This is a genomic window from Streptomyces sp. NPDC026377, from assembly GCF_055567715.1.
Map to the genome: position 1 here is coordinate 1 of NZ_JBVHPV010000011.1, position 110,266 is coordinate 110,266.

General features: G+C 70.5%; 114 protein-coding genes, 4 tRNA genes and 1 pseudogene (1 of these 119 cut by a window edge). 97 read left to right on the top strand and 22 right to left on the bottom strand.

The window, feature by feature from the left end:
- Positions 1 to 157: 157 nt before the first annotated feature.
- Positions 158 to 1,465 carry a sensor histidine kinase gene (locus ACZ4MU_RS22375; protein WP_467879830.1) on the bottom strand — a complete coding sequence of 436 codons (1,308 nt, stop codon included), beginning with the start codon at positions 1,463 to 1,465 and terminating at the stop codon, positions 158 to 160.
- 252 nt (positions 1,466 to 1,717) lie between these two features.
- On the bottom strand, positions 1,718 to 2,992 hold the full coding sequence (locus ACZ4MU_RS22380; RefSeq protein ID WP_467879351.1) for a sensor histidine kinase: 1,275 nt from the start codon (positions 2,990 to 2,992) through the stop codon (positions 1,718 to 1,720).
- A 302-nt stretch (positions 2,993 to 3,294) separates the two neighbouring features.
- On the opposite strand from ACZ4MU_RS22380, the gene ACZ4MU_RS22385 reads away from it, so the two are divergent.
- The 13 genes from ACZ4MU_RS22385 to ACZ4MU_RS22445 all read left to right on the top strand — a co-directional run bounded on the left by ACZ4MU_RS22385 (position 3,295) and on the right by ACZ4MU_RS22445 (position 15,442).
- The gene (locus tag ACZ4MU_RS22385) at positions 3,295 to 3,693 is read left to right on the top strand and encodes an NADH-quinone oxidoreductase subunit A (protein WP_190092168.1); all 399 of its coding nucleotides are present in this window, start codon (positions 3,295 to 3,297) and stop codon (positions 3,691 to 3,693) included.
- The gene (locus ACZ4MU_RS22390; protein ID WP_467879355.1) at positions 3,684 to 4,475 is read left to right on the top strand and encodes an NADH-quinone oxidoreductase subunit B; all 792 of its coding nucleotides are present in this window, start codon (positions 3,684 to 3,686) and stop codon (positions 4,473 to 4,475) included. The genes ACZ4MU_RS22385 and ACZ4MU_RS22390 overlap by 10 nt, the downstream gene beginning before the upstream one ends.
- The gene (locus ACZ4MU_RS22395) at positions 4,472 to 5,548 is read left to right on the top strand and encodes an NADH-quinone oxidoreductase subunit C (RefSeq protein ID WP_467879358.1); all 1,077 of its coding nucleotides are present in this window, start codon (positions 4,472 to 4,474) and stop codon (positions 5,546 to 5,548) included. Before ACZ4MU_RS22390 ends, ACZ4MU_RS22395 begins: the two co-directional genes overlap by 4 nt.
- The gene (locus ACZ4MU_RS22400) at positions 5,545 to 6,513 is read left to right on the top strand and encodes a complex I subunit 1/NuoH family protein (protein WP_467879360.1); all 969 of its coding nucleotides are present in this window, start codon (positions 5,545 to 5,547) and stop codon (positions 6,511 to 6,513) included. The genes ACZ4MU_RS22395 and ACZ4MU_RS22400 overlap by 4 nt, the downstream gene beginning before the upstream one ends.
- Positions 6,513 to 7,229 (top strand): NuoI/complex I 23 kDa subunit family protein, encoded by a 717-nt coding sequence (locus tag ACZ4MU_RS22405; protein ID WP_467879363.1) that lies wholly within the window; start codon positions 6,513 to 6,515, stop codon positions 7,227 to 7,229. Before ACZ4MU_RS22400 ends, ACZ4MU_RS22405 begins: the two co-directional genes overlap by 1 nt.
- Positions 7,226 to 7,837, top strand: a complete 612-nt coding sequence (locus ACZ4MU_RS22410; protein ID WP_467879366.1) for an NADH-quinone oxidoreductase subunit J family protein — start codon at positions 7,226 to 7,228, stop codon at positions 7,835 to 7,837. Before ACZ4MU_RS22405 ends, ACZ4MU_RS22410 begins: the two co-directional genes overlap by 4 nt.
- Positions 7,837 to 8,196 (top strand): NADH-quinone oxidoreductase subunit NuoK, encoded by a 360-nt coding sequence (nuoK, locus tag ACZ4MU_RS22415; protein WP_467879369.1) that lies wholly within the window; start codon positions 7,837 to 7,839, stop codon positions 8,194 to 8,196. The genes ACZ4MU_RS22410 and nuoK overlap by 1 nt, the downstream gene beginning before the upstream one ends.
- The gene (locus ACZ4MU_RS22420) at positions 8,193 to 10,193 is read left to right on the top strand and encodes an NADH-quinone oxidoreductase subunit 5 family protein (RefSeq protein WP_467879372.1); all 2,001 of its coding nucleotides are present in this window, start codon (positions 8,193 to 8,195) and stop codon (positions 10,191 to 10,193) included. Before nuoK ends, ACZ4MU_RS22420 begins: the two co-directional genes overlap by 4 nt.
- Positions 10,194 to 10,220: 27 nt before the next feature.
- Entirely contained in the window at positions 10,221 to 11,774 is a 1,554-nt protein-coding gene (locus ACZ4MU_RS22425) for an NADH-quinone oxidoreductase subunit M (protein WP_467879832.1), read from the top strand.
- Entirely contained in the window at positions 11,771 to 13,423 is a 1,653-nt protein-coding gene (locus ACZ4MU_RS22430; protein WP_467879375.1) for an NADH-quinone oxidoreductase subunit N, read from the top strand. Before ACZ4MU_RS22425 ends, ACZ4MU_RS22430 begins: the two co-directional genes overlap by 4 nt.
- A gap of 165 nt (positions 13,424 to 13,588) precedes the next feature.
- Positions 13,589 to 14,044 carry a large conductance mechanosensitive channel protein MscL gene (locus tag ACZ4MU_RS22435; RefSeq protein ID WP_467879378.1) on the top strand — a complete coding sequence of 152 codons (456 nt, stop codon included), beginning with the start codon at positions 13,589 to 13,591 and terminating at the stop codon, positions 14,042 to 14,044.
- A gap of 148 nt (positions 14,045 to 14,192) precedes the next feature.
- A complete protein-coding gene (gene htpX, locus ACZ4MU_RS22440; protein ID WP_467879381.1) occupies positions 14,193 to 15,056 on the top strand; it encodes a zinc metalloprotease HtpX in 864 nt (287 codons plus the stop codon).
- A complete protein-coding gene (locus ACZ4MU_RS22445; RefSeq protein WP_467879384.1) occupies positions 15,053 to 15,442 on the top strand; it encodes a YccF domain-containing protein in 390 nt (129 codons plus the stop codon). The genes htpX and ACZ4MU_RS22445 overlap by 4 nt, the downstream gene beginning before the upstream one ends.
- 379 nt (positions 15,443 to 15,821) lie before the next feature.
- Here the strand turns inward: ACZ4MU_RS22445 and ACZ4MU_RS22450 are convergent, their stop codons facing one another.
- Positions 15,822 to 17,051 (bottom strand): APC family permease, encoded by a 1,230-nt coding sequence (locus ACZ4MU_RS22450; RefSeq protein WP_467879386.1) that lies wholly within the window; start codon positions 17,049 to 17,051, stop codon positions 15,822 to 15,824.
- Positions 17,052 to 17,235: 184 nt separating this feature from the next.
- Here ACZ4MU_RS22450 and ACZ4MU_RS22455 point away from each other — a divergent pair, with 184 nt between their 5' ends.
- Entirely contained in the window at positions 17,236 to 17,508 is a 273-nt protein-coding gene (locus ACZ4MU_RS22455) for a GlsB/YeaQ/YmgE family stress response membrane protein (RefSeq protein WP_467879389.1), read from the top strand.
- A 21-nt stretch (positions 17,509 to 17,529) separates the two neighbouring features.
- Here the strand turns inward: ACZ4MU_RS22455 and ACZ4MU_RS22460 are convergent, their stop codons facing one another.
- The 3 genes and pseudogenes from ACZ4MU_RS22460 to ACZ4MU_RS22470 all read right to left on the bottom strand — a co-directional run bounded on the left by ACZ4MU_RS22460 (position 17,530) and on the right by ACZ4MU_RS22470 (position 19,596).
- Positions 17,530 to 18,195: an alpha-ketoglutarate-dependent dioxygenase AlkB family protein gene (locus ACZ4MU_RS22460; RefSeq protein WP_467879391.1), complete on the bottom strand. Its 666-nt coding sequence runs from the start codon at positions 18,193 to 18,195 to the stop codon at positions 17,530 to 17,532.
- Between the two features lie 219 nt (positions 18,196 to 18,414).
- Positions 18,415 to 18,912: pseudogene (locus ACZ4MU_RS22465) on the bottom strand (methylated-DNA--[protein]-cysteine S-methyltransferase); the annotation flags it as partial.
- 195 nt (positions 18,913 to 19,107) lie between these two features.
- The gene (locus ACZ4MU_RS22470) at positions 19,108 to 19,596 is read right to left on the bottom strand and encodes a YajQ family cyclic di-GMP-binding protein (protein ID WP_467879394.1); all 489 of its coding nucleotides are present in this window, start codon (positions 19,594 to 19,596) and stop codon (positions 19,108 to 19,110) included.
- Positions 19,597 to 19,790: 194 nt separating this feature from the next.
- On the opposite strand from ACZ4MU_RS22470, the gene ACZ4MU_RS22475 reads away from it, so the two are divergent.
- Both ACZ4MU_RS22475 and ACZ4MU_RS22480 read left to right on the top strand, forming a co-directional pair.
- Positions 19,791 to 19,872: transfer RNA gene (locus tag ACZ4MU_RS22475), tRNA-Tyr, on the top strand.
- Between the two features lie 815 nt (positions 19,873 to 20,687).
- Positions 20,688 to 21,593, top strand: coding sequence for a hypothetical protein (locus ACZ4MU_RS22480; RefSeq protein WP_467879396.1), 906 nt, complete (start codon positions 20,688 to 20,690; stop codon positions 21,591 to 21,593).
- Between the two features lie 91 nt (positions 21,594 to 21,684).
- Here the strand turns inward: ACZ4MU_RS22480 and ACZ4MU_RS22485 are convergent, their stop codons facing one another.
- Together ACZ4MU_RS22485 and ACZ4MU_RS22490 are read right to left on the bottom strand one after the other, a co-directional pair.
- Entirely contained in the window at positions 21,685 to 22,341 is a 657-nt protein-coding gene (locus tag ACZ4MU_RS22485) for an SDR family oxidoreductase (RefSeq protein ID WP_467879398.1), read from the bottom strand.
- Positions 22,342 to 22,471: 130 nt separating this feature from the next.
- Positions 22,472 to 23,737 carry an amidohydrolase family protein gene (locus ACZ4MU_RS22490; protein ID WP_467879400.1) on the bottom strand — a complete coding sequence of 422 codons (1,266 nt, stop codon included), beginning with the start codon at positions 23,735 to 23,737 and terminating at the stop codon, positions 22,472 to 22,474.
- A gap of 323 nt (positions 23,738 to 24,060) precedes the next feature.
- On the opposite strand from ACZ4MU_RS22490, the gene ACZ4MU_RS22495 reads away from it, so the two are divergent.
- From ACZ4MU_RS22495 to ACZ4MU_RS22530, 8 genes are all read left to right on the top strand, one after another.
- Positions 24,061 to 24,133: transfer RNA gene (locus ACZ4MU_RS22495), tRNA-Thr, on the top strand.
- A gap of 44 nt (positions 24,134 to 24,177) precedes the next feature.
- A tRNA-Met gene (locus ACZ4MU_RS22500) sits at positions 24,178 to 24,250 on the top strand.
- Between the two features lie 98 nt (positions 24,251 to 24,348).
- Positions 24,349 to 24,513 carry a 50S ribosomal protein L33 gene (rpmG, locus tag ACZ4MU_RS22505; RefSeq protein ID WP_003956487.1) on the top strand — a complete coding sequence of 55 codons (165 nt, stop codon included), beginning with the start codon at positions 24,349 to 24,351 and terminating at the stop codon, positions 24,511 to 24,513.
- Positions 24,514 to 24,678: 165 nt separating this feature from the next.
- Complete coding sequence (locus tag ACZ4MU_RS22510) at positions 24,679 to 25,131, top strand: FAS1-like dehydratase domain-containing protein (protein WP_467879402.1); 453 nt, start codon at positions 24,679 to 24,681, stop codon at positions 25,129 to 25,131.
- Between the two features lie 2 nt (positions 25,132 to 25,133).
- Positions 25,134 to 25,568 (top strand): MaoC family dehydratase, encoded by a 435-nt coding sequence (locus ACZ4MU_RS22515; RefSeq protein WP_467879404.1) that lies wholly within the window; start codon positions 25,134 to 25,136, stop codon positions 25,566 to 25,568.
- Between the two features lie 174 nt (positions 25,569 to 25,742).
- Entirely contained in the window at positions 25,743 to 26,309 is a 567-nt protein-coding gene (locus ACZ4MU_RS22520) for a TetR/AcrR family transcriptional regulator (RefSeq protein ID WP_467879406.1), read from the top strand.
- A 371-nt stretch (positions 26,310 to 26,680) separates the two neighbouring features.
- The gene (locus ACZ4MU_RS22525) at positions 26,681 to 28,084 is read left to right on the top strand and encodes an MFS transporter (protein ID WP_467879835.1); all 1,404 of its coding nucleotides are present in this window, start codon (positions 26,681 to 26,683) and stop codon (positions 28,082 to 28,084) included.
- A gap of 467 nt (positions 28,085 to 28,551) precedes the next feature.
- Positions 28,552 to 29,607, top strand: coding sequence for a UDP-N-acetylmuramate dehydrogenase (locus ACZ4MU_RS22530; RefSeq protein WP_467879408.1), 1,056 nt, complete (start codon positions 28,552 to 28,554; stop codon positions 29,605 to 29,607).
- 15 nt (positions 29,608 to 29,622) lie between these two features.
- Here the strand turns inward: ACZ4MU_RS22530 and ACZ4MU_RS22535 are convergent, their stop codons facing one another.
- From ACZ4MU_RS22535 to ACZ4MU_RS22545, 3 genes are all read right to left on the bottom strand, one after another.
- Positions 29,623 to 30,261 (bottom strand): NAD(P)-dependent oxidoreductase, encoded by a 639-nt coding sequence (locus ACZ4MU_RS22535; RefSeq protein WP_467879411.1) that lies wholly within the window; start codon positions 30,259 to 30,261, stop codon positions 29,623 to 29,625.
- Between the two features lie 55 nt (positions 30,262 to 30,316).
- Positions 30,317 to 31,336, bottom strand: coding sequence for an adenosine deaminase (locus tag ACZ4MU_RS22540; protein ID WP_467879414.1), 1,020 nt, complete (start codon positions 31,334 to 31,336; stop codon positions 30,317 to 30,319).
- 143 nt (positions 31,337 to 31,479) lie between these two features.
- Positions 31,480 to 32,706, bottom strand: coding sequence for a pyridoxal phosphate-dependent aminotransferase (locus tag ACZ4MU_RS22545; RefSeq protein ID WP_467879417.1), 1,227 nt, complete (start codon positions 32,704 to 32,706; stop codon positions 31,480 to 31,482).
- Positions 32,707 to 32,932: 226 nt separating this feature from the next.
- On the opposite strand from ACZ4MU_RS22545, the gene ACZ4MU_RS22550 reads away from it, so the two are divergent.
- The 17 genes from ACZ4MU_RS22550 to tuf all read left to right on the top strand — a co-directional run bounded on the left by ACZ4MU_RS22550 (position 32,933) and on the right by tuf (position 53,653).
- A tRNA-Trp gene (locus ACZ4MU_RS22550) sits at positions 32,933 to 33,005 on the top strand.
- A gap of 106 nt (positions 33,006 to 33,111) precedes the next feature.
- Positions 33,112 to 33,408: a preprotein translocase subunit SecE gene (gene secE, locus ACZ4MU_RS22555; RefSeq protein ID WP_467879420.1), complete on the top strand. Its 297-nt coding sequence runs from the start codon at positions 33,112 to 33,114 to the stop codon at positions 33,406 to 33,408.
- 76 nt (positions 33,409 to 33,484) lie between these two features.
- A complete protein-coding gene (gene nusG, locus ACZ4MU_RS22560; protein ID WP_467879422.1) occupies positions 33,485 to 34,420 on the top strand; it encodes a transcription termination/antitermination protein NusG in 936 nt (311 codons plus the stop codon).
- 167 nt (positions 34,421 to 34,587) lie between these two features.
- Entirely contained in the window at positions 34,588 to 35,022 is a 435-nt protein-coding gene (gene rplK, locus ACZ4MU_RS22565) for a 50S ribosomal protein L11 (protein ID WP_053731185.1), read from the top strand.
- A 113-nt stretch (positions 35,023 to 35,135) separates the two neighbouring features.
- A complete protein-coding gene (gene rplA, locus ACZ4MU_RS22570; protein WP_358833576.1) occupies positions 35,136 to 35,858 on the top strand; it encodes a 50S ribosomal protein L1 in 723 nt (240 codons plus the stop codon).
- 178 nt (positions 35,859 to 36,036) lie between these two features.
- Positions 36,037 to 36,921, top strand: a complete 885-nt coding sequence (locus tag ACZ4MU_RS22575; protein ID WP_467879426.1) for an SCO4651 family lipoprotein — start codon at positions 36,037 to 36,039, stop codon at positions 36,919 to 36,921.
- 133 nt (positions 36,922 to 37,054) lie between these two features.
- Complete coding sequence (locus tag ACZ4MU_RS22580) at positions 37,055 to 38,026, top strand: SCO4651 family lipoprotein (protein ID WP_467879428.1); 972 nt, start codon at positions 37,055 to 37,057, stop codon at positions 38,024 to 38,026.
- A gap of 265 nt (positions 38,027 to 38,291) precedes the next feature.
- Positions 38,292 to 38,822: a 50S ribosomal protein L10 gene (rplJ, locus tag ACZ4MU_RS22585; RefSeq protein ID WP_358833573.1), complete on the top strand. Its 531-nt coding sequence runs from the start codon at positions 38,292 to 38,294 to the stop codon at positions 38,820 to 38,822.
- Positions 38,823 to 38,932: 110 nt separating this feature from the next.
- Entirely contained in the window at positions 38,933 to 39,316 is a 384-nt protein-coding gene (gene rplL / locus ACZ4MU_RS22590; protein ID WP_358833572.1) for a 50S ribosomal protein L7/L12, read from the top strand.
- 606 nt (positions 39,317 to 39,922) lie between these two features.
- Positions 39,923 to 43,408 carry a DNA-directed RNA polymerase subunit beta gene (gene rpoB, locus ACZ4MU_RS22595; protein ID WP_467879431.1) on the top strand — a complete coding sequence of 1,162 codons (3,486 nt, stop codon included), beginning with the start codon at positions 39,923 to 39,925 and terminating at the stop codon, positions 43,406 to 43,408.
- A gap of 97 nt (positions 43,409 to 43,505) precedes the next feature.
- Complete coding sequence (locus tag ACZ4MU_RS22600; protein ID WP_365107175.1) at positions 43,506 to 47,405, top strand: DNA-directed RNA polymerase subunit beta'; 3,900 nt, start codon at positions 43,506 to 43,508, stop codon at positions 47,403 to 47,405.
- A 108-nt stretch (positions 47,406 to 47,513) separates the two neighbouring features.
- On the top strand, positions 47,514 to 47,798 hold the full coding sequence (locus ACZ4MU_RS22605; protein WP_467879434.1) for a hypothetical protein: 285 nt from the start codon (positions 47,514 to 47,516) through the stop codon (positions 47,796 to 47,798).
- Between the two features lie 254 nt (positions 47,799 to 48,052).
- Positions 48,053 to 48,481, top strand: coding sequence for a helix-turn-helix domain-containing protein (locus tag ACZ4MU_RS22610; RefSeq protein WP_467879437.1), 429 nt, complete (start codon positions 48,053 to 48,055; stop codon positions 48,479 to 48,481).
- A gap of 805 nt (positions 48,482 to 49,286) precedes the next feature.
- Positions 49,287 to 49,658, top strand: coding sequence for a 30S ribosomal protein S12 (gene rpsL, locus ACZ4MU_RS22615; protein WP_007265893.1), 372 nt, complete (start codon positions 49,287 to 49,289; stop codon positions 49,656 to 49,658).
- Positions 49,659 to 49,660: 2 nt separating this feature from the next.
- Positions 49,661 to 50,131, top strand: a complete 471-nt coding sequence (gene rpsG / locus ACZ4MU_RS22620; protein WP_101389595.1) for a 30S ribosomal protein S7 — start codon at positions 49,661 to 49,663, stop codon at positions 50,129 to 50,131.
- Between the two features lie 38 nt (positions 50,132 to 50,169).
- Complete coding sequence (gene fusA / locus ACZ4MU_RS22625; RefSeq protein WP_361389247.1) at positions 50,170 to 52,296, top strand: elongation factor G; 2,127 nt, start codon at positions 50,170 to 50,172, stop codon at positions 52,294 to 52,296.
- A 163-nt stretch (positions 52,297 to 52,459) separates the two neighbouring features.
- Positions 52,460 to 53,653: an elongation factor Tu gene (gene tuf / locus ACZ4MU_RS22630; protein WP_101389597.1), complete on the top strand. Its 1,194-nt coding sequence runs from the start codon at positions 52,460 to 52,462 to the stop codon at positions 53,651 to 53,653.
- 163 nt (positions 53,654 to 53,816) lie between these two features.
- On the opposite strand, the gene ACZ4MU_RS22635 is transcribed toward tuf, so the two are convergent.
- Positions 53,817 to 55,967: a PIG-L family deacetylase gene (locus ACZ4MU_RS22635; protein WP_467879442.1), complete on the bottom strand. Its 2,151-nt coding sequence runs from the start codon at positions 55,965 to 55,967 to the stop codon at positions 53,817 to 53,819.
- Positions 55,968 to 56,644: 677 nt separating this feature from the next.
- On the opposite strand from ACZ4MU_RS22635, the gene rpsJ reads away from it, so the two are divergent.
- The 31 genes from rpsJ to truA all read left to right on the top strand — a co-directional run bounded on the left by rpsJ (position 56,645) and on the right by truA (position 73,867).
- Complete coding sequence (gene rpsJ, locus ACZ4MU_RS22640) at positions 56,645 to 56,953, top strand: 30S ribosomal protein S10 (RefSeq protein ID WP_003948644.1); 309 nt, start codon at positions 56,645 to 56,647, stop codon at positions 56,951 to 56,953.
- Positions 56,954 to 56,967: 14 nt separating this feature from the next.
- Positions 56,968 to 57,612, top strand: coding sequence for a 50S ribosomal protein L3 (gene rplC, locus ACZ4MU_RS22645; protein ID WP_067163147.1), 645 nt, complete (start codon positions 56,968 to 56,970; stop codon positions 57,610 to 57,612).
- A gap of 7 nt (positions 57,613 to 57,619) precedes the next feature.
- Positions 57,620 to 58,270, top strand: a complete 651-nt coding sequence (gene rplD / locus ACZ4MU_RS22650) for a 50S ribosomal protein L4 (RefSeq protein ID WP_067163149.1) — start codon at positions 57,620 to 57,622, stop codon at positions 58,268 to 58,270.
- Positions 58,267 to 58,587, top strand: coding sequence for a 50S ribosomal protein L23 (rplW, locus tag ACZ4MU_RS22655; RefSeq protein ID WP_358835988.1), 321 nt, complete (start codon positions 58,267 to 58,269; stop codon positions 58,585 to 58,587). Before rplD ends, rplW begins: the two co-directional genes overlap by 4 nt.
- 39 nt (positions 58,588 to 58,626) lie before the next feature.
- Entirely contained in the window at positions 58,627 to 59,463 is an 837-nt protein-coding gene (rplB, locus tag ACZ4MU_RS22660; protein WP_344074965.1) for a 50S ribosomal protein L2, read from the top strand.
- 12 nt (positions 59,464 to 59,475) lie between these two features.
- Entirely contained in the window at positions 59,476 to 59,757 is a 282-nt protein-coding gene (gene rpsS / locus ACZ4MU_RS22665) for a 30S ribosomal protein S19 (RefSeq protein WP_067163154.1), read from the top strand.
- 41 nt (positions 59,758 to 59,798) lie between these two features.
- The gene (gene rplV, locus ACZ4MU_RS22670; RefSeq protein ID WP_004571827.1) at positions 59,799 to 60,146 is read left to right on the top strand and encodes a 50S ribosomal protein L22; all 348 of its coding nucleotides are present in this window, start codon (positions 59,799 to 59,801) and stop codon (positions 60,144 to 60,146) included.
- Positions 60,146 to 60,988 carry a 30S ribosomal protein S3 gene (rpsC, locus tag ACZ4MU_RS22675; RefSeq protein WP_358835979.1) on the top strand — a complete coding sequence of 281 codons (843 nt, stop codon included), beginning with the start codon at positions 60,146 to 60,148 and terminating at the stop codon, positions 60,986 to 60,988. Before rplV ends, rpsC begins: the two co-directional genes overlap by 1 nt.
- A gap of 5 nt (positions 60,989 to 60,993) precedes the next feature.
- Positions 60,994 to 61,413: a 50S ribosomal protein L16 gene (rplP, locus tag ACZ4MU_RS22680; protein WP_053727610.1), complete on the top strand. Its 420-nt coding sequence runs from the start codon at positions 60,994 to 60,996 to the stop codon at positions 61,411 to 61,413.
- Positions 61,413 to 61,637: a 50S ribosomal protein L29 gene (gene rpmC / locus ACZ4MU_RS22685; RefSeq protein ID WP_067163159.1), complete on the top strand. Its 225-nt coding sequence runs from the start codon at positions 61,413 to 61,415 to the stop codon at positions 61,635 to 61,637. Before rplP ends, rpmC begins: the two co-directional genes overlap by 1 nt.
- Positions 61,637 to 61,921, top strand: a complete 285-nt coding sequence (rpsQ, locus tag ACZ4MU_RS22690; RefSeq protein ID WP_283142059.1) for a 30S ribosomal protein S17 — start codon at positions 61,637 to 61,639, stop codon at positions 61,919 to 61,921. The genes rpmC and rpsQ overlap by 1 nt, the downstream gene beginning before the upstream one ends.
- Before the next feature lie 98 nt (positions 61,922 to 62,019).
- Positions 62,020 to 62,388, top strand: coding sequence for a 50S ribosomal protein L14 (rplN, locus tag ACZ4MU_RS22695; RefSeq protein WP_053727611.1), 369 nt, complete (start codon positions 62,020 to 62,022; stop codon positions 62,386 to 62,388).
- A 2-nt stretch (positions 62,389 to 62,390) separates the two neighbouring features.
- Positions 62,391 to 62,714: a 50S ribosomal protein L24 gene (gene rplX, locus ACZ4MU_RS22700; RefSeq protein WP_067163164.1), complete on the top strand. Its 324-nt coding sequence runs from the start codon at positions 62,391 to 62,393 to the stop codon at positions 62,712 to 62,714.
- Positions 62,714 to 63,271 carry a 50S ribosomal protein L5 gene (rplE, locus tag ACZ4MU_RS22705; protein ID WP_358835982.1) on the top strand — a complete coding sequence of 186 codons (558 nt, stop codon included), beginning with the start codon at positions 62,714 to 62,716 and terminating at the stop codon, positions 63,269 to 63,271. Before rplX ends, rplE begins: the two co-directional genes overlap by 1 nt.
- 5 nt (positions 63,272 to 63,276) lie before the next feature.
- Complete coding sequence (locus ACZ4MU_RS22710) at positions 63,277 to 63,462, top strand: type Z 30S ribosomal protein S14 (protein WP_003948630.1); 186 nt, start codon at positions 63,277 to 63,279, stop codon at positions 63,460 to 63,462.
- 212 nt (positions 63,463 to 63,674) lie between these two features.
- Complete coding sequence (gene rpsH / locus ACZ4MU_RS22715; protein ID WP_067163170.1) at positions 63,675 to 64,073, top strand: 30S ribosomal protein S8; 399 nt, start codon at positions 63,675 to 63,677, stop codon at positions 64,071 to 64,073.
- A gap of 21 nt (positions 64,074 to 64,094) precedes the next feature.
- Positions 64,095 to 64,634: a 50S ribosomal protein L6 gene (gene rplF / locus ACZ4MU_RS22720; protein ID WP_365105709.1), complete on the top strand. Its 540-nt coding sequence runs from the start codon at positions 64,095 to 64,097 to the stop codon at positions 64,632 to 64,634.
- Positions 64,635 to 64,637: 3 nt separating this feature from the next.
- Positions 64,638 to 65,021, top strand: coding sequence for a 50S ribosomal protein L18 (rplR, locus tag ACZ4MU_RS22725; protein ID WP_467879453.1), 384 nt, complete (start codon positions 64,638 to 64,640; stop codon positions 65,019 to 65,021).
- A gap of 46 nt (positions 65,022 to 65,067) precedes the next feature.
- Positions 65,068 to 65,670 carry a 30S ribosomal protein S5 gene (rpsE, locus tag ACZ4MU_RS22730; protein WP_017239585.1) on the top strand — a complete coding sequence of 201 codons (603 nt, stop codon included), beginning with the start codon at positions 65,068 to 65,070 and terminating at the stop codon, positions 65,668 to 65,670.
- Positions 65,670 to 65,852 (top strand): 50S ribosomal protein L30, encoded by a 183-nt coding sequence (gene rpmD / locus ACZ4MU_RS22735; RefSeq protein WP_005313525.1) that lies wholly within the window; start codon positions 65,670 to 65,672, stop codon positions 65,850 to 65,852. The genes rpsE and rpmD overlap by 1 nt, the downstream gene beginning before the upstream one ends.
- Before the next feature lies 1 nt (position 65,853).
- Positions 65,854 to 66,309, top strand: coding sequence for a 50S ribosomal protein L15 (rplO, locus tag ACZ4MU_RS22740; RefSeq protein WP_358835985.1), 456 nt, complete (start codon positions 65,854 to 65,856; stop codon positions 66,307 to 66,309).
- 216 nt (positions 66,310 to 66,525) lie between these two features.
- A complete protein-coding gene (gene secY, locus ACZ4MU_RS22745; RefSeq protein ID WP_101389608.1) occupies positions 66,526 to 67,839 on the top strand; it encodes a preprotein translocase subunit SecY in 1,314 nt (437 codons plus the stop codon).
- Positions 67,839 to 68,498 (top strand): adenylate kinase, encoded by a 660-nt coding sequence (locus tag ACZ4MU_RS22750; RefSeq protein WP_467879457.1) that lies wholly within the window; start codon positions 67,839 to 67,841, stop codon positions 68,496 to 68,498. Before secY ends, ACZ4MU_RS22750 begins: the two co-directional genes overlap by 1 nt.
- Positions 68,499 to 68,627: 129 nt before the next feature.
- On the top strand, positions 68,628 to 69,473 hold the full coding sequence (gene map, locus ACZ4MU_RS22755) for a type I methionyl aminopeptidase (RefSeq protein WP_406551846.1): 846 nt from the start codon (positions 68,628 to 68,630) through the stop codon (positions 69,471 to 69,473).
- A gap of 164 nt (positions 69,474 to 69,637) precedes the next feature.
- The gene (gene infA / locus ACZ4MU_RS22760; RefSeq protein ID WP_003956442.1) at positions 69,638 to 69,859 is read left to right on the top strand and encodes a translation initiation factor IF-1; all 222 of its coding nucleotides are present in this window, start codon (positions 69,638 to 69,640) and stop codon (positions 69,857 to 69,859) included.
- 28 nt (positions 69,860 to 69,887) lie between these two features.
- Positions 69,888 to 70,001 carry a 50S ribosomal protein L36 gene (gene rpmJ, locus ACZ4MU_RS22765; RefSeq protein WP_003956441.1) on the top strand — a complete coding sequence of 38 codons (114 nt, stop codon included), beginning with the start codon at positions 69,888 to 69,890 and terminating at the stop codon, positions 69,999 to 70,001.
- 202 nt (positions 70,002 to 70,203) lie between these two features.
- A complete protein-coding gene (gene rpsM / locus ACZ4MU_RS22770; RefSeq protein WP_146481856.1) occupies positions 70,204 to 70,584 on the top strand; it encodes a 30S ribosomal protein S13 in 381 nt (126 codons plus the stop codon).
- Positions 70,585 to 70,650: 66 nt separating this feature from the next.
- Complete coding sequence (rpsK, locus tag ACZ4MU_RS22775; protein WP_006376016.1) at positions 70,651 to 71,055, top strand: 30S ribosomal protein S11; 405 nt, start codon at positions 70,651 to 70,653, stop codon at positions 71,053 to 71,055.
- A gap of 139 nt (positions 71,056 to 71,194) precedes the next feature.
- Positions 71,195 to 72,217, top strand: coding sequence for a DNA-directed RNA polymerase subunit alpha (locus ACZ4MU_RS22780; protein WP_010473911.1), 1,023 nt, complete (start codon positions 71,195 to 71,197; stop codon positions 72,215 to 72,217).
- A 197-nt stretch (positions 72,218 to 72,414) separates the two neighbouring features.
- Positions 72,415 to 72,906 (top strand): 50S ribosomal protein L17, encoded by a 492-nt coding sequence (gene rplQ, locus ACZ4MU_RS22785; protein WP_358836283.1) that lies wholly within the window; start codon positions 72,415 to 72,417, stop codon positions 72,904 to 72,906.
- A gap of 85 nt (positions 72,907 to 72,991) precedes the next feature.
- Entirely contained in the window at positions 72,992 to 73,867 is an 876-nt protein-coding gene (gene truA / locus ACZ4MU_RS22790; protein WP_467879461.1) for a tRNA pseudouridine(38-40) synthase TruA, read from the top strand.
- A 152-nt stretch (positions 73,868 to 74,019) separates the two neighbouring features.
- On the opposite strand, the gene ACZ4MU_RS22795 is transcribed toward truA, so the two are convergent.
- The gene (locus tag ACZ4MU_RS22795; protein ID WP_467879463.1) at positions 74,020 to 74,874 is read right to left on the bottom strand and encodes a hypothetical protein; all 855 of its coding nucleotides are present in this window, start codon (positions 74,872 to 74,874) and stop codon (positions 74,020 to 74,022) included.
- Positions 74,875 to 74,930: 56 nt separating this feature from the next.
- On the opposite strand from ACZ4MU_RS22795, the gene ACZ4MU_RS22800 reads away from it, so the two are divergent.
- The 4 genes from ACZ4MU_RS22800 (at position 74,931) to glmM (ending at position 79,479) form a co-directional block, all read left to right on the top strand.
- On the top strand, positions 74,931 to 76,553 hold the full coding sequence (locus ACZ4MU_RS22800) for an ABC-F family ATP-binding cassette domain-containing protein (protein ID WP_467879466.1): 1,623 nt from the start codon (positions 74,931 to 74,933) through the stop codon (positions 76,551 to 76,553).
- A 427-nt stretch (positions 76,554 to 76,980) separates the two neighbouring features.
- Positions 76,981 to 77,424: a 50S ribosomal protein L13 gene (gene rplM / locus ACZ4MU_RS22805; protein ID WP_101389615.1), complete on the top strand. Its 444-nt coding sequence runs from the start codon at positions 76,981 to 76,983 to the stop codon at positions 77,422 to 77,424.
- A gap of 47 nt (positions 77,425 to 77,471) precedes the next feature.
- Positions 77,472 to 77,990, top strand: coding sequence for a 30S ribosomal protein S9 (rpsI, locus tag ACZ4MU_RS22810; protein ID WP_358836279.1), 519 nt, complete (start codon positions 77,472 to 77,474; stop codon positions 77,988 to 77,990).
- A gap of 130 nt (positions 77,991 to 78,120) precedes the next feature.
- A complete protein-coding gene (glmM, locus tag ACZ4MU_RS22815) occupies positions 78,121 to 79,479 on the top strand; it encodes a phosphoglucosamine mutase (protein ID WP_467879470.1) in 1,359 nt (452 codons plus the stop codon).
- Positions 79,480 to 79,586: 107 nt separating this feature from the next.
- On the opposite strand, the gene coaA is transcribed toward glmM, so the two are convergent.
- The gene (gene coaA / locus ACZ4MU_RS22820; RefSeq protein WP_406551839.1) at positions 79,587 to 80,576 is read right to left on the bottom strand and encodes a type I pantothenate kinase; all 990 of its coding nucleotides are present in this window, start codon (positions 80,574 to 80,576) and stop codon (positions 79,587 to 79,589) included.
- Between the two features lie 118 nt (positions 80,577 to 80,694).
- Between coaA and glmS the strand changes: the two genes are divergently transcribed.
- The gene (glmS, locus tag ACZ4MU_RS22825) at positions 80,695 to 82,542 is read left to right on the top strand and encodes a glutamine--fructose-6-phosphate transaminase (isomerizing) (protein WP_467879473.1); all 1,848 of its coding nucleotides are present in this window, start codon (positions 80,695 to 80,697) and stop codon (positions 82,540 to 82,542) included.
- Positions 82,539 to 82,907 carry a holo-ACP synthase gene (locus tag ACZ4MU_RS22830; protein WP_467879475.1) on the top strand — a complete coding sequence of 123 codons (369 nt, stop codon included), beginning with the start codon at positions 82,539 to 82,541 and terminating at the stop codon, positions 82,905 to 82,907. Before glmS ends, ACZ4MU_RS22830 begins: the two co-directional genes overlap by 4 nt.
- Positions 82,908 to 83,381: 474 nt before the next feature.
- Here ACZ4MU_RS22830 and ACZ4MU_RS22835 read toward each other — a convergent pair whose 3' ends face one another.
- A complete protein-coding gene (locus tag ACZ4MU_RS22835; RefSeq protein WP_467879476.1) occupies positions 83,382 to 84,812 on the bottom strand; it encodes an NAD(P)H-hydrate dehydratase in 1,431 nt (476 codons plus the stop codon).
- 463 nt (positions 84,813 to 85,275) lie between these two features.
- Between ACZ4MU_RS22835 and ACZ4MU_RS22840 the strand changes: the two genes are divergently transcribed.
- The 5 genes from ACZ4MU_RS22840 (at position 85,276) to ACZ4MU_RS22860 (ending at position 89,598) form a co-directional block, all read left to right on the top strand.
- Complete coding sequence (locus ACZ4MU_RS22840; RefSeq protein ID WP_467879479.1) at positions 85,276 to 86,316, top strand: L,D-transpeptidase family protein; 1,041 nt, start codon at positions 85,276 to 85,278, stop codon at positions 86,314 to 86,316.
- A 41-nt stretch (positions 86,317 to 86,357) separates the two neighbouring features.
- Positions 86,358 to 87,500: an alanine racemase gene (gene alr, locus ACZ4MU_RS22845; RefSeq protein WP_467879839.1), complete on the top strand. Its 1,143-nt coding sequence runs from the start codon at positions 86,358 to 86,360 to the stop codon at positions 87,498 to 87,500.
- Positions 87,501 to 87,567: 67 nt separating this feature from the next.
- Positions 87,568 to 88,779, top strand: a complete 1,212-nt coding sequence (locus ACZ4MU_RS22850) for an alpha/beta fold hydrolase (RefSeq protein ID WP_467879482.1) — start codon at positions 87,568 to 87,570, stop codon at positions 88,777 to 88,779.
- Positions 88,751 to 89,257, top strand: a complete 507-nt coding sequence (gene tsaE, locus ACZ4MU_RS22855) for a tRNA (adenosine(37)-N6)-threonylcarbamoyltransferase complex ATPase subunit type 1 TsaE (RefSeq protein WP_467879485.1) — start codon at positions 88,751 to 88,753, stop codon at positions 89,255 to 89,257. The genes ACZ4MU_RS22850 and tsaE overlap by 29 nt, the downstream gene beginning before the upstream one ends.
- Positions 89,258 to 89,460: 203 nt before the next feature.
- Positions 89,461 to 89,598, top strand: a complete 138-nt coding sequence (locus ACZ4MU_RS22860; RefSeq protein WP_467879487.1) for a hypothetical protein — start codon at positions 89,461 to 89,463, stop codon at positions 89,596 to 89,598.
- 85 nt (positions 89,599 to 89,683) lie between these two features.
- Here the strand turns inward: ACZ4MU_RS22860 and ACZ4MU_RS22865 are convergent, their stop codons facing one another.
- Positions 89,684 to 90,265, bottom strand: a complete 582-nt coding sequence (locus ACZ4MU_RS22865; RefSeq protein WP_467879490.1) for a hypothetical protein — start codon at positions 90,263 to 90,265, stop codon at positions 89,684 to 89,686.
- A 133-nt stretch (positions 90,266 to 90,398) separates the two neighbouring features.
- Here ACZ4MU_RS22865 and tsaB point away from each other — a divergent pair, with 133 nt between their 5' ends.
- From tsaB to ACZ4MU_RS22915, 10 genes are all read left to right on the top strand, one after another.
- The gene (gene tsaB, locus ACZ4MU_RS22870; RefSeq protein ID WP_467879493.1) at positions 90,399 to 91,052 is read left to right on the top strand and encodes a tRNA (adenosine(37)-N6)-threonylcarbamoyltransferase complex dimerization subunit type 1 TsaB; all 654 of its coding nucleotides are present in this window, start codon (positions 90,399 to 90,401) and stop codon (positions 91,050 to 91,052) included.
- 17 nt (positions 91,053 to 91,069) lie between these two features.
- On the top strand, positions 91,070 to 91,540 hold the full coding sequence (rimI, locus tag ACZ4MU_RS22875) for a ribosomal protein S18-alanine N-acetyltransferase (protein ID WP_467879841.1): 471 nt from the start codon (positions 91,070 to 91,072) through the stop codon (positions 91,538 to 91,540).
- A gap of 3 nt (positions 91,541 to 91,543) precedes the next feature.
- Positions 91,544 to 92,656 carry a tRNA (adenosine(37)-N6)-threonylcarbamoyltransferase complex transferase subunit TsaD gene (tsaD, locus tag ACZ4MU_RS22880; RefSeq protein ID WP_467879495.1) on the top strand — a complete coding sequence of 371 codons (1,113 nt, stop codon included), beginning with the start codon at positions 91,544 to 91,546 and terminating at the stop codon, positions 92,654 to 92,656.
- Entirely contained in the window at positions 92,653 to 92,919 is a 267-nt protein-coding gene (locus tag ACZ4MU_RS22885) for a hypothetical protein (RefSeq protein ID WP_467879497.1), read from the top strand. Before tsaD ends, ACZ4MU_RS22885 begins: the two co-directional genes overlap by 4 nt.
- A gap of 85 nt (positions 92,920 to 93,004) precedes the next feature.
- Entirely contained in the window at positions 93,005 to 93,838 is an 834-nt protein-coding gene (locus ACZ4MU_RS22890; RefSeq protein ID WP_467879500.1) for a polysaccharide deacetylase family protein, read from the top strand.
- A gap of 195 nt (positions 93,839 to 94,033) precedes the next feature.
- A complete protein-coding gene (locus ACZ4MU_RS22895) occupies positions 94,034 to 94,390 on the top strand; it encodes a YciI family protein (protein ID WP_344074992.1) in 357 nt (118 codons plus the stop codon).
- A gap of 81 nt (positions 94,391 to 94,471) precedes the next feature.
- Entirely contained in the window at positions 94,472 to 95,716 is a 1,245-nt protein-coding gene (locus ACZ4MU_RS22900; RefSeq protein ID WP_467879504.1) for an RNA polymerase sigma factor, read from the top strand.
- A 131-nt stretch (positions 95,717 to 95,847) separates the two neighbouring features.
- Complete coding sequence (locus ACZ4MU_RS22905) at positions 95,848 to 96,336, top strand: VOC family protein (protein ID WP_467879507.1); 489 nt, start codon at positions 95,848 to 95,850, stop codon at positions 96,334 to 96,336.
- Between the two features lie 149 nt (positions 96,337 to 96,485).
- Positions 96,486 to 97,115 (top strand): hypothetical protein, encoded by a 630-nt coding sequence (locus tag ACZ4MU_RS22910; RefSeq protein ID WP_467879510.1) that lies wholly within the window; start codon positions 96,486 to 96,488, stop codon positions 97,113 to 97,115.
- Between the two features lie 44 nt (positions 97,116 to 97,159).
- Complete coding sequence (locus tag ACZ4MU_RS22915; protein WP_467879512.1) at positions 97,160 to 97,525, top strand: hypothetical protein; 366 nt, start codon at positions 97,160 to 97,162, stop codon at positions 97,523 to 97,525.
- A gap of 145 nt (positions 97,526 to 97,670) precedes the next feature.
- Here ACZ4MU_RS22915 and ACZ4MU_RS22920 read toward each other — a convergent pair whose 3' ends face one another.
- A complete protein-coding gene (locus ACZ4MU_RS22920) occupies positions 97,671 to 98,885 on the bottom strand; it encodes a class I SAM-dependent methyltransferase (RefSeq protein WP_467879515.1) in 1,215 nt (404 codons plus the stop codon).
- 83 nt (positions 98,886 to 98,968) lie between these two features.
- Between ACZ4MU_RS22920 and ACZ4MU_RS22925 the strand changes: the two genes are divergently transcribed.
- The 3 genes from ACZ4MU_RS22925 to groL all read left to right on the top strand — a co-directional run bounded on the left by ACZ4MU_RS22925 (position 98,969) and on the right by groL (position 102,520).
- A complete protein-coding gene (locus ACZ4MU_RS22925; protein ID WP_467879518.1) occupies positions 98,969 to 99,907 on the top strand; it encodes a polysaccharide deacetylase family protein in 939 nt (312 codons plus the stop codon).
- 561 nt (positions 99,908 to 100,468) lie between these two features.
- Positions 100,469 to 100,777 carry a co-chaperone GroES gene (gene groES, locus ACZ4MU_RS22930; protein WP_358833549.1) on the top strand — a complete coding sequence of 103 codons (309 nt, stop codon included), beginning with the start codon at positions 100,469 to 100,471 and terminating at the stop codon, positions 100,775 to 100,777.
- Positions 100,778 to 100,891: 114 nt separating this feature from the next.
- On the top strand, positions 100,892 to 102,520 hold the full coding sequence (gene groL / locus ACZ4MU_RS22935; RefSeq protein ID WP_358833550.1) for a chaperonin GroEL: 1,629 nt from the start codon (positions 100,892 to 100,894) through the stop codon (positions 102,518 to 102,520).
- A gap of 116 nt (positions 102,521 to 102,636) precedes the next feature.
- Here groL and ACZ4MU_RS22940 read toward each other — a convergent pair whose 3' ends face one another.
- The 5 genes from ACZ4MU_RS22940 to ACZ4MU_RS22960 all read right to left on the bottom strand — a co-directional run bounded on the left by ACZ4MU_RS22940 (position 102,637) and on the right by ACZ4MU_RS22960 (position 108,311).
- Positions 102,637 to 103,665 carry a hydroxyacid dehydrogenase gene (locus tag ACZ4MU_RS22940; RefSeq protein WP_467879521.1) on the bottom strand — a complete coding sequence of 343 codons (1,029 nt, stop codon included), beginning with the start codon at positions 103,663 to 103,665 and terminating at the stop codon, positions 102,637 to 102,639.
- An 80-nt stretch (positions 103,666 to 103,745) separates the two neighbouring features.
- Entirely contained in the window at positions 103,746 to 104,738 is a 993-nt protein-coding gene (locus ACZ4MU_RS22945; protein ID WP_467879524.1) for a carbohydrate ABC transporter permease, read from the bottom strand.
- Positions 104,735 to 105,643: a carbohydrate ABC transporter permease gene (locus ACZ4MU_RS22950; protein ID WP_467879526.1), complete on the bottom strand. Its 909-nt coding sequence runs from the start codon at positions 105,641 to 105,643 to the stop codon at positions 104,735 to 104,737. The genes ACZ4MU_RS22945 and ACZ4MU_RS22950 overlap by 4 nt, the downstream gene beginning before the upstream one ends.
- Positions 105,644 to 105,645: 2 nt before the next feature.
- Positions 105,646 to 107,007: an ABC transporter substrate-binding protein gene (locus ACZ4MU_RS22955; protein ID WP_467879528.1), complete on the bottom strand. Its 1,362-nt coding sequence runs from the start codon at positions 107,005 to 107,007 to the stop codon at positions 105,646 to 105,648.
- 128 nt (positions 107,008 to 107,135) lie between these two features.
- A complete protein-coding gene (locus tag ACZ4MU_RS22960) occupies positions 107,136 to 108,311 on the bottom strand; it encodes a substrate-binding domain-containing protein (RefSeq protein WP_467879531.1) in 1,176 nt (391 codons plus the stop codon).
- A 296-nt stretch (positions 108,312 to 108,607) separates the two neighbouring features.
- Here ACZ4MU_RS22960 and ACZ4MU_RS22965 point away from each other — a divergent pair, with 296 nt between their 5' ends.
- Positions 108,608 to 110,266 carry the 5' portion of a DUF2264 domain-containing protein gene (locus ACZ4MU_RS22965; RefSeq protein ID WP_467879533.1) on the top strand. 312 nt of this gene lie beyond the right edge of the window, so 1,659 of the gene's 1,971 nt are visible here — the first part of the coding sequence; it begins with the start codon at positions 108,608 to 108,610; its stop codon lies beyond the right edge, outside the window.

A 110,266-nucleotide genomic window follows, 5' to 3' on the forward strand; every position in this document is an offset into this window, starting at 1 on the left:
GGGGGGGGGGGGGGGCGCCCCCCGCGCGGGGGGGGGGGGGCCCCCCCCCCCCGCCGGGGGGGGGGGGGCCCCCCCCCCCCCCGAGCCCCCCCACCCCACCCCCGGAGGGTTTAGGAAAGGGGCGGGGAGGGGCACCCCCCACCCCCGCTCCCACCCCCTACGCCCGCCAAGGCAACTCCGCCGTAACCGCAGTAGGCCCCCCGCGAGGCGAATCCACCACCAAAATCCCATCCACCGCATCCAACCGTTCCGCCAGCCCCGCCAGCCCCGACCCCCCGGACACCGACGCCCCGCCCCGCCCGTTGTCCGTGACCTGCACCATCAGCCGGTCCTGCGCGAGCCACACATCGACCCCCGCCCGGTTCGCCCCACTGTGCTTGCTCACGTTCTGGAGCAGCTCGGAGACCGTGAAGTACGCGATCCCCTCGATCGCCGGCACGGGCCGCCCGGGCAGATCCACCTCGACGTGCACCGGCACCGTGCACCGGGAGGCGACCGACGACAGGGCGGCGTCGAGGCCACGGTCGGTGAGGACGGCCGGGTGGATGCCCCGGGCCAGGTCGCGCAGCTCCTGGAGCGCCACCTTCACCTCCCCGTGCGCCGAGTCCACCATGCGCGCCGCCGCCTGCGGGTCCTCGGTCAGCTTCTCCTTCGCCAGCCCGAGATCCATCGCGAGGGCGACCAGCCGCGCCTGCGCCCCGTCGTGCAGATCCCGCTCGATGCGCCGCAGGTCCGCCGCGGAGGCGTCCACGACCACGCCCCGGTCGGACTCCAGCTCCACCACCCGCTCCTCCAGCCGCGACGGCCCGAGCAGCCCGAAGAGCAGCCCCCGGTCCACGTACGCGAACCCCCGGATGAACCACGGCACGGCCAGCGTGAGGACCAGCCCGACCAGCACGGTCAGGGTCATCTCGAACGGCGAGTCCAGATAGAAGTCGTGCGTCCCGTCCCCGTACAGCTGGATGCCGTCCTGCCCGACGTACGTCGGGAACACCCACTTCCACAGCGGATACGTCAGCAGCGCCCACCCGTTCACCCACAGCGTCAGCGAGACGACGAAGGCGAAGACCGCCCAGGGGAAGTGCAGCACCGAGTACAGCAGGTGGCGCCAGGACACTCCGCTCTTGAGGACCGCCCCGACCCACGCCATCCCGCTCTTGGCCCGTACGGGCTGCGGCGCGGGCACGTCCACGCCGAGCAGCATCCGCGCCCGGCTCCGCTCCATCGCGCCGAAGGCCCGGCAGACGACCAGCCCGACCGCGAGCAGCGGGATGCCGAGGAACGTCACCAGCAGCCCGGCGCTCAGCGAGAGCATCACGATGCCCCAGGTGAACATGACGATGCTGATCGGCAGGCTGAGCAGCAGATAGCCGAACTCACGGAACGTCCGGGCCTCCAGCGGTGCGCGCAGCGCCGGCGGAAGGAAGTGCTGCCGTGCAGGCCGCCGCCCGTACTCCGTGTCCATGATCATCGGTTCATCCGTTTCGTTTCACTCTCACCGGTGCACGCGTGGCCGCGTTCTCGTACGTACGAGTCTGCTGGCCACGGCCCCCACGAACCATGGAGCGGGTCACCGTCTCGAACGGGGGGTTTTCCCTACCCCGCGGCACCCACCAGGCACGCGGACGAAGAACGCCCGCGCGACCGACCGGCTGACAGGCACAGAACCGCCTCCGGGCCGACCGGCCGGCCCCCAGACCGGCCCGCCCCCCGTCCCTCACTCCTTCGGCCCCCGAGCCCGCCAAGGCAGCTCCGCCGTCACGATCGTCGGGCCGCCCGCGGGGGAGTCGAGCACGAAGAGCCCGTCCACGGCGTCCAGCCGCTCGGCGAGCCCCGCCATGCCCGTACCGCCGTCGATCCGGGCGCCCCCGCGCCCGTCGTCCTCGACCTGGATCAGCAGCCGGTCGCCCGACCGCCACACCTCCACCGAGGCCGTGCGCGCCCCGCTGTGCTTGCTGACGTTCTGGAGGAGCTCGGAGACGGTGAAGTACGCGATCCCCTCGATCGCCGCCGCGGGCCGCTCCCGTACGTCCACGGTCACCCGTACCGGCACCGTGCACCGCGAGGCGACCGACGACAGGGCGGCGTCCAGGCCGCGGTCGGTGAGGACGGCCGGGTGGATGCCCCGGGCCAGGTCGCGCAGCTCCTGGAGGGCGAGCTTGACCTCGCCGTGCGCCTCGTCGACCATCGCCGCCACCGTCTCGTCGGCCTGGCCCTCCAGGAGCTTCTCCTTGGCGAGGCCGAGCCCCATGGCGAGGGCGACAAGGCGGGCCTGGGCGCCGTCGTGCAGATCGCGCTCGATCCGGCGCAGGTCCGCCGCCGCCGTGTCCACGACGACTCCGCGGTCCGACTCCAGCTCGGCGATCCGCCGCTCCAGCTCGTCCGAGGGCGAGAGCAGCCCCCGCACCATGGCCCGGTCGGCGTTGGTGAGCACCCGGGCGACGAACCCCAGGACCGGCCACGCCACGAACAGGCTGACCATCGTCACGGCGAAGGTCAGCACGCCCCAGGGCAGCCGGATGAACTCATACAGCACGTTCCGCCAGCCCACCGGGTCCTTCAGGCTCGTCCACAGCCAGCGCATGGCCCCGCCGCGCGCCCCCCGGCGCAGCGCCCGCGCCGGGATCGGCGTGGGCTCCTCGATCCGTACGCCGAGCAGCGCGCGCGCCCGCGCGCGTTCCAGCTTGCCCAGCTGGCGCGCGCCGACCAGACCGACCGCCAGCAGCGGCAGACCGATCACCGTGACGGAGAGCCCGGCGCCGGTGAAGACCAGCACGGCCACGTAGACGAAGCCGATGAGCGCCATCGGCAGATTGGTGAGGAGATGCAGGATCTCCTTCCACGTCTGCCGGTTGTAGGCGAACCGCGCGGGCGGCAGCCTCTCGTGGTCGCCGACGCCGACGCCGCCGTCGTACGGCCCGTCGTCCGGCCCGGTGTACGGCTCGTGGTACGGCTCGTTCTGTGGCTTGCCGTACTGGAAGGTGCTGGTCATGAAGCAAGCCTGCCGGGCCGGGCGGCCCGGCGCCATGGGGTCCGTACGCCGGTTTCGCCTGGGGAAAACCCCACCCCCGCGCCGTCCGGGACGGCGCGGGATCGCGCGCGCCCGCGTGCGAGGGGCGCGCCCCGGGGCGTCTTCCGGACACGGACGCGGTGCGCTTCCGGACGCCGCCGCCCGGGCGGCAGGTGTGCAACCTGCGTGAGACACCTGCTTACGCCGTCCTTAGCAGGGCCTAGACTCCCGTGCGTACAGATCGTCGAACAGACTGCAACGAGGTCAGGAAGCGAGGGGCGGACGTGCCGGAACCGACCGTACGCCAGCTGTCCGCGGACTACTTCCACAGCTATTCGGTCGTCGGACTGCTCGCCGTCGTCGGCGTGCTCTTCGTCGCGGTGGCCTTCGGGGCCGGACGTCTGCTGCGGCCGGTGGTCCCGACGCCGGAGAAGCTGCTCACGTACGAATGCGGAGTGGACCCCGTCGGCGAGGGCTGGGCGCACACCCAGGTGCGCTACTACGTCTATGCCTTCCTCTACGTGATCTTCGCCGTGGACTCGATCTTCCTCTTCCCGTGGGCGACGGTCTTCGCCGCCCCCGGATTCGGCGCGGCCACGCTGGTCGAGATGTTCATCTTCCTCGGCTTCCTGGCCGTGGGACTGCTCTACGCATGGAAGAAGGGCGTCCTCGAATGGACGTGACGACTCCGGACCCCCGGTTCCTGCCCACACCGACCGTGGCCGAAAACGGCGCCCCGGTGCCCGTGGCGGCGCCCGCCGGGGCGTCGGCCGTGCGGGGCCAGCGCCTGGGCGTGCTCTCCCGCCTGGCACCCGAGCCGATGAAGGTGGTCCTCAACTGGGGCCGCCGTTACAGCCTCTGGGTGTTCAACTTCGGACTCGCCTGCTGCGCCATCGAGTTCATCGCGGCCTCGATGGCCCGCCACGACTTCATCCGCCTCGGCGTGATCCCCTTCGCGCCGGGCCCGCGCCAGGCCGACCTCATGATCGTCTCCGGCACGGTGACGGACAAGATGGCCCCGGCGGTGAAGCGGCTGTACGAGCAGATGCCCGAGCCGAAGTACGTCATCTCCTTCGGCGCCTGCTCCAACTGCGGCGGCCCGTACTGGGACTCGTACTCGGTGACCAAGGGCGTCGACCAGATCATCCCCGTCGACGTCTACGTCCCCGGCTGCCCGCCGCGCCCCGAGGCGCTTCTCCAGGGCATCCTCAAGCTCCAGGAGAAGATCGCCCGCGAGTCCCTGAGCGAGCGCTACGCCACGCAGGCGTCCCCGGCGCAGCTGACGAGCGGACTGGTGCGGGCTCCGGAGGGCCCGGGGGCTACGGGGCCTGGACCCAGTGGCGCCGAGGGTGCTCCTGGTGTCGGCGGGGCTCGTGGGACCGACGTGGCTGGTGGGACCGACGGGGCTGGTGGGGCCGGTGGCGCCGCCGAGGGTGACACGCCGACCCCGGGGGCCGCGCAGTGACCACCACCGCGTACGACCGTCTGCCCGGCGCCGTCACGGACATCTTCGGCGAGGAGGCCACCGCCGAGGAGGCGTACGGCCTGCTCACCGTGGATGTCCCCGCCGCCTCCTGGACCGCCGCCCTCGAGACCGCCCGCACCACGCTGGGCTGCACGTACTTCGACTGGCTCAGCGCCGTCGACGAGCCGGGCACCGGCTTCCGCGTCTGCGCGCACGTCGTCTGTCTCGCGGACCGCCGGGTCCGCCGCCTCCTCATCCGTACGACCGTGCCGCACACCGCCCCCGTCCTGGCCTCGGCCGTGGACGTGTACGCGGGTGCCGCCTGGCACGAGCGCGAGACGCACGAGATGTTCGGCGTCATCTTCGAGGGCCACCCGAACCTGGTCCCCCTTCTCCTCCCCGAGGGCTTCGAGGGCCACCCCCTGCGCAAGGACTTCGTCCTCGCGGCGCGGGTCGCCAAGGCGTGGCCGGGTGCGAAGGAGCCGGGCGAGTCGGAGCACGGCGGCCCCAAGCGCCGCCAGATGCTCCCGCCTGGCGTTCCCGACCCGAACGAGTGGGGCCCCCTGAAGGGCCAGCTCCCGCCCGCCCCCGCCCGCACCCCGCGCGCCGCCGGAGACCGCCCGGTCCGCCGCACCCGTACGGTCACGGAGGGCTCCGCGTCCCAGGCCCCCGCCCCCACGACGACCGAGGCCACGCCCCCGCGCCGCACCCGCAGCGCCACCCAGGGCTCAGCGTCCCAGACCCCCGAGACGGGGACCCCGGAGACGGGGACTCCCGAGACCGGAGCCCCGACTCCGGAGGCGCCCCCCGCCCGCCCGCGCCGCACCCGCAGCGCGTCCGAGGGCTCGGCGTCCCAGGCCCAGCCGTCCGCCCGGCCCGGGGCCACCACCCCGCCGCGCACCCGCAGCACGGACGCCCCCTGGAACAACCCACGCCCGGCGTTCGACGACGCCGGCACTGCCCCCGGCCCCGACCCCGCACCGGGGCCTGCCCGCCACCCCGACCCCGAACCGGACGGTGGCCCCCGCCCCGACCCCGAGTCCGACACCCCCGCCGGAGGCGAACCCGCGTGAACGACGTACTCGACGTCGCCCTCCGGCTCCTCGTCGTCTTCGCCGTGTTCCTCGTCCTGCCGCTCGTCATCGGGCAGACCGAGCACAAGGTCATGGCCCATATGCAGGGCCGCCTCGGCCCGATGTACGCCGGCGGCTTCCACGGCTGGGCCCAGCTCGTCGCGGACGGCGTGAAGTTCGCGCAGAAGGAGGACGTGGTCCCGGCCGACGCCGACCGCCGCGTCTTCCAGCTCGCCCCCGCCGTCGCCCTGCTCCCGTACCTCCTCGTCCTGGTCGCGATCCCCATCGGCCCGGGCGAGGGCGCCGTCGGCCAGGTGGTCGACGCGGGCATCTTCTTCGTGCTCGCCGTCATGGGCGTCGGCGTACTCGGCTCGCTCATGGCCGGCTGGGCCTCGGCGAACAAGTTCTCCCTCCTCGGCGGACTGCGCACCGCCGCCCAGCTCCTCGCGTACGAGCTGCCGATGCTGCTCGCCGCCGCCTCCGTGGCGATGGCCGCCGGTACGGTCTCCCTCCCCGGCATCCTCCACGCCTTCGAGTGGTGGTGGCTGCCCTGGCAGATCGTCGGCGCCCTGGTCTTCTTCATCGCCGGTCTCGCCGAACTCCAGCGCCCTCCCTTCGACATGCCCGTCGCCGACTCCGAGATCATCTTCGGCGCGTACACCGAGTACACGGGCCTGCGCTTCGCTCTCTTCCTCCTCGCCGAGTACGCCGGGATCGTCGTCCTGTGCGGCCTCACCACCGTCCTGTTCCTGGGCGGCTGGCACGGCCCCTTCGGCACGGACGGGCTCGGCTGGGTGTGGACGCTCCTCAAGACCGCGCTCCTCGCCTTCGTCGTCATCTGGCTCCGCGTCAGCTATCCCCGGCTCCGCGAGGACCAGCTCCAGAAGCTCGCCTGGACCACGCTCATCCCGCTCGCTCTCGCGCAGATCGCGCTCACCGGCATCGTGAAGGTGGCGATCAACTGATGGCTGCGCCGCTCCCGCCCGCCCGTCCCCGTATCCCGGGTCACGGCCTGGCCAAGGGCCTCGCCGTGACCCTCCGCACGATGACCAGGAAGACGGTCACCGCGCAGTACCCGGACGTCCAGCCCGAACTCCCGCCCCGCAGCCGCGGAGTGATCGGCCTGTTCGAGGAGAACTGCACGGTCTGCATGCTCTGCGCCCGTGAGTGCCCCGACTGGTGCATCTACATCGACTCCCACAAGGAGACGATCCCGGCCGCCACCCCCGGGGGCCGCGAGCGCAGCCGCAACGTCCTCGACCGCTTCGCCATCGACTTCTCGCTGTGCATGTACTGCGGTATCTGCATCGAGGTGTGTCCTTTCGACGCGCTGTTCTGGTCTCCCGAGTTCGAGTACGCGGAGACGGACATCCACGAGCTCACCCACGAGCGCGACAAGCTCCGCGACTGGATGTGGACCGTCCCGGCCCCGCCCGCCCTGGACCCCGGGGCCGAGGAGCCCAAGGAGATCGCGGCGGCCCGCAAGGCGGCCGAGAAGCTGGCGGCGGCGGAAGCAGCCGAGGCCGCGGCAGCCGCCGAGCCCACCGGCGCCGCTCCGACGGCCCCGCCCACGCCCGGCACCCCGGCCACACCCGGCACCCCGCCCACAGCTGGCACCCCGGCCGCGCCCAGGACCCCGCCCGCCGACGCCGCCCCCGACGACGAGGAGGGCCGGGCATGATGCTGCTCGCCAGCGGTCACCACCCGGTGCACCACAGCTTCCTCTCCCCGACCGGCGTCGAGATCGCGTTCCTCCTCGTCGGCCTGGTCACCTTCGGCGCCGCCATCCTCACGGTCACGACCAAGCAGCTGGTGCACGCCGCCCTCTGGCTGGTAGTGGCCCTCGGTGGCATCGCCGTCGAGTACCTCCTGCTCACCGCGGAGTTCATCGCCTGGGTGCAGGTACTGATCTACGTCGGTTCCGTCGTCGTCCTCCTCCTCTTCGGGCTGATGCTCACCAGGGCGCCGATCGGCCGCTCCCCGGACGCCGACTCGGGCAACCGGTGGATCGCTCTCCTCGTCGCCCTGGCCGCCGCCTGCTCCCTGCTCTGGGTGGTCGTGGACGCCTTCCGTACGACCTGGATCAACCTCGACGGCCCCGGCCAGGGCTCGACGAAGGTCTCCGGCTCGATCCTGTTCCGCCACTGGGTGCTGCCGTTCGAAGCGCTCTCCGTCCTCCTTCTCGCCGCCCTGGTCGGCGCGATCGTCATGTCCCGCAAGAACGGCGACGCGAACGGTGCCGCCGGGGCCGCCCCCGGGGACGCCCGCGGAGACAAGGAGCAGCGCTGATGCACCTGATCTATCCGGCCGTCCTCGCGATCCTCCTGTTCTGCACGGGTGTGTACGGCGTGCTCGCGCGCCGCAACGCGATCCTCGTCCTGATGTCCGTCGAGCTGATGCTCAACGCCGTCAACCTCAACCTGGTCGCCTTCGACGTCTGGCTGCGCGACACCCTCCACGCCGGCCAGGCGCTGACCCTGTTCACCATCGCCATCGCCGCCGCCGAGATCGGCATCGGCCTGGCGATCGTCCTGGCGGTGTACCGCAACCGGGGCACCGCGGACATCGACAAGCTCCGCGACACCGCCGAGGGCTCCGGCCCCGACGACCCCGCCGCCCCGGCACAGAAGGCTGAGGCCGCCGCGTGACCACCACGACCCTCGCCGTCCTCGTCCCCCTCCTTCCGTTCCTGGGCGCGGCCGCCGGACTCCTGCTCGGCCGCACCGCCCCCGGTTACGTACGCCCGCTGGCCGTGCTGCCGACGCTCGCCGCGTTCGTCCTCGCCGTCGTCGTCGCCGTGGACCAGGGCGGCGGCAAGTCGATCGACGCCTCCCGGCGGCTCACCCCGACCGGATCCGTCCCCATCGACCTGGCCCTGCACCTCGACGGCTTCGCCGTGCTGGTCGCCGTGCTGGTCGGCCTGGTGGCGACCTGCGTGCAGCTGTACTCGACCGGCTATCTGCGCGACGACCCGCGCTACCCCTCATACGCCGCTCTCGTCTCCCTCTTCACCTCCGCGATGCTGCTCGTCGTCTACTCGGGCGACCTGATGGTGCTGCTGGTCGGCTGGGAGATCATGGGCATCTGCTCGTACTTCCTGGTCGGCCACTACTGGGAGACCCCCGAGGCCCGAGCCGCCTCCCTGAAGGCCTTCCTGGTCACCAAGCTCGGTGACGTCCCCTTCCTGATCGGTCTGTTCGCGCTGGCCACCGACGCCGGTACGTTCCGGATCACCGGGGTCGTCCAGGCCGCCCTCACCGGCGGGATCGACCACCCCACGCTGATCGCGCTGCTGCTCCTCGCCGGAGTGGCGGGCAAGTCCGCGCAGTTCCCGCTGCACACCTGGCTGCCCGACGCGATGGCGGGCCCGACCCCCGTCTCCGCGCTGATCCACGCCGCGACGATGGTCGCCGCCGGTGTCTACTTCGTGGCCCGGCTGCTCCCGGTCTTCGCGGCCTCGGCGGCCGCGCTGACCGTGCTCGCCGTGATGGCCGCCGTCACGATGGTCGGCTCCGCACTGGCCGCCCTCGCCCAGGACGACATCAAGCGCGTCCTCGCCTACTCGACGATCGGCCAGCTCGGCTACATGTCCGGCGCCCTGGCCGTCGGCGACCGCGGCGCGGCCGTCTTCCACCTCCTTTCGCACGGCGCCTTCAAGGCGCTGCTGTTCCTCGCCGCCGGCGTGATCATCCACGCGGCCGGCACCAACTCGCTCTCCGCCATGTCCCGCATGGACGGCCTCGCCCGGCGCATCCCCGACGCGTACTGGACGATGACCGTCGCCCTGCTCGCGCTCTCCGCGATCCCTCCCTTCGCCGGCTTCTTCTCCAAGGAGGCCGTCCTGTCGGCCGCCGAGCACACCGCGGTCGGCGACAGTGCCATCGCCCCGCAGGGCGCCGGCTGGGCCGTGCTGATCGCCGGGCTGCTCACCGCCCTGCTCACCGCCGCGTACGCCACCCGCCTGTGGCTGATGGCCTTCCGCGGCAAGGGCGCCCCGGCCCCCGACCACGGCCGCCAGCCGCTCGCCATGAACGCCGTCCTGTGGGTGCTCGCCGTCCCCTCGCTCGCCTTCGGTCTGACCACCGGCTACCTCGACGACTGGTTCGACGGCCACGCGCTCACCCCGGCCCTGACCACCTCGGTGCTCTCCACCGGTGTCGCCCTGGTCGGCGGCCTGGTCACGTACGCCACCTGGCGGCACACCAGCGCCCTCGCCGCGCGCACCCCGATCGGCGCGGTCGCCGCCCACCCGGAGGCCGACGGGAGCCTGGTCGAGGAGGAGGCCATCGCCAGCCACGAACCGGCCTACGGCGACATCGCCTCGGCGCAGGACCCGGCCGACCCGGGCCGTCTGCTGCTCGGTCCGCTGCACCGCCACGCGGCCACCGGCTTCCACCTCGACGCGGTCTACCGGACGCTGTTCGTCCGCCCCGTGCTCGCCGCCGCCTCCCTGGTCCGCTTCCTGGACCGTGAGGTCGTCGACACCTACGTACAGGGCGCGGGCGCCGTGCCGCGGTGGCTGGGCCGGGCCGTCCGCAAGGCCCAGACCGGCAATGTGCAGACCTATCTCAGCGCGCTGCTCGCGGGCTCCGCCGTCCTGGCGCTCGTCGCCGTCGTCCTTGCCAACGCCAACGCCGGATCGTGAGCCGTGATTGATATCAGCGCGTCCGTGATGCAGTTCCTTCTCGCGTTCATCGTGGTCGGCCCGCTCCTCGGCGCGGTGGCGGCGCTGCTGCCCGCCCCGCCCGGACTGAAGGGGACGTCGCCCGGGCAGGCCGTGCTCCGCCACGGCGTGACGGTCACCGGCGCTATCCTGCTCGCGGCCATCGTCCTGGCGCTCGGCTTCGACCGCGACCACGCCTCGACGATGCAGGCCACGACGGACATCAAGTGGATTCCCACGCTGAACGTGCGCATCCACCTCGGCATCGACGGCATCTCCCTCCCCCTTCTCGTCCTGACCGCGCTGCTGACCTTCCTGTGCGCGCTCTACAGCTACTTCAAGATGCCCGCGGGCCCGTCCCCGCGCGCTTTCGTCGCCCTGCTGCTCGTCCTGGAGGCCGGCACCCTCGCGACCTTCGCCGTCCTCGACCTGCTGCTGTTCTTCCTCGCCTTCGAGATGGTCCTCATCCCGATGTACTTCCTGATCGCCCGCTGGGGCGGCGACCAGCGGCAGGCGGCCGCGTGGAAGTTCATCCTCTACACCCTGCTCGGCTCCGTCGTCATGCTGCTCGGCCTGCTGCTGATCGGGCTGAAGACCGGCACCTTCGACATGGTGGCACTCGCCACTGACAACGGCCGGGGGATGACCACATCCGTGCAGGTCATCGCCGTTTTGGGGATCGCGATCGGGCTCGCGGTGAAGACCCCGATGTGGCCGCTGCACAGCTGGCTGCCGGACGCGCACACCGCCGCGCCGACCGTCGGTTCGGTGCTGCTCGCCGGTGTGCTGCTGAAGATGGGTACGTATGGGTTCGTCCGGATCGTGCTCCCCATCGCTCCTGATGGAATGCACCGTTTCGCCCCGTATCTGGCCGCCTTCGCCGTCGCCGGGATCATCTACGGCTCGCTGGCCTGCCTGGCCCTGGCCAAGCGCGGGAACAAGGGCGATCTGAAGCGCCTCATCGCGTACTCCTCGGTCGGCCACATGGGCTTCGTGCTCCTCGGCATCGCGAGCATGACCCCCACCGGCGTCAATGGCGCGCTCTTCGCCAACATCGCCCACGGCCTCATCACCGGCCTGCTCTTCTTCCTCGTCGGCGCCCTGAAGGACCGGTACGGCACGGCCGACCTGGACACCCTCTCCGGCGCCACCGGCGCCGCGCTCTACGGCCGGGCCCCGCGCCTGGGCGGCCTGCTGGCCTTCGCGGCGGTCGCCTCGCTCGGACTTCCGGGCCTCGCCGGGTTCTGGGGCGAAATGCTGGCCATGTTCGGCGCCTTCGACCCCGCCGACGGCCTCAGCCGCCCCGCCTTCCTCACCTTCATGGCCATCGCGGCCGTCGGCACGCTGCTCACCGCCGCGTATCTGCTCGTCGTCGTCCGCCGCGTCTGCATGGGCGTGCCGGACGACCGCCAGGAGCTCCGGCTCGTGGACGTCCAGGGGTACGAAGCCGCCTCCTGGAGCCCGCTGGTCGTCCTCACCGTCCTCGCCGGCCTCTGGCCCGCGGTCCTCCTCGGCCTCACCGATCCGGCCGTCCACAAGCTCCTCGCAGGAGGCAAGTCGTGACCGTGGCCGCCGCAAGCGCCGCATCCGTCACCGGCGCCGCAAGCGTCGTCCAGTCCGTCGACTGGCTCGCGATCTCCCCGCCGGTGATCACCGCGTCCGTCGCGCTGATCGTGCTGGTCGCCGACCTCTTCCTGCCCCGGGAGCGCAAGCCGCTGCTCGGCGGAATCGCGATCGCCGGGCTGGGCGCCGCGCTGCTCCTCCTCATCCCGCTCCACAAGAAGCCGCGCTCCACCTTCTGCCTCACCGCCAACCCCGAGGCGTGCAGCTACACCGTCGACCGCTTCACGCTGGTGCTGCAGTTCCTGGTGCTGGGCGGCGCGCTGCTCACCGCGCTGCTGTCGATGACGGAGACCAGGCGGAAGCTGCCCGCGGGCGAGTTCTGGTTCCTGCTGCTCTCCTCGGCCGCCGGAGCGGCCCTGCTGCCCGCCTCCCGCGACCTGGCCACCCTGGTCGTCGCCCTGGAAGTCGCGTCACTGCCCGCCTTCGCGCTCGTCGGCCTCAAGCAGGGCGACCGGCTGTCCTCGGAGTCGGCCCTGAAGTTCTTCCTCTCCTCGGTGACCGCGACCGCGGTGATGCTGCTCGGCGTCAGCTTCGTGTACGCGGCGACCGGCACCCTGCACCTCACCCAGATCGCCGACCGGCTGGCCGACATGCCGTACCAGCTGGACACCGTCGCCCAGACCGGCGTCGCGCTCACCCTGGTGGGCTTCGCCTTCAAGACGGCCGCCGTCCCCTTCCACTTCTGGGTCCCCGACACCTACGTGGGCGCGCCCCTGCCGGTCGCCGCCTACCTGTCGGTCGTCGGCAAGGCCGTCGGCTTCTCCGGCCTCATCCTGGTGGCCGTCATCGCCTTCCCGGCGTACGCGGACGTGTGGGGCCCCGCACTCGCCGTCGTCGCGGCCCTGACCATGACCGTCGGCAACGTGGGCGCGCTGCGGCAGTCGGCCACGCGCGCGTACAGCGCGATCCGGCTGCTCGCCTGGTCCTCCGTCGGCCAGGCCGGCTACCTGCTGGTGCCGATCGCCGCCGCGGGCTACTCCAGCGACGCCCAGGTCGGCGCGACCGTCGCGTACGCCCTGATGTACGCCGTGGTGAACTTCGGCGCCTTCGCGGTGGCCGCGCTCGTCGCCCGTACCCGGCCACTGAACCGTCTCGCCGACTACCGCGGCCTCTATGCCGAACGCCCCCTGGTGGCGCTCGCGCTCGGCTTCTTCCTGCTCTGCCTGGCGGGTCTGCCGCCGGGCATCATCGGCCTGTTCGCCAAGGTGACGGTCTTCGCGACGGCGGTCGACGCGGGTCTGGGCTGGCTGGCGGTCGTCATGGCGCTCAACGTCGTGATCGCCCTTTACTACTACCTGCGCTGGACCGCCGTACTGTTCCGCGCGCCGGAGGAGGCCGAGGCTCCCCTGGAGAGGGCTCCCCTGAAGGGGGCGGAGGCTGTGATGGCGGGTACCGCGGCGACCGGGGCGGCGGGTGCTGCGCCGGGCGAGGTGATCGGTTCCGCCGCTGGTGCGGCAGGAGGGAGTGCGGTGCGCCCCCGCGTCCCGGCCCCCCTCGCCGCCGCCATCGCGCTCACCGCACTCGTCGGCGTCGGCCTCTCGGGCATGCCCCAGATGGCCCTGCACTTCGCGTCCATCAACCTCTTCTGAGCGGTCGGCCCCGGCCCGTCCGGCCCCTCGCGGTCACCGCTCCGGCCTGCGGGTTTGAACTTGGGGGCCCCGGCAGGGCAGTGTCATGGACGCGTACGCGGGCGCACGCGTGCCCGTACGGCGGACGGCCGGCCGGGCAGCCGGAGACGAGTAGGAGCCAGAGCAGTGCTGAGCGGGTTCAAGGAATTCATCCTTCGCGGGAACATCGTGACGATGGCCGTCGGTCTGGCCGTCGGCTCGGCGTTCACCGCCGTCGTCACCGGCTTCAGCACCGCCTTCATCACCCCGCTCATCGGCCTCGCCACCCGGTCCACGGGCGACTTCACCGCGGCGAGGTTCAGGGTCGAGGGCGTCGAGTTCCCCTACGGGAAGTTCATCAGCGCGGCCATCGCCTTCCTCGTCACCGCCGCGGTGCTCTACTTCCTCGTCGTCGTCCCGATGATGAAGGTGCAGGCACGGTTCGACCGCGACAAGCCCGTCGACATCAAGGCCGCCCTGCGCGACTGCCCCCGGTGCTTCAGCCAGATCCCGGGCATCGCCTCCCGCTGCTCGCACTGCACCAGCGAGCTGGAGCCGGACCCGAAGGCGCTGGAACTGGCAGGACTGCCCGCGCCGCGCTGACCCACCCGGACGGAGTAGCGCGCCCTCCGGCGAGCACAAGGGAACCAGCGGTCCCCATCTGGCGTTGACCAGTACGGGAGCGTCCACTGGAAAGTGGAAGGACCATCAGGCAAAGGGTTCCCCTGCCGCACCATTTGGAGGGCGTACCGTGCACCGCCGGCACAACGGGCTGAGGACCGCCGTCCTTCTCGGAGGACTGTCCGCGCTCATCATCGTCATCGGCAGCTTCTTCGGGCGTACGGGGCTGATCGTCGCGCTGCTCGTGGCGCTGGGCACCAACGCGTACGCGTACTGGAACAGCGACAAGCTGGCCCTGCGGGCCATGCGCGCCCGCCCGGTCAGCGAGTTCGAGGCCCCCGAGCTGTACCGGATGGTCCGTGAGCTGTCGACGGCCGCACGCCAGCCGATGCCGCGCCTGTACATCTCGCCGACCCAGGCGCCGAACGCCTTCGCGACCGGCCGCAACCCCCGCAACGCGGCGGTGTGCTGCACGGAAGGGATCCTCCAGATCCTCGACGAGCGCGAGCTGCGCGGGGTGATCGGCCATGAGCTCAGCCATGTCTACAACCGGGACATCCTGATCTCGTCGGTCGCCGGAGCCCTCGCCTCTGTGATCATGTTCCTGGTCAACTTCGCCTGGCTGATCCCGGTGGGCCGGTCCAACGACGACGACGGCCCCGGCATCTTCGGCATGCTGCTGATCATGATTCTGGGCCCGCTCGCGGCCTCCGTCATCCAGCTGGCGATCAGCCGCTCGCGGGAGTACGAGGCGGACGCCTCCGGGGCGCAGCTGACCGGCGACCCCCTGGCCCTCGCCAGCGCCCTGCGCAAGCTCGACGCCGGCACGAAGCAGCTGCCGCTGCCGCCCGAGCCCCGGCTCGAGACCGCGAGCCACATGATGATCGCCAACCCCTTCCGCCCGGGGCAGGGCGTCTCCAAGATGTTCTCGACACATCCGCCGATGGCGGAGCGCATCGCCCGACTCGAACAGATGGCAGGTCGCCGCCCGTGAAGACAATCCTGAACGTCATTTGGCTGGTCCTGTGCGGCTTCTGGATGTTCCTGGGCTATCTGCTCGCGGGCGTCCTGCTCTGCGTCACGATCATCGGCATCCCCTTCGGCCTGGCGGCCTTCCGCATCGGCCTGTACGCGCTCTGGCCGTTCGGGTACACGGTCGTGGACCGGCGGGACGCGGGCGCCGCTTCCTGTGTCGGCAACGTCCTCTGGCTGGTCCTGGCGGGCTGGTGGCTGGCGCTCGGCCACATCGTCACGGGTTTCTTGCTGTGCGTCACGATCATCGGAATCCCCCTCGGCATCGCGAACTTCAAGCTGATCCCGGTCTCGCTGCTCCCGCTGGGCAAGCAGATCGTGCCGACGGACCAGCCGTTCTACCGGTAGCCGAACCGGCGAAAAAAGTTATCCACAGGCAAAAGGGCAGGTCAGGATACATCCAGCCCGATTGTCAGCGGTCTGGGCCACCATGGAGCCATGACCGAGAACGAGAAGGTGTCCCAGGGGTACGCGGCGGGTTTCCACGGCCGAATATGAGGCGCGCGCGGCGCGGCTGCGCAGGGACTGGGCGTGTGCGTGTGGAACGGCCACGCCTCGGCGTGGGAAGGCGGGCGGTTCGCGGTGTGACGGACGGCGGTTCGCGGGTGTCCGTGTCCGTGTCGGTGCCGGTACCCGGGCCGTCGCACCGTCGTTCTGATCGGCCGGGCCCGGTGCCCACCGCCCTGCGGGCACCTCGGCCCACACCGACAGACGGCCGCACGTCGGCTCAGCGCACGCGCAGGCGTGCCCGTACGGCGTACGCGACCGCTCCCACGGCCAGCACCGCGCTGCCCGCCGCCACCGACGACGGCGGGAGCGCGAAGGCGAGCAGCAGGCAACCGGCCAGTCCGCAGGCCGCGAGCAGCCGTCCGCCCCGGCCCGGCCCGAGCGTCCAGGCCGACGCGTTGGCGATCGCGTAGTACACGAGCACGCCGAACGACGAGAAGCCGATCGCCCCGCGCAGATCGGCCGTCGCCGCCAGCACCGCCACCACGGCGCCCACCGCGACCTCCGCCCGGTGCGGCACCCGGAACCGGGGGTGTACGGCGGCCAGCGCGCCCGGCAGATGGCCGTCCCTGGCCATCGCGAGGACCGTGCGCGAGACACCCAGCACCAGCGCCAGCAGGGACCCGAGCGCGGCGACCGCCGCCCCGGCCCGCACCACCGGCACCAGCCCCGGCGCGCCCGCCGCCCGCACCGCGTCGGCGAGCGGCGCCGTGGTCCACCCCAGCCCGTCCGCGCCCAGCACGGAAAGGACAGCCACAGCGACACAGACATAGACGACCAGCGCGATGCCCAGCGCCAGGGGAACGGCGCGCGGGATCGTCCGGGCCGGATCCCGCACCTCCTCACCGAGCGTGGCGATCCGGGCGTACCCGGCGAACGCGAAGAAGAGCAACCCCGACGCCTGGAGCAGCCCCGCCCCGCCCCCGGACAGCCCGACGTCCGGGTGCCCGGCGGCGGACGAGCCCAGGCAGGCCGCCACCACCGCCGCGAGGACCGCGAGCACCAGCGCCACGATCGCCCGCGTCAGCCACGCCGACTTCCGCACGCCCCCGTAGTTGACGGCGGTCAGCGCCACCACGGCCACCACCGCCAGCAAGTGGGCCCGTCCCGGCCAGACATAGGCGCCCACGGTCAGAGCCATCGCCGCACACGAGGAGGTCTTGCCGACGACGAACCCCCAGCCCGCCAGGTAACCCCAGAACGGCCCCAGCCGCTCCCGCCCGTACACATACGTGCCGCCCGACGCGGGATGGCGGGCGGCGAGGCGCGCCGAGGCCATGGCATTGCAGTACGCGACGGCCGCGGCCAGCGCCAGCGCGGCCAGCAGTCCGGTCCCGGCCGCGTGCGCGGCGGGGCCGAGGGCGGCGAAGATCCCCGCGCCGATCATCGAGCCGAGCCCGATGACCACGGCGTCGAAGACGCCCAGGCTGCGGCGCAGTTCCTGTGTCATGCGCCGCACCCTAGCCACCCGCGCAACCGCGCCCCGCGGGGGCCACGTCCTCTAGGACAACCCCGCACGCCACACAACACACGACTCGCGACAGCCCGCCACACAATGCCCGCCACACAACGCACGCCACGCAATAAGAGACGGCCCTCCCGGGTCGGTATCGCACGAAAGGCAGGTTCAGGACATGAGCATCGTCAGCTGGATCCTCCTCGGCCTGCTCGCCGGAGTCATAGCCAAGATCCTGCTCCCCGGGCGGGATCCGGGCGGTCTGATCGGCACGACGGTCATCGGGATAGCGGGTGCGTTCGTCGGCGGCTGGATCTCGGCACGCTGGCTGGACCGTCCCGTCGCCCATCACTTCTACGACGGAGCCACCTGGGCGGCGGCGGTCGGTGGCTCACTCGTACTGCTGATCCTCTACCGCATACTCTTCGGCCACTCGCGCGACCGCCGCTGAGACTGCGGCCCCTTTCACCGGTCAGCCCTTCAGCCCGGTCTCACGGAGGGTCAGGTTGAGGCGGCCGCCCGACAGGCCGTTCGTCGCCGGGTCGCCCGTGCCGGGCAGGACTTTGGGGACGCCGTGGTAGGCGAAGCGCGAGGGGCCGCCGAAGACGAAGAGGTCACCCGAGGCCAGCTCGACATCGGTGTAGGGGCGGCCCCGGTCCTCGGGGTTGCCGAAGCGGAAGAGGCAGCTGTCGCCGATGCTCAGGGAGACCACGGGCGCGCCGGAACGCTCGTCCTTGTCCTGGTGCATCCCCATGCGCGCGTCGCCGTCGTAGAAGTTGATCAGCGCGGTGTCGGGGGAGTAGCCGGCCCCGGCAGCGGGGTCACCGTAGGCGTCGGCCACGGCGGCGCGGCCCAGCGTGGCGAGCCAGTCGGGGAAGGGGGCGACGGGCCGGCCGTTCACGTCGTCGGCGGTGCGGGTGTACCGGTAGGGCTGCCAGTGCCAGCCGATGCAGACCGTCTGCACGGACATGACACCCCCACCCGGCAGCACGGTGTGCCGGATGGGGACGGGCCCCCGCGCCCACTCCCGGCAGGCGGCCACCAGCTCCCGCTGCCGTTCGGGCGGAAGCCACCCCGGCACGTGCACGGCGCCGGGGGCGACGACGGCCCGGGGCCGGGGAAACAGGGCGTCGCTCATGGGCCGGGACTAACGGAGGCTGCCGGGCCCGCCGGGGCTGCCCGGATCGCCGGGACCACCGAGACTGGCGAAGCTGCCGTGACTGACAGGGCTGCCGTGGCCGACGAAGCTGCCGTGACCGGGGTGGCCCACGGACACCGCCCCAACCTCAGCCGCTTCCAGAGTCACTGGGGCACCCGGGGCACCCGGAGCTCCCCAAACCGCTTCCGGGGCCCCCTCCAGGGCCCCTTCCAGTCCAAGGAGGTGCTTCTTGCGGTCCAGGCCGGCCGCGTACCCCTTCAGGGTGCCGTCGGAACCGATGACGCGGTGGCAGGGGCGTACGACCAGCGCGGGATTGCGGCCGATGGCGGTGCCGACCGCGCGCACCATCACCGGGGAGGCGCCGATGCGGCGGGCGATCTCCCCGTACGACGTGGTGGCTCCGTACGGAATGGAGTCCAGCTCCGCCCAGACCCGCCGCTGGAATTCGGTGCCGGCGCCGGGGGCGTACTCGATCTCGAAGCGGGTGAGCCGGCCGTCGAAGTACGCCCGCAGCTGGCGGACGATCTCCTCGAAGGCCTCGGGCGCCCGCCGCCAGCCGTCGCGGACGACGGCGGCGCCCTTCTGGCCGGGCATGGAGAGCGAGACCAGCGCGGTCCCGCCGTTCGCGGTGGCGGACTCCTCGCCCACCAGGAGCAGTTCACCGAGCGGGCTGTCGAGGGTCGCGTAGACCGTCATCGCACGTTCCTTTCCTCGCGACGAGCCGTACCACGAGTCCTCGCCTGCGCGTTCTTGCCTGCGCGTCTCGCCCACGAGTCTTCGCGTACGAGCCTTCACGTACGAGTTCCTGCGTACGAGTTCCCTGCGTACGAGACCGAGTCTGCGACCCCCGTCCGGCCCGCGCTGGCGGGAATCGGACAGTGCGTCCGAGGGTCAGCGGTAGTTCACGAACTGCAGCGCGAAGTCGAAGTCCTTGCCCTTGAGCAGTGCCTGCACGGCCTGGAGGTCGTCCCGGCTCTTGGAGGAGACCCGGAGCTCGTCGCCCTGCACCTGCGCCTTGACGCCCTTGGGGCCCTCGTCGCGGATGACCTTGGCGACCTTCTTGGCGTTCTCCTGGGAGATGCCCTCCTCGATGGAGGCGAAGATCTTGTACTCCTTGCCGGAGAGCTGGGGCTCGCCGGCGTCCAGCGCCTTGAGGGAGATCCCGCGCTTGACCAGCTTGGTCTGGAAGACGTCGAGGATGGCGTTGACGCGGTCCTCGGAGTTGGCCTCCATCAGGATCTTCTCGCCGGACCAAGAGATCGACGCGCCCACGTTCTTGAAGTCGTAGCGCTGCGAGATCTCCTTCGCCGCCTGGTTGAGGGCGTTGTCGACCTCCTGCCGCTCGACCTTCGAGACGATGTCGAAACTGGAGTCGGCCATGTCCTGTGGCTCCTTGTATCGGGTGCGTGGGGGTACGGCCTGGCTGCCGAACCGCTGCCCCAAAGCCTAGCCACCCGCACCCGCGCGAAGCGCTGATCAACCGGGTGGCGGAGCACCCCCGGTCATCAGGTATCGTTTACGTCGTTGCCAGGGAGCACCGCCGAAAAGCGGCCATCCCACCGGCGACATCCCATGGCGGTGTGCCCGAGTGGCCAATGGGAGCGGACTGTAAATCCGTCGGCTTAGCCTACCCAGGTTCGAATCCTGGCGCCGCCACGCGATGTGAGGCCCCCGTTGATCTGCGGAAACGTAGATCGGCGGGGGTCTTCTCGCTGTCTGGGCGCGGGCGTTTGCAGAGACCCCTGGGGTGTGGGTGACCAGTCTCACTGGGGCCAGTCGAGTTCCAGGCCCACCCAGGATCCCACCAGGCTCACCCCGCCCCCAGGGTCGAGCCGTCGAGCCGGGGCCGGGCCCCGCTTCCGCCCCCGTGGCGCCGTTCGAGCGCCCGATCCCGAGCTCCGCCCGTCCCGCTCCGCCTCTCGCGGACGACATTTCTGTGGGGGCGCTCGGGTCTCGTATTGGTGGAATGTGCCTTATGTGGCCATGGCGAAGGGTGGCGCTTGAAGAGGTGAGTCCTGTGGCGGGCGTTCGCGTGATTCAGGGGCGGCAGACTTTCCTCCGACGTCGGGCTGTAACTGATACCTGACGTTCCGTGCCGCCAAGGGTTCGTGGGAGATGGGTGCATGCCCTGCGTACGCGGGCCCGGCGTGGCGTGTGACGGCACCGCCAATACCGTGAGGAGGCGAGTGCACGTCGGTGACGTGCACGAATTCAGCCATGTTGAGTTCAGTCATCAAGGATGCCGGTGCCCACTACATAGCTGAGGTGATGTTCGCGATCACCGCAGTTGTCGTCGGGGTGCTGCGGTCCACGTGGCGTCGAAGGCCGCGCCTGGTCCGGCAGGCGGGAGGCCCGGCTTCCGAAGGTCTGATCGAAGGGTCGTCGGATAGCTCGGGCACCTCGCCACTGTGCGCGACCGAACACGACTCTCCGCCGAATACGTCGTCCAAAAGACGACAGGGGGAGTCGTCATGAAGACGACACGTGCCGCACGACGTGCGCAGTATCCCGAAGCGGAATACAACCGGGACCGGGCCTGGGGGCGGTTGCTGGAATCCCCGGGCGGGGTGCGGCGGCATTCGCGGCCCGGGAGTTCGGGATCCGAGCCCACGCTGCTGGAGGTCGCCCGCGCCTATGACCGGATCTGCCAGCGGGCCCGCGGGATCATCCAGCCCGATGTCGAGGAAACGGACATTCTCGCCACGCTCATGGTCATCCGTATGCTCCGCGACAAGCTGGAGAGCGATGAACTCCGGCTGATCTCCCTGGCCCGCACCAAACGGATCACCTGGGAACGCATCGCCGACGCCCTCGAACTGAGCGGCCGTCAGTCGGCGGAGCGCCGGCACCTCCAACTGACCCGCGCCCAGCGCGCCGACGGCACCCTGCCCCGTACGCAGAACGAGCGCGTCGAATCCGTACGCGAGCAGCGCAGCCGGCGTGCCGAGCGGGACTGGGCCCTGCGCCACGGGGAGTTGATCCGGGGGCTGGCCGCCCGGCTGGCCGCCGTCGACGGGCTTCAGGAGCGCGTCGACCGTTCCCACGAAGCCCGCATACTCAACGCGCTGGAGGGCTCCCGGGAGGGCGGGACCCAGGACCGGGGAAAGCCCATGCGGCTCGTGTGGCCGCAGGCGCTGCGGGACTGCCTCGCCGAGGACGAGCGCTTTCGCGCCGCTCCGCAGAAGAGCGCGAAAAGCGCCGCGGATCCCGCCTGGGAACGCCAGCAGCAGGAGGCCGACATCCTGCACCGACTGCTCGGCCTGATCAGTTATGCCACCAATCCCAGGAACATCGATCTCTCCGATCTTCCGGAGCTGTTCCGGGAAATCCTCAAGGTCCACGGGGAATACCAGCAGCAGACCAGGGTGCGCCGGTAAGGGCGGTCGGCGCGGGTGCGCCCGTGGGGAGACGGCGGGCTCGCGCTCCGGACGCGGCGGAGGAGGAGGGGGCGGGGAAACAGGGAGCGGGTCAGTTCCCCGCCACGTCCTTCACCGCCACCGTCACCGGCACCGTCCCGCTGATCGCCTCCAGCGTCAGGCCCGCCGTCGCCGGGGTGTCGATCAGTTCGGCCAGGAGCGCGGCCACGTCGTCCCGGGGGATCGGGCCACGGCCCGTCGAGGCGGCCAGGGTGATCAGGCCCGTGCCCGCGTCGTTCGTCAGCATCCCGGGGCGCAGGATCGTCCAGTCCAGGCCGGGGCGGGCCCGTACCGCCTCGTCGGCCGAGCCCTTGGCGCGCAGATACGCGTCGAAGACCTCGTCGCCCTCGTGGCGCGGGTCGGCGCCCATGGACGAGACGGCCAGGTACCGGCGTACACCCGCCCGCTCCGCCGCGTCGGCGAACAGGACCGCCGCCGCCCGGTCCACCGTCTCCTTGCGGGCCGCGTCGCTGCCCGGGCCCGCGCCCGCCGCGAAGACCGCGGCGTCCGCGCCCTCCAGAACGGACGCGACCTCGTCGACGGACGCCGACTCCAGGTCGAGTACGACGGGCTCGGCACCCGCCTGCCGCAGGTCGTCCGCCTGTTCCGGCCTGCGGATGACGCCCGCGACCTCGTCCCCGCGCGCCGACAGCAGCCGTTCGAGCCGCAGCGCGATCTGACCATGACCTCCTGCGATGACAATGCGCATGCTCACGACCGTACGCCCGCGCGCCGCTCGGCGCGTCCCCGCACGCCCCTTCGGGGGGCGCCCGTCAAGGCCCCGCGGCGGCCATCCGGTCCCGCCCGCCCCCGGGCGCCCCCATCCGCCCCGCCACCCCTCACCCCCCGTCCATCCGCGACTGCCGAGGCAGGTCCAGCGCCACCGCCGCCGCCGAGTCGCAGTACTCCCGTACCGCGCTCGTCCGGGCCACCACCCGGCCGCGGTGGATCACGATGCGGCTGTACGCCAGGGACAGCACGCCCGCGATGCGTTCACCGCGTACGGCCAGGAGTTCCGCCGGGAAGCCGGCCTCCACGCGGACCTCGGCCAGCCCCATCGCCTCGCGGGCGGCCGTGCTCACCGCGCCGTAGGCGTCCTCGGGGCGCAGGCCGGCCTGGGAGGCGAGGAGGTACGCGGCCTCCAACGGGTCGCCCCGGCCCACCGGGTTGGCCAGGTCGCGCAGCGCGCCGCTGCCCGCCGCCACCGGCACCCCGGCCGCCCTCAGCAGCCCTACCGGGGGCATCCCCTGACGGACCGTGCCCTGGCGCTCCGTCATGCCGCAGCCGCCCTGCGGCAGGCAGATCACCGCGACGCCCGCCGCCGCGAGCTGGTCCGCCGCCCGCGCGGCCGCCTCGCGGGGCAGCCGTGAGAGGCCCGCGCAGGGACCGATCGCTGCGCCCGGGCGCAGCCCGGCGGTCATCGCCGCGAGGCGGGCGAGGCGAGCCGGGTCGTCACCGTCCGTGTGCAGGTCCACCGCGCAGCCGTGCTCGGAGGCGATCTCCAGGACCGCCTCGGTGTACCCGGCCGGGTCGGGGTCGAGGTCCGGGCAGCCGCCGACCACCGAGGCGCCCATCTTCACCGCGTCCCGCAGCATCGCGAGCCCGTCCGCGCCCGCGACCCCGGTCAGCAGCCGGGGCACCGCCACCACGGTGAGCTCCGCGAGCCCGCGCAGTGAGCGGCGGGTCTGAAGGGCGGCCTCCAGCGGCCCCAGGCCCCGTACGTCGTCGATCCGCACGTGCGAGCGCAACGCCGTCGCGCCGTGGCCGAGCTGGAGCAGAGCGGCCTCGGTGGCACGGCGCTGGACGTCCTCGGCGGCGTACGAGACCGGCCCCTCGGGGCCGAACGCGGTCAGCGCCGTGTCGCTGTGCGCGTGCGGTTCGGCGGGCGCCGGGAGCAGCAGGAAGCCGTTCAGGTCGACCTTGGAGAAGTGCGCGGCGAGGCTGCCCGCGGTGCCGACGGCCTCGATGCGGCCGCCGCCGAGCCGGACGTCGACGGTCCGGCCGTCGGCGAGCCGGGCGCCGGACAGCAGGAGCGTGGCGGCGGTCTCGGCGGGGCCGTCCCCGGCGCCGGGCGAGTGGGCCGGCTGCGGCTGGCTGTCGGACATCGCGCTCCAGGTGGTCCTCGGGGCCCCGCGGGGCCTTCAGGGCAAGATCACGCAGCGTGAGCAGAGCCTAGGGGCGAGCTCCGCGCGCATCGAGGAGGAGCGCAATAGTCGTACCGGTGTGGCCACGAGTGGCGTACGGGACGGCTGGGGCGGGCCGTGCGGAAGGGGTCCGGAAGGGGCCGAGGGGCGCTCCCCATCCGTCCCGGGACCCCCACGCGCCCCCCTCGGGAGCCGCCTCCCGAGGGCTCCGGGACGGCTCCGCGACGGCCCGGCGAAACGGATTTGGGCGATCGGCAGCCGACCGTGTAATGTCTTCATCGCTCGCCCCAATAGCTCAGTCGGTAGAGCGTCTCCATGGTAAGGAGAAGGTCTACGGTTCGATTCCGTATTGGGGCTCTGGTGAGAGGGTCCCCGCCCACAAGCGGGGACCGGATCATCAAAGCGGTGTAGCTCAGTCGGTAGAGCAAGCGGCTCATAATCGCTGTGTCACCGGTTCAAGTCCGGTCACCGCTACTCAAAGTAGCACCAGTAGCCGATTGTGGGGTCGGTCTCCCGATCGGCTACTCTTTTATGCGTTCATCCGTCTAACCGTCCGTCCAAGGAGCACTCACGTGGCTGCCACCGACGTCCGCCCGAAGATCACGCTGGCCTGCGTGGAGTGCAAGGAGCGGAACTACATCACCAAGAAGAACCGGCGTAACAACCCGGACCGTCTTGAGATGAAGAAGCACTGCCCGCGCTGCAACTCGCACACCGCGCACCGCGAGACCCGCTAATCACGGGTTTAGCACTCAGGCTCGTACGAGAGGCCGTTCCCTGTTACGGGGAGCGGCCTCTCGTCGTGCCAGCCGTGCCCGCCGTACCCGTTGGCCGGATCACAGCAGATCGTGGCAGATTGCAGAAGATCAGCAGCAGACCACCCAGCAGGAGGTTGCGAGCCCATGGCGCTCGACCAGTCCTTCGTGGGGCGGACCTATCCGCCCACCGCGCCGTACGAGGTCGGCCGGGAGAAGATCCGTGAATTCGCCGAGGCCGTGGGGGACACCAACCCCGCCTACCTCGACCCGGAGGCCGCCAAGGCGCTCGGGCACCCCGATGTGATCGCTCCGCCGACCTTTGTGTTCGCCATCACGTTCAAGGCGGCCGGTGTCGTGATCCAGGACCCTCAGCTGGGCCTGGACTACAGCCGGGTCGTGCACGGCGACCAGAAGTTCGCGTACACGCGCCCGGTGCGGGCGGGGGACCGGCTGACCGTGACCTCCACCATCGAGGCGGTCAAGTCCATGGCGGGCAACGACATCCTGGACGTCCGCGGCGAGGTCCACGACGAGACCGGCGAGCACGTCGTGACCGCCTTCACCAAGCTCGTGGCCCGCGCGGCCGAGGGGGAGTGACGATGAGCGCCAAGATCCGTTACGAGGACGTGGAGCCCGGCACCGAGCTGCCGGCCCAGTCCTTCCCCGTGAGTCGCGCCACACTCGTGCAGTACGCGGGCGCCTCGGGCGACTTCAACCCGATCCACTGGAACGAGAAGTTCGCCAAGGAGGTCGGGCTGCCGGACGTGATCGCGCACGGCATGTTCACCATGGCCTCGGCGATCCGGGTGGTCACCGACTGGGTGGGCGACCCGGCGGCCGTCGTGGAGTACGGGGTGCGCTTCACCAAGCCGGTCGTCGTGCCGAACGACGAGACGGGCGCGGTGATCGAGGTCAGCGCCAAGGTCGCGGCCAAGCTGGACGACGAGGCGCGGACGGTCCGGGTCGACCTGACGGCGATGAGCGCGGGGCAGAAGGTGCTCGGGATGTCGCGCGCTGTGGCCGCGCTGGCGTGAGGGGGGCGCCCCGGGGGAGCGGATGCCCCTGCGGGAGCGCGTGAGAGCGGATGGACGGCCGTCGGCGCGGGAGCGCTCCGACGGCCGTCCGTCGTTCCCGGGGATTGCCGATTCCCGAGCCAGGGGATCCGTACCCCTTGACGGAGTTAGTTATGGACCACTAACTTTCTGTCCATGGTCAGGATGAGTGCGGAGGAGCGGCGCGAGAGCGTCGTACGGGCGGCGATGAGCGAATTCGCTCACCGCGGCTACTACGGGACGTCCACCGAGGCGATCGCCAAGCGGGTGGGTGTCTCGCAGCCGTACCTGTTCCGGCTCTTCCCGAACAAGCCGGCCATCTTCCTCGCGGCGACCCGTCGCTGCATGGAGGACACCACGCGGATGTTCGCCGACGCCTCGGCAGGGCTGATCGGCGAGGAGGCGGTGCACGCGATGGCGAACGCGTACACCCGGGTCATCGCGGAGGAGCCCGAGCGGCTGCTCATGCAGATGCAGGTGTACGTGGCGGTCGCCGCGGCCGAGGCCGCTGGCGACCACACCTTCGGCGAGGCCGTCCGGCGCGAGTGGATGGAACTCTGGGACGCGGTGAGCGTGCCGCTGGAGGGCTACAAGGAGACCACGACGTTCCTGGCGTACGGGATGCTGATCAACACGCTGGTGGCGATGGGGTTTCCGCCCGAGCACCGGGTGTGGGAGGAGATCTATCCGAGTGCGCGGGTGAAGGGGCGGCTGGAGAAGTAGCCGGCCGTTGGGTGGGGCGTTGGGCCGCCGGGTCGCCCGGGCTGGCTGGGGGGCGGGGGTGGCGGGGGCTGCGCAACCGTATGCGCACCCGTATGGGCTGGAAAGTTAGTAACTGATAACTAACCAACAGGATCGACAGGGGAAGCGGGGAAGCGATGTCCGAGCAGCGGGAGATACCCGAGCAGCACGAGCAGTACGAGCAGGGGGCCGCACGGGGGGCCCTCCAGGGATCTGAGGGGGAGCCCGGGCCGGGGGCGTCCGAGGACGGGACCGCCGGGGACGGGACCGCCGGGGACGGGACCGCCGGGGAGGGGGCCGGTCGGCGCGGGGGAGCGGTGTGGGCGCTGGTGATCACCAGCATCGCCGGGTTCATGGCGGCGCTCGACAACCTCGTCGTCACCACCGCGCTGCCGTCGATCCGTGAGGACCTGGGCGGGGCGCTGGACGACCTGGAGTGGACGGTGAGCGCGTACACGCTCACCTTCGCCGTCCTGCTGATGTTCGGGGCGGCGCTGGGGGACCGGTTCGGACGCCGCAAACTCTTCCTCACCGGGCTGACGATCTTCACCGGCGCCTCCGCGGCGGCGGCGCTGGCCCCCGGGATCGACGGACTGGTGGCGGCGCGGGCGGTCCAGGGCGTCGGCGCGGCGATCATGATGCCGCTGACGCTCACGCTGCTCACGGCGGCCGTGCCGGTGGCGAAGCGGGGACTGGCGTACGGGATATGGGGTGCGGTCAACGGCCTCGCCGTGGCCAGTGGGCCGCTGATCGGCGGGGCGCTGACCGAGCACTTCTCCTGGCAGTGGATCTTCTGGCTGAACGTTCCGCTCGGGGTGGCCCTGCTGCCGCTGGCGCGGCTTCGGCTCGCCGAGTCGTACGGGAGCGGGGCGCGGCTCGACATCCGCGGCACGGTGCTGGCCAGCGGCGGGCTCTTCGGGATCGTGTACAGCCTGATCCGGGGCAACATCGACGGCTGGAGCAGCCCGACCGTGCTGACGGGGCTGGTGGGGGGTGCGGCTCTGCTGGGCGCGTTTGTGTGGCACGGGATCGTCAGCGCGGCGCCGCTGCTGCCGATGCGGCTGTTCCGCAGCCGGGCCTTCGCGGCGATCAACCTGGCCAGCCTGCTGATGTTCGTGGGGATGTTCGGCTCGATCTTCCTGCTCAGCCAGTTCCTCCAGGGCGTGCTGGGCTACTCGCCGACCGAGGCGGGGCTGCGGATGCTGCCGTGGACCGCGATGCCGCTGCTGGTCGCGCCGGTCGCGGGCATCCTCTCCGACCGGATCGGGGGGCGGCCGGTGGTGGCGGTGGGGCTGGCGCTCCAGGCGGTCGGGCTGGGCTGGTTCGCGCTGATCATGTCGCCGGACGTGTCGTACGGGACGCAGCTGCCGGCCATGACGGTCAGCGGGATCGGGATGGCGCTGTACTTCGCGCCGGCCGCGAATCTGGTGATGTCGAGCGTGCGGCCCGCCGAGCAGGGGATCGCGTCCGGGGCGAACAACGCGCTGCGGGAGGTGGGCGGGGCGCTGGGCGTCGCGGTCCTGGCGGCGGTGTTCTCCGCCCAGGGCGGCTACGGGTCGGCCTCGGCCTTCGTGGACGGGCTGCGGCCGGCGCTGTGGGTCGGGGCGGGGGTGGTGGCGCTGGCGGCGGTGAGTGCGGTGTGTCTGCCGGGGCGGTCCGGGGTGGGGTCGGGGGCTGGTGGGGCCGGTGGGGCCGGTGCGGCCGGTGCCGGGGCGGATTCTGTGGGGGAGGTTCGGGGGGAGGTGTTGGTGGGGTGATGCGGGGGGCGGGGCCGGGGGTGCGATTCCCCCACCCCGCCCCTTCCCTGAACCCTCCGGGGGTGGGGACTGAACCCTCCGGGGGTGGGGGGCGCTTTCCCGGGGCTGAGCGCCGGCCCCCCGGCTCGCGGGTCCTGTGCCCCCCCGCACCCCCGCCGTAGCGGGAGCCCCCTTCTTTCGTCTGCGGACCGTGCTGGGTTGCTCGCGCAGTTCCCCGCGCCCCTGGGCAGCCGGGGGCGCGGGGAACTGCGCGCTCAGCCCAAGATGCCCGCAGCGGAAGTCCGGGCCCTGAACTACCGGCCGCCAGTCGACGTCCGGGCCTTGTAGGGGCGCGGGGAACTGCGCGAGCAACCCCCACCGGACCCGCACCCGTACCCCGAGCGGAATCAGGGCCTCGGGCACCCCCCGCCCGCGCACCGACCCCCGGCCCCCGGCTCCGCCCCCGCGGGCCCCGTACGCTGGACCCCGTGCAGGTACTTCACGATGCCCCCCTCGCCCCCCTCACCACCTTCCGGCTCGGTGGGCCGGTTTCCCGGCTGGTGGTGGCCGGTAGTGATGACGACGTCATCTCCGTTGTGCGGGAGGCCGACGAGGGGCGGGTGCCCTTGCTCGTCATCGGTGGGGGGAGCAATCTCGTCATCGGGGACAAGGGGTTCGCCGGGACCGCCCTGCGGATCGCCACCACCGGGTTCCGGCTGGAGGGGACGCGGCTGGACGTGGCCGCCGGGGAGGTCTGGAGCGACGTCGTGGCCCGGACCGTGGAGGCCGGGCTCGCAGGGATCGAGTGTCTGGCCGGGATCCCGGGATCCGCGGGCGCCACCCCGATCCAGAACGTGGGCGCGTACGGCCAGGAGGTCTCCTCCACCATCCGCGAGGTCGTCGCGTACGACCGGGTCGAGCGGCGGACCGTGGTCCTGACCGCCGCCGAGTGCGACTTCTCCTACCGGCACAGCCGGTTCAAGGCGCACCCCGACCGGTACGTCGTGCTGCGCGTCCGCTTCGAGCTGGAGGACGCCGGCGGGCTCTCCGCGCCCATCAAGTACGCCGAGACCGCCCGCGCCCTCGGCGTCGAGCCCGGCGACCGCGTCCCCGCCGCCACCGCCCGCGAGACCGTCCTCAAGCTGCGGGCCGGCAAGGGCATGGTGCTGGACCCCGAGGACCACGACACCTGGTCCGCCGGGTCCTTCTTCACCAATCCGATCCTGGGGGAGAGCGAGTACCGCGCGTTCCTGGAGAAGGCCGCCGCGCGGCTCGGGGACGACGTCTCCCCGCCCGCCTGGGACCTCGGGGACGGACGGACCAAGACCTCCGCCGCCTGGCTCATCGACAAGGCAGGGTTCACCAAGGGGTACGGCTCCGGGCCCGCCCGGATCTCCACCAAGCACACTCTCGCCCTCACCAACCGCGGCGGCGCCACCACCGAGGACCTGCTCGCCCTCGCCCGCGAGGTCGTCGCGGGCGTGGAGCGCGCCTTCGGGGTGACGCTCGTCAACGAGCCGGTGACCGTCAACGCCGAGATCTGACCTCACCCGGCAGGGTCAGTAGGCCACGCAGACGCCCTGCTTCACCGTCGCCTGGTCGGTGATCATCCGCAGCATCGCGTCCGCCACGTCCGCCCGCCCGATCGTGCGCGCGCTGCGCGGAGTCGCCCCTATGGCCGTGCGGTACGTGCCCGTCCTCGGCTTGTTGACCAGGCGGACCGGGCGTACCGCCGTCCAGTCCAGGGCGGAGGCGGCCAGCTCGGCCTCGGTACGGCGAAGGTCCTCGTAGACGTCCTTCAGGACCCGGGTGACGATCGCCAGGGTGAGACGGTCCAGGAACGGGTCGTCGGGCGCCTCCGGGCCCACCGGCCCCGCGCTCACCACCAGCAGCCGGCGGGTGCCCTCCGCGTCCATCGCCTGCACGATCGAGCGGGTCAGCCGGGCCGTGATGCCTGCCGCCGCGTCCGCCCGCTTGTTCGCGCCCAGCCCCGAGAGCACCGCGTCCCGGCCCGCCACCGCAGGGCGCAGCGACTCGGGGTCGGAGAGATCGCCCCGGACGACCTCCAGGCCCGTCCCCGTCATCGTGAAACGCCCCGGGTCCCGTACCACCGCCGTGACCTGGTGTCCTGCGGCCAGCGCCTGGCGGACCGCCTCCGTGCCGATCCTGCCCGTCGCCCCGAAAACCGTGAGCCTCATCTGCGTCACCCTCCCCTGGTGGATGGTCGTTCCTCCGCCAAGGGTGCCCAAGGTGTCAGGAGGCCAGCCAGGAATCCACCCCGGCGATCAACTGCGACTTCACCGCGGGAGGCGCGGCCGAGCCGCGCACCGACTGCCGTGCCAGCTCCGCCAGTTCGGCGTCGGTGAAGCCGTGGTGGACGCGGGCGAACTCGTACTGGGCGGCGAGGCGGGAGCCGAACAGGAGCGGGTCGTCGGCGCCGAGCGCCAGCGGCACGCCCGCCTCGTACAGGGTGCGCAGCGGGACGTCCTCGGGCTTCTCGTACACGCCCAGGGCGACGTTGGAGGCGGGGCAGACCTCGCAGGTGATGCCGCGCTCGGCCAGCCGCCGCAGCAGGCGCGGGTCCTCCGCGGCGCGCACCCCGTGGCCGATGCGGGTGGCGTGCAGATCGTCCAGGCAGTCCCGCACGGACGCGGGACCGGCCAGCTCGCCGCCGTGCGGCGCCGCCAGCAGCCCGCCCTCCCGGGCGATCGCGAAGGCGCGGTCGAAGTCGCGCGCCATGCCCCGGCGCTCGTCGTTGGAGAGCCCGAAGCCGACCACGCCCCGGTCGCCGTACCGCACGGCGAGGCGGGCCAGGGTGCGGGCGTCCAGCGGGTGCTTCATCCGGTTCGCCGCGACCAGGACCCGCATCCCGAGCCCGGTCTCGCGCGCGGCCGACTCGACCGCGTCCAGGATGATCTCCAGGGCCGGGATGAGCCCGCCGAGCATCGGCGCGTAGCTGGTCGGATCGACCTGGATCTCCAGCCAGCCCGAGCCGTCCCGGACGTCCTCCTCGGCGGCCTCGCGCACCAGCCGCTGGATGTCCTCGGGGGCGCGCAGACAGGAGCGCGCGATGTCGTACAGGCGCTGGAAGCGGAACCAGCCGCGCTCGTCGGTGGCCCGCAGCTTCGGCGGCTCGCCGCCCGTCAGCGCGTCGGGCAGGTGCACGCCGTACTTGTCGGCGAGCTCCAACAGCGTCGTGGGGCGCATCGACCCCGTGAAGTGCAGGTGCAGATGGGCCTTCGGCAGGTCTCGTACGTCACGAACGCGCTCCATTGAAGGATCTTGCCGCACGCCACCGGCATCCGACAGCCCCTTTCCCCGATCGGGACCTTGTCCGAACGCGGGAACGACCACCGACTCACGTGAGTCGGTGGTCGTTCCCTGGAAGGCGTCGGGTGATCTCCCGGACGACGTGCTCAGTCGCGCGCCTCCGCCAGCAGCTTCTGGATCCGCGAGACGCCCTCGACGAGGTCGTCGTCGCCCAGCGCGTAGGACAGGCGCAGATAGCCCGGGGTGCCGAAGGCCTCGCCCGGGACGACCGCGACCTCGGCCTCCTCCAGGATCAGCTCGGCGAGCTCGACGGAGGTCTGCGGGCGCCTGCCGCGGATCTCCTTGCCGAGCAGGCCCTTCACCGAGGGGTACGCGTAGAACGCGCCCTCGGGCGTCGGGCAGACCACCCCGTGGATCTCGCTGAGCATTCGCACCATGGTCTGGCGGCGGCGGTCGAAGGCCGTGCGCATCTCGGCGACCGCGTCGAGGCCGCCGGAGACCGCGGCGAGCGCCGCCACCTGGGAGACGTTGGCGACGTTGGAGGTGGCGTGCGACTGGAGGTTGGTCGCGGCCTTGATGACGTCCTGGGGACCGACGATCCACCCGACCCGCCAGCCGGTCATCGCGTACGTCTTGGCGACGCCGTTGACCACGACGCACTTGTCGCGCAGCTCGGGCAGGAGCGCCGGCAGCGACACGGAGACCGCGTCCCCGTAGACCAGGTGCTCGTAGATCTCGTCGGTCAGCACCCACAGGCCGTGCTCGACGGCCCAGCGGCCGATCGCCTCGGTCTCGGCCTCGGTGTAGACCGAGCCGGTGGGGTTGGACGGGGAGACGAAGAGGACGACCTTGGTCCTCTCCGTACGAGCGGCCTCCAGCTGCTCCACCGAGACGCGGTAGCCGGTGGTCTCGTCGGCGACGACCTCGACCGGGACACCGCCCGCGAGGCGGATCGACTCCGGGTAGGTGGTCCAGTACGGCGCCGGGACGATGACCTCGTCGCCCGGGTCCAGGATCGCCGCGAAGGCCTCGTAGATCGCCTGCTTGCCGCCGTTGGTCACCAGGATCTGCGACGGGTCGACCTCGTAGCCGGAGTCGCGCAGCGTCTTGTCGGCGATGGCCTTCTTGAGCTCGGGCAGGCCGCCGGCCGGCGTGTAGCGGTGGTACTTCGGGTCGCGGCAGGCCGCCGCGGCCGCCTCGACGATGTAGTCCGGGGTCGGGAAGTCGGGCTCACCGGCGCCGAAGCCGATCACCGGGCGCCCGGCGGCCTTGAGGGCCTTGGCCTTGGCGTCGACGGCGAGGGTCGCGGACTCGGAGATCGCGCCGATGCGCGCGGACACCCGGCGCTCGGTCGGAGAAGTTGCAGCGCTCATGCCGGCCATCGTCCCAGACCCGCCGCGGCCCGGGCACACCGGTTTCAGGGACCGGACGGGGCGCTCGCGCGGGCCGTTCGGGGCATCCGCGCCGAGCCGTCGGGAGGTATCTGTTCGACGCCGGGCGCAGGACCACGTACACTCACCTGTCGTTGGCCTCCACCAACCGATCCACTCCGGGCACTCGGTGCACTCGGGCGGATGCGGTAGGTTGGGGAAACCACAAAGGGTCGTAGCTCAATTGGTAGAGCACTGGTCTCCAAAACCAGCGGTTGGGGGTTCAAGTCCCTCCGGCCCTGCTACACACACCTTCGCCAGGATGTGTGCGCATGTACGTACTTCTATGCACCGCCGTGCGGCTCCACCGGGCGCGGCACGGCCACGACCCGGAATCAGGTGAGAAGCGTGACGGACGCCGTGGGCTCCATCGACATGCCTGATGCCCAGGACGAGGCCTCTGCGGACCAGGACTCCAAGAAGAAGTCCCGCAAGGGCGGCAAGCGCGGCAAGAAGGGCCCCCTGGGCCGTCTCGCGCTCTTCTACCGTCAGGTCGTCGCCGAGCTGCGCAAGGTGGTCTGGCCGTCGCGCAATCAGCTGTCGACGTACACCACCGTGGTGATCGTGTTCGTCATCATCATGATCGGCATCGTGACCTTGATCGACACCGGATTCCAGCACGTCGTCAAGTACGTCTTCGGCTGATCCGCTGCGTAAGGGCGCCCACCCGGCGCCTTTTTCGCATTGTTCCACCCATCTGTAGTCAGGAAGAAGCAGCCACGTGTCTGACCCGAATGTGAACGACGCCATCGAGTCGGCGGAGTCCGTGGAGGACCAGCTCGACATCGTCGAGGCGGCGGACGCCGAGGCCGTCGAGGACGCCGACGAGGTCGAGGCTGCCGACGCCGAGGCGGGCGAGGCGGCCGAGCAGGCGGCGCTCCACGTCGAGGACGAGGACGAGCTGGACGCCGAGGAGAACGAGTCCCCCGAGGGCTCCGACAACTCCGGTGACGAGGCCGTCGAGGACGACGCCTCCGCAGAGGACGCCTCCGACGAGGACGAGAGCGCCGAGGAGGCTCCCGAGGAGCCGGCCGCGCCCGTCGACCCGGTCGAGGCCCTGCGCCAGGAGCTGCGCGGCCTGCCCGGCGAGTGGTACGTGATCCACACCTACGCGGGCTACGAGAAGCGCGTGAAGGCCAACCTGGAGCAGCGTGCCGTCTCGCTGAACGTCGAGGAGTTCATCTACCAGGCCGAGGTGCCCGAGGAAGAGATCGTCCAGATCAAGAACGGCGAGCGCAAGAACGTCCGGCAGAACAAGCTGCCCGGTTACGTTCTCGTCCGCATGGATCTGACGAACGAGTCCTGGGGCGTCGTCCGCAACACCCCGGGCGTCACCGGCTTCGTGGGCAACGCCTACGACCCGTACCCGCTGACCCTGGACGAGATCGTCAAGATGCTCGCCCCGGAGGCCGAGGAGAAGGCCGCCCGCGAGGCCGCCGAGGCCGAGGGCAAGCCGGCTCCGGCCCGCAAGGTCGAGGTCCAGGTGCTCGACTTCGAGGTGGGCGACTCGGTCACCGTCACCGACGGCCCGTTCGCCACGCTCCAGGCCACGATCAACGAGATCAACGCCGACTCGAAGAAGGTCAAGGGCCTCGTCGAGATCTTCGGCCGCGAGACCCCGGTCGAGCTCAGCTTCGACCAGATCCAGAAGAACTAGTTCTTCCGGACCACACGTCTTCCGAACAGGTCAGACGGGCTCTCAAAGCCTGTCTGACCTGCTCGGTTTTTAGCCGCAGACAGATACCCGTTATCGTTGTGCGGTATGCCTCCATCCGGATGATCGGATGTCAGGCGGTTCACTCTCACTAGGACCCGGAGAGAGCAATGCCTCCCAAGAAGAAGAAGGTCACGGGGCTTATCAAGCTCCAGATCAACGCCGGTGCGGCGAACCCGGCCCCGCCGGTCGGCCCCGCGCTCGGTCAGCACGGCGTCAACATCATGGAGTTCTGCAAGGCCTACAACGCGGCCACCGAGTCGCAGCGTGGCTGGGTGATCCCGGTGGAGATCACGGTCTACGAGGACCGTTCCTTCACCTTCATCACCAAGACTCCGCCGGCCGCGAAGATGATCCTCAAGGCCGCGGGTGTCGAGAAGGGCTCCGGCGAGCCGCACAAGACCAAGGTCGCGAAGATCACCGAGGCCCAGGTCCGCGAGATCGCCACGACGAAGCTCGCCGACCTGAACGCCAACGACCTGGACGCCGCGTCCAAGATCATCGCTGGCACCGCCCGTTCCATGGGCATCACGGTCGAGGGCTGATCCCAGCTCACCCCGTTTGACCTCAGTGGTAGGGCCAAGCGCTGGTCCGTACCACGACTCCATGACTGCCACGCGGCGTCAGCCGCATGGTGTTACTGCATACAGGAGCAGAAGTGAAGCGCAGCAAGACTCTCCGCGCTGCGGACGCCAAGATCGACGCGGACAAGCTCTACGCCCCGCTCGAGGCCGTCCGTCTCGCCAAGGAGACCTCCGCGACCAAGTTCGACGGCACCGTCGAGGTCGCCTTCCGCCTGGGTGTCGACCCGCGCAAGGCCGACCAGATGGTCCGTGGCACCGTGAACCTCCCGCACGGCACCGGTAAGACCGCCCGGGTCCTGGTCTTCGCGACCGGTGACCGTGCCGAGGCCGCGCGTGCCGCGGGCGCCGACATCGTGGGCTCGGACGAGCTCATCGACGAGGTCGCCAAGGGCCGTCTGGACTTCGACGCCGTCGTCTCCACCCCGGACCTCATGGGCAAGGTCGGCCGCCTCGGCCGCGTGCTCGGCCCGCGTGGTCTGATGCCGAACCCGAAGACCGGCACGGTCACCCCCGACGTCGCCAAGGCGGTCGAGGAGATCAAGGGCGGCAAGATCGAGTTCCGCGTCGACAAGCACTCGAACCTGCACTTCATCATCGGCAAGGTGTCCTTCGACGACACCAAGCTGGTGGAGAACTACGGCGCCGCTCTGGAGGAGATCCTCCGTCTGAAGCCGTCCGCCGCCAAGGGCCGCTACATCAAGAAGGCCACCATCGCCACCACGATGGGCCCCGGCATCCCGGTCGACTCCAACCGCACCCGCAACCTCCTCGTCGAGGAGGACCCGGCGGCGGTCTGACCGGACCGAGCCTCGGCTCGCATCGGCTGATCCAGAGCCGGGCCCCGCACCTCTTCGGAGGCGCGGGGCCCGGCTTTTTGTCGCAACCGCGTCCCAACGCCCCTGGACGGGCGGGGGGTTGTCCGACCCCTGCGATACCGTCGGGGAGGTAAGGGAATGAGTATTCGAGGGGGAGCGCATGAGCACCAGTTCCGTTCGGCGTACGGGAATCTCGCTGGCCGCGGTCGCCGCGGCGCTGGTGGGCGTCGCCGCCTGCGGCGAGTCGGACAGCGGCGGACACAAGGGCGGATCGGACTTCAGCCCGGTGGCCGCGCTCCAGGCGGTCCAGAAGAAGACGGACGGGGTGGGCTCCGCCAAGGTCGAGATGACGATGTCCATGGGCGCCGTGATGGGCCTGGAGGGCAAGGGCAGCCTGGCGTGGGGCGACGGGATGACCGGCGTCATGCGGCTGAGGTACACCCAGGGCACCCTGGCGCAGAGCATGAAGCAGCTGGGCAGCGACAGCATCGACGCCCGCTATCTGCGCGACGCCTACTACGCCGACATGGGCCCCCAGTTCGCCAAGAACCTCGGCGGCAAGCACTGGATCCGCTACGGGTACGACGACATGGCCAAGCTGATGGGCCCGGCCGGCGCCGTCATGAAGGACCAGATGCAGAACTCGACGCCCCAGCAGGGCGTGAAGGCGCTGCTGGCCTCGGGTGACGTCAAGAAGGTCGGCACCGAGGACGTCCGCGGCGTCAAGACCACGCACTACTCGGGCACGGTCGACATGGCCAAGCTGGTGGACCGCAACTCCGGCCTGGACGCGAAGACGCTGGACGCCTTCAAGGCCCAGATGAACCAGAGCGGCGTCACCACCGACACGGTCGACATCTGGGTGGACAAGGACGACCTGCTGGTGAAGAAGACCGAGCGCGCGGCGACGAAGAACGGCGAGCTGAACAGCACGGCGTACTACGCGGACTACGGCGTCAAGGTCTCCGCCGAGGCCCCGGCCGCCTCCGACACGGTGGACTTCACCACGATGATCAAGCCCAAGCCGTCCAGCCAGGCCTCGTAGCCCGCGCCACGGCAGACATAATCCGTCTCATCCGTCGCAGACCCTGGGTTACGGTGCAGACGTTCTGCCCGTTCGACGGCGTTCGACGGCCTTCGGCGGGACTCATGGCACGGGGTTTCAAGGGGTGGGGAACATGACCAGGTCCGGTTGGACGCGGGCGGCGCTGTCGATGGCGACGGCCGCCGTGGTGGTGGCCGGGGCCGCGGGCTGCGGCGGCGGCGACGAGAAGGCCGACGGCGCCTCGGGCGCCCAGAAGGCCGCCGCCGCGCCGCAGTCCCACGAGGCCGCGTCGCGGATGCTCACGGCGGCGTACAGGAAGACCGCCGCGGCCAGGTCCGCCAAGGTCCGGATGACCATGACGGGTCCCGCGTCCCTGGGGGAGGACGGGGGCCGGACCGAGACCAGCGGGGTCATGGCCTGGAACCCCACGGCCATGGACCTCACGGTGACGTCCTCGGTCGCCAAGGGCATGGGGGGCGCCGCCGAGAAGACCCGGATGCTCTGGGTCGACAACGTCATGTACCTGGACACCAGCGCCATGGGCGAGTCCGCCAGGGAGCTCGGCGGCAAGCACTGGTTCAAGTTCGACCTGACCGCGCTGGCCAAGCAGTCCGGCCAGGACCAGCTGGTCAAGCAGATGACCGCGGGCATGGAGAACATGAACCAGGACCCGTCCCAGCAGCTCGCCCTGCTGCTCGACTCGCCGAACCTGAAGCACCTGGGCGCCGGGCGGGCCGACGGAGTCTCCTGCGAGCACTACAAGGGCACGCTCACCATCGACGAGACGGTGAAGAACAGCAAGATGCTCGACACCCTGCCCCCCAAGGACCGCGAGCAGCTCCTGGCCAATATGAAGAAGTCGGGGATCAAGGGGTACGACACCGAGGTCTGGGTCGGCGCGGACGGCTACCCGGTCCGGATGGACGTCGGGATGAACACCCCCCAGGGCAGGATCAACACCTCCACGCACTACTCGGACTACGGCACCGGGGCGCGGATCACGGCCCCGCCCAAGAGCGACACGGCCGACCTCATGGAGATGCTCAAGGACCTGGGTGACCTGGCGCGCAAGGGCGGCGGCTCCGCCGGTCCCGGCACCGCCTGACGGTCCCGTACGACCGGATTTGCTCGATCCGCCACCCGTCACGTACGCTTCCACAGAAGCCAAAGACCGCTGGTCGTTGCCGTGCCTTCGCAAGAAGGGGCGGTGGCCGAAGGTTCCGTTGCATGCGGACGACCCGCGCAGGTGACTGTGGAAAGTTCCCGGACTCTGTCCGGTGGAGCTACGCCCCGTGCACTTGCGCCGGGGCGTTTTTTATGTCGCGGTCCCTTCTGAGCGGTCCTCATCACCCGGAAGGAGGCCGACGCTCATGGCAAGGCCCGACAAGGCTGCCGACGTAGCCGAGCTCGAGGACAAGTTCCGCAGCTCGAACGCCGTCGTGCTGACCGAGTACCGGGGTCTCACCGTGGCGCAGCTCAAGACGCTGCGCCGTTCGCTCGGTGAGAACGCCCAGTACGCCGTGGTGAAGAACACGCTGACCAAGATCGCGGCGAACAACGCCGGGATCACCTCGCTCGACGACCAGTTCACTGGTCCGACGGGTGCCGCCTTCATCACCGGTGACCCGGTGGAGTCGGCCAAGGGTCTGCGTGACTTCGCCAAGGAGAACCCGAACCTGATCATCAAGGGCGGTGTCCTTGATGGCAAGGCGCTGTCCGCCGATGAGATCAAGAAGCTCGCGGACCTCGAGTCCCGCGAGGTTCTGCTCAGCAAGCTGGCCGGCGCGTTCAAGGGCAAGCAGTCCCAGGCTGCCTCGCTCTTCCAGGCGCTGCCGTCGAAGTTCGTCCGCACCGCGGAAGCGCTTCGCGTCAAGCTCGCCGAGCAGGGCGGTGCCGAGTAATTCGGCTCGCGCAGTGATCCGCGCCGCCTAGTGCGCGGGTCGTAGCGGGCCGTTACGCCCGCCTCTCTATACAACCGGCACCTGCCGAATTAGTGGAAGGATCGCCCATCATGGCGAAGCTCTCTCAGGACGACCTCCTCGCCCAGTTCGAGGAGATGACCCTCATCGAGCTCTCCGAGTTCGTGAAGGCCTTCGAGGAGAAGTTCGACGTCACCGCCGCCGCGGCCGTCGCCGTTGCCGGCCCCGCCGGCCCGGGCGCCCCGGCCGAGGCCGAGGAGGAGAAGGACGAGTTCGACGTCATCCTCACCGGTGCGGGCGACAAGAAGATCCAGGTCATCAAGGTCGTGCGTGAGCTGACCTCGCTGGGTCTGAAGGAGGCCAAGGACCTCGTCGACGGCACCCCGAAGCCGGTCCTCGAGAAGGTCAACAAGGAGGCCGCCGAGAAGGCTGCCGAGTCCCTCAAGGCTGCCGGTGCGGCCGTCGAGGTCAAGTGACCTCACGAGTCCTCTGACTCACCGCGCGTGATGCCCCCGGAGGGCCTGTAACGCGCACACACCAAAGGGCGATCATCCATTCGGGTGGTCGCCCTTCGGCGTACCCGGGCGTCGCCGTGACGGCTGCCTTGCGGGGGAGGCGACAGGGAGTATGGTGATCATCGCCGTACGCCCCCGGTACGCCTCGTGGCAGCAGGAGCCGTAACGGAGCGATCTCCGCGGAGCTGAGGGGTCTTGACGAACCGCACGCAGCGCGCAATTCTCAGGACGCGTCGTCACAACGATCCGGATCCGAGGCATGGATCGACGGCGAAGAGGGCAGTATCGATGTGCGCCTCACGGTGCGTGGCCGACCGAGGTACTGAGACGAACAATGAGGGTCGCGAAATTCCGCCCTGGACATCAGTGGGCCGAGTGGCTACACTGACCCTTTGCGCTGCCTGTTAGCTGCCCCCTGCCCGTCACCAGGGGCATGCCCTCGCTTGAGCATCGTTGATTGAACTGCCCTGACCTGGCCTTTCAGCCTCAATCAGGAAACGTCTCTCTCTGTGCCCTCGTGGGACCGGTACGCGCGTAGTGAGTCCGAGCCCTCGGAAGGACCCCCTCTTGGCCGCCTCGCGCAACGCCTCGACCGCCAATACGAACAACGGCGCCAGCACCGCCCCGCTGCGCATCTCCTTTGCAAAGATCAAGGAGCCCCTCGAGGTTCCGAACCTCCTTGCGCTGCAAACCGAGAGCTTTGACTGGCTGCTCGGCAACGCCGCGTGGAAGGCTCGCGTCGAGGCCGCTCTCGAGAACGGACAGGACGTCCCCACGAAGTCCGGTCTGGAGGAGATCTTCGAGGAGATCTCCCCGATCGAGGACTTCAGCGGGTCGATGTCGCTGACCTTCCGCGACCACCGTTTCGAGCCCCCGAAGAACTCGATCGACGAGTGCAAGGAGCGCGACTTCACGTTCGCGGCCCCGCTCTTCGTCACGGCCGAGTTCACCAACAACGAGACCGGCGAGATCAAGTCCCAGACGGTCTTCATGGGCGACTTCCCGCTCATGACCAACAAGGGCACCTTCGTCATCAACGGCACCGAGCGTGTCGTGGTGTCGCAGCTCGTGCGCTCGCCGGGTGTCTACTTCGACTCCAACATCGACAAGACGTCCGACAAGGACATCTACACGGCCAAGATCATCCCGTCCCGGGGTGCCTGGCTCGAGATGGAGATCGACAAGCGCGACATGGTCGGTGTCCGCATCGACCGCAAGCGCAAGCAGTCCGTCACCGTCCTCCTGAAGGCTCTCGGCTGGACCACCGAGCAGATCCTGGAGGAGTTCGGCGAGTACGAGTCGATGCGCGCCACCCTGGAGAAGGACCACACCCAGGGCCAGGACGACGCGCTGCTCGACATCTACCGCAAGCTGCGCCCGGGCGAGCCGCCGACGCGCGAGGCCGCTCAGACGCTGCTCGAGAACCTCTACTTCAACCCCAAGCGCTACGACCTCGCCAAGGTCGGCCGCTACAAGGTGAACAAGAAGCTCGGCGCGGACGAGCCGCTGGACGCCGGCGTCCTCACCACGGACGACGTCATCGCGACCATCAAGTACCTGGTCAAGCTGCACGCGGGCGAGACCGAGACGGTCGGCGAGTCGGGTCGGAACATCGTCGTCGAGACCGACGACATCGACCACTTCGGCAACCGCCGTCTGCGCAACGTCGGCGAGCTCATCCAGAACCAGGTCCGTACGGGCCTGGCGCGTATGGAGCGCGTCGTGCGTGAGCGCATGACGACCCAGGACGTCGAGGCGATCACGCCGCAGACCCTGATCAACATCCGGCCGGTCGTCGCCTCCATCAAGGAGTTCTTCGGCACCAGCCAGCTGTCGCAGTTCATGGACCAGAACAACCCGCTGTCGGGTCTCACCCACAAGCGCCGTCTGTCGGCTCTTGGCCCGGGTGGTCTCTCCCGTGAGCGGGCCGGCTTCGAGGTCCGTGACGTGCACCCGTCGCACTACGGCCGCATGTGCCCGATCGAGACCCCCGAAGGCCCGAACATCGGTCTGATCGGCTCGCTCGCCTCCTACGGCCGGGTCAACGCGTTCGGCTTCATCGAGACGCCGTACCGCAAGGTCGTCGACGGCCAGGTCACCGACGAGGTCGACTACATCACGGCCGACGAGGAAGACCGCTTCGTCATCGCCCAGGCCAACGCCGCGCTCAACGACGAGCTCCAGCTCACCGAGGCCCGCGTCCTGGTCCGCCGCCGTGGCGGCGAGGTCGACTACGTGCCGCCGGCCGAGGTGGACTACATCGACGTCTCGCCGCGCCAGATGGTGTCGGTCGCGACCGCGATGATCCCCTTCCTGGAGCACGACGACGCCAACCGTGCCCTCATGGGCGCGAACATGATGCGTCAGGCCGTCCCGCTCATCAAGAGCGAGGCGCCGCTCGTCGGCACCGGCATGGAGTACCGCTGCGCCACCGACGCCGGTGACGTGCTCAAGGCGGAGAAGGACGGTGTGGTCCAGGAGGTCTCCGCGGACTACATCACCATCGCCAACGACGACGGCACGTACACCACGTACCGCCTGCACAAGTTCTCCCGCTCGAACCAGGGCACCTCGGTCAACCAGAAGGTTGTCGTGGACGAGGGCGCCCGCGTCATCGAGGGCCAGGTCCTCGCCGACGGTCCGGCGACCGAGAACGGCGAGATGGCGCTGGGCAAGAACCTGCTCGTGGCGTTCATGCCGTGGGAGGGTCACAACTACGAGGACGCGATCATCCTGTCGCAGCGCCTCGTGCAGGACGACGTCCTCTCCTCGATCCACATCGAGGAGCACGAGGTCGACGCCCGTGACACCAAGCTCGGCCCGGAGGAGATCACCCGGGACATCCCGAACGTCTCCGAAGAGGTCCTCGCCGACCTCGACGAGCGCGGCATCATCCGTATCGGTGCCGAGGTCGTCGCCGGCGACATCCTCGTCGGCAAGGTCACGCCCAAGGGCGAGACCGAGCTGACGCCGGAGGAGCGCCTGCTCCGCGCGATCTTCGGTGAGAAGGCCCGTGAGGTCCGTGACACCTCGCTGAAGGTGCCGCACGGCGAGACCGGCAAGGTCATCGGCGTCCGCGTCTTCGACCGCGAGGAGGGCGACGAGCTTCCCCCCGGTGTGAACCAGCTGGTGCGCGTGTACGTGGCGCAGAAGCGCAAGATCACCGACGGTGACAAGCTCGCCGGCCGTCACGGCAACAAGGGCGTCATCTCCAAGATCCTGCCGATCGAGGACATGCCGTTCCTGGAGGACGGCACCCCGGTCGACATCATCCTCAACCCCCTGGGTGTCCCGTCCCGAATGAACCCGGGACAGGTCCTGGAGATCCACCTCGGCTGGCTCGCCAGCCGTGGCTGGGACGTCTCCGGTCTCGCCGACGACTGGGCCCAGCGCCTCCAGGCCATCGGCGCCGACCAGGTCGCCCCCGGCACCAACGTCGCGACCCCGGTCTTCGACGGTGCCCGTGAGGACGAGATCGCCGGTCTCTTCGAGGCCACGATCCCCAACCGCGACGGCGACCGCCTGGTGCAGCCGTCCGGCAAGGCCAACCTGTTCGACGGCCGCTCCGGCGAGCCGTTCCCGGACCCGATCTCGGTCGGGTACATGTACATCCTGAAGCTGCACCACCTGGTCGACGACAAGCTGCACGCCCGCTCGACCGGTCCGTACTCGATGATCACCCAGCAGCCGCTGGGTGGTAAGGCCCAGTTCGGTGGCCAGCGATTCGGTGAGATGGAGGTGTGGGCGCTGGAGGCTTACGGCGCCGCCTACGCCCTCCAGGAGCTGCTGACCATCAAGTCCGACGACGTCACCGGCCGTGTGAAGGTCTACGAGGCCATCGTCAAGGGCGAGAACATTCCCGAGCCCGGCATTCCCGAGTCCTTCAAGGTGCTCATCAAGGAAATGCAGTCGCTCTGCCTCAACGTGGAGGTGCTGTCCTCGGACGGCATGTCCATCGAGATGCGCGACACGGACGAGGACGTCTTCCGCGCTGCGGAGGAGCTCGGTATCGACCTGTCCCGGCGCGAGCCGAGCAGCGTCGAAGAGGTCTGACGGGTCTGGTGGGGGCTCTCCCGTAGAGCCCCCGCCGTCCCAGGACCCCCCTCAGACCATCTTGAAGAATCGACCCCGAAAGAGGGATTGACGACAAGTGCTCGACGTCAACTTCTTCGACGAGCTGCGGATCGGCCTCGCCACTGCTGACGACATCCGTCAGTGGTCCCACGGTGAGGTCAAGAAGCCGGAGACCATCAACTACCGCACCCTCAAGCCCGAAAAGGACGGACTCTTCTGCGAGAAGATCTTCGGTCCGACCCGGGACTGGGAGTGCTACTGCGGCAAGTACAAGCGCGTCCGCTTCAAGGGCATCATCTGCGAGCGCTGTGGCGTCGAGGTCACGCGTGCCAAGGTGCGCCGTGAGCGGATGGGCCACATCGAGCTTGCCGCTCCCGTGACCCACATCTGGTACTTCAAGGGCGTCCCCTCGCGCCTTGGCTACCTGCTCGACCTCGCGCCGAAGGACCTCGAGAAGGTCATCTACTTCGCCGCGTACATGATCACGTTCGTGGACGAGGAGCGCCGTACGCGCGACCTGCCGTCGCTGGAGGCCCACGTCTCCGTCGAGCGCCAGCAGATCGAGAACCGCCGCGACGCCGACCTCGAGGCCCGCGCCAAGAAGCTCGAGACGGACCTCGCCGAGCTGGAGGCCGAGGGCGCCAAGGCCGATGTGCGCCGCAAGGTGCGCGAGGGTGCCGAGCGCGAGATGAAGCAGCTGCGCGACCGCGCGCAGCGCGAGATCGACCGTCTGGACGAGGTCTGGTCGCGCTTCAAGAACCTCAAGGTCCAGGACCTCGAGGGCGACGAGCTGCTCTACCGCGAGCTGCGTGACCGCTTCGGCACGTACTTCGACGGCTCGATGGGTGCCGCTGCCCTGCAGAAGCGCCTGGAGACCTTCGACCTCGACGAGGAGGCCGAGCGCCTCCGCGAGATCATCCGCACCGGCAAGGGCCAGAAGAAGACCCGTGCGCTCAAGCGCCTCAAGGTCGTCTCCGCGTTCCTGCAGACCAGCAACAGCCCCAAGGGCATGGTGCTGGACTGCGTGCCGGTCATCCCGCCGGACCTGCGTCCGATGGTGCAGCTGGACGGTGGCCGCTTCGCGACCTCCGACCTGAACGACCTGTACCGCCGCGTGATCAACCGCAACAACCGTCTGAAGCGTCTGCTCGACCTCGGTGCCCCCGAGATCATCGTGAACAACGAGAAGCGGATGCTCCAGGAGGCGGTCGACGCCCTCTTCGACAACGGCCGTCGCGGTCGCCCGGTCACGGGCCCCGGCAACCGTCCGCTGAAGTCCCTGAGCGACATGCTCAAGGGCAAGCAGGGTCGATTCCGTCAGAACCTGCTCGGCAAGCGTGTGGACTACTCCGCGCGTTCCGTGATCGTCGTCGGTCCGCAGCTGAAGCTGCACCAGTGCGGTCTGCCCAAGGCCATGGCGCTGGAGCTCTTCAAGCCGTTCGTGATGAAGCGCCTGGTCGACCTGAACCACGCGCAGAACATCAAGAGCGCCAAGCGGATGGTCGAGCGCGGCCGCACGGTGGTCTACGACGTCCTCGAAGAGGTCATCGCCGAGCACCCGGTCCTGCTGAACCGTGCGCCCACGCTGCACCGCCTCGGCATCCAGGCCTTCGAGCCCCAGCTGGTCGAGGGCAAGGCCATCCAGATCCACCCGCTCGTCTGCACCGCGTTCAACGCGGACTTCGACGGTGACCAGATGGCCGTCCACCTGCCGCTCTCCGCGGAGGCGCAGGCCGAGGCCCGCATCCTGATGCTGTCCTCGAACAACATCCTCAAGCCGGCCGACGGCCGGCCGGTGACGATGCCGACGCAGGACATGGTCCTGGGTCTGTTCTTCCTCACCACGGACGAGGAGGAGCGCCAGGTCAAGGGTGAGGGCCGCGCCTTCAACTCGACCGCCGAGGCGATCATGGCGTTCGACGCCCGGGAGCTCTCGCTCCAGGCGAAGATCGACATCCGCTTCCCGATCGGCACCGTCCCGCCCCGCGGCTGGACCCCGCCGGTCGACGAGGACGGCGAGACGACCTGGCAGCAGGGCGACTCGTTCCGTCTGCGCACCTCCCTGGGCCGCGCGCTCTTCAACGAGCTGCTGCCCGAGGACTACCCGTTCGTCGACTACTCGGTGGGCAAGAAGCAGCTCTCCGAGATCGTCAACGACCTGGCCGAGCGCTACCCCAAGGTCATCGTGGCGGCGACGCTCGACAACCTGAAGGCGGCGGGCTTCTACTGGGCGACCCGTTCCGGTGTCACCGTGGCCATCTCCGACGTCGTGGTCCCCGAGGCCAAGAAGGCGATCGTCGCGGGCTACGAGGCGCAGGACGAGAAGGTCCAGAAGCAGTACGAGCGCGGTCTGATCACCAAGGACGAGCGCACGCAGGAGCTCATCGCGATCTGGACCAAGGCGACCAACGAGGTTGCCGAGGCGATGAACGCGAACTTCCCGAAGACGAACCCCATCTTCATGATGGTTGACTCGGGTGCCCGAGGAAACATGATGCAGATGCGTCAGATCGCGGGTATGCGTGGTCTGGTGTCGAACGCGAAGAACGAGACCATCCCGCGTCCGATCAAGGCGTCCTTCCGTGAGGGCCTCACCGTTCTGGAGTACTTCATCTCCACGCACGGTGCCCGTAAGGGTCTGGCGGACACCGCCCTGCGTACCGCCGACTCGGGTTACCTGACCCGTCGTCTGGTGGACGTCTCGCAGGACGTGATCATCCGCGAGGAGGACTGCGGCACCGACCGCGGCCTGAAGCTGAAGATCGCGGTCAAGGGCGAGGACGGTGTGCTCCGCAAGACGGAGGACGTCGAGACCTCGGTCTACGCCCGCATGCTCGCCGAGGACGTCGTCGTCGACGGCAAGGTCATCGCGCCGGCCAACGTGGACCTCGGTGACGTGCTCATCGACGCGCTGGTCAACGCGGGCGTCGAGGAGGTCAAGACCCGCTCGGTCCTGACCTGTGAGTCGGCGGTCGGCACCTGTGCCTTCTGCTACGGCCGCTCGCTGGCCACCGGCAAGCTGGTCGACATCGGTGAGGCGGTCGGCATCATCGCCGCCCAGTCCATCGGTGAGCCCGGTACCCAGCTGACGATGCGTACCTTCCACACCGGTGGTGTGGCCGGTGACGACATCACCCAGGGTCTGCCCCGTGTCGTCGAGCTCTTCGAGGCCCGTACGCCCAAGGGTGTCGCCCCGATCTCGGAGGCGGCCGGCCGCATCCGGATCGAGGAGACCGAGAAGACCAAGAAGATCGTCGTCACCCCGGACGACGGCAGCGACGAGACGGCGTTCCCGATCTCCAAGCGTGCCCGTCTGCTGGTGGGCGAGGGCGACCACGTCGAGGTGGGCCAGAAGCTCACCGTGGGTGCCACCAACCCGCACGACGTGCTCCGGATCCTCGGTCAGCGCGCGGTCCAGGTCCACCTGGTCGGCGAGGTCCAGAAGGTCTACAACTCGCAGGGCGTGTCGATCCACGACAAGCACATCGAGATCATCATCCGGCAGATGCTGCGCCGGGTGACGATCATCGAGTCCGGCGACGCGGAGCTGCTGCCGGGCGAGCTCGTCGAGCGCTCGAAGTTCGAGACCGAGAACCGTCGTGTGGTCACGGAAGGCGGCCACCCGGCCTCCGGCCGTCCGCAGCTGATGGGTATCACCAAGGCCTCGCTGGCGACGGAGTCCTGGCTGTCGGCCGCCTCCTTCCAGGAGACGACCCGAGTCCTGACGGATGCGGCGATCAACGCCAAGTCCGACAGCCTCATCGGCCTCAAGGAGAACGTCATCATCGGTAAGCTCATCCCGGCCGGTACGGGTCTGTCCCGCTACCGCAACATCCGGGTGGAGCCGACCGAGGAGGCCAAGGCCGCGATGTACTCGGCCGTCGGCTACGACGACATCGACTACTCGCCGTTCGGCACCGGCTCCGGCCAGGCCGTTCCGCTGGAGGACTACGACTACGGTCCGTACAACCAGTAAGGCGTACGTCTGCTGAAGGGCGCCCACCCCGTTTCACACGGGGTGGGCGCCCTTCGGCGTATCGTGGATGGCGCTTGTCGAACGCATATTCGAAAGGCGGTGCGGCCGATGGGGATGAGCGCCCAGGAGCGGTTGGTGGACGTGGTGGTGGCCGCGGTGGAGGTGGCGGCCGAAGCGGGCGAGTCCGGTACGTACACCGCCGATGTCGGCCGCACGCTCGGGGCGGTCGTGGCCAAGGTGGGGGCGCGGATCGCGGTCGACGGGGAGGCGCGGGGGTTCTCCAGCGGGTGGCGGGAGGCGATGGCGTTCGTGTCCGGGGGCGGGTCGGGGGGCGGGGGGCGGGTCGTGCGGATGCCGGTGCGTGGGGGAGAGGGGGAGGTCACGCCGGGGTGACCTCCGTCAGCGGCGTGCGAGCGTGCGCGCAAACAGGCGGGGGTTTCATGCGGCCTGAAATGGCCCGGCAGGGCTCAGCATGGCCCGGAAATGCCCGGCAGTGCCCGGGAAGGCGCCATCAGGCCCGGCAGGGCCCGGAATTCTGCCGAGCCGGAACCCTGCCACGAAATCCTTACAGTGTCGGCCGGGGCAGCCATTAATTCCTTGCGCGCAAGCGCGATAGTCTAGTCCTTGCTTCGGAGGGAGGCGATCACATGACCACCAGCGAGCTTGACCGGTTCGCGGCCTGGATCGAGGACCTGATCCGCAGGCGCGGCTTCGACATCGACAGCCCGCGCGGTGGCGGCCGGACGCGCCTCGCCGACGAGGCCGGGGTCCACCGGGCCGCCGTCACCCGGCTGCTCCAGCGCCAGAGCATGCCGGACCTGGAGACGACGCGGCGGCTGGCGCATGTGCTGGAGGTCCCGGTACGGGAGATGCTGATCCGCTCCGGGCGCCTTACGGAGGAGGACCTCCCGCTCCCTGCCCTCCGGACGGGGGTGCCCGTCTCGTCGGCTCCGCTGACGCTTGAGGAGGCGGCGGTGGGGCTGGGGGTGCCGCCGGAGCAGCGGGCGATGTTCATCAAGGTGGCGGGGCAATTCTTGCCGGACGCGGGTGCGCGGGGGTCCGTGGGGTCCCGTTAGGTCTTTGACCGCTTGCCGCTGGTCGCGTGCAGCTTGCGGGCGGGTGGTGTCCGGTCTTCGTCTGCGGGTGGTGGTGGGTTGCTCGCGCAGTTCCCCGCGCCCCTGGAAGCCCTCATTCGTCCGCGGGTCGGTGGACGCTTCCCGCGCCGTTCCCCGCGCCCCAAAGGCCCGTGGTCACCTGCGGGCCGGTGGGGGCTTGTCGCGCAGTTCCCCGCGCCCCTTGGGTAGTCGGCCGCAGCCGGAGAACCCAGCTCAGCCACAGGCTTTTAGGGGCGCGGGGAACTGCGCGGCCGGCCGACCGCTCGGCCGCAGACGAAGTGCGGGCAGGGAAAGGGGCGCGGAGAACTGCGCGGGCAGCCCGCCGCCACCCGCAGACGAAGCCCGGGCAGACGGAAACCGCCCGGGCAGGACCCGCGCGGCCCGGGCTCGTGCGCAAGAGTCCGCGCTTCAAGGCGCCGACGACCCCCCGCCGGCCGGGCCCGGGCGGGAGCGGGGCGGGGTCCGCGCCCGGCCGCCGGAGGGCGGGTCCGGGTGAGACGCGTCTCAGTGGGTCCGCGGGGTGTCCCGCGTGTGGGTATTTGTTTTGACCCAAGTCGATGAGGTAGGTACGCTCAGACCTTGTGCCTGGGGTGTGCCTGGGCTCCCCTGCGTGCCTACGTCCGCAGGACGAGCCAGATACGGCCACCGCAATCTGCGCTCTCTCCGTGCCCACGGCGAGAGCCCGCAGTATTCGACACACCCGACCGCGTGGGTCGGTGATGTTCCAGGTTAGTTTCACCAACGGCACACAGAAACCGGAGAAGTAGTGCCTACGATCCAGCAGCTGGTCCGGAAGGGCCGGCAGGACAAGGTCGAGAAGACGAAGACGCCCGCGCTCGAGGCTTCGCCTCAGCGTCGTGGTGTCTGCACGCGTGTGTTCACCACCACCCCGAAGAAGCCGAACTCGGCGCTGCGGAAGGTCGCGCGTGTGCGTCTGACCTCCGGCATCGAGGTCACTGCTTACATTCCGGGCGAGGGACACAACCTGCAGGAGCACTCGATCGTGCTCGTGCGTGGTGGCCGTGTGAAGGACCTGCCGGGTGTTCGTTACAAGATCATCCGCGGTGCGCTTGACACCCAGGCTGTCAAGAACCGCAAGCAGGCCCGCAGCCGCTACGGCGCCAAGAAGGAGAAGTAAGAATGCCTCGTAAGGGCCCCGCCCCGAAGCGCCCGGTCATCATCGACCCGGTCTACCAGTCTCCTCTTGTCACGTCGCTGATCAACAAGATCCTGCTGGACGGCAAGCGCTCCACCGCCGAGCGCATCGTCTACGGCGCCATGGAAGGCCTCCGCGAGAAGACGGGCAACGACCCGGTCATCACGCTGAAGCGCGCGCTGGAGAACGTGAAGCCGTCCCTCGAGGTCAAGTCCCGCCGTGTCGGTGGCGCGACCTACCAGGTTCCGGTCGAGGTCAAGCCGGGTCGCCAGTCGACCCTGGCTCTGCGCTGGCTCGTGGGTTACTCCCGCGCCCGCCGCGAGAAGACCATGACCGAGCGCCTGATGAACGAGCTTCTCGACGCTTCGAACGGCCTCGGTGCGGCCGTCAAGAAGCGTGAGGACACGCACAAGATGGCCGAGTCCAACAAGGCCTTCGCGCACTACCGCTGGTAGTCGCAACCCACATCGAGACCGAGAGAAGACTGAGCCTTATGGCCACCACTTCGCTTGACCTGGCCAAGGTCCGCAACATTGGGATCATGGCCCACATCGACGCGGGCAAGACGACCACCACTGAGCGGATCCTGTTCTACACCGGCGTGTCGTACAAGATCGGTGAGGTCCACGACGGCGCTGCCACGATGGACTGGATGGAGCAGGAGCAGGAGCGCGGCATCACCATCACGTCCGCCGCGACGACCTGCCACTGGCCGCTCGAGGACGTCGACCACACCATCAACATCATCGACACCCCGGGTCACGTGGACTTCACGGTCGAGGTGGAGCGTTCGCTCCGCGTCCTCGACGGTGCCGTCACCGTGTTCGACGGTGTCGCCGGTGTGGAGCCGCAGTCCGAGACGGTGTGGCGCCAGGCCGACCGTTACGGCGTGCCGCGCATCTGCTTCGTCAACAAGCTCGACCGCACCGGCGCCGAGTTCCACCGCTGTGTCGACATGATCGTGGACCGCCTCGGCGCGACCCCGATCGTCATGCAGCTCCCCATCGGCGCCGAGGCCGACTTCAAGGGCGTTGTGGACCTGGTCCGCATGAAGGCCCTGGTCTGGTCCGCGGAAGCGACCAAGGGCGAGATGTACGACGTCGTCGACATCCCGGCCACGCACACCGAGGCCGCTGAGGAGTGGCGCGGCAAGCTGGTCGAGACCGTCGCGGAGAACGACGAAGAGATCATGGAGCTCTTCCTCGAGGGTGTCGAGCCCACCGAGGAGCAGCTGTACGCCGCGGTCCGTCGTATCACCATCGCGTCCGGCAAGGGCGGGGAGACCACGGTCACCCCCGTCTTCTGCGGCACCGCGTTCAAGAACAAGGGCGTCCAGCCCCTGCTCGACGCGGTCGTGCGCTACCTTCCCTCGCCCCTGGACGTCGAGGCCATCGAGGGCCACGACGTCAAGGACGCCGAGGTCGTCGTGAAGCGCAAGCCCTCGGACGACGAGCCGCTCGCCGCGCTCGCGTTCAAGATCGCGAGCGACCCGCACCTCGGCAAGCTCACCTTCATCCGGATCTACTCCGGTCGCCTGGAGGCCGGCACCTCGGTGCTGAACTCCGTCAAGGGCAAGAAGGAGCGCATCGGCAAGATCTACCGTATGCACGCGAACAAGCGTGAGGAGATCGACGCGGTGGGCGCCGGCGACATCGTCGCCGTCATGGGCCTGAAGCAGACCACCACCGGTGAGACGCTGTGCGACGAGAAGAACCCGGTGATCCTGGAGTCCATGGACTTCCCGGCGCCGGTCATTCAGGTCGCGATCGAGCCCAAGTCCAAGGGTGACCAGGAGAAGCTGGGTGTCGCCATCCAGCGTCTCGCGGAGGAGGACCCCTCCTTCCAGGTGCACTCGGACGAGGAGACCGGCCAGACCATCATCGGTGGTATGGGCGAGCTCCACCTCGACGTCCTCGTCGACCGTATGCGTCGCGAGTTCAAGGTCGAGGCGAACGTCGGCAAGCCGCAGGTCGCGTACCGCGAGACGATCCGCAAGACCGTCGAGCGTCACGACTACACCCACAAGAAGCAGACCGGTGGTACCGGTCAGTTCGCCAAGGTGCAGATCGCGATCGAGCCCATCGAGGGCGGCGAGGCGTCGTACGAGTTCGTGAACAAGGTCACCGGTGGCCGCATCCCCCGGGAGTACATCCCGTCGGTGGACGCGGGTGCGCAGGAGGCCATGCAGTTCGGCATCCTGGCCGGCTACGAGATGACTGGCGTTCGCGTCATCCTTCTCGACGGTGGCTACCACGAGGTCGACTCCTCCGAGCTCGCGTTCAAGATCGCCGGCTCGCAGGCCTTCAAGGAGGCCGCGCGCAAGGCGTCCCCGGTGCTCCTCGAGCCCATGATGTCCGTCGAGGTCACCACGCCCGAGGACTACATGGGTGAAGTCATCGGCGACATCAACTCCCGCCGTGGCCAGATCCAGGCCATGGAGGAGCGCAGCGGCGCTCGCGTCGTGAAGGGCCTCGTGCCCCTCTCGGAGATGTTCGGCTACGTCGGAGACCTCCGCAGCAAGACCTCGGGTCGCGCAAGCTACTCGATGCAGTTCGACTCCTACGCCGAGGTTCCGCGGAACGTCGCCGAGGAGATCATCGCGAAGGCCAAGGGCGAGTAACTCTTCGGAGCCCCCCCGCTTTAGGCTTGTCACCGGTAGTCCGGCGGGGCATTCGCCGCAGTGCGAGAGTATTGCGGCGAATGCCCCCGGACCCGGCATTCCAGCAAAGATCACCTGGCGCCGATGAAGCAAGGCGTACAGAACCACTCCACAGGAGGACCCAGTGGCGAAGGCGAAGTTCGAGCGGACTAAGCCGCACGTCAACATCGGCACCATCGGTCACATCGACCACGGTAAGACGACCCTCACGGCCGCCATTACCAAGGTGCTGCATGACGCGTACCCGGACCTGAACGAGGCCTCGGCCTTCGACCAGATCGACAAGGCTCCCGAGGAGCGCCAGCGCGGTATCACCATCTCGATCGCGCACGTCGAGTACCAGACGGAGTCGCGTCACTACGCGCACGTCGACTGCCCGGGTCACGCCGACTACATCAAGAACATGATCACGGGTGCGGCGCAGATGGACGGCGCCATCCTCGTGGTCGCCGCCACCGACGGCCCGATGCCGCAGACCAAGGAGCACGTGCTCCTGGCCCGCCAGGTCGGCGTTCCGTACATCGTCGTCGCCCTGAACAAGGCCGACATGGTGGACGACGAGGAGATCCTGGAGCTCGTCGAGCTCGAGGTCCGTGAGCTCCTCTCCGAGTACGAGTTCCCGGGCGACGACCTTCCGGTCGTCAAGGTCTCGGCGCTCAAGGCCCTTGAGGGCGACGCCGAGTGGGGCCAGACCGTCCTCGACCTGATGAAGGCCGTCGACGAGTCCATCCCGCAGCCCGAGCGTGACGTCGACAAGCCGTTCCTGATGCCGATCGAGGACGTCTTCACGATCACCGGTCGTGGCACCGTCGTCACCGGTCGTATCGAGCGTGGTGTCCTGAAGGTCAACGAGACCGTTGACATCATCGGCATCAAGACCGAGAAGACCACCACCACGGTCACCGGCATCGAGATGTTCCGCAAGCTGCTCGACGAGGGCCAGGCCGGTGAGAACGTCGGTCTGCTGCTTCGTGGCATCAAGCGCGAGGACGTCGAGCGCGGCCAGGTCATCATCAAGCCGGGCTCGGTCACCCCGCACACGGAGTTCGAGGCGCAGGCGTACATCCTGTCGAAGGACGAGGGTGGCCGTCACACCCCGTTCTTCAACAACTACCGCCCGCAGTTCTACTTCCGTACCACGGACGTGACCGGCGTCGTGACCCTCCCCGAGGGCACCGAGATGGTCATGCCGGGCGACAACACCGCCATGACGGTCGCGCTGATCCAGCCGGTCGCCATGGAGGAGGGCCTCAAGTTCGCCATCCGTGAGGGTGGCCGGACCGTGGGCGCCGGCCAGGTCGTCAAGATCACGAAGTAATTCGTTTTCTGACCTGGTAGCTCGCGACTGAGCACCATGAAAGGGCCCCGCACCGAGAGGTGCGGGGCCCTTTTCCTGCTTTTGGGGGGCCGGTGGTGGGTCGCTCGCGCCCACGCGGCGGAGCCGCACATGGCACAGCCCCGCGCCCGGTAGGGGTACGGCTTCAGCCCGCCGCGCGGATCGGCGGCGGCATGGCCTTCAGTGCCCATACCCATGGCGTCCCGTCCACGCCCAGGCCCACGGCGACCGGGCCCCGGGCCGCGAGGTGCAGGGTGGGGGAGTCGACGGGGACCACGCCCTGCGTACGGGTGCGGTGCTCGCCGCCGACCAGCGCCTGGACCCGCCCCCTGACGTCCTTGCCGAGCACCACGAGCCCGTCCTTGGGCGACAGGAGGGCGCCGACGGGCCCGTACCCGTCGAGCCTTCCCGGGACGGTGGCGGCGCTCCCGTCCGCGTGGACGGAGGAGAGCCGGGGGTCGGCCGGGGCGAGCCCCTTGCCCTTGGTCTTCCGGGGGTCGGTGAGGGTGCGGTAGAGCAGCTGTACGCCGCCGTCGGGCAGAGCCACGGGGGTGGCCGCGTCGACCGCCAGGGGCAGCCGTGGGCCTTTCACGGGGGCGAGGGGCTCGCCGGGCGCGGTCTGCGTCCAGTGGTGGAGGAAGTCGTACCCGGGCGCGAACACGTGCACGCGCCCCCGGGCGTCCACGGTCGCGCCGAGCCCGTCCTGGACGGACTCCCCGCCGAGGGCGCGCCAGGGCCCCCACGTCCCGTCCGGCTCCCGTACGCGCGTACTGATGCCCTTGTCGGCGTTGCGTACGAAGAGGTGGACGCGGCCGTCGGGGGTGGTGACGGCGACGGGGGAGCCGATGCGGCGCCCCCGGTCGGCGCCGGCCTCGGGGTTGCCGAGGCCCTGCCAGGCGCGGAAGGGGCCGCCGGGCGCGGCCTGCTCCAGGAGCACGATCTCGCGGGTGTTGGCGCCGGCCTGCCCGGCTGTCGCGGCGAACCGCAGCCCGAGGAGCAGCTGCCGTCCGTCCGTCAGTGCGGTCCCGCCGAGCACGGGCGCGAGCGGCCCGCCGCCGAGGTCCTCGGCCGCGCCGAACCGACCGCTGCCGGGCGCGGTCTCCCGCCACCGTACGGCGCGCAGCCCCAGCACCCCGTAGGCGGCGAGCCGCCCGTCGGGCTCGTCGCCGACGACCGGCCGGGGCCCGGGGAAGCGGTAGTGGGTGGCGCGCACCCACCCCTTCCAGTTGGTCAGCGGCCGGTTCCCGCCGACGTTGTAGTCCCCGCAGCCGCCGGGGTTGCCGCAGTGCCAGCCGGGGGCGCCGCCGTAGGGCCGCAGGTGCGCGGCCTTCTCGGCGAGGACGGCGGGCGGCAGGTTCTTGGGCCAGTGCCGGTTGTAGTACGCGCGGTAGGAGGTGACGGCGAATCCGGGCACGCCCTTGCCCGCGCGGGTGGCCTGGGCGACGTACCGCACCATCCCCGCCCAGGCGAAGGAGGCGGCGGCGGTGTGGTCGGCGTGGTCGGCGTACCCCGGCTGCTCGCTGTCGTGCCGGCGGGCCTTCTCGGTGCTGTGCTGGATGTCCGGGTCGGGGTCGAGGGTCTGGACGAGGGTGGGGGCATAGGTGTCCAGCAGCCCGGCGAGGACCTCCACCATCCCGTCGTAGGTGTACGGGTCGGCGGCGGTCACCGGGGAGCCCTCGGCGATGACGACGGGCAGGGAGAGCGCCCGGTCCTGCCAGAGGCTGGGCAGCCCCATGCGGCCGCCGCGCGGGGTGTGCATGGCGGTGTTCACGAACACGAGCTCGACGTGGCGCCCGTGGTGGCGGAGGGTGTCGACCTCGGCGCGATGTCCGCCGCGCAGCTCCCGTACGGACCGCTCCCACGGCGTGAAGAGCGGCAGCCCGAGCAGCGAGGCGTAGGCCTGGCGGAGGCCCTGGTGGCGGGCGGAGGAGTAGGCGGCCTTGTCGTACACCCGCTCGGAGGGATCGCTGACGACCCGGTTGTCCCCGTTGGCCTCGCCCCCGGTGAGATACACGCTGACGATCCGCGCCCCGCCGTCGAGCGCGTGCTGGGTGTCTGGGTTCATGAAGTACAGGTCGTCGTCGGGGTGCGCCACGATCTGCACGACCACGGCCCGCCGCCCGGCGGAGACGGGCCGGCCGGGGGCGGGGGCGGGGGTGTTGCGGCGGTGGCGGGGGCTGTCGGGCACGGAACACGCCCCGGCCACGCCGGCGACGCCGACGGCGGCAGCGGCCCCGAGCACGACCCGCCTGCCGACCCGGCGCCCGTCATGTGCTCCGAACAGTGCTCCGAACACGTACGTTCCCCGTTCCCGTCCGTCCGCTTTCCCGGTCGCCGGAGTAGACGGGGCCGATCGGGTGCCGGTTGCCCGCCGGAATTCCCCTGCCGGGGGATTCGCGGGGTGGCCCATCGGCCTTTGACCGGAGTTTCCGCTGTCGTCACCCCGCCTTTGCCGGAGGGCGCGGAAGCGGGGGCGGGGCCGCGCGGCCTCCTCCCGAAAGGAGCGGAGCCGGGCGGGAGCGCCCGTGTGCGCCGCCAGTGCCTCCGGCATGACGCCGCCCCCGCACCCCCACTGTGACGTGCGGTACGATCCTCGGCTCGATTCGCCAGGGCCCTGCCCGGTGTGGCAGACTGTCGGGGTTGCTCGGTTGAGTGCCGATGCTGCGCGCCTCCCGCCGGGAGGACCGGAAGCGAGTCCCACAGTACTCGTCGCCTTATCTGTCGCTCGCGACAGCGCTGGGGCGGACGTACGGGAATCTTCCGGGAAGTGTCAGCGGGGCTCCAGCCAGGCGCCCGGTGGGTGTTCTGCCCCCGTTCGCGAGGTCCACGGCCCGCATCCCCTTGGTTGGGAAATCCTGTATGGGATTTCTGCGTAGAGGGAGTGCGACACGCCCGACCGCGTGGGTCGGAGGCGGAGGACAGCAGAACCCCCGGGTTCCAGAGCGTTACGAGACAAAGGACTACTAGGTAGCCATGGCGGGACAGAAGATCCGCATCCGGCTCAAGGCCTACGACCACGAGGTCATCGACTCCTCGGCGAAGAAGATCGTCGAGACGGTGACGCGCACTGGTGCGTCGGTCGCGGGCCCGGTGCCGCTGCCCACTGAGAAGAACGTGTACTGCGTCATCAAGTCGCCGCACAAGTACAAGGACTCTCGCGAGCACTTCGAGATGCGCACGCACAAGCGCCTCATCGACATCCTCGACCCCACGCCGAAGACGGTTGACTCGCTGATGCGCCTCGACCTCCCGGCCGGTGTCGACATCGAGATCAAGCTCTGAAGGGACGGGCCGAGATGAGCAAGAACATCAAGGGCGTCCTGGGCGAGAAGCTCGGTATGACGCAGGTGTGGGACGAGAACAACCGCGTTGTTCCGGTCACCGTCGTCAAGGCCGGGCCGTGCGTCGTGACGCAGGTTCGCACCAACGACGTCGACGGCTACGAGTCGGTCCAGATCGCCTTCGGCGAGATCGACCCGCGCAAGGTGAACAAGCCCCTCAAGGGCCACTTCGCCAAGGCCGACGTGACCCCGCGCCGCCACCTGGTGGAGCTCCGCACCCCTGACGCCAGCGAGTACACGCTGGGCCAGGAGATCACTGCCGAGGTGTTCGAGTCCGGCGTCAAGGTCGACGTCACGGGCAAGAGCAAGGGCAAGGGCTTCGCCGGTGTCATGAAGCGTCACAACTTCAAGGGCCTGGGCGCCGGTCACGGTACCCAGCGCAAGCACCGCTCGCCCGGTTCCATCGGTGGCTGCGCCACCCCTGGCCGTGTGTTCAAGGGCCTCCGCATGGCGGGTCGCATGGGCAACGAGCGTGTGACCACCCAGAACCTGACCGTCCACGCCGTTGACGCCGAGAAGGGTCTGCTGCTCATCAAGGGCGCCGTCCCCGGCCCCAACGGTGGCCTCGTCCTGGTCCGCACCGCGGCCAAGGGGGTTTGAGGAACCGATGAGCACCATTGACATCCTTTCGCCGGCGGGCGACAAGGCCGGGACCGTCGAGCTCCCCGCGGAGATCTTCGACGCCAAGACCAGCGTTCCGCTGATCCACCAGGTCGTCGTCGCTCAGCTCGCGGCTGCCCGCCAGGGCACGCACAAGACCAAGACCCGCGGTGAAGTCCGTGGTGGTGGCAAGAAGCCTTACCGCCAGAAGGGCACCGGCCGCGCCCGTCAGGGTTCGACCCGCGCGCCGCAGTTCGCCGGCGGTGGCGTCGTCCACGGCCCGCAGCCGCGTGACTACTCGCAGCGCACCCCGAAGAAGATGAAGGCCGCCGCCCTGCGCGGTGCCCTCTCGGACCGGGCGCGCCACAGCCGTATCCACGTCGTCACCGGCGTGGTCGACGGTGCGGTTTCCACCAAGGCCGCCAAGACGCTGTTCGGCAAGATCTCGGAGCGCAAGAACCTGCTCCTGGTCGTCGACCGCGCCGACGAGGCCGCGTGGCTGTCCGCCCGCAACCTGCCCCAGGTGCACATCCTGGAGCCGGGCCAGCTGAACACGTACGACGTGATCGTCTCCGACGACGTGGTCTTCACCCAGGCCGCCTTCGAGTCCTTCGTGTCTGGCCCCCAGACCGCTGAGACCGAAGGGAGCGACGCCTGATGTCGGCGACCGTTACCAGCAAGACCTTCACGGACCCGCGCGACCTGCTGATCAAGCCGGTCGTCTCCGAGAAGAGCTACGCGCTGCTGGACGAGAACAAGTACACGTTCATCGTCGCGCCCGGCGCCAACAAGACCCAGATCAAGCAGGCCGTCGAGGCGGTCTTCTCGGTCAAGGTCACCGGGGTCAACACGATCAACCGTCAGGGTAAGCGCAAGCGCACCAAGACCGGTTTCGGCAAGCGCGCCGACACGAAGCGCGCCATCGTGACCCTCGCTGAGGGCGACCGTATCGACATCTTCGGCCAGGCCTCCTAACGGAGCGCCCTGGTCCGAATATCGGACGAGGACTGAGAAATGGGTATCCGCAAGTACAAGCCGACGACTCCGGGCCGTCGTGGCTCCAGCGTCGCCGACTTTGTCGAGATCACGCGGTCCACGCCGGAGAAGTCGCTGGTCCGCCCCCTGCACAGCAAGGGCGGCCGTAACAACACCGGTCGTGTGACCGTCCGCCACCAGGGCGGTGGCCACAAGCGCGCCTACCGAGTGATCGACTTCCGTCGTCACGACAAGGACGGCGTGCCGGCGAAGGTCGCTCACATCGAGTACGACCCCAACCGCACCGCGCGCATCGCGCTCCTGCACTACGCGGACGGCGAGAAGCGCTACATCATCGCCCCGCGTGGCCTGAGCCAGGGCGACCGTGTCGAGAACGGCCCGGCCGCCGACATCAAGCCCGGTAACAACCTGGCGCTGCGCAACATCCCGGTCGGTACGACCATCCACGCCATCGAGCTGCGGCCCGGCGGCGGCGCGAAGTTCGCCCGTTCCGCGGGTGCCTCCGTGCAGCTGCTGGCGAAGGAGGGCACGATGGCCCACCTTCGTATGCCGTCCGGCGAGATCCGTCTGGTCGACGTCCGCTGCCGCGCCACGATCGGCGAGGTCGGCAACGCCGAGCAGTCGAACATCAACTGGGGCAAGGCCGGCCGTATGCGCTGGAAGGGCGTTCGCCCGACCGTCCGCGGTGTCGCGATGAACCCGGTTGACCACCCGCACGGTGGTGGTGAGGGCAAGACCTCCGGTGGTCGCCACCCGGTCTCGCCGTGGGGTCAGAAGGAGGGTCGTACTCGCTCGCCGAAGAAGGCATCGAGCAAGTACATCGTCCGCCGCCGCAAGACGAACAAGAAGCGCTAGGAGCGGGTTTAGATGCCGCGCAGTCTCAAGAAGGGGCCCTTCGTCGACGGACACCTCATCAAGAAGGTGGACGTACAGAACGAGGCAGGCACCAAGAACGTCATCAAGACCTGGTCCCGTCGCTCGATGATCATTCCCAGCATGCTGGGCCACACGATCGCGGTGCACAACGGCAAGACCCACGTCCCGGTGTTCGTCACCGAGTCGATGGTCGGCCACAAGCTCGGTGAGTTCTCGCCGACTCGCACCTTCCGCGGCCACGTCAAGGACGACCGGAAGTCGAAGCGCCGCTAACGCGGGGTGGAACGACTATGACTTACACCGAAGGGACAACCATGGAAGCCAGGGCCCAGGCGCGGTACATCCGCGTCACGCCCATGAAGGCCCGCCGCGTGGTGGACCTCATCCGTGGCATGGATGCCACGGAGGCTCAGGCGGTCCTGCGTTTCGCCCCGCAGGCCGCGAGCGTGCCGGTTGGCAAGGTGCTGGACAGCGCCATTGCCAACGCTGCACACAACTACGACCACACCGACGCCTCTTCGCTGGTCATCAGCGAGGCGTACGTGGACGAGGGCCCGACCCTGAAGCGGTTCCGTCCGCGTGCTCAGGGCCGTGCCTACCGGATCCGTAAGCGGACCAGCCACATCACCGTGGTCGTCAGCAGCAAGGAAGGAACCCGGTAATGGGCCAGAAGGTAAACCCGCACGGGTTCCGGCTCGGCATTACCACGGACTTCAAGTCCCGGTGGTACGCCGACAAGCTGTACAAGGACTACGTCAAGGAAGACGTCGCCATCCGTCGGATGATGACGTCCGGCATGGAGCGCGCCGGCATCTCGAAGGTGGAGATCGAGCGCACCCGTGACCGCGTGCGTGTGGACATCCACACCGCTCGTCCCGGCATCGTCATCGGCCGCCGTGGCGCCGAGGCCGACCGCATCCGCGGCGACCTCGAGAAGCTCACGGGCAAGCAGGTCCAGCTGAACATCCTTGAGGTCAAGAACCCCGAGATGGACGCTCAGCTGGTCGCGCAGGCCGTCGCCGAGCAGCTCTCCTCCCGCGTCTCCTTCCGTCGTGCCATGCGCAAGAGCATGCAGGGCACGATGAAGGCCGGCGCCAAGGGCATCAAGATCCAGTGTGGCGGCCGTCTCGGCGGCGCCGAGATGTCCCGCTCGGAGTTCTACCGCGAGGGCCGTGTGCCCCTGCACACGCTCCGCGCGAACGTGGACTACGGCTTCTTCGAGGCCAAGACGACCTTCGGCCGCATCGGCGTGAAGGTCTGGATCTACAAGGGCGATGTCAAGAACATCGCCGAGGTCCGCGCCGAGAACGCAGCGGCCCGTGCGGGTAACCGCCCGGCCCGTGGTGGCGCCAACGACCGTCCGGCCGGTGGCCGCGGTGGTCGTGGCGGCGAGCGTGGCGGTCGCGGCCGCAAGCCGCAGCAGGCTGCGCCGGCTGCCGAGGCCCCCAAGGCCGAGGCTCCCGCCGCCGCCGCTCCGGCTGAGAGCACCGGAACGGAGGCCTGACCGACATGCTGATCCCCCGTAGGGTCAAGCACCGCAAGCAGCACCACCCCAAGCGCCGCGGTATGGCCAAGGGTGGTACGACGGTTGCGTTCGGCGAGTACGGCATTCAGGCCCTCACGCCGGCGTACGTGACCAACCGCCAGATCGAGGCGGCTCGTATCGCGATGACCCGCCACATCAAGCGTGGCGGCAAGGTCTGGATCAACATCTACCCGGACCGCCCGCTCACGAAGAAGCCCGCCGAGACCCGCATGGGTTCCGGTAAGGGTTCCCCCGAGTGGTGGGTCGCGAACGTTCACCCGGGCCGGGTGATGTTCGAGCTGTCCTACCCGAACGAGAAGATTGCTCGTGAGGCGCTCACCCGCGCTGCTCACAAGCTTCCGATGAAGTGCCGCATCGTTCGGCGCGAGGCAGGTGAGGCGTGATGTCGGCCGGAACCAAGGCGTCCGAGCTGCGCGAGCTGGGCAACGAGGAGCTTGTTGCCAAGCTCAGCGAGGCCAAGGAAGAGCTGTTCAACCTCCGCTTCCAGGCGGCGACCGGCCAGCTCGAGAACCACGGTCGGCTCAAGTCCGTCCGTAAGGACATCGCCCGGATCTACACCCTGATGCGCGAGCGCGAGCTGGGCATCGAGACGGTGGAGAGCGCCTGATGAGCGAGAAGAATGTGACTGAGACGACTGAGCAGCGCGGTTTCCGCAAGACCCGTGAGGGTCTGGTCGTCAGCGACAAGATGGACAAGACCGTCGTCGTCGCTGTCGAGGACCGCGTGAAGCACGCGCTGTACGGCAAGGTCATCCGCCGTACGAACAAGCTCAAGGCGCACGACGAGCAGAACGCTGCCGGCGTCGGCGACCGCGTCCTCATCATGGAGACGCGTCCGCTGTCGGCGACCAAGCGCTGGCGCATCGTCGAGATCCTCGAGAAGGCCAAGTAATTTCCTGAGCTCTCGCTCAGGAACAGTTCCGCCAGGCTCGGCCGGGGCTTGAGAGATCAGGCCCCGGCCGGGAACCGGCAGACGATCAGGAGATAGACGTGATCCAGCAGGAGTCGCGACTGCGTGTCGCCGACAACACTGGTGCCAAGGAGATCCTTTGCATCCGTGTTCTCGGTGGCTCCGGTCGCCGCTACGCGGGCATCGGTGACGTCATTGTCGCCACCGTCAAGGACGCGATCCCCGGTGGCAACGTGAAGAAGGGCGACGTCGTCAAGGCTGTCGTCGTGCGCACCGTCAAGGAGCGTCGTCGTCAGGACGGCTCGTACATCCGCTTCGACGAGAACGCGGCCGTCATCCTCAAGAACGATGGCGACCCCCGCGGCACCCGCATCTTCGGCCCGGTGGGCCGGGAGCTGCGCGAGAAGAAGTTCATGAAGATCATCTCGCTCGCGCCGGAGGTGCTGTAAGCATGAAGATCAAGAAGGGCGACCTGGTTCAGGTCATCACCGGTAAGGACAAGGGCAAGCAGGGCAAGGTCATCGCGGCCTTCCCCCGCGAGGACCGCGTCCTGGTCGAGGGTGTCAACCGGGTCAAGAAGCACACGAAGGCCGGCCAGACCGCTCGCGGTTCGCAGACCGGCGGCATCGTGACCACCGAGGCCCCGATCCACGTGAGCAACGTTCAGCTCGTCGTGGAGAAGGACGGCAACAAGGTCGTCACGCGTGTCGGTTACCGCTTCGACGACGAGGGCAACAAGGTTCGCGTTGCCAAGCGGACGGGTGAGGACATCTGATGGCTACCACCACCACTCCGCGTCTCAAGACGAAGTACCGCGAGGAGATCGCGGGCAAGCTGCGTGAGGAGTTCTCGTACGAGAACGTCATGCAGATCCCCGGCCTCGTCAAGGTCGTCGTCAACATGGGTGTGGGCGACGCCGCCCGCGACTCCAAGCTGATCGACGGCGCCATCCGCGACCTGACCACGATCACCGGCCAGAAGCCGGCCGTGACGAAGGCCCGGAAGTCCATCGCGCAGTTCAAGCTGCGTGAGGGTCAGCCGATCGGCTGCCACGTCACCCTTCGTGGTGACCGCATGTGGGAGTTCCTGGACCGTACGCTGTCGCTCGCGCTGCCGCGTATCCGTGACTTCCGCGGTCTGTCGCCGAAGCAGTTCGACGGCCGTGGCAACTACACCTTCGGTCTCACGGAGCAGGTCATGTTCCACGAGATCGACCAGGACAAGATCGACCGTACCCGGGGTATGGACATCACCGTGGTCACCACGGCGACCAACGACGACGAGGGCCGTGCCCTCCTTCGTCACCTCGGCTTCCCCTTCAAGGAGGCGTAAGCGAGATGGCGAAGAAGGCTCTCATCGCGAAGGCTGCCCGCAAGCCCAAGTTCGGTGTGCGTGGGTACACCCGCTGCCAGCGCTGCGGTCGCCCTCACTCCGTGTACCGCAAGTTCGGCCTGTGCCGCGTCTGCCTTCGTGAGATGGCTCACCGTGGCGAGCTGCCGGGCGTGACCAAGAGCTCCTGGTAAACCCCGCAATTTCGGGTTTTTCCGGAGTCTCTCGGTAAGTAAAGGGTGGGCGGAGGCCCCTCCCTCCATGGCTTAGGCTAGGAGGGTTGGGCGTCCGCCGCCCAGACGACTTACTACGCCGTAGGTCCCCGCACCGCACCCGTCCCGCCCATGAGTGGGGAGAGGGATGGCGCATACAGGAAACCCCGGCGAGAGAGGCCGAAGGCCAATTCATGACCATGACTGACCCCATCGCAGACATGCTCACTCGTCTGCGTAACGCTAACTCGGCGTACCACGACACCGTCGTGATGCCGCACAGCAAGATCAAGTCGCACATCGCGGAGATCCTCCAGCAGGAGGGCTTCATCACCGGCTGGAAGGTCGAGGACGCCGAGGTCGGCAAGAACCTCGTCCTCGAGCTGAAGTTCGGCCCGAACCGCGAGCGCTCGATCGCCGGCATCAAGCGGATCTCGAAGCCGGGTCTGCGTGTGTACGCGAAGTCCACCAACCTGCCGAAGGTCCTCGGCGGCCTGGGCGTGGCGATCATCTCCACGTCCCACGGTCTCCTGACCGGTCAGCAGGCAGGCAAGAAGGGCGTGGGTGGGGAAGTCCTCGCCTACGTCTGGTAGTCGGGAACGGAGGAAAAGCTAATGTCGCGAATCGGCAAGCTCCCCATCCAGGTTCCCGCTGGTGTGGACGTCACCATCGACGGCCGTACGGTCAACGTGAAGGGCCCCAAGGGCACCCTCACGCACACCGTTGCCGCGCCGATCGAGATTGTTAAGGGCGAGGACGGCGTTCTCAACGTCACCCGTCCCAACGACGAGCGTCAGAACAAGGCCCTGCACGGCCTGTCCCGCACGCTGGTGGCGAACATGATCACCGGCGTGACCCAGGGATACACCAAGGCGCTCGAGATCAGCGGTGTCGGTTACCGCGTCCAGGCGAAGGGCTCCAACCTGGAGTTCGCGCTCGGATACAGCCACCCGATCACCATCGAGGCCCCCGAAGGCATCACCTTCAAGGTCGAGACGCCCACGAAGTTCTCGGTCGAGGGCATCGACAAGCAGAAGGTCGGCGAGGTCGCGGCGAACATCCGCAAGCTGCGGAAGCCCGACCCGTACAAGGCCAAGGGCGTCAAGTACGCCGGCGAGGTCATCCGCCGCAAGGTCGGAAAGGCTGGTAAGTAAGCCATGGCATACGGTGTGAAGATCGCCAAGGGCGACGCTTACAAGCGTGCGGCCAAGGCGCGCCGCCACGTCCGCATCCGCAAGCACGTGTCGGGTACGGCGGAGCGTCCGCGCCTCGTCGTGACGCGTTCCAACCGCGGTATCACCGCCCAGGTCATCGACGACATCAAGGGTCACACCCTGGCGTCGGCGTCGAACCTGGACGCGTCGATCCGCGGTAACGAGGGCGACAAGTCCGCGCAGGCCAAGTCGGTCGGCGCCCTGGTCGCCGAGCGCGCCAAGGCCGCCGGTGTCGAGGCCGTCGTGTTCGACCGTGGTGGCAACAGGTACGCCGGGCGCATTGCCGCTCTGGCTGACGCCGCCCGCGAAGCCGGGCTGAAGTTCTAAGCCCCGGTTCCGGGACTAACGGACGTAACAGAGAGAGGTAAATCCAATGGCTGGACCCCAGCGCCGCGGAAGCGGTGCCGGTGGCGGCGAGCGGCGGGACCGGAAGGGTCGCGACGGTGGCGCTGCCGCCGAGAAGACCGCCTACGTTGAGCGCGTTGTCGCGATCAACCGCGTTGCCAAGGTTGTCAAGGGTGGTCGCCGCTTCAGCTTCACCGCGCTGGTCGTGGTGGGCGACGGTGACGGCACCGTAGGTGTCGGTTACGGCAAGGCCAAGGAAGTTCCCGCGGCCATCGCCAAGGGTGTCGAGGAAGCCAAGAAGAACTTCTTCAAGGTTCCCCGCATCCAGGGCACCATCCCGCACCCCATCCAGGGTGAGAAGGCCGCGGGCGTCGTCCTGCTGAAGCCTGCTTCCCCCGGTACCGGTGTTATCGCCGGTGGCCCGGTGCGCGCCGTCCTGGAGTGCGCCGGCGTTCACGACATCCTGTCGAAGTCGCTCGGCTCCGACAACGCGATCAACATCGTGCACGCGACCGTGGCGGCCCTCAAGGGCCTGCAGCGTCCCGAGGAGATCGCGGCCCGCCGCGGTCTGCCCCTCGAGGACGTCGCCCCCGCGGCTCTGCTTCGTGCGCGTGCCGGGGCGGGTGCGTAATGGCTCGCCTCAAGATCACGCAGACGAAGTCGTACATCGGCAGCAAGCAGAACCACCGCGACACCTTGCGTTCGCTCGGGCTCAAGCGCCTGAACGACGTGGTTGTCAAGGAGGACCGTCCCGAGTTCCGCGGCATGGTGCACACCGTCCGCCACCTCGTGACGGTTGAGGAGGTCGACTGACATGGCGGAGAACAAGCCGCTCAAGGCCCACGACCTCCGTCCCGCCCCGGGCGCCAAGACCGCCAAGACCCGTGTGGGTCGTGGTGAGGCGTCGAAGGGTAAGACGGCCGGCCGTGGTACCAAGGGTACGAAGGCCCGTTACCAGGTTCCGGAGCGCTTCGAGGGTGGCCAGATGCCCCTCCACATGCGTCTTCCGAAGCTGAAGGGCTTCAAGAACCCGTTCCGCACCGAGTACCAGGTCGTGAACCTGGACAAGCTCGGCGCCCTCTACCCCGAGGGTGGCGAAGTCACCGTTGCCGACCTGGTCGCCAAGGGTGCCGTGCGCAAGAACAGCCTCGTCAAGGTCCTGGGCCAGGGCGAGATCTCCGTGGCGCTGCAGGTGACGGTCGACGCCGTCTCCGGCTCCGCCAAGGAGAAGATTGCCGCCGCCGGCGGCACCGTCACCGAGCTCGTCTGAGACAGCTCGTTGGCCTGAACATCCGACCGGGGATGCCCTCTCATATGGGGCATCCCCGGTTGGTCGTTCCTAGGGGGGCAGGGTCGCCGGTAAGGTGGCGTGCACTGTCTAAGTTTCCGTGCGGTATGCCGTTCGGTTCCTCTGACTCATTCGTATTCGTCGATCCTCAAGACCGTCACCTCTTGCGCACCTGGCGCGGGGGTCGCAGGAGGCACCGTGCTCACCGCGTTCGCCCAGGCGTTCAAGACGCCTGACCTGCGCAAGAAGCTGCTCTTCACGCTCGGCATCATCGTGCTCTACCGGATGGGGACGCACGTCCCGATCCCGGGGGTGAGCTACAAGAACGTTCAGATCTGTGTCGACCAGGCCCAGCAGGGCAACAGCCTCTTCGGCCTGGTGAACATGTTCAGCGGCGGCGCGCTGCTGCAGATCACGATCTTCGCGCTGGGCATCATGCCGTACATCACGGCGAGCATCATCCTGCAGCTGCTGACCGTGGTGATCCCGCGTCTGGAGGCCCTCAAGAAGGAGGGCCAGGCCGGCACGGCCAAGATCACGCAGTACACGCGTTACCTGACGGTCGCCCTGGCGATCCTCCAGGGCACCGGCCTGGTGGCCACCGCCCGCTCGGGTGCGCTGTTCAGCGGCTGCCAGGTCGCCAGCGAGATCGTGCCCAACCGGTCGATCTTCACCACCATCACGATGGTCATCACCATGACCGCGGGCACCGCCGCCGTCATGTGGCTCGGTGAGCTGATCACCGACCGCGGCATCGGCAACGGCATGTCGATCCTGATGTTCATCTCGATCGCCTCCAGCTTCCCCACCTCGCTGTGGGCCATCAAGAAGCAGGGGCACCTGGCCCAGGGCTGGATCGAGTTCGGCACCGTCATCCTGGTCGGCCTGGTCATGGTCGCCCTGGTGGTCTTCGTCGAGCAGGCCCAGCGCCGTATTCCGGTGCAGTACGCGAAGCGCATGATCGGCCGCCGTTCCTACGGCGGCACCTCGACCTACATCCCACTGAAGGTCAACCAGGCGGGTGTGATTCCCGTCATCTTCGCGTCCTCGCTGCTCTACATCCCCGCATTGGTCGTACAGTTCTCGAACTCGACCTCGGGCTGGGCCACCTGGATCAAGGACAACTTCGTCAAGGGCGACCACCCGTACTACATCATCAGCTACTTCCTGTTGATCGTGTTCTTCGCCTTCTTCTATGTGGCGATCTCGTTCAACCCCGAGGAAGTCGCCGACAACATGAAGAAGTATGGTGGCTTCATCCCGGGCATCCGGGCTGGTCGACCTACTGCTGAGTACCTGAGCTACGTGCTCAACCGGATCACCTGGCCGGGGTCGCTGTATCTGGGACTGATCGCGCTCGTACCGACGATGGCGTTGGTGATCTTCGGGGCCAACCAGAGCTTCCCGCTGGGCGGGACAAGCATCCTCATCATCGTGGGTGTGGGTCTGGAGACCGTGAAGCAGATCGAGAGCCAGCTCCAGCAGCGCAATTACGAAGGGTTCCTCCGCTGATGCGAATCGTCCTCGTCGGGCCGCCCGGTGCCGGCAAGGGAACGCAGGCCGCGTTCCTCGCCAAGAACCTCGGGATCCCGCACATCTCCACGGGCGACCTCTTCCGTGCCAACATCAGCCAGGGCACGGACCTGGGCAAGCAGGCCAAGGCGTACATGGACGCGGGCAACCTGGTGCCCGACGAGGTCACCATCGGGATGGCCAAGGACCGCATGGCCCAGCCGGACGCGCAGAGCGGTTTCCTGCTCGACGGCTTCCCGCGCAACGTGGTCCAGGCCGAGGCCCTCGACGAGGCGCTGAAGACGGACGGCGTGCGGCTCGACGCCGTCCTGGACCTCGAAGTGCCCGAGGACGAGGTCGTGAAGCGGATCGCCGGGCGGCGGATCTGCCGCACCGACTCCGCGCACGTCTTCCACGTCGCCTACAACGCGCCGAAGACCGAGGGTGTCTGCGACATCTGCGGCGGCGAGCTGTACCAGCGCGGTGACGACACCGAGGCCACGGTCCGCAAGCGCCTCGAGGTCTACCACACCGAGACCGAGCCGATCATCGACTACTACCGGGCGCAGGGCCTGGTCGTGACGATCTCGGCGCTCGGCAAGGTCGACGAGGTCACGGAGCGCGCGATGCACGCTCTGAAGGCCGAGAAGACGGCCTGACACCTTTTCGTACGCGGTTCGCGGCCGCGGTGCCCCTGGAGGGGCGCCGCGGCCGCTGCCGTGTCCGGGCCCGGCGGGCCGTATCGTTGACGTACCCCCGTATCCGTACTCAGAAAGGCGTCAGCCGCCATGGTGGAGATCAAGACCCCCGAGCAGATCGCGAAGATGCGCGAGGCGGGGCTGGTCGTCGCCGCCATCCACGCGGCGACCCGTGAGGCCGCGGTGCCCGGCGCCACGACGAGGGACCTGGACGAGGTCGCCCGCAAGGTGATCGCCGAGCACGGCGCCAAGTCGAACTTCCTGGGGTACGGCGGCTTCCCCGCCACCATCTGCACCTCGGTCAACGAGGTCGTCGTGCACGGCATCCCGGACGAGAAGACCGTCCTGAAGGACGGCGACGTCATCTCCATCGACGCGGGCGCGATCGTCGACGGCTGGCACGGAGACGCGGCCTTCACCGCCTTCGTGGGCTCCGGCCACGCTCCGGAGCTGATCGAGCTCTCCCGGGTCACCGAGGAGTCGATGTGGGCCGGGATCGCGGCGGTGAAGAAGGGCAACCGCCTGGTGGACGTCTCCCGGGCGATCGAGAGCTACATCCGCCGCCAGCCGCGCCCGCCGAAGGGCAAGTACGGGATCATCGAGGAGTACGGCGGCCACGGCATCGGCTCCGAGATGCACATGGACCCCCACCTGCTGAACTACGTGGACAAGCGCCGTCTCCTCGGCCGCCACAACCCGAAGCTCGTCCCCGGCTTCTGCCTGGCCATCGAGCCGATGGTGTCGCTCGGCACCCCGCGCACGGAGGTCCTGGAGGACGACTGGACGGTCATCACCACGGACGGCACCTGGTCCTCGCACTGGGAGCACTCGGTGGCGCTGACCGAGGCCGGTCCGATCGTCCTGACGTCCCCGGACTGCGGCAGGGCGAAGCTGGCGGAGTACGGGGTCACGACGGCCCCGGACCCGCTGGGCTGAGCGCCGGGGGCGCACGCCGCTTAACGATCTACTGGTGAGGGCACACTTCCCTGATTCGTCTTTTCGGGTGCCCTGACGTAGACTGATGCGTCGGCTCTCGTGTATCAGTGTGTCCGCACACGATCGCGGGAGTCGATCAAGGTAGCCGATTCGAAAGGCGAAGCGTGGCCAAGAAGCAAGGTGCCATCGAAATCGAGGGCACCGTGATCGAGTCCCTCCCGAACGCCATGTTCAAGGTGGAGCTCCAGAACGGTCACAAAGTCCTCGCGCACATCAGCGGCAAGATGCGGATGCACTACATCCGCATCCTCCCCGATGACAGGGTCGTGGTGGAGCTCTCTCCGTACGACCTGACGCGTGGCCGGATCGTCTACCGGTACAAGTAGATCTCACGACCCGGAGAACCTGAATCCCATGAAGGTCAAGCCGAGCGTCAAGAAGATCTGCGACAAGTGCAAGGTGATCCGCCGCCACGGCCGGGTCATGGTCATCTGCGACAACCTGCGCCACAAGCAGCGCCAGGGCTGACGCACGCCGACCGACCTGCACTTACGCAGTTCTTCGCGCGACGCACGAAAACGTACATACGCAGAGCCCGCCCAGCCCGCACTGGGCCGGCGACACCTCCGGCGGGGGCCGGGGACCCGGGCCGTACCATCTCTCTCTTCGGAAGAGGTCGGCGGTCGGGAGTGGCTCTGCGGAAGACCCCCGAACACACAGGAGCCATTGAATGGCACGCGTTTCCGGTGTTGACATCCCGCGCGAAAAGCGCGTGGAGATCGCACTCACCTACGTCTTCGGTATCGGGCGCACCCGGTCCAAGGAGATCCTCGCCTCCACCGGCGTGAACCCGAACACCCGCGTTCGTGACCTGGCCGAAGAGGACCTGGTCAAGATCCGCGAGTACGTGGACGCCAACCTCCGTACCGAGGGTGACCTCCGCCGCGAGATCCAGGCCGACATCCGCCGCAAGGTCGAGATCGGCTGCTACCAGGGTCTGCGTCACCGTCGTGGCCTTCCGGTCCACGGCCAGCGCACCAGCACGAACGCCCGTACCCGCAAGGGCCCGCGTCGCGCGATCGCCGGCAAGAAGAAGCCGGGCAAGAAGTAGTCCTCAGCGGACGCTTGACCACACGGTCTTCGCTGTAGGACCGACCACCTCCCGTAGGAGATATAGATGCCCCCCAAGGGTCGTCAGGGCGCTGCCAAGAAGGTGCGCCGCAAGGAAAAGAAGAACGTCGCTCATGGCCACGCGCACATCAAGAGCACGTTCAACAACACGATCGTCTCGATCACGGACCCCGCGGGCAACGTGATCTCCTGGGCGTCCGCCGGCCACGTCGGCTTCAAGGGCTCCCGCAAGTCGACTCCGTTCGCCGCGCAGATGGCCGCCGAGTCGGCTGCCCGCCGCGCGCAGGAGCACGGCATGCGCAAGGTCGACGTCTTCGTCAAGGGTCCCGGCTCCGGCCGTGAGACCGCGATCCGCTCCCTCCAGGCCACCGGCCTCGAGGTCGGCTCGATCCAGGACGTCACTCCCACGCCGCACAACGGCTGCCGTCCGCCCAAGCGCCGCCGCGTCTGACGCACGGTCGCCGGACTGCTCGCAGGTCTGAGGTTTCGGGCGGCAGAACCCCTCTCCGGGGTACTGCCGCCCGTACCCTTGCAGTACGCAGTACCCCGAGGGCGTCAAATAGTGGGCGCCCACGACTGAAGGAACACACATGCTTATCGCTCAGCGTCCTTCGCTGACCGAAGAGGTCGTCGACGAGTACCGCTCCCGGTTCGTGATCGAGCCGCTGGAGCCGGGCTTCGGCTACACCCTCGGCAACTCCCTCCGCCGTACCCTCCTCTCCTCGATCCCGGGCGCCGCTGTCACCAGCATCCGGATCGACGGCGTGCTGCACGAGTTCACCACCGTGCCGGGCGTCAAGGAGGACGTGACCGACCTCATCCTCAACATCAAGCAGCTGGTCGTCTCCTCGGAGCACGACGAGCCGGTCGTGATGTACCTGCGCAAGCAGGGCCCGGGCCTGGTCACCGCCGCCGACATCGCGCCCCCGGCCGGTGTCGAGGTGCACAACCCGGACCTCGTCCTCGCCACGCTCAACGGCAAGGGCAAGCTGGAGATGGAGCTGACCGTCGAGCGCGGTCGCGGCTACGTCTCCGCCGTGCAGAACAAGCAGCTGGGCCAGGAGATCGGCCGTATCCCGGTCGACTCCATCTACTCCCCGGTGCTCAAGGTCACGTACAAGGTCGAGGCGACCCGTGTCGAGCAGCGCACCGACTTCGACAAGCTGATCGTCGACGTCGAGACCAAGCAGGCCATGCGTCCGCGTGACGCCATGGCGTCGGCCGGCAAGACCCTGGTCGAGCTGTTCGGTCTGGCGCGCGAGCTCAACATCGACGCCGAGGGCATCGACATGGGCCCGTCCCCGACGGACGCCGCGCTCGCCGCCGATCTCGCCCTGCCGATCGAGGAGCTGGAGCTCACCGTTCGGTCGTACAACTGCCTCAAGCGCGAGGGCATCCACTCCGTGGGTGAGCTCGTCGCCCGCTCCGAGGCCGACCTGCTCGACATCCGCAACTTCGGTGCGAAGTCGATCGACGAGGTCAAGGCGAAGCTGGCCGGTATGGGCCTCGCCCTGAAGGACTCGCCGCCCGGATTCGACCCGACCGCCGCCGCCGACGCCTTCGGCGCCGACGACGACGCGGACGCGGGCTTCGTGGAGACCGAGCAGTACTAAGAGCTCGGGCCTTTCGGTCCGTACTCGGGCGCGGGTGCGCTGTGCTTGACCGTGCCCCGCGACGGAGTCGCAGATGGACACCGCCCCGCGCCCCTTCCAAGCCCCTTCGGGGGCCTGGATCTCCGACAGGTAACCGCCTGCTCGGATACTGACCCCAGTACCTGATACGGCCGGGGCAGACACCAAGGAGAAACACCATGCCGCGTCCCACCAAGGGTGCCCGTCTGGGCGGCAGCGCCGCGCACGAGAAGCTGCTCCTCGCCAACCTGGCGAAGTCGCTCTTCGAGCACGGCCGCATCACCACGACCGAGGCCAAGGCCCGCCGCCTGCGTCCGGTCGCCGAGCGCCTGATCACCAAGGCGAAGAAGGGCGACATCCACAACCGTCGCCTGGTGCTGCAGACGATCACCGACAAGGGCATCGTCCACACCCTCTTCACCGAGATCGCCCCGCGGTACTCGGAGCGTCCGGGTGGTTACACCCGTATCACCAAGATCGGCAACCGCCGTGGTGACAACGCGCCGATGGCCGTGATCGAGCTGGTCGAGGGCGAGATCGCCAAGAAGGCGACCGTCGCCGAGGCCGAGGCCGCCACCAAGCGCGCCGTCAAGGAGGCCGACGAGGCCAAGGGCGCCGAGGCCACCGAGGCCGAGGACGCCGCTCCGGCGGAGGAGTCGAAGGACGCGTAAGCGTTCCGCAGACCGACGGACGGGTCCGTTCCCCCTGGGGGACGGGCCCGTTCCGTTTTCCCGCCGCTCTGAGAGGATTCTGTTCGTGAGTGATGAGGTGGAGCCCGGCCTGGTCCGGGTGCGGCTGGACCTGAGCTATGACGGCAAGGACTTCTCCGGCTGGGCCAAGCAGCCCAGCGGCCGGCGGACCGTACAGGGCGAGATCGAGAGCGCGCTGCGGACGGTGACCCGGTCGACCCGGACGTACGACCTCACCGTGGCCGGGCGTACCGACGCGGGCGTCCACGCGCGCGGCCAGGTGGCCCATGTCGACCTGCCCGAGGAGGTCTGGGCCGAGCACCGCGAGAAGCTGCTGCGGCGGCTCGCGGGGCGGCTGGCGCACGACGTGCGGATCTGGCGCGTCGCCGAGGCCCCCAGCGGCTTCAACGCGCGCTTCTCCGCGATCTGGCGGCGGTACGCCTACCGGGTCACCGACGACCCCGGCGGGGTCGACCCGCTGCTGCGCGGCCATGTGCTGTGGCACGACTGGGAGCTGGACGTCGAGGCGATGAACGCCGCCTCGGCCGCGCTGCTCGGCGAGCACGACTTCGCCGCGTACTGCAAGAAGCGCGAGGGCGCCACCACCATCCGCACCCTCCAGGAGCTCTCCTGGGTGCGGGGCGAGGACGGGATCGTCACCGCGACCGTCCGCGCCGATGCCTTCTGCCACAACATGGTGCGCTCCCTGGTGGGCGCGCTGCTGTACGTGGGGGACGGGCACCGGGGGGTGGAGTGGCCGGGGAAGGTGCTGGCCGCGGCGGTGCGGGACTCGTCCGTGCACGTGGTCAAGCCGCACGGCCTCACCCTGGAGGAGGTCGGCTACCCCGCCGACGAGCTGCTCGCCGCCCGCAGCCGCGAGGCGCGCAACCTGCGGACGCTGCCGGGTTCCGCGGGGGCGGATGCCGGGGCTGGTTGCTGCTGAGCTTCGGCTGCGGACTGTCCGTGGTTGCTCGCGCCCACGCGGCGGAGCCGCACATGTCACAGCCCCGCGCCCCTCGAACGCCGCTGCGCGGCATCCCCTTGGGGGCGCGGGGAGCTGCGCGGGCAACCCACTACCGGACCGCAGGCGAGCGCCTACGCCGGTGGGGCCGTCGCGGCCGCCTGGGCCTGGGCTTCTCCTCGGGCGACGATCTGACGGAACGTGAACTCCGCCAGGTCGTCGCCCACCGCGAACGCGTTCTTGTCGCCCTTGGTGACGCTTCTGCCGTCGGTGTAGCCGCTGATGCCGAAGTAGGCGTACCGGCCGTAGGAGTTGGACGTGTTGCGGCAGACGGCGTGGCCGCCGTCGCAGAAGCCGGGGACCCCGGAGCCGGCGAGCGGGGCGAGGCCGATGCCCGCCTGCTGCTTGGCGCGCTGCGCCTTCGCCTCGGTCTCGAAGGTGGCCACGCCGATCGTCACGGCGACGCCGTCCCGGACGTAGGTGGCCCGGATGACCTGGTCGCAGCCGTTGGCGGTGAGGACCGAGCCGAGCGCGCCACGGGTGGCGGCGGCGCAGTCGGTCGTGCGGGCGGTGGCGCCCTTGGTGTACGTGCGGTCGCCCATCTTCAGCGTCCTGCCCGGGAAGAGCGTGTCGGCGCTCAGCGGCGCCTTGTCCTTCTTGGCGCTGGATATGAAGTCGTGCGGGTTGGGCGGGGGCGGCGGGGCCACCGAGGAGAACGAGGGCTGCGGCTCGGCGGTGCCGCTGGGCAGCGTCTGGGCCGAGGGCAGCTCGCTGGGGGACTTCCCGTCGGCGCCGTCCTTGGAGTCGCCGGTGCTCACGATGGCCGTGGCGACGATCGCCACCACCGCCGCCGTGGCCAGCACCCCGCCGCCGATCAGCAGCCGGCGCTTCCTGCGGCCGCGCGCGGCGGCCTCGTCGGCGAGCGCCGCCCAGTCCGGTGTGCCGTTGTCCCCCGGGCCCCATGCGGGTCCCCCTTGCCCAAAGCTCATGGCGCGCATCTTAATTCGATTGGGAGTACGCGGACGGGGTGGGCGACAATCCGCTCATGGGACATGTAGAGGCCGCACACCTGGAGTACTACCTGCCGGACGGGCGGGTCCTGCTCGCCGACGCGTCGTTCCGGGTGGGGGAGGGTGCGGTGGTGGCCCTGGTCGGGGCGAACGGCGCCGGCAAGACGACCCTGCTGCGGATGATCTCCGGCGAGCTCCAGCCGCACGGCGGGACCGTCTCCGTGGGCGGCGGGCTCGGGGTGATGCCGCAGTTCGTGGGCTCGGTGCGGGACGACACGACCGTACGGGACCTGCTGGTGTCGGTCGCGCAGCCGAGGATCCGGGCGGCGGCGAAGGCCGTGGACGAGGCCGAGCACCTGATCATGACGGTGGACGACGAGTCCGCGCAGATGAGGTACGCGCAGGCGCTCTCCGACTGGGCGGACGTGCGGGGGTACGAGGCGGAGACCCTCTGGGACGTCTGCACGATGGCCGCGCTCGGCGTCCCGTACGACAAGGCGCAGTTCCGCGAGGTGCGCACGCTCTCCGGCGGTGAGCAGAAGCGGCTCGTGCTGGAGGCGCTGCTGCGCGGCTCCGACGAGGTGCTGCTGCTGGACGAGCCGGACAACTATCTGGACGTGCCGGGCAAGCGGTGGCTGGAGGACCAGCTACGGGCGACGCGCAAGACGGTGCTGTTCATCTCGCACGACCGGGAGCTGCTCTCCCGTGCCGCCCAGAAGATCATCGCGGTGGAGCCGGGGGTCGACGGCTCCGACGTGTGGGTGCACGGCGGCGGCTTCGACACCTTCCACGCCGCCCGCAAGGAGCGGTTCGCCCGCTTCGAGGAGCTCAAGCGGCGCTGGGAGGAGAAGCACGCGCAGCTGAAGAAGCTGGTGGTCTCGCTGCGGCAGGCCGCCTCGGTCAGCCACGAGCTGGCCTCGCGGTACGCGGCGGCCCAGACGCGGCTGAAGAAGTTCGAGGAGGCCGGGCCGCCGCCGGAGCCGCCGCGCGAGCAGGAGATCACCATGCGGCTGCGTGGCGGCCGTACCGGCGTACGGGCCGTGACCTGCGAGAACCTTGAGCTGACTGGGCTGATGAAGCCGTTCTCGCTGGAGATCTTCTACGGTGAGCGGGTGGCGGTCCTGGGGTCGAACGGCTCGGGGAAGTCGCACTTCCTGCGGCTGCTCGCGGGGGACGCGTCGGTGGCGCACACGGGGCTGTGGAAGCTGGGGGCGCGGGTGGTGCCCGGCCACTTCGCGCAGACGCACGCCCATCCCGAGCTGCTCGGGCGCACCCTGGTCGACATCCTGTGGACCGAGCACGCCAAGGACCGGGGCGGGGCGATGTCGGTGCTGCGGCGGTACGAGCTGGAGCGGCAGGGGGACCAGGCGTTCGAGAGGCTCTCCGGCGGGCAGCAGGCGCGCTTCCAGATCCTCCTGCTGGAGCTGGCCGGGACCACGGCGCTGCTCCTGGACGAGCCGACGGACAACCTCGACCTGGAGTCGGCGGAGGCGCTCCAGGACGGGCTGGAGGCGTACGAGGGGACGGTGGTGGCCGTCACCCACGACCGTTGGTTCGCGCGTGCCTTCGACCGGTACCTGGTGTTCGGGGCGGACGGGGTGGTGCGGGAGAGCACGGAGCCGGTGTGGGACGAGCGCCGCGTGGAGCGGGCTCGATAGGGGTTTTCCGGGGTGCTGCGCCCCCGGGCCCCCTGCGGTGCGCCGTTTTTGCCTGACGGTCGTGGTGGGTCGCTCGCGCAGTTCCCCGCGCCCCTGGAAGGCTCGGCTTCGCCGTCGCGTCTGCCGGCGTCCCTGGTTGCGCCGGGCTGCCTGGGGGCGCGAGCAACCCACCACTCGGCCGCAGCCGGAGGCCGGGCCGGATCAGGGGCGTTTTGACCCGCGCGGGGGACCGTGGGTATTCTTCTGGTTCGTTATGCGTATTGGCTTGGTCGTTCTCACGCGAGGGGCCATTACGTAGGTTCTCTGGAGCAGTTACCAGTGGCTCGCATACGGGCAGCGTCCCCGGCACTGTGAGCCCAAGCTGCATGATCGCTTCAGGGTGCAATGTGTCTGGACCCCATCCACTGAAGAAGCGAAGGCTACGACCGTGCGTACGTACAGCCCCAAGCCCGGCGACATCACTCGCCAGTGGCACGTCATTGACGCCCAGGACGTCGTCCTGGGCCGTCTGGCGACGACCGCTGCGAACCTCCTCCGGGGCAAGCACAAGCCCGTCTATGCGCCCCACATGGACATGGGTGACTTCGTCATCATCATCAACGCCGACAAGGTTCACCTGTCCGGCAACAAGCGCGAGCAGAAGCTGGCCTACCGCCACTCCGGCTACCCGGGCGGTCTCCGCTCCGTGCGCTACGACGACCTCCTGGCGAACAACCCGGAGAAGGCCGTCGAGAAGGCCATCCGGGGCATGATCCCCAAGAACTCCCTGGGCCGTCAGATGCTCTCGAAGCTGAAGGTCTACTCGGGCGACCAGCACCCCCACGCTGCCCAGCAGCCGGTGCCGTTCGAGATCACCCAGGTCGCGCAGTAGTTCCGGCCACCACACCCCCTAAGACAGAAAAGAATCTGAGGAGCATCGTGGCCGAGACCACTGTCGAGACCCCCGTCGAGGGCGAAGAGACCTACGCGGAGGTCACCACCTTCGAGTCCGAGGTCCCCGTCGAGGGCGAGTACACCACCGAGTCGCTGGCGTCCCGCTTCGGCGACCCCCAGCCCGCCGCCGGCCTGGGCCGTCGCAAGAACGCCATCGCCCGCGTCCGGATCGTCCCGGGCACCGGCAAGTGGAAGATCAACGGGCGTACGCTCGAGGACTACTTCCCGAACAAGGTCCACCAGCAGGAAGTCAACGAGCCCTTCAAGGTGCTCGAGCTCGACAACCGCTACGACGTCATCGCCCGTATCTCGGGTGGCGGCGTGTCCGGCCAGGCCGGCGCCCTGCGCCTCGGCGTGGCCCGCGCGCTGAACGAGGCGGACGTCGAGAACAACCGCCCGGCGCTGAAGAAGGCCGGCTTCCTCTCCCGCGACGACCGTGCGGTCGAGCGCAAGAAGGCCGGTCTCAAGAAGGCCCGCAAGGCCCCGCAGTACAGCAAGCGCTAAATCGCGCCTGCCGCCTGTACGGCTCTCGTCCGCCCCGGCAGCACTCCTGGTGCTGCCGGGGCGGCGTTGTTTTTGACACGAGTGGTGGGCGCCCGGGTGCGGCGCCGGTGGATCTCTATGGAGGACAGCAGTGGGACGACTCTTCGGCACGGACGGTGTACGCGGCGTGGCCAACGCCGATCTGACGGCTGAGCTGGCACTCGGCCTGTCGGTCGCGGCGGCTCACGTACTGGCCGAGGCGGGCACCTTCGCCGGTCACCGGCCCACCGCGGTGGTCGGGCGCGACCCCCGCGCGTCCGGGGAGTTCCTGGAGGCCGCGGTCGTCGCGGGCCTCGCCAGCGCCGGCGTCGACGTGCTGTGCGTCGGTGTGCTGCCGACCCCGGCCGTGGCATATCTCACGGGTGCGCTCGGCGCGGACCTCGGTGTGATGCTCTCCGCCAGCCACAACGCCATGCCCGACAACGGCATCAAGTTCTTCGCGCGCGGTGGCCACAAGCTCGCCGACGAGCTGGAGGACCGTATCGAGCGCGTCTACGACCAGCACCGCACGGGCGAGCCGTGGCAGCGCCCGACCGGCGCGGGCGTGGGCCGGGTCCGCGCCTACAAGGAGGGCTTCGACAAGTACGTCGCCCACCTCATCGGCGTGCTGCCCAACCGCCTGGACGGTCTGAAGGTCGTCCTGGACGAGGCGCACGGCGCCGCCGCCCGGGTCTCGCCCGAGGCGTTCACCCGGGCCGGGGCCGAGGTCGTCACCATCGGCGCCGAGCCGGACGGCCTCAACATCAACGACGGCTGCGGCTCCACCCACCTGGACCTGCTGAAGGCCGCCGTCGTCGAGCACGGCGCCGACCTCGGCATCGCGCACGACGGCGACGCGGACCGCTGCCTGGCCGTGGACGCGCAGGGCAACGAGGTCGACGGCGACCAGATCCTCGCCGTGCTCGCGCTGGCCATGCGCGAGGCGGGCACCCTGCGGGGCGAGGCGGTGGTCGGCACGGTGATGTCCAACCTCGGTTTCAAGATCGCCATGGAGCGCGAGGGCCTCCAGGTGGTCCAGACGGGCGTCGGCGACCGCTATGTGCTGGAGTCGATGAAGGAGCACGGCTACGCGCTGGGCGGCGAGCAGTCCGGCCACGTGATCATCCTCGACCACGCGACCACCGGCGACGGCACCCTGACCGGTCTGATGCTGGCGGCCCGCGTCGCCGCGACCGGCCGCACCCTGGCCGACCTCGCGGGTGTGATGGAGCGCCTGCCGCAGGTCCTGATCAATGTGCCGGACGTCGACAAGTCCCGGGTCGCCACCTCGGCCGAGCTGACCTCCGCGGTCACCGAGGCCGAGCGCGAGCTGGGCTCCACCGGGCGGGTGCTGCTGCGCCCCTCGGGCACCGAGCCGCTGGTGCGCGTGATGGTCGAGGCCGCCGACATCGACCAGGCGCGGTCGGTGGCGGGCCGCCTGGCGGACGTGGTGAAGTCGGCCCTGGGCTAGGCCCGGGCGCGTACCTCCGTACGCACGTACGCACGTACGCTCAACGAGCGGGCCCGCCGGGGAAGTTCCCGGCGGGCCCGCTCGTTCTTCTGTCTTCCGTCCCGGCGTCAGAGCTTGCGCAGGGACAGCTTCTGGACCTTGTGGTCGGGGCCCTTGCGTACGACGAGGGTGGCGCGCCCGCGGGTCGGGGCCACGTTCTCCACCAGGTTGGGCCGGTTGATGGTCCGCCAGGCGGTGCGCGCGTAGTCGAGCGCCTCCTCCTCGGAGACCTGTGTGTACTTGCGGAAGTACGAGGACGGGTCCTGGAACGCCGTCTCGCGCAGCTTGCGGAAACGATTCAGGTACCAGGTCTCGATGTCCTCGGCCCGGGCGTCCACGTACACGCTGAAGTCGAAGTAGTCGGCGAGACCGACCCGGGTGCGGCCGTCCTGGCCGGGCAGGGCGGGCTGGAGGACGTTGAGGCCCTCCACGATGAGGATGTCCGGGCGGCGTACGGTCAGCAGCTCGCCGGGCACCCGGTCGTAGATCAGGTGGGAGTAGACGGGCGCGGTGACCTCGTCCTTGCCCGCCTTGATGTCGGCGACGAACCGGGTCAGCGCGCGCCGGTCGTAGGACTCGGGGAACCCCTTGCGCGACATCAGGCCGCGCCGCTGGAGCTCGGCCATCGGATAGAGGAAGCCGTCGGTGGTGACCCGCTCCACGCGCGGGTGCTCGGGCCAGCGGGCCAGCATCGCCTGGAGGAGGCGGGCCACCGTGGACTTGCCGACGGCGACCGACCCGGCCACTCCTATGACGAACGGGGTGCCGCGCTGGGCGCTGTGGCCGTTGCCGGAGCCGCCCAGGAAGGTGTTGAGGGCGCCGCGCAGCTCGGAGGTGGCCTGCACGTACAGGTTGAGCAGCTGGGAGAGCGGCAGATAGACGTCCCGCACCTCGTCGAGGTCGATGACGTCGCCGAGGCCGCGCAGCCGCTCCAGCTCCTCGGCGGTCAGCGGAAGGGGCGACTTGTCCCGCAGCGCGCTCCACTCGCTGCGGGTCAGGTCGACGTAGGGAGTCGAGTCCGCCCGGCGTTGGGCGCTGCGTGGCGGCGAAGTGATCACACGCCCATTGTCGTGGCTGGCGGCCGGATGCGGGGGGTGGGGTGGGTCACGCGGCGCACCACCCGGGTGGGGGCGGGAGTGGGCCGGTTTCGCGGCCGTGCGGTCGTAGGCTGCCGCCATGTGCGGAATCGTCGGGTACGTGGGAGCGCAGTCAGCGCTCGATGTTGTCATCGCCGGGCTGAAGCGGCTCGAATACCGGGGCTACGACTCGGCCGGCGTCGCGGTCCTCGCCGACGGCGGGCTGGCCGCGGCCAAGAAGGCCGGCAAGCTCGTCAACCTGGAGAAGGCCCTGGTGGACCGCCCGCTGCCGAGCGGCTCCACCGGCATCGGGCACACCCGCTGGGCCACCCACGGCGGGCCGACCGACGCCAACGCCCACCCGCACCTGGACAACGCGGGCCGGGTCGCGGTCGTCCACAACGGCATCATCGAGAACTTCGCGGCGCTGCGGGCGGAGCTGGAGGAGCGCGGCCACGCGCTGGCCTCCGAGACGGACACCGAGGTCGTGGCGCATCTGCTGGCCGAGGCGTACTCCTCCACGGAGGATCTGGCCGAGGCGATGCGGCAGGTGTGCAGGCGGCTCGACGGGGCGTTCACGCTGGTCGCGGTGCACGCCGACGAGCCGGACGTGGTGGTCGGGGCGCGGCGGAACTCCCCGCTGGTGGTGGGCGTTGGAGAGGGTGAGTCCTTCCTCGCCTCGGACGTGGCCGCGTTCATCGCCCACACGCGGTCCGCGATCGAGCTGGGCCAGGACCAGGTCGTGGAGCTGCGGCGGGACGGTGTGTCGGTCACCGACTTCGACGGGGCTCCCGCACAGGTGCGGTCGTACCACGTGGACTGGGACGCGTCGGCCGCGGAGAAGGGGGGCTATGACTACTTCATGCTCAAGGAGATCGCCGAGCAGCCCAAGGCCGTGGCCGATACGCTGCTCGGCCGCATCGACGGCGCGGGTTCGCTGACGCTCGACGAGGTCCGCATCCCGGCGGCGGAGCTGCGCGAGGTCGACAAGGTCGTGATCGTGGCGTGCGGTACGGCGTACCACGCGGGCATGATCGCCAAGCTGGCGATCGAGCACTGGACGCGGATCCCGTGCGAGACGGAGCTCGCCAGCGAGTTCCGCTACCGCGACCCGATCCTCGACCGGCGCACGCTGGTGATCGCGATCTCGCAGTCCGGCGAGACCATGGACACCCTGATGGCGCTGCGGCACGCGCGCGAGCAGGGCGCGAAGGTGCTGGCCGTCTGCAACACCAACGGCTCGACGATCCCGCGCGAGTCGGACGCGGTCCTGTACACGCACGCGGGCCCGGAGGTCGCCGTCGCGTCCACGAAGGCGTTCCTGACCCAGCTGGTCGCCTGCTACCTGGTCGCGCTGTACCTGGGGCAGGTGCGCGGGACGAAGTGGGGCGACGAGATCCGGGCGGTGATCCGGGACCTGGCGTCGATCGCGCGCGACGTCGACCAGGTGCTGGAGACGATGGAGCCGGTGCGGGAGCTGGCGCGGTCGCTGGCGGCGAAGGACACGGTGCTGTTCCTCGGGCGCCATGTGGGCTATCCGGTGGCGCTGGAGGGCGCGCTCAAGCTCAAGGAGCTGGCGTACATGCACGCGGAGGGGTTCGCGGCGGGCGAGCTGAAACACGGCCCGATCGCGCTGATCGAGCCGGACCTGCCGGTGGTGGTCGTGGTGCCGTCGCCGCGGGGCCGTTCGGTCCTCCACGACAAGATCGTGTCCAACATCCAGGAGATCAGGGCGCGGGGGGCGCGGACGATCGTGATCGCGGAGGTCGGCGACGAGGCGGTGGTGCCGTACGCGGACCATCTGATCCGCATCCCCGCCACGCCGACGCTGCTCCAGCCGCTCGTCGCCACGGTCCCGCTCCAGGTCTTCGCCTGCGAGCTGGCCACGGCGCGGGGCAACGAGGTGGACCAGCCGCGCAACCTCGCGAAGTCGGTCACGGTCGAATGATCATCGGGGTGGGTATCGACGTGGCCGAGGTCGAACGCTTCGGGGAGTCCCTGCGGCGCACGCCCGGGCTCCTGCACCGCCTGTTCGTGGAGGAGGAGCTGCTGCTGCCGAGCGGCGAACGCCGCGGCACGGCGTCCCTGGCGGTCCGCTTCGCGGCGAAGGAGGCCCTGGCGAAGGCCCTGGGTGCCCCGGCCGGGCTGCGCTGGACGGACGCGGAGGTGTACGTGGAGGAGAGCGGGCAGCCGCGGCTGCGGGTTCGGGGAAGTGTGGCGGCCCGGGCGGAGGAGTTGGGGGTGCGGGGGTGGCATGTGTCGTTGAGCCATGATGCGGGGGTGGCGTCGGCGGTGGTGATCGCGGAGGGCTGAGCGCGCTTGGGCCCGGCCCCGGCCCCGCCCCGGCCCCGCCCCGGCCCCGGGTCGTATGCGGTCTGTGGGTCGGTGGGGCTTGCTCGCGCAGTTCCCCGCGCCCCTTCGAAGGGGCCTGCGGCCCCGTCCCCTTGGTCTGCGGGCCGGTGGGGGTCGCTCGCGCAGTTCCCCGCGCCCCTGAAGGGGCTGGGCTCTTCCGACGCCGGGAGGCCGGACGGCCTAGGGGCGCGGGGAAATGCGCGCTCAGCCGAAGCCGACCCGCGGACAAGCACGACCCTTGCCAGGGCTGACTCGACCGGACGCTTCGCAACCCCTCAGGGGCGCGGGGAACTGCGCGACCAGCCCAAGCCAGCCCGCAGACAAGCGCAGGCCTTCCCAGAGGGGCGTCGGGCCGGACGCTTCGCAACCCCCTCAGGGGCGCGGGGAACTGCGCGACCAGCCCGAGTCGACCCGCGGACAACGACCCGGTCCGATTCAGCCCCGTACATCCCCCCACGCCCCCGCAAGCGCATCCCCCACCTCCGACGCCCGCACCGGCGCCCCCCGCGCCACCCGGCGGGCGGCCAGGCCGTGGAGGTAGGCCGCCGCCGACGCCGCGTCCCGGGCCTCCAGGCCCGCGGCCAGCAGCGAGCCCGCCAGGCCCGAGAGGACGTCCCCGCTGCCCGCCGTGGCGAGCCAGGGCGTGCCCGTCGGGTTGACGCGGACCGGGGTGCGGCCGCCCGGCTCCGCGACGAGCGTGGTCGAGCCCTTGAGCAGGACGGTCGCGCCGTACCGGTCCGCCAGTTCGCGTACGGAACGCAGCCGCGCCCCCTCCACCTCCGCCCGGCCCACCCCGAGCAGCGCCGCCGCCTCCCCGGCGTGCGGGGTGAGCAGCGTCGGCGCGGTCCTCGCCCGTACCGCCGCCGCGTCCAGACCCCGCAGCCCGTCCGCGTCGACCAGGACCGGAACGTCGGAGGCCAGCACGTCCTCCACCCCGGGTCCGTCCCCGAGTCCGGGGCCGACGACCCAGGCCTGGACGCGGCCCGCCTCGGCCGGGGGGCCCGCCGAGACCAGCGTCTCGGGGAAGCGGGCGACGACGGCGTCGGCGGCGTGGCCGACGTACCGTACGGCTCCCGCCCCGCCGTGCAGCGCGCCCGTCACCGCGAGCACGGCCGCGCCGGGGTAGCGCGCGGACCCGGCGACCACGCCGACCACCCCGCGCCGGTACTTGTCGCTCTCACCCGTCGGCTCCGGCAGCAGCTGCGCCACGTCGGCGTGGTGCAGCGCCTCGCAGTCCGGGACGGAGGGGAGGTGCGGTCCGAGGCCGATGTCGACGAGACGTACGGCACCGGTGTACGCGTACGCCGGGTCGATCAGCAGCCCCGGCTTGTACGCCCCGAACGTGACCGTCGCGTCCGCGTGCAGTGCCTCCCCCAGGACCTCTCCGCTGTCCGCCTCGATCCCGCTGGGGAGGTCGACGGCGACGACGAGGGCGTTCGAGCCACGGGCGGCGCGGGCGATCGGGACGGCGTCGGGGCGCAGCCCGCCATGGCCGCCGATGCCGGTGATGCCGTCGAGGACGAGGTCGGCGGTGGCGAGTACGTCGTACGGATCGTCGGTGACGCGGCCGCCGGCGCGCAGGAGCGCGGCGAGGCCGTCGGGGTGGGCGCGGTCGGGGGCGAGCAGGACGGCGGTGACGCCCGCGCCGCGGCGGGCCAGGCGGGCTCCGGCGTACAGGGCGTCCCCGCCGTTGTGGCCGCTGCCGGCGAGGACGACGACGCGGGCGCCGTAGACCCGCCCGAGCATCCCCGCGCAGGCGGCGGCCAGGCCTGCGGCGGCGCGCTGCATGAGGGTGCCGGGGGGGAGGCTGGCCATGAGTTCCTGCTCGGCGGCGCGGATGGTGTCGGTGCGGTAGGCGATACGCATGGGGGCAGCCTTTCGAATCCGGGGGTGCGGTGCCAGTGGGGGGCCTGGTGTTTGTCTGCGGGTCGTGGTGGGTTGATCGCGCCGTTCCCCGCGCCCCTGAGGGGGTTGCCTGCGGCTCGGCGGGAGTGGGTGCTCTGGGGCCGGTTTTTGTCTGCGGGTCGGCTTGGGCCGGTCGCGCATTTCCCCGCGCCCCTAGGCCGTCCGGCCTCCCGGCGTCGGAAGAGCCCAGCCCCTTCAGGGGCGCGGGGAACTGCGCGAGCGACCCCCACCGGCCCGCAGACCAAGGGGACGGGGCCGCAGGCCCCTTCGAAGGGGCGCGGGGAACTGCGCGGCCAGCCCGCGTCGACCCGCAGCTGATCACTGACCCCCGGAGGGCTGGGGGAAGGGGCGGGGTGGGGGAAACACGGCCCGTCCACCCGCGCGCCACCCCCACACCCCACCCCCCACCCGCTTCCCTGACCCCATGGACCCCATGGAACCCGTCACCCCGCCACCACCCCCCACCCGCCCCAGACGCACCCCCCTCGCCCTCACCGCCACCCTCGCCGCCGCCCTCACCCTCACCCTCTGCGGCGCCACCTACCCCATCCCCCCGCACCCCGGCCCCGCCGCCACCCCAGCCGTCTCCCCGGTCTCCGCCCCGGCCCCGGAGACCGCCTCCCAGACCGCCCCGGAGACCACCCCCGAAGCCGCCCTCGACGCCCTCGTCCCGGGCGTCCCGCGTGACCCGGGGCAGCCCGAGTACCTCATGGACACCCCGGACCAGGCCCTGCCCCCGCTCGTGTACCGGCCCAGCGCCGCCGAGGACGCCGTCGAGCCCGCCGCGCCGGGCCCGGCGGTGGAGCGGCTCGTCGAGTACGTGCCCCGTAACGAGGTCGGGATCGCCGCGTGCAGCCGGCAGGCCGGGCCGTACCAGCGGCAGGTCGAGCGGTGGCTGAGGCTGGCCGTCGACGGCAGGCAGTCCGCCGCCGACTGCGCCGCGATCCGCCGCTTCCAGACCAGACACGGCATCCGCCCGGCCACCGGCTTCGCCGGGCCCGCCACCTGGGGCACCATGCGGCTGCTCGCCGCCCGGGCCAACCCCGATGCCGCCGGCCGCTGCCCGGCCCGCAGGGCCAGGACCGCCTGCGTCGACCTCGATCGGCAGATCATGTGGGTGCAGGCCAAGGCCAAGAAGGCCAAGGGGAGCAGGGGCGGGGAGGCCGGACTTCTCTTCGGGCCTGTCGCCATCCGCAGTGGACGGCCCGGCTTCGCCACCCGTACCGGCACCTACCCCGTCTACTGGCGCCACAAGAACCACTGGTCCACCATCTACAACGCCCCCATGCCGTACGCCCAGTTCTTCAGCGGCGGGCAGGCGTTCCACGCCATCTACGACAACATCTACTCCACCGTCGGCTCTCGTGGATGCGTCAATCTGACGTACTCGGACGCCAAGCGGCTGTGGGGCGTGCTGCGCAAGGGTGACCCGGTCCACATCTGGGGGCGCAGGCCCGGCGCCTGAGACGGGGGCGCAGCTCTGAGAGACTTGGCGCGATGACCGCGATGACGCAGACCGTGCACACCCGAGCCCGCGCCGAGATCGACCTGGCCGCCCTGCGCGCCAACGTCCGTGCGCTGCGCGCGCGTACCCCCGGCGCGCAGCTCATGGCCGTCGTGAAGGCGGACGCGTACGGGCACGGCGCGCTGCCCTGCGCCCGGGCCGCGATCGAGGCGGGCGCCGCCTGGGTCGGCACCGCCACCCCGCACGAGGCCCTGGCGCTGCGGGCGGCCGGGATCGGCGGGCGGATGCTGTGCTGGCTGTGGACGCCCGGCGGGCCCTGGCGCGAGGCGGTCGAGGCCGACATCGACGTGTCGGTGAGCGGGATGTGGGCCCTGCGCGAGGTCACCGAGGCCGCCCGCGCGGCCGGGCGCGTGGCCCGGATCCAGCTCAAGGCCGACACCGGGCTCGGGCGCAACGGCTGCCAGCCCGCCGACTGGCCCGAGCTCGTCCGGGAGGCCCTGGCCGCCCCCGAGGTCCGCGTCACCGGCCTCTGGTCGCACTTCGCCTGCGCCGACGAGCCCGGCCACCCCTCCGTCGCCGCCCAGCTCGCTCTCTTCCGCGAGCTGGTCGCGTACGCCGAGAAGGCGGGCGTCGAGCCCGAGGTGCGGCACATCGCCAACTCTCCGGCGACCCTCACCCTCCCCGAGTCCCACTTCGACCTGGTACGGACCGGTATCGCCATGTACGGCATCAGCCCCGCCTCCGAGCTCGGCGCCCCGGGCGACTTCGGGCTGCGGCCGGTGATGACGCTCGTCGCGTCCGTGGCCCTGGCCAAGCGGGTCCCGGCGGGGCACGGCGTCAGTTACGGGCACCACTACGTCACCGGGCGGGAGACCAGCCTCGCGCTCGTCCCGCTCGGGTACGCGGACGGCATTCCCCGGCACGCCTCCGGGCGCGGGCCGGTGCTGCTGGGCGGAAAGGTGCGGACGGTGGCGGGGCGGGTCGCCATGGACCAGTTCGTGGTCGACCTGGACGGGGACAGCGTGGAGCCGGGGGCGGAAGCGGTCCTGTTCGGGCCCGGGGACCGGGGTGAGCCGAGCGCCGAGGACTGGGCGCGGGCGGCGGACACCATCGCGTACGAGATCGTCACGCGGATCGGTGCGCGGGTACCGCGCGTCCACCTGAACGAGACTTCCGACAGCTGAACCCCCGGCGGCCGGATCCGCGGGGGCGGCCACGGGGACCTGGACCTGGACCACAAGGAGCGGCACGGTGAGCGAGACCAGCACGGGGGACGCGGTGCGGGCGGCCGCGGGCAGCTGGCGCCGCGCGGGTCTGGCCGGCGCGGCGATAGGCGTGGTGGCGGCGGGAGCCGCCGCCGGGGTCGCGGTGGAGCGGCTGACCGTGGGGCGCGGGATGCGCAAGAAGGCGCGGCTGGCGCTGGACGCGACGGGGCCGTACGGCGCGCTGCGCGGCGCACCGGGGCGTGCCTACGCCGACGACGGCACCGCGCTCTACTACGAGGTCGACGAGGCCGAGCCGTCCGACAGGGCCCACGGGGCGCGCAAGCGGCGACTCTTCGGGCGCAAGGCGCCCGCGCCCGTCACCGTGGTCTTCTCGCACGGCTTCTGTCTCAGCCAGGACGCCTGGCACTTCCAGCGGGCCGCGCTGCGCGGAGTGGTACGGACCGTCCACTGGGACCAGCGCAGCCACGGCCGCTCGGCGCGCGGCGAGGGGCAGACGCAGGGCAGGCCCGTCACCATCGACCAGCTGGGCCGCGATCTCAAGGCGGTCCTGGACGCGGCCGCCCCCGAGGGGCCGCTGGTGCTCGTGGGGCACTCGATGGGCGGGATGACGGTGATGGCGCTCGCCGACCAGTACCCGGAGCTGATCCGCGACCGGGTCGTCGCGGTCGCCTTCGTCGGCACCTCCTCCGGCCGGCTGGGCGAGGTCAGCTACGGCCTGCCGGTGGCGGGGGTCACCATGGTGCGCCGGGTCCTGCCCGGGGTGCTCAGGGCGCTCGGCTCGCAGGCGGAGCTGGTGGAGCGGGGGCGGCGGGCCACCGCCGACCTCTTCGCGGGGATGGTCAAGCGGTACTCGTTCTCCTCCCGGGACGTGGACCCGGCGGTGGCCCGGTTCGCGGAGCGGATGATCGAGGGGACGCCGATCGACGTGGTGGCGCAGTTCTACCCGGCCTTCGACGACCACGACAAGGAGGCGGCGCTGCAGGTCTTCGCGGAGGTGCCCGCGCTCGTCCTGGCCGGCGACCGCGACCTGGTCACGCCCAGCTCGCACAGCGAGTCCATCGCGGACCTGCTGCCCGACGCCGAGCTGGTCATCGTGCCCGACGCCGGGCACCTGGTGATGCTGGAGCACCCCGAGACGGTCACCGACCGGCTGGCGGACCTCCTGGTGCGCATCGGCGCGGTGCCGGAGGCGACTAACGTTGGCACGTATGGAAGCACCGCACACCCAGGCCGCTGAGGCCATGACCCGGCTCACCCTCGACTCGCCCGCCGAGATGCGGGAACTGGGCCGCCGCATCGCGAAACTGCTCCGCCCGGGCGACCTCGTCCTGCTCACCGGCGAGCTCGGCGCCGGCAAGACGACGCTGGCGCGCGGCCTGGGCGAGGGCCTGGGCGTGCGCGGCGCGGTGACCTCCCCGACCTTTGTGATCGCCCGCGTCCACCCCTCGCTGACCGGCGGTCCGGCCCTGGTGCACGTGGACGCGTACCGGCTCGGGGGCGGTCTGGACGAGATGGAGGACCTCGACCTCGACGTCTCGCTGCCCGACTCCGTGGTCGTCGTGGAGTGGGGCGACGGCAAGGTGGAGGAGCTCTCCGACGACCGGCTGCACGTGGTCATCGACCGGGTGGTCGGTGAGACCGACGACGACCGCCGGGTGGTGACCGTGACCGGTCTGGGTACCCGCTGGGAGGGCGCCGGGATCGACGCCCTGTAGCCGTGCGGTGCGGGGCGGGGCGCGTGGGAGACGTACGTTCCGACAAGCCGTCGGCAAAATGTTGCGCGGGTCCCGCCGACCGTGGTCACATGGGAGGCGAGACCTGGTTAGGTCTACCTAACCACGCCTTCTCCAGGAGCCGGGAGGCCGCCATGACCGTGTCGGAGCGCCGAGCGCAGCCGCAGCGCACGCAGGGCGTGTCCATGAACGATCTGCTGGCCTCCTGCGCGGCGGCGAGCGCTGTCTCCACGCCGCCGAAGCAGCGGGAGACGGACGCGAGCGAGCCCCCCGAGGCGAAGGAGCCGACTGCGGAGAGCGGCGCGCGTCGCGACGCAGCCTGAGCCGCATCACTCGTTCGGGTGTTTCTCGGAGTACGTCGGGAGGGGCCGGGCGGGCGCCCTGCGGCACCACGGCGGTCTTCGAGCCCTACGGCACCACAACGATCTTCGAGCCGATCGTGGCGAACGTCCAGAGCGCGTTGCCGTCCTCGCGCTTCATCCGGATGCCGCCGGTGCGCTTGCCCGGGGCGGGGCTGGCCAGCTTGCCGTCGACCGCCGCGCTGAAGCCGATGGTCACGGAGTCGACGGTGGCGAACCGCACCACGTGCTCGATCGGCACGCCGTCGGAGCCGGGCACGGAGGCCGCGCGCGAGGTCACCGCGTAGTTGCCGGGCTTGGGGCTGACCGTCGAGGGCATGACCTCGAAGGTCTTGGGCGGCAGGCCCTTGAGGGTCTTGGTGCCCACCAGCCAGACGCGCTTGGCGCTCAGCGAGTAGACGACGCGCGGTCCGACGCCCGAGTTCGGCGGCAGGGCCGCCGCATTCTTCGCGGGTGTCTTCCCCTTGGGCGTCGCCGTGGACGCGCTCGGGGCGGGCGAGACGGTGGTGCCGGGGGCCGCCAGATCCGCCTGGGACGGGGCGTTCGCCGACGCCTGATAGGCGAGGAAGCCGACCACCGCGAGCGCCGCCGCGGTGAGCCCGGCCACAAATCCCGAGCTGCTCCTTGCCACCTGGCTCGCCCCTTTCGTCCGTACCGGCCGCAAGGCGTACAAGCCTGCGGTCATATCTGCGGCTGACGGTAGCAGCCGGTGGCCACAGGGGCGGGACGCCGTGCCCCCGGCGCCGTGGCCGTAGGCTGTTCGCGTGCTCTTGCTCGCCGTTGATACCGCCACTCCCGCCGTGACCGTCGCCCTGCACGACGGCACCGACGTCGTCGCCGAGACCAGCCGGGTGGACGCCCGCCGCCACGGGGAGCTGCTGCTGCCCGCCGTCCACCAGGTGCTCGCGGACGCCGGGCTCGCGCTCGACGCCGTCACGGACCTCGTCGTCGGGGTCGGCCCCGGCCCCTACACCGGACTCCGCGTCGGCCTGGTGACGGCCGCGACCTTCGGCTCCGTGCTGGGCGTGCCCGTCCACGGGCTGTGCACGCTCGACGGCCTCGCCTACGCCTCCGGCATCGAGGAGCCGTTCGTGGTGGCCACCGACGCGCGCCGCAAGGAGGTCTACTGGGCCCGCTACGAGAACTTCCGCACCCGCGCGGGCGAGCCGTCCGTGGACCGGCCCGCCGACATCGCCGAGCGGGTCGCGGGGGCGCCGGCGGTCGGCGCGGGTGCCCTGCTCTACCCCGAGGCGTTCCCGGACGCGCGCGGGCCCGAGCACCAGTCGGCCGCTGCCCTCGCGGCGCTGGCGGCCGAGCGGCTCGCGGCGGGCGAGGCGTTCCTGCCGCCCACGCCGCTCTATCTGCGCCGCCCGGACGCCCAGGTGCCCAAGAACTACAAGGTGGTCACCCCGCGGTGAGCGTGGTGCTCCGCGAGATGCGCTGGTGGGACATAGAACCGGTGCTCGCGCTCGAACACGACCTGTTCCCCGAGGACGCCTGGTCGGCGGGGATGTTCTGGTCGGAGCTCGCGCACGCCAGGGGGCCGGGCGCCACCCGCCGCTATGTGGTCGCCGAGGACGCCTCGGGCCGGCTGGTGGGCTACGCGGGCCTCGCGGCCGCCGGCGGCCTCGCTGACGTCCAGACCATCGCCGCGGCCCGCGACCAGTGGGGCACGGGCCTGGGCGCCCGGCTCCTGACCGACCTGCTCAAGCACGCCACTGCCTTCGAGTGCGACGAGGTCCTGCTCGAAGTGCGGGTGGACAACACACGGGCCCAGAAACTCTACGAGCGCTTCGGCTTCGAACCCATCGGATTCCGGCGGGGCTACTACCAGCCGGGCAACGTGGACGCGCTCGTGATGCGCCTGATCGTCCAGGAACACGACCGAGAAACAGATAGAGACTGAGTGATGGCTGACGAACCGCTGGTACTCGGCATCGAGACCTCCTGCGACGAGACCGGCGTCGGCATCGTGCGCGGCACGACGCTGCTCGCCGACGCCGTCGCGTCCAGCGTGGACACCCACGCCCGGTTCGGCGGTGTGGTGCCCGAGATCGCCTCGCGCGCCCACCTGGAGGCGATGGTCCCCACCATCGAGCGCGCCCTGAAGACCGCCGGGATCTCCGCCCGGGACCTCGACGGTATCGCGGTGACGGCGGGTCCGGGCCTCGCGGGCGCGCTGCTCGTCGGCGTCTCGGCCGCCAAGGCCTACGCGTACGCCCTCAACAAGCCGCTGTACGGGGTGAACCACCTGGCCTCGCACATCTGCGTGGACCAGCTGGAGCACGGGCCGCTGCCCGAGCCCACGATGGCGCTGCTGGTCAGCGGCGGCCACTCCTCGCTGCTGCTGGCGCCCGACATCACCGCGGACGTGCGCCCCATGGGCGCGACGATCGACGACGCGGCGGGCGAGGCCTTCGACAAGATCGCGCGCGTGCTCGACCTGGGCTTCCCCGGCGGCCCGGTGATCGACCGGCTCGCCAAGGAGGGCGACCCGGAGGCGATCGCGTTCCCGCGCGGGCTGAGCGGCCCGCGCGACCCGGCGTACGACTTCTCCTTCTCGGGGCTGAAGACGGCCGTGGCCCGCTGGATCGAGGCGAAGCGCAACGCGGGCGAGGAGGTGCCGGTCCGCGACGTGGCCGCCTCCTTCCAGGAGGCCGTGGTCGACGTCCTGACCCGCAAGGCGGTCCGGGCCTGCAAGGACGAGGGCGTGGACCATCTGATGATCGGCGGCGGCGTCGCGGCCAACTCGCGGCTGCGCGCGCTCGCCCAGGAGCGGTGCGAGAAGGCCGGCATCCGGCTGCGGGTGCCGCGCCCCGGGCTGTGCACGGACAACGGCGCCATGGTGGCCGCCCTCGGCGCCGAGATGGTGGCGCGCAACCGGGCCGCCTCGGACCTCGACCTGTCGGCGGACTCCTCGCTGCCGGTGACGGACCCTCATGTGCCGGGTACCCAGGGCCACGGGCACACGCACGACCACGACCACGTGCACGAGGTCAGCAAGGAGAACCTGTACCCGTGACGGTCGCGCTGATGTGGGAGGCGCGGGCGGTCCAGGGCCGGGGCGGGGAGCTTCTGGACTGGGCCCGCGCGCAGACGCTGCCGTACGCGCCGGTGCGCCGTGAGGTCTTCGCGGCGCCCCAGGACCGGGTGCTCGTGATCACCTGGTGGGACGCTGCGTACGACGCGGAGCTGCCCGAACTGCCGGAGCCGGCCGGGGAGTTGGTGGCCAGGGCGGTCCACCGCTGGCGCTTCGAGTCACTGGGCGTGGAACCTCCGGCCTGAAATCTGCATCGACCTGTACGCAGAGTGCGTATCGGTCGGCAGTTCGGACGGTTGGTTCACAGTGGGTAAGAAGAGCGCGGCAGCGGTGGCTTTGGTTCTGTCCGGGGTGCTGCTGGCCACCGGCTGCTCCTCCTCGGACGGCGGCTCGGGGAGCACACCACGCACGAGCGGCGGTCCGGCCGCCAAGCCCTCCGCGTCGGCCTCCGCCCCGGCCCAGGGCGCCCAGGACGGGGCCGCGAGCGCGGCCGCGTACCGCAAGTGGGGGCTGAAGCCGCTGCCCCAGGCGCCCGCGCCGCCCGCGCGGAAGCCGGTGCCGGCGAAGCCGGGCGAGGTGCCGGTGATCAGCGACATCCCCACCAAGGACAAGGTCGTCTTCGTGACCTTCGACGACGGAGCCGAGAAGGACCCCGGGTTCGTCGAGATGATGCGGGAGTTGAAGATCCCCTTCTCGATGTTCCTCACCGACGCGGCGATCAGCACCGACAAGGGCTACTTCAAGCCGCTCCAGCAGCTCGGCAACGCCATCCAGAACCACACCCTGACCCACCCCAACCTGCGGACCGAGTCCGGCTCCCGCCAGCAACGCGAGATATGCGGCCAGCAGGAGAAGCTGGCCAGGGAGTACGGCAGGGCGCCCCGGCTCTTCCGGCCGCCGTACGGCAACTGGAACGAGGCGACGCGGGCGGCCGCCAAGGCGTGCGGCATCCAGGCGATCGTGCTGTGGCGCGAGTCGATGCAGATCCAGAACATGCAGTACCAGCGCGGCGACAAGAAGCTGCGCCCCGGCGACATCATCCTGGCCCACTTCCGGGGCAGGAGTGAGCTCAAGGGCCACACGATGACCGAGATGACGGCGAACATGCTGCGCCACATCCAGGAGCAGGGCTTCGCGGTGGCGCGCCTGGAGGACTACGTCTGAGCCCCGCCGCACCGGCTCCGACGGGCCGCTCGGCGGACTGCTCGACAGCGCCTCGACGGAGCCGGAAAAAATTTCCCGAGAAAATCCCGGAGCCGTGTCGAATCCGGCCCGGCCCGTTCGACGTAGGAGTGAGAGGCGGGGAACGGCCCCGCAGCCACCCTCCGGACCCGGTCCGGACGTGTTGAGGAGAACACCATGCCGCGCTACCTGTCGATGGTCCGTGTCAACGAGGCCGACGCCCCCGCCGAGGGCCCCAGCGCCGAGCTGATGCAGCGTATGGGCGCCCTGATCGAGGAGATGACCAAGGCCGGTGTGCTGCTCGACACCGCCGGGCTCACCCCCACCGCCCAGGGCACCCGGGTCACCTGGTCGGGCGGGAAGCTCTCGACGACCGACGGGCCGTTCACCGAGTCCAAGGAGGTCGTCGGCGGCTACGCGCTCATGCAGTGCAAGGACATGGCCGAGGCGATCGAGTGGGCCAAGCGGTTCCTGACGATCCACGAGGAGCACTGGACGGTCACCTCCGAGATCCGCGAGATCTTCGAGGGCTGAGCGGCCCGCTGAGCGCCCGCCGACGGCGTGCTCGCGGACGGCGATTGCCGCCGGGCCGCGCGGGTGTTCTCATGACTGCCCGTGAGCACAGAAAAGGACGCCGTCGAGGCCGTCTTCCGGATCGAGGCCCCGCGCGTCATCGCCGCCGTCGCACGGATCGTGCGGGACGTCGGCATCGCCGAGGAACTGGCGCAGGACGCGCTGGTCGCCGCCCTGGAGCGGTGGCCGGAGACAGGAGTCCCGGACAACCCGGGCGCCTGGCTCACGGCCACCGCCAGGCACCGGGCCGTCGACCTGGTGCGCCGCCGGGAGAGCTACGCGCGCAAGCTCGCCGAGATCGGCCGCGACCTCGACGAGGCGGTGGCCCCGCCGGAGTTCGCGGCGGCCGAGGACCCGGACACGATCGACGACGACCTGCTCCGGCTGATCTTCACCGCCTGCCATCCGGTGCTCTCCACCGAGGCGCGCATCGCCCTGACGCTGCGCCTGCTCGGGGGACTGACCACCGACGAGATCGCCCGCGCCTTCCTCGCCCAGGAGGCCACCGTCGCCCAGCGGATCTCCCGCGCCAAGCGGACGCTGGCCAAGGCCGGGGTGCCGTTCGAGGTGCCGCGCGGGCCGGAGCGCGCGGCGCGGCTCGCCTCCGTCCTGGAGGTCATCTACCTCGTCTTCAACGAGGGGTACGCGGCGACGGCCGGCGACGACCTGGTGCGCCCGGCGCTGTGCGAGGACGCCCTGCGGCTCGTACGGGTGCTGGCCGGGCTGATGCCCGAGGAGCCCGAGGTGCACGCGCTCGCCGCGCTCCTGGAGATCCAGGCCTCGCGCACGGCCACCCGCACGGACGCCACGGGCGCCCCCGTGCTCCTCGCCGACCAGAACCGCTCCCGCTGGAACCGGCTGCTGATCCGGCGCGGCTTCGCGGCCCTGACCCGCGCGGGCGAACTCGGCGGCGCGGCCGGTCCGTACGCGCTCCAGGCCGCCATCGCCGCCTGCCACGCCCAGGCCGCCTCGTACGAGGAGACCGACTGGGCGGCGATCGCCGTGCTCTACCGCAGGCTTGCGGCGATCGCTCCCTCCCCGGTGGTGGAGCTGAACCGGGCGGTCGCGGTGGCCATGGCCGAGGGCCCCGGGGCGGGCCTGGCGCTCGTGGACGCGCTCGCCGCCGACCCGGCGCTGCGCGGTTACCACCTGCTGCCGAGCGTCCGGGGCGACCTGCTGGAGCGCCTGGGGCGCAGGGAGGAGGCGCGCACGGAGTTCGCGCGCGCGGCCGAGCTGACGCGCAACGCGCGCGAGCGGGAGCTGCTGCGGGCGCGCGCGGAGGGCTGAGCCCGGGGCTCTCGCGGAGGGCGGGCCCCGGGGCTCTCGCGGGCTGCCGATGAGTTTCGGGCGGGGGCCCGGTCTACCTTTCCGAGCCGTCGGTACCCGCCGGACGGCCGGCCGAGAGGGAGGCAGCGCCCATGTCCGCACAGAAGATCACGACGTTCCTGTGGTTCGACGACCAGGCCGAGGAGGCCGCCGGGTTCTACGTCTCCGTCTTCGGCGGGGACTCGCGCATCGTCGAGACCACGCGGTACACGGAGACGTTCCCGGACCAGGCCGGCCGGGTCATGACCGTCGACTTCGTGCTGGCCGGCCAGCGCTACACCGCGCTCAACGGCGGCAAGCAGGACTTCTCCTTCAACGAGGCCATCTCGCTCTCCGTCGACTGCGCTTCCCAGGAGGAGGTGGACGAGCTCTGGGCGAAGCTGACCGCCGACGGCGGCGAGGAGGGCCCGTGCGGCTGGCTGAAGGACAAGTACGGCCTGTCCTGGCAGATCGTCCCGCGCGCCCTGCGCGAGATCCTGTCGGCCGAGGACCGCGAGGGCGTGAACCGGGCGGTCGGCGCCATGATGAAGATGAAGAAGCTGGACGTGGCGGGGCTGCGACGGGCGTACGAGGGCGGCTGAGCGGGCGGGTGACCGGTTGGCCGCGACCCGGTCCGACCGGGTGGGCGGCCCACCGGGCCGGTGCGCCAACCGGGCGGGCGGCCCACCGCGTCGGTGGGCCAACCAGGCGGGCCGGAGGGGACCTTGGGGGCGCCGGTACCCTCATGTCCATGCCGTTCCGTACGCCCCTGCCGCCGCCCCCGCCCCCGGTCGCGATACGTACCTGGCCCGACCGGGACGCGCTGCTCCGGGACCGTGCGGCGGTCCTGGACGACCTGGTGGCACGGCAGTTGGGCCCGGGGCGGATCGCGGCCCACTGGGGCTGGGCGGTGCTGCTCGCCACCGGCTGGGCGTTCGTGGGGACGGCGGTGATCGCCTTCACCGAGGCGCTGGACGTGCTGTCGGTGCTGTACGGGGCGGTCTGTCTGGTGATCGGCCTGGGCGCGCTGGTGCCCACGGCCGTGGCGATCGTGGCGGGGCTGCGCAAGGACGCGCGGATCCGCCGACTGCTCGCGCAGTGGGCCGAGTTGGACCGCCATCCCGCGGCCGACGCCGGGCTGCGCGCGCCCGGACTGAGCCTGGCGTGGCTGCTGCCCGGCGGGCTGATGTGCGCGGTCGGCCTCTTCGTGTGCGTCACGGTCCCGGCGGGGGCGCGGCCGGGCGACGACACCTACGGCGTGGTGGCGCTGGGGATGGGGCTGGGGCTCGTGTGCTGGCTCTCCGGCCTGATCGCGGTCAACAAGGCGCTGTCCCACCGCCGCTGGGCCCTACGGCTTCTGCCGTCCGCGCGCCTATCCTGAACGCGCGTACGCACGTCGCACGGTTTTCGGGGGAAGGCGGCAACATGGAATGGTACTGGTGGGTCCTCATAGTCTTCTGGATGGGAGGCTTCGGCTGGGCCGCCGACACGGGCCGCACGGCCCTGCGCACCCGCCACGAGCGCCGGCTGGAGCGCCTGGAGGCGGCCAGACAGGAACGCCTCGCCCTGGAGGCGGCCCACCGCCCCCCGGAGCCGGTCTGCGGCTGCACCCACCACCTCGCCAAGCACGACAAGCAGGGCCTGTGCCACGAGCGCGTCGAGATCCCGGTGGCCTGGGACGAGTCCAAGCACCCGCTCCGCTTCGAGCCGGGCCGGTGCAACTGCCAGCAGTACGTGGGTCCGCAGCCGCTGTCGCACGTGTTCGCGGAGGAGCTCACGGATCTGGCGTAGGGGGCGCGGCCGCCCGGGCCGCCGGTCCTGGCTGCCGTCCGGCGAGAACGGCGCGGCTTTCCGGCCCGGCGGGACGGTCTTCAGGCCTGGGCGGGGACACGCCCTTCCGGGCATGCCCCGGAGCAGGGGCGCCCCGGGGCATGCCCTAGGGCCGCTGGACCGGATGCCCGATCAGCATCGTCGGCGCCCCCGCCACCCGCGTCAGGAACACCGTCGCACTGGCGCGCCCCTGGAGCTTCATCTTGCGGCGCAGCTCCTCCGGCTCCACCGCCGAGCCGCGCTTCTTGACGGTCAGCACGCCCACCCCGCGCTCCCGCAGCAGCGCCTTGAGCTTCTTCATGTTGAAGGGCAGCTCGTCGGTGATCTCGTACGAGGTGGTGAACGGGGACGCGTACGGCTCGTCGCTCGTCACGTACGCGATGGTCTCGTCGATGAGGCGGCCGCCGCACTCCGCCACGATGTCGGCCACCAGATGGGCCCGGATGACGGCCCCGTCCGGCTCGTGGAGGTAGCGGCCCACCGGGCCGACCGGGGGCACCGGGAGCGGGGCCGAGGCCCGGAGCGTGGCCTCGGCGGGCAGGAGGGTGGCGCGGACCGCGCCCGGCGTGCGGGCGTGCCGGGGGGCGTGCGCGCCGCCGAACCAGAGCACGGCCTCCTTCACATCGCCCCCGTCCGAGATCCACTCCGCCTCGGCCCCGGGCGGGACCGCCTCGTGCGGGATGCCGGGCGCGATCTTCAGGGCGGCGAGCGGGGCCTTCAGGGCGGCGCCGACCGCCCAGGACAGCGGCGGCGAGTACGCCTCCGGGTCGAAGATGCGCCCGCGCCCGCCCCGCCGTGCCGGGTCCACGAACACCGCGTCCCACCCCGAGGTGTCCACGTCGGTCACATCCGCGCACCGCACCTCGATCAGCTCGGCGAGGCCCAGCGCCGCCGCGTTGGCGCGGGCGACCTCGGCCGTCAGCTCGTCGCGGTCCACCGCGAGGACGGAGATCCCCGCCCGGGCCAGCGCCAGGGCGTCCCCGCCGATGCCGCAGCACAGGTCGGCCACGTTCCGTACGCCCTGGGCGGCGAAGACGCGGGCGCGGTAGGCGGCCACCGAGGCGCGCGTCGACTGCTCCACGCCGTTGGGCGTGAAGAACATCCGGTACGCGTCGTCCGCGCCGAACTTCGCGACCGCGCGCTGCCGCAGCCGCGCCTGGGCCAGGGCCGCCGAGACCAGCTCCGGGGCGTGGTCGCGGCGCAGCCGGGTCGCCACCGCCAGCTCCTGGGCCGGGTCGTGGTCGCGCAGCGAGTCCAGCAGGCCCGTGCCCTCGGGGGTGAGCAGGGCGCGGAAGGTGTCGAGGTCGTTCACCCGCCCCATTGTGGGCCAGGCGGGGGACGGCGCACGCCCGGTGTCGGGTGTCGCCTGCGGTAGACCGCCCCGCACTGACAGGATGCGGCGGCATGCAGCTTGTACGACAAAAGGAAGAAAATGGGCGCGGCCTGACGAAAGCCCCCCTCCTGGTGCTCACCGGGCTCGTCGTCGCCGCGCTCGCCTCCGGGTGCGCCGCCGGGGACCCCCGCACGGGCGGACGCGGCGGCGGGGCCGCCGCCCCCGGGCCGCAGGCGTACGACAGCGACGTCGCCCGCGCCCTCGCCGGTTACTCCGGCCGCCTCAAGGAGGCGCAGGCCGCCCGGGTGGCCGCCGCGAAGAGGTGGAAGCTCGCCAAGGTGCCGTTGGCCGCGCCCGCCCCGCCCGCGGTCAAGCCGGAGATCGGCAACCGGCCCGGCTTCGAGACGGAGGGCGGCGACTCGCTGCCGCCCGTCTTCACCACCGTCCCCACCAAGGACCGGATCGTCTTCCTGACCATCGACGACGGAGCCGAGAAGGATCCCCAGCTGCTGAGGATGATGCGGGAGCTGCGCATCCCCTACAGCGCCTTCCTCAGCGACTACCTCGTCCGCACCGACTACCCGTACTTCAAGCGGATGCAGAACCTCGGCGTCACGCTCAACAACCACACGCTCAACCACCGCTATCTGCCCGGGCTCTCCTACGAGGAGCAGCGGCACGAGATCTGCGACCAGCAGGACAAGATCGGCAAGTGGGCGGGCAAGCGGCCCCGGCTCTTCCGGCCGCCGTACGGCAACTACAACGAGGACACTCTGCGCGCGGCCCAGTCCTGCGGGATCAAGGCGGTGCCGCTGTGGGCGGCGGAGGCGTTCCCCGACCGCATGGAGTGGCGCGAGTGGGACCGCGACCTGCACCCCGGCGACATCGTGCTCACGCATTTCCGGGGGCGCGAGGACTGGAAGGGCACGATGCCCGACATGATCCGGCGGGTCATGAAGGTCATCACCGACAAGGGGTACGCGGTGGCCAGGCTGGAGGACTACGTATGACCCGCGCGCACCGGCCGTCGGGCGGTCCGCTGGCCGGTCTGCTGGCGGCCGGTGCGCTGGCGGTGGCGCTGCTGGCGGCGGGCTGTGAGCGCCCCTCCGCCCCGATCGAACGGCTCGGCCGCATGGCCGCGACAAAAGTGGCCGACGCCCGCCGAGGCTTCCCCCGCCCCGGCGCCCGTCCCCCCACCCCCTGGCACGTCCACCCCAACGCGGAACGCACCCAGCCCGCCCTCGCCCCACCCTCCCAGGGCCCCCCTCCGAAAACGGTTGTGCCGGCCCCGACCCGCCAGGGGCGCGGGGAACTGCGCGACACGCCTTCACGGACCCGCATGCAGGGGGCTACGGCACCCCCGCACGGCCTACGCGAGCCCAAATCGGACCCCTCCGCTTGGCACTCCGCTTGACCGAGTGCTAACCGCCGTCCTAGTCTCGGCTCTGGCACTCCCCACCGGAGAGTGCCAACACAGCGACGGGCAGGTCCGGCACCCGCGACGACGGATCCACCTGGTCGCCACCTCAGACAGTTAACCCCGTGAGATCTCCGAAGGGGGAGGTCGGATCGTGACGACCGCCAGCTCCAAGGTTGCCATCAAGCCGCTCGAGGACCGCATTGTGGTCCAGCCGCTCGACGCCGAGCAGACCACGGCCTCCGGCCTGGTCATTCCGGACACCGCCAAGGAGAAGCCCCAGGAGGGCGTCGTCCTGGCCGTGGGCCCGGGCCGGATCGAGGACGGCAAGCGCGTCGAACTCGACGTCGCCGTCGGTGACGTCGTGCTCTACAGCAAGTACGGCGGCACCGAGGTGAAGTACAACGGTGACGAGTACCTCGTGCTCTCGGCTCGCGACGTGCTCGCGATCATCGAGAAGTAATTCACCTCGAAGCGAATGCTTCTGAGCTGCGCCCCTGGCCACCCTGCTGACAGCCGGGCGGCGAGGGGCGCAGTTTTCGTATCACCAAGTTTCCGAGAGGGCTGAACCGCTCCCATGGCGAAGATCCTGAAGTTCGACGAGGACGCCCGTCGCGCCCTTGAGCGCGGCGTCAACAAGCTTGCCGACACGGTGAAGGTGACGATCGGCCCCAAGGGCCGCAACGTCGTCATCGACAAGAAGTTCGGCGCCCCCACCATCACCAACGACGGTGTCACCATCGCCCGCGAGGTCGAGCTCGACGACCCGTACGAGAACCTGGGCGCCCAGCTCGTGAAGGAGGTGGCGACCAAGACCAACGACATCGCGGGTGACGGCACCACCACCGCCACCGTGCTGGCCCAGGCGCTGGTCCGCGAGGGTCTGCGCAACGTCGCCGCCGGCGCCTCCCCCGCCGCCCTGAAGAAGGGCATCGACGCGGCCGTCAAGGCGGTCTCGCAGGAGCTGCTCGCCACCGCGCGTCCGATCGACGACAAGTCGGACATCGCCGCCGTGGCCGCGCTCTCCGCGCAGGACCAGCAGGTCGGCGAGCTCATCGCCGAGGCGATGGACAAGGTCGGCAAGGACGGTGTCATCACCGTCGAGGAGTCCAACACCTTCGGCCTGGAGCTGGAGTTCACCGAGGGCATGGCCTTCGACAAGGGCTACCTCTCGCCGTACATGGTCTCCGACCAGGAGCGTATGGAGGCCGTCCTCGACGACCCGTACATCCTGATCAACCAGGGCAAGATCTCCTCGATCCAGGACCTCCTGCCGCTCCTGGAGAAGGTCATCCAGGCCGGCTCCTCCAAGCCGCTCCTGATCATCGCCGAGGACGTCGAGGGCGAGGCCCTCTCCACCCTGGTCGTCAACAAGATCCGCGGCACGTTCAACGCCGTGGCCGTCAAGGCCCCGGGCTTCGGCGACCGCCGCAAGGCGATGCTCCAGGACATGGCCACCCTCACCGGTGCCACCGTCATCGCCGAGGAGGTCGGCCTCAAGCTCGACCAGGCCGGTCTCGACGTGCTGGGCTCCGCCCGCCGTGTGACCGTCACCAAGGACGACACCACGATCGTCGACGGCGGCGGCAACAGCGAGGACGTGGTCGGCCGCGTCGCGCAGATCAAGGCCGAGATCGAGTCCACGGACTCCGACTGGGACCGCGAGAAGCTCCAGGAGCGCCTCGCGAAGCTCGCCGGCGGCGTGTGCGTGATCAAGGTCGGCGCCGCCACCGAGGTGGAGCTGAAGGAGAAGAAGCACCGTCTGGAGGACGCCATCTCCGCGACCCGCGCCGCGGTCGAGGAGGGCATCGTCTCCGGTGGTGGCTCCGCGCTCGTCCACGCCGTCAAGGTCCTGGAGGGCAACCTCGACAAGACCGGCGACGAGGCCACCGGTGTCGCGGTCGTCCGCCGCGCCGCCGTCGAGCCGCTGCGCTGGATCGCCGAGAACGCCGGCCTGGAGGGTTACGTCATCACCTCCAAGGTCGCCGAGCTCGACAAGGGCCAGGGCTTCAACGCCGCCACCGGCGAGTACGGCGACCTGGTCAAGGCCGGCGTCATCGACCCGGTCAAGGTGACGCGCTCCGCCCTGGAGAACGCCGCCTCCATCGCCTCCCTGCTGCTCACGACCGAGACCCTGGTCGTCGAGAAGCCGGCCGACGAGGAGGCCGAGGCCGGTCACGGCCACGGTCACGGCCACAGCCACTGACGTGGCGAGGCGCTGACGTCGTACGAAGGTGAAGGCCCCCGTTCCCGCCACCGGCGGGGCGGGGGCCTTTCCCGTACGTACGGGCGTACATCCGTACGTACGTATGGCCCCTTCCCTCACGCCGAGTGGCGCAGGGTGGCCGCGTGCACCGGGTCCGCGAAGGGCTGGCCCGAAGCGAACCGCTCCACCTCGTCCAGCGCCCGGTCCGCCATCCGGTGCAGCTCGTTGCCGAGCGACCCGGCGATGTGCGGGGTCAGCAGGACGTTGGGCAGGTCGTACAGGGGGCTCTCGCGGGAGGGCAGTTCGGGCTCGGTGACGTCCAGGACGGCGTGCAGGCGCCCGGAGAGCAGCTCGCCGAGCAGGGCGGGCCCGTCCACCAGGGACCCGCGTGCGGTGTTGATCAGGGTCGCCCCGTCCGGCATCGCGGCCAGCTGGCGCGCGCCGATCATCCGTTCGGTGGCCGGGAGCTGCGGCGCGTGGACGGAGACGACACTGCTGCGGGCGCACAGCTCGTCCAGAGCGACGGTCTCCACCCCCAGCCGGGCCGCCTCGGACGCGTCGACGTACGGGTCGTGGAGCAGCACCCGGAAGTCGAAGGGACGCAGCAGCTCGATCACCCGGCGGCCGATCCGGGAGGCGCCGACGAGACCGACCGTGCGGTGGTAGTTGCCGGTGCCGTCCCCCTCGCCCAGCCAGTCGTTCGGGGCGCGCAGCTCCGCGTACCGCTGGGCCGAGGCCAGTACGCGCTTGCCCGCGAAGAGGATCGCGGCCAGCGTGTACTCGGCGACCGGCAGCGCGTTGGCCGCCGCCGCCGAGGTCACCGCGATGCCCCGCTCCCAGCACGCCTCGGTGATGTGGTGCTTCACCGACCCGGCGGCGTGCACGACGGCCCGCAGCCGGGGCGCCGAGGCCAGCACCTCGGCCGTGAGCGGCGGCGCGCCCCAGCAGGTCAGCAGCACCTCGGCCTCGGCCAGCGCCGCCGCCACGGCCGGCGGGGGCGCCAGGAGCTCGTGGGCGACGAGGCGGGGATCGGTCCTGGTGAGCGCGGCGAGGCGGGTGCGGTGCCGGTCGGTGAGGAGCCGCTCGGCGATGCGGGGGCCCATGGCGAGGAGGAGGGCGGGGCGGTTGTCAGTGGCGTGGTGCATGGTGGAACTCGGGCTCCTCACGGGGGCGTTGTCCATGGGTGACCGGCCGTCCATGGGTAACCGGCCGGGGGTCCGTCCGGTCACTTGACGCTGCCCGCCGCCAGACCGGCCTTCCAGTGCCGCTGGAGGGCGACGAAGGCGATGACGAGGGGGAGGACGGCGAGGAGGGAGCCGGTGACGACGAGGGGGTAGAACGAGGGCTCGGCGTGGGTGTTGGAGTTCCACGCGTACAGACCGAGGCTCAGCGGGAAGAGCTTCTGGTCCGAGAGCATCACCAGGGGGAGGAAGAAGTTGTTCCAGATCGCGGTGAACTGGAAGAGGAACACGGTGACGAACCCGGGCATGACCATCCGCAGCCCGATCGACCAGAAGGCGCGCAGCTCGCCCGCCCCGTCGATCCGGGCCGCCTCCAGCGCCTCGTCGGGGATATGACTCGCGCTGAGGACGCGCGAGAGATAGACCCCGAAGGGGTTCACCAGGACGGGGATCAGCACCGACCAGTAGGTGTTGACCAGCCCGGTCCTGCTGGCGAGCAGATACATCGGCAGCGCGAGCGCGGTGGACGGCACGAGCACCCCGAGCAGCACCACCGCGAACAGCTTCTCCTTGCCCCGGAAGTCGTACTTGTCGAAGGCGTACCCGGCGGCCACGCTGATCAGCGCGCAGACCAGCGCGCCTCCGCCCGCGTAGAGCAGGGAGTTGAGGTACCAGCGCAGATAGATGCCGTCGTTGTGGGCGACCAGCTCGGAGAGGTTGTGGCCGAGGTCGAAGCCCTCGAAGGAGAAGGCGTCGCCGGTGAGCAGTCCGCCGGTGTCCTTGGTGGCGGCGGTGACCAGCCAGACGAGGGGGAAGAGCGTGTAGAGGGCGGAGAGGAGCAGCACACCGTTGACGGCGGCCCTGGAGAGCCAGCGGCCGGGGGTGGGTGTGCCTCGCGTCGCCTGCACCGTCTTCCTCCCCTTCTCCTTCACCGTCTTCGTCCGCCCCGGCGGTGTCGCCGTGGGGGCGGTCGCGTCGGTACGGGAGGTGGCGGCGGTACGGGCGGTGGGCTCGGCGCCCGTGGCCGGGGAGGTCATGTGCGCGCCCCCTTCCGGGTGGTGAGGCGGGTGACGGCGAAGGAGAGCAGCGCCGCGGTGAGGGCGAGCAGGACGGCGGCGGCAGCGGCCAGACCGTAGTCGTTGCGGGCGAAGGCCGCGGTGTAGGCGTACAGGGTGGGCGTCCAGGTGGAGGTGACCGCCGAGCCGGAGCCCTGGTTGAGGATGAGCGGCTCGGTGAAGAGCTGGAGGGAGCCGATCACGGTGAAGAGCGCCACCATCCCCAGCGAGGCCCGGACGAGCGGGATCTTGATGCCGAACGCGGTCCGCCAGGCGCCCGCGCCGTCCACCGTGGCCGCCTCCAGGACGGACCGGTCGATGGCCTGGAGGGCGGCGTAGAAGATCACCACGTTGTAGCCGAGCCACTCCCACAGCGCGATGTTGACCACGGAGGGTAGGGCGCCGTCGGGGGAGAAGAAGCTGAAGCCGATGCCCCCGGCGTCCATGGCCCGCACGACCGGGCTGAGGCCGGGCGTGTAGAGGTACACCCAGATCAGCGCGGCGATGATGCCGGGCACGGCGTGCGGCAGGAAGAGCGCCAGCTGGAAGATGCGGCGGGCCCGGGCGAGCCCAGAGTCGAGCAGCAGGGCGAGGGCGAGCGCCCCGCCGACCATCAGGGGGATGTAGAGCGCGCAGTAGCCGAGCAGGATCCAGAAGCCGTCACGGAAGGCCTTGTCGCCCAGGGCCGCGGTGTAGTTGTCGAGTCCGCTGAAGACGGATTCGGAGCCGCCGAACCCCAGCCCCGACTGCTTCTCGGTGAACAGGCTCAGCCAGACGGCGTATCCGACGGGCACCACCGTCACCGCGGTGAACAGCACGAAGAAGGGGGCGAGCAGGACGCCCGCGGCGGCGCCGGTGCGGCGGGTGGTCCGGGCCTTCGCCGCCACGGTCAGCCCTCGACCTTCAGCCCGCGCTTCTTCAGCTCGGCCACGGTGGCGTCATGGGCGGCCCGCACCGCGTCCTCGAGGGTGGCCGAGCCGCTGGTGACCTTGCCGAAGCGGTCCTTGAGCGTGGTGTTGGTGGTGCCGGTGGCCGGCCCCCAGCTCCAGCGCGGGTTGATGGAGGCACCGGCCTCGTCGAAGAGCCGGTAGATGTCCTGGCCGCCGTAGAACCCGGTGTCGAAGGCCTTCCTGGCGGCCGGGCGCAGCGAGACGTCGGCCGGGAACGCGCTCGACGTGCCCGGGGCGATCCGCGCCCTGACGCCATCCTCGGTGGTGGACATCCAGGTGGCGAACTCGACCGCCGCCGCGGCCTTTCCGCTGCCCTTGGTCACCGCCCAGGTGGAGCCGCCGAGCATGCCGCTGGCGGGCTTGCCGTCCCAGGTGGGCACGGGCGCGACGCCCCACTTGCCGCTCTGGTCGGGCAGGGTCGACCTCAGGACGCCCGCGCCCCAGGAGGCGCCGAGGTAGCCGACGGTCGAGCCGTTCTTGAGGGCGGCCGTCCACTCGGGACTGAAGGAGACGGCCGTCTGGACGAGCTTGTCGTCGATCAGCCCCTGCCAGTAGTCGGCGACCCTCCCGGTGGCGGCGTCCGAGGTGTTCAGCTTCCAGGTGTCGCCCTCGGCCTTGAACCACTGGGCGCCCGCCTGCCAGGCCAGCGCCTCGAAGGTGGTCGGGTCGTCCGGCATGAAGGTCGCGATCCGCGCTTTCGGGTCGGCCTTCTTCACCTTCTCGGCCGCGGTACGGAACTCCGCCCAGGTCTTCGGCACCTCGATCTTGTTCGCGGCGAAGAAGTCCTTGCGGTAGAAGTACGTCTGGGGGGCGGCGTCGAACGGGACGGCCCAGCTCTTGCCACCCAGTGTGGTCAGCTCCACCGCCTGCGGCAGGAACTTCTTCCTGACGTCGTCCGTGAGGTAGGGGCCGATGTCCTGGAGCGCGCCCTGGCTGACGAACTCGGGCAGCGTCGGATACTCGACGGCGACCAGGTCCGGGCCGTTCCCCGCCTTCACGGCGTTGGAGATCTTGGCGTAGCCGCCGGCGTTGCCGGAGGGGATCTCCTCGAACCTGACCCGGATGTTCGGGTGTGAGGAGTTGAAGGCGTCCACGACGTCCTTCGACCCCTTCTGCCAGGCCCAGAAGGTGAGGGTGACGGGTTTGTCGGCGGTGCCCTTGCCACCCGCGCCCTTGCCACCCGCGCCCGAGGAGCCCTCGTCACCGCCCCCGCAGGCCGTGAGCAGGGCGAGGGCGGTGAAGACGGCGACGGCGGAGACGGTGGTGACGGTTGCGGTCGATCTGGTCCAACTGCGGCTCACGGAACGGCTCCTGAACGTGAGGGGACGAGGCGATGGCCGCGATCCTTGAGCCGGTCCTGACCGAAGTCAAGAGCGAAAGTTCGAATGATCGAAAAATGATCGAACGGGGCTCGGAGGGGGGTGGAGGTCTAGACCACTAGGCCGTTCCGGGGCCCGGGAAGGGGAGCCGAGGAGGCCGGGTCGGCGGATGTACCCGGCCGGGGCGCCCCGCACGAGGACCGCACCCGCAGCCGGGGCAGCAGATCCACATGGCGGCGCGGCTGCGACTGCCCGCCCGGCCCGGCCGGGGCCCCGCGCAGCCGCTCGACCAGGAGCTGCGCCGCGTACCGCCCCACCTCGTGCTTGGGCGGCGCCACCGCCGTCAGCGGGGTGTCCGCGAGCGCCGCCACCTCGTCGTCGTAGGCCACGAGCGCCAGGTCCTGCGGCACCGAGATCCCCAGTTCGCCCAGGCGCTGGGCTATCCGGATCGCGTCCACGTCGTTGTGGACCAGGGCCGCCGTCGCCTCCCCGGCGCGCACCGCCGCGACCAGCGCCCCGACCGCCGCCTCGAACCCCGCCGGATCCGCCTCCGCCGGGACCGAGTCGATCACCGGGTGCGGCGCCGCGAGCCGCAGCGCGTCCAGCGCCTGGCGGTATCCGGCGCGCACCGCAAGGGCCGTCGGGCTGTCGGCCCGCGCCACCAGGAGCGGCGCCCGGTGCCCGAGCCCGGTCAGGTGGCGTACGGCGAGGAGCACCCCGTGCCCGTGGTCCGAGCAGACCCGGTCCAGGTCGTCCAGGGCGCCGCCGGGCACCCCGCGCCGCTCCAGGAGCACGGTGGGGACGGGGAGTCCGGTGATCCACCGCCCGTGCTCGGCCGGGTCGTGCGGCTCCTTCCAGCCGGGCGCCACCAGCAGCCCCTCGGCCCCGGCCGCCAGCAGCCCGGCCGCCCGGGCCGCGTCCTCCTGCGGGCGGTAATCCGAGATCCGCAGGATCAGCCGCGCTCCGGCGGCGGCCGCCGCCTCGTGCGCGCCCCGGATGACCTCGGCGAAGTAGTAGGTGGCGTTGGGCGCGATCATGCCGAGCACCAGCTCGCGTCCGCCCGGACCACCCGGCGCGGGCGCCCCGGGCACGCCCTCCTGGTGCGGCCAGGAGACCTTGCCGTGCACCCGGTCGAGCAGGCCCCGCACGGCCAGCGCCTCCACGTCCCGCCGCACGGTCACGGGGGAGACGCCCAACTGGCCCGCGAGGTCCGAGACCCGGGCCGAGCCGCGTCGGCGCACCAGCTCCAGCAGTCGGTCGTGACGTTCGGCAGCACTCTCTCGCACGACGGCAGTCCCCCTCGCAGTGTGGCCCGTGTCCGGCGTGCGCCGGGCACGCGTACGGCTCGCGCGTACCGACGCGTTGCCGCGACGGCCCGCGGTGTTCCCGATGTGCCCGGTGTTTCCGGTGTTCCCGATGTTCGCGGTGTGGTGACCGTGACCGGTCTCCCGGGCCCATGACCCTAATGCACCGTGATCGAACGCCAGGAGTTTCGATCAATCGGTCCGATTCCATTGACGCTCGATCAGCCGACGTCCTACATTCCCGACGCCCGATCCCGCCCGGGCGACGGGGGAGCGCCATGCCGACACCGCCACCGACACCACCGCAGCCACCATCCCCACCGCGGTCACCACTGTCGTCACAGCCGCCCGCACCACCACCTCCCGAGAACCATGAGCTGAGCCCCTACACCGGCTGGACCCGCGCCCACTGGGAGCGCGTGGCCGACCGGCTCCTGCTCGCCGTACGCCCCTACGCCTCGCCGCGCCACGGTCTGATCAACCTGCCCGGCGACCGGCCGAGCCGGTCCGGGCCCCGCTCCGACGGCCTCGAAGGGTACGCCCGCACCTGGCTCCTCGCCGCGCTGCGGATCGCGGGCGCGCACGGCGACGACCCGCACGGCCACCTCGACCGTTATGCCGAAGGGCTGGCGGCCGGGACGGAACGACCGCTGCCCACGGGGGAGTTGGGCGGCGACCCCGACTCCTGGCCCCGCATGGCCGAGGTGCGCCAGGCCGTCGTCGAGTCCGCCTCCGTCGCGCTCGGGCTGCGCCTCACCCGCCCCTGGCTGTGGGACAGGCTGGACGACCGCGTGCGCCGCCGTGTCGTCGACTGGCTGCTGCCCGCCCTGGGGCCTTCACCCGTCGACAACAACTGGTGGTTCTTCGGTCTCACCGTCGCCGGATTCCTCCAGGACATCGGCATCGAGACGGACCGCGCCTCGGCCACCGTCGAACGCGCGCTGGAACACGTCGATCAGTGGTATCTCGGCGACGGCTGGTACAGCGACGGCCCCAACCGCTCCTTCGACCACTACAACGGCTGGGCGCTCCACTTCTATCCCGTCCTGCACGCTCATTTGGGTGACGACCGGGAACTCCTCGACCGGTACGGGCCGCGGCTCCACGCCCACCTCGACGCCTACACGCGGATGTTCGGCGCCGACGGCGCACCCCTGCCGTACGGCCGCTCCCTCACCTATCGCTACGCCGCCGCCGCGGCCCCCTGGCTCGGCGCGCTGACGGGCCACACCCCGCTCACCCCGGGCGCCACGCGCCGGCTGGCCTCCGGCGCGCTGCGGTACTTCACGGACCGTGAGCCCGGCCGGGGCGCCACCGACGAGCGGGGTCTGCTCACCCTGGGCTGGCACGGCCCGTACCCGCCGATCGTCCAGAGCTACTCGGGCCCCGCCTCGCCGTACTGGGCGGCGAAAGGGTTCCTCGGTCTGCTCATGCCACCGGAGCACCCGGTGTGGACGGCCGTGGAGGAGCCGCTGCCGGTGGAGAGGGCGGACGCGGCGACGCTGCTGCGCCCGCCCAACACCCTGATCCAGTCCACCGCTTCGGACGGCCTCGTACGCCTGCACAACCACGGCAGCAACAACCACGTCGGGAGCGAGGAGGACCCCTGCTACGCCCGGTTCGCGTACTCGACCCGTACCGGACCGGCCTCGGGCGAGGTGCGCGACAACCACTTCGGGCTGGTCCTGGACGACGGTACGGTCACGGCCCGGGGACCCGCCGGGCCCGTGGGCCACGGTCCGGGGTGGGCCGCCTCGGCGTCACGGCCGCTGCCCGGCGTACGGATCGTCTCGGCCACCCTCGTCCACGGCCGCGCCGAGGTCCGCGCCCATCTGGTCGAGGGCGCCCCGCCCGGCACCCGGGTGCGCCAGACGGGGTGGGCCGTCACCCGGCCGGAGGAGACCGCTCAGCTGGACGCCGTCGCGGGGTACGAGCCC

What these genes read in the sequence shown, in the direction of transcription:
- ACZ4MU_RS22915 (WP_467879512.1), top strand. Translation starts at nt 97,160, where the DNA reads ATGGAATGGTACTGGTGGGTCCTCATAGTCTTCTGGATGGGAGGCTTC.
- ACZ4MU_RS22450 (WP_467879386.1), bottom strand. Translation starts at nt 17,051, where the DNA reads ATGACACAGGAACTGCGCCGCAGCCTGGGCGTCTTCGACGCCGTGGTC.
- rplP (WP_053727610.1), top strand. Translation starts at nt 60,994, where the DNA reads ATGCTGATCCCCCGTAGGGTCAAGCACCGCAAGCAGCACCACCCCAAG.
- ACZ4MU_RS22425 (WP_467879832.1), top strand. Translation starts at nt 10,221, where the DNA reads ATGCAGTTCCTTCTCGCGTTCATCGTGGTCGGCCCGCTCCTCGGCGCG.
- rplC (WP_067163147.1), top strand. Translation starts at nt 56,968, where the DNA reads ATGAGCAAGAACATCAAGGGCGTCCTGGGCGAGAAGCTCGGTATGACG.
- ACZ4MU_RS22410 (WP_467879366.1), top strand. Translation starts at nt 7,226, where the DNA reads ATGATGCTGCTCGCCAGCGGTCACCACCCGGTGCACCACAGCTTCCTC.
- rpsG (WP_101389595.1), top strand. Translation starts at nt 49,661, where the DNA reads ATGCCTCGTAAGGGCCCCGCCCCGAAGCGCCCGGTCATCATCGACCCG.
- ACZ4MU_RS22945 (WP_467879524.1), bottom strand. Translation starts at nt 104,738, where the DNA reads ATGACCTCCCCGGCCACGGGCGCCGAGCCCACCGCCCGTACCGCCGCC.
- ACZ4MU_RS22390 (WP_467879355.1), top strand. Translation starts at nt 3,684, where the DNA reads ATGGACGTGACGACTCCGGACCCCCGGTTCCTGCCCACACCGACCGTG.
- rpmC (WP_067163159.1), top strand. Translation starts at nt 61,413, where the DNA reads ATGTCGGCCGGAACCAAGGCGTCCGAGCTGCGCGAGCTGGGCAACGAG.
- ACZ4MU_RS22830 (WP_467879475.1), top strand. Translation starts at nt 82,539, where the DNA reads ATGATCATCGGGGTGGGTATCGACGTGGCCGAGGTCGAACGCTTCGGG.
- rplR (WP_467879453.1), top strand. Translation starts at nt 64,638, where the DNA reads ATGGCATACGGTGTGAAGATCGCCAAGGGCGACGCTTACAAGCGTGCG.
- ACZ4MU_RS22860 (WP_467879487.1), top strand. Translation starts at nt 89,461, where the DNA reads ATGAACGATCTGCTGGCCTCCTGCGCGGCGGCGAGCGCTGTCTCCACG.
- rplK (WP_053731185.1), top strand. Translation starts at nt 34,588, where the DNA reads ATGCCTCCCAAGAAGAAGAAGGTCACGGGGCTTATCAAGCTCCAGATC.
- tsaD (WP_467879495.1), top strand. Translation starts at nt 91,544, where the DNA reads ATGGCTGACGAACCGCTGGTACTCGGCATCGAGACCTCCTGCGACGAG.
- ACZ4MU_RS22795 (WP_467879463.1), bottom strand. Translation starts at nt 74,874, where the DNA reads ATGAGCTTTGGGCAAGGGGGACCCGCATGGGGCCCGGGGGACAACGGC.
- ACZ4MU_RS22905 (WP_467879507.1), top strand. Translation starts at nt 95,848, where the DNA reads ATGTCCGCACAGAAGATCACGACGTTCCTGTGGTTCGACGACCAGGCC.
- ACZ4MU_RS22835 (WP_467879476.1), bottom strand. Translation starts at nt 84,812, where the DNA reads ATGCGTATCGCCTACCGCACCGACACCATCCGCGCCGCCGAGCAGGAA.
- rpmJ (WP_003956441.1), top strand. Translation starts at nt 69,888, where the DNA reads ATGAAGGTCAAGCCGAGCGTCAAGAAGATCTGCGACAAGTGCAAGGTG.
- ACZ4MU_RS22510 (WP_467879402.1), top strand. Translation starts at nt 24,679, where the DNA reads ATGGCGCTCGACCAGTCCTTCGTGGGGCGGACCTATCCGCCCACCGCG.
- rplV (WP_004571827.1), top strand. Translation starts at nt 59,799, where the DNA reads ATGGAAGCCAGGGCCCAGGCGCGGTACATCCGCGTCACGCCCATGAAG.
- rplL (WP_358833572.1), top strand. Translation starts at nt 38,933, where the DNA reads ATGGCGAAGCTCTCTCAGGACGACCTCCTCGCCCAGTTCGAGGAGATG.
- ACZ4MU_RS22940 (WP_467879521.1), bottom strand. Translation starts at nt 103,665, where the DNA reads ATGCACCACGCCACTGACAACCGCCCCGCCCTCCTCCTCGCCATGGGC.
- ACZ4MU_RS22750 (WP_467879457.1), top strand. Translation starts at nt 67,839, where the DNA reads ATGCGAATCGTCCTCGTCGGGCCGCCCGGTGCCGGCAAGGGAACGCAG.
- ACZ4MU_RS22405 (WP_467879363.1), top strand. Translation starts at nt 6,513, where the DNA reads ATGGCTGCGCCGCTCCCGCCCGCCCGTCCCCGTATCCCGGGTCACGGC.
- ACZ4MU_RS22480 (WP_467879396.1), top strand. Translation starts at nt 20,688, where the DNA reads ATGAAGACGACACGTGCCGCACGACGTGCGCAGTATCCCGAAGCGGAA.
- ACZ4MU_RS22605 (WP_467879434.1), top strand. Translation starts at nt 47,514, where the DNA reads ATGGGGATGAGCGCCCAGGAGCGGTTGGTGGACGTGGTGGTGGCCGCG.
- rpsM (WP_146481856.1), top strand. Translation starts at nt 70,204, where the DNA reads ATGGCACGCGTTTCCGGTGTTGACATCCCGCGCGAAAAGCGCGTGGAG.
- rpsK (WP_006376016.1), top strand. Translation starts at nt 70,651, where the DNA reads ATGCCCCCCAAGGGTCGTCAGGGCGCTGCCAAGAAGGTGCGCCGCAAG.
- rplQ (WP_358836283.1), top strand. Translation starts at nt 72,415, where the DNA reads ATGCCGCGTCCCACCAAGGGTGCCCGTCTGGGCGGCAGCGCCGCGCAC.
- rpsQ (WP_283142059.1), top strand. Translation starts at nt 61,637, where the DNA reads ATGAGCGAGAAGAATGTGACTGAGACGACTGAGCAGCGCGGTTTCCGC.
- rpsH (WP_067163170.1), top strand. Translation starts at nt 63,675, where the DNA reads ATGACCATGACTGACCCCATCGCAGACATGCTCACTCGTCTGCGTAAC.
- ACZ4MU_RS22575 (WP_467879426.1), top strand. Translation starts at nt 36,037, where the DNA reads ATGAGCACCAGTTCCGTTCGGCGTACGGGAATCTCGCTGGCCGCGGTC.
- fusA (WP_361389247.1), top strand. Translation starts at nt 50,170, where the DNA reads ATGGCCACCACTTCGCTTGACCTGGCCAAGGTCCGCAACATTGGGATC.
- ACZ4MU_RS22380 (WP_467879351.1), bottom strand. Translation starts at nt 2,992, where the DNA reads ATGACCAGCACCTTCCAGTACGGCAAGCCACAGAACGAGCCGTACCAC.
- ACZ4MU_RS22840 (WP_467879479.1), top strand. Translation starts at nt 85,276, where the DNA reads ATGGACCCCATGGAACCCGTCACCCCGCCACCACCCCCCACCCGCCCC.
- rplX (WP_067163164.1), top strand. Translation starts at nt 62,391, where the DNA reads ATGAAGATCAAGAAGGGCGACCTGGTTCAGGTCATCACCGGTAAGGAC.
- ACZ4MU_RS22520 (WP_467879406.1), top strand. Translation starts at nt 25,743, where the DNA reads ATGGTCAGGATGAGTGCGGAGGAGCGGCGCGAGAGCGTCGTACGGGCG.
- ACZ4MU_RS22910 (WP_467879510.1), top strand. Translation starts at nt 96,486, where the DNA reads ATGCCGTTCCGTACGCCCCTGCCGCCGCCCCCGCCCCCGGTCGCGATA.
- rpmD (WP_005313525.1), top strand. Translation starts at nt 65,670, where the DNA reads ATGGCTCGCCTCAAGATCACGCAGACGAAGTCGTACATCGGCAGCAAG.
- rpsC (WP_358835979.1), top strand. Translation starts at nt 60,146, where the DNA reads ATGGGCCAGAAGGTAAACCCGCACGGGTTCCGGCTCGGCATTACCACG.
- ACZ4MU_RS22545 (WP_467879417.1), bottom strand. Translation starts at nt 32,706, where the DNA reads ATGAGCGCTGCAACTTCTCCGACCGAGCGCCGGGTGTCCGCGCGCATC.
- ACZ4MU_RS22535 (WP_467879411.1), bottom strand. Translation starts at nt 30,261, where the DNA reads ATGAGGCTCACGGTTTTCGGGGCGACGGGCAGGATCGGCACGGAGGCG.
- ACZ4MU_RS22375 (WP_467879830.1), bottom strand. Translation starts at nt 1,465, where the DNA reads ATGGACACGGAGTACGGGCGGCGGCCTGCACGGCAGCACTTCCTTCCG.
- rplJ (WP_358833573.1), top strand. Translation starts at nt 38,292, where the DNA reads ATGGCAAGGCCCGACAAGGCTGCCGACGTAGCCGAGCTCGAGGACAAG.
- ACZ4MU_RS22925 (WP_467879518.1), top strand. Translation starts at nt 98,969, where the DNA reads ATGCAGCTTGTACGACAAAAGGAAGAAAATGGGCGCGGCCTGACGAAA.
- rplO (WP_358835985.1), top strand. Translation starts at nt 65,854, where the DNA reads ATGGCGGAGAACAAGCCGCTCAAGGCCCACGACCTCCGTCCCGCCCCG.
- ACZ4MU_RS22525 (WP_467879835.1), top strand. Translation starts at nt 26,681, where the DNA reads ATGGCGGCGCTCGACAACCTCGTCGTCACCACCGCGCTGCCGTCGATC.
- nuoK (WP_467879369.1), top strand. Translation starts at nt 7,837, where the DNA reads ATGCACCTGATCTATCCGGCCGTCCTCGCGATCCTCCTGTTCTGCACG.
- alr (WP_467879839.1), top strand. Translation starts at nt 86,358, where the DNA reads ATGACGCAGACCGTGCACACCCGAGCCCGCGCCGAGATCGACCTGGCC.
- ACZ4MU_RS22485 (WP_467879398.1), bottom strand. Translation starts at nt 22,341, where the DNA reads ATGCGCATTGTCATCGCAGGAGGTCATGGTCAGATCGCGCTGCGGCTC.
- rplF (WP_365105709.1), top strand. Translation starts at nt 64,095, where the DNA reads ATGTCGCGAATCGGCAAGCTCCCCATCCAGGTTCCCGCTGGTGTGGAC.
- ACZ4MU_RS22470 (WP_467879394.1), bottom strand. Translation starts at nt 19,596, where the DNA reads ATGGCCGACTCCAGTTTCGACATCGTCTCGAAGGTCGAGCGGCAGGAG.
- rimI (WP_467879841.1), top strand. Translation starts at nt 91,070, where the DNA reads ATGCGCTGGTGGGACATAGAACCGGTGCTCGCGCTCGAACACGACCTG.
- ACZ4MU_RS22490 (WP_467879400.1), bottom strand. Translation starts at nt 23,737, where the DNA reads ATGTCCGACAGCCAGCCGCAGCCGGCCCACTCGCCCGGCGCCGGGGAC.
- map (WP_406551846.1), top strand. Translation starts at nt 68,628, where the DNA reads ATGGTGGAGATCAAGACCCCCGAGCAGATCGCGAAGATGCGCGAGGCG.
- rplD (WP_067163149.1), top strand. Translation starts at nt 57,620, where the DNA reads ATGAGCACCATTGACATCCTTTCGCCGGCGGGCGACAAGGCCGGGACC.
- ACZ4MU_RS22460 (WP_467879391.1), bottom strand. Translation starts at nt 18,195, where the DNA reads ATGAGCGACGCCCTGTTTCCCCGGCCCCGGGCCGTCGTCGCCCCCGGC.
- rplE (WP_358835982.1), top strand. Translation starts at nt 62,714, where the DNA reads ATGGCTACCACCACCACTCCGCGTCTCAAGACGAAGTACCGCGAGGAG.
- ACZ4MU_RS22800 (WP_467879466.1), top strand. Translation starts at nt 74,931, where the DNA reads ATGGGACATGTAGAGGCCGCACACCTGGAGTACTACCTGCCGGACGGG.
- ACZ4MU_RS22895 (WP_344074992.1), top strand. Translation starts at nt 94,034, where the DNA reads ATGCCGCGCTACCTGTCGATGGTCCGTGTCAACGAGGCCGACGCCCCC.
- glmS (WP_467879473.1), top strand. Translation starts at nt 80,695, where the DNA reads ATGTGCGGAATCGTCGGGTACGTGGGAGCGCAGTCAGCGCTCGATGTT.
- rpsS (WP_067163154.1), top strand. Translation starts at nt 59,476, where the DNA reads ATGCCGCGCAGTCTCAAGAAGGGGCCCTTCGTCGACGGACACCTCATC.
- rpsJ (WP_003948644.1), top strand. Translation starts at nt 56,645, where the DNA reads ATGGCGGGACAGAAGATCCGCATCCGGCTCAAGGCCTACGACCACGAG.
- ACZ4MU_RS22580 (WP_467879428.1), top strand. Translation starts at nt 37,055, where the DNA reads ATGACCAGGTCCGGTTGGACGCGGGCGGCGCTGTCGATGGCGACGGCC.
- ACZ4MU_RS22455 (WP_467879389.1), top strand. Translation starts at nt 17,236, where the DNA reads ATGAGCATCGTCAGCTGGATCCTCCTCGGCCTGCTCGCCGGAGTCATA.
- ACZ4MU_RS22780 (WP_010473911.1), top strand. Translation starts at nt 71,195, where the DNA reads ATGCTTATCGCTCAGCGTCCTTCGCTGACCGAAGAGGTCGTCGACGAG.
- ACZ4MU_RS22710 (WP_003948630.1), top strand. Translation starts at nt 63,277, where the DNA reads ATGGCGAAGAAGGCTCTCATCGCGAAGGCTGCCCGCAAGCCCAAGTTC.
- rpsE (WP_017239585.1), top strand. Translation starts at nt 65,068, where the DNA reads ATGGCTGGACCCCAGCGCCGCGGAAGCGGTGCCGGTGGCGGCGAGCGG.
- ACZ4MU_RS22540 (WP_467879414.1), bottom strand. Translation starts at nt 31,336, where the DNA reads ATGGAGCGCGTTCGTGACGTACGAGACCTGCCGAAGGCCCATCTGCAC.
- ACZ4MU_RS22515 (WP_467879404.1), top strand. Translation starts at nt 25,134, where the DNA reads ATGAGCGCCAAGATCCGTTACGAGGACGTGGAGCCCGGCACCGAGCTG.
- ACZ4MU_RS22610 (WP_467879437.1), top strand. Translation starts at nt 48,053, where the DNA reads ATGACCACCAGCGAGCTTGACCGGTTCGCGGCCTGGATCGAGGACCTG.
- tsaE (WP_467879485.1), top strand. Translation starts at nt 88,751, where the DNA reads ATGGAAGCACCGCACACCCAGGCCGCTGAGGCCATGACCCGGCTCACC.
- groL (WP_358833550.1), top strand. Translation starts at nt 100,892, where the DNA reads ATGGCGAAGATCCTGAAGTTCGACGAGGACGCCCGTCGCGCCCTTGAG.
- ACZ4MU_RS22920 (WP_467879515.1), bottom strand. Translation starts at nt 98,885, where the DNA reads ATGGGGCGGGTGAACGACCTCGACACCTTCCGCGCCCTGCTCACCCCC.
- rplB (WP_344074965.1), top strand. Translation starts at nt 58,627, where the DNA reads ATGGGTATCCGCAAGTACAAGCCGACGACTCCGGGCCGTCGTGGCTCC.